Origin of the sequence: Candidatus Kuenenia sp. (assembly GCF_027493735.1) — a bacterium.
GTDB classification, from domain to species: domain Bacteria; phylum Planctomycetota; class Brocadiia; order Brocadiales; family Brocadiaceae; genus Kuenenia; species Kuenenia stuttgartiensis_A.
The window spans coordinates 57,672-173,014 of sequence record NZ_JAOSKF010000022.1 but is presented as its reverse complement, the minus strand read 5'-3'; the positions used below and the strand labels follow the sequence as shown (position 1 = coordinate 173,014).

The 115,343-nt window shown below is 40.6% G+C and carries 108 protein-coding genes, 1 tRNA gene, 1 pseudogene and 1 riboswitch (2 of these 111 cut by a window edge); of the genes and pseudogenes, 74 read left to right on the top strand and 36 right to left on the bottom strand.

Features of this window, described 5'->3' with window-relative positions:
* The 3 genes from gyrA to M5U24_RS15825 form a co-directional block, all read left to right on the top strand.
* Positions 1-429 carry the 3' end of a DNA gyrase subunit A gene (gene gyrA / locus M5U24_RS15835; RefSeq protein WP_164994494.1) on the top strand. The gene continues 2,088 nt to the left of window position 1, outside the view, so the window shows 429 of its 2,517 coding nt (coding positions 2,089-2,517); its start codon lies beyond the left edge, outside the window; its stop codon occupies positions 427-429.
* 346 nt (positions 430-775) lie between these two features.
* Positions 776-1,567, top strand: a complete 792-nt coding sequence (locus tag M5U24_RS15830; RefSeq protein ID WP_099324752.1) for a glycosyltransferase family 2 protein — start codon at positions 776-778, stop codon at positions 1,565-1,567.
* On the top strand, positions 1,551-2,528 hold the full coding sequence (locus tag M5U24_RS15825; RefSeq protein WP_169703396.1) for a radical SAM/SPASM domain-containing protein: 978 nt from the start codon (positions 1,551-1,553) through the stop codon (positions 2,526-2,528). The genes M5U24_RS15830 and M5U24_RS15825 overlap by 17 nt, the downstream gene beginning before the upstream one ends.
* A 267-nt stretch (positions 2,529-2,795) precedes the next feature.
* On the opposite strand, the gene M5U24_RS15820 is transcribed toward M5U24_RS15825, so the two are convergent.
* The 4 genes from M5U24_RS15820 to M5U24_RS15805 all read right to left on the bottom strand — a co-directional run bounded on the left by M5U24_RS15820 (position 2,796) and on the right by M5U24_RS15805 (position 5,788).
* A complete protein-coding gene (locus M5U24_RS15820; RefSeq protein WP_099324750.1) occupies positions 2,796-3,008 on the bottom strand; it encodes a DUF3820 family protein in 213 nt (70 codons plus the stop codon).
* A gap of 203 nt (positions 3,009-3,211) precedes the next feature.
* Positions 3,212-4,996 (bottom strand): oligoendopeptidase F, encoded by a 1,785-nt coding sequence (gene pepF, locus M5U24_RS15815; RefSeq protein ID WP_164994495.1) that lies wholly within the window; start codon positions 4,994-4,996, stop codon positions 3,212-3,214.
* Positions 4,993-5,262 (bottom strand): GIY-YIG nuclease family protein, encoded by a 270-nt coding sequence (locus M5U24_RS15810; protein ID WP_099327003.1) that lies wholly within the window; start codon positions 5,260-5,262, stop codon positions 4,993-4,995. The genes pepF and M5U24_RS15810 overlap by 4 nt, the downstream gene beginning before the upstream one ends.
* A gap of 73 nt (positions 5,263-5,335) precedes the next feature.
* Complete coding sequence (locus M5U24_RS15805; protein WP_099324745.1) at positions 5,336-5,788, bottom strand: YaiI/YqxD family protein; 453 nt, start codon at positions 5,786-5,788, stop codon at positions 5,336-5,338.
* A 682-nt stretch (positions 5,789-6,470) separates the two neighbouring features.
* Here M5U24_RS15805 and M5U24_RS15800 point away from each other — a divergent pair.
* The 38 genes from M5U24_RS15800 (at position 6,471) to M5U24_RS15615 (ending at position 51,403) form a co-directional block, all read left to right on the top strand.
* Positions 6,471-7,052 carry a site-2 protease family protein gene (locus tag M5U24_RS15800; RefSeq protein ID WP_157820444.1) on the top strand — a complete coding sequence of 194 codons (582 nt, stop codon included), beginning with the start codon at positions 6,471-6,473 and terminating at the stop codon, positions 7,050-7,052.
* Between the two features lie 66 nt (positions 7,053-7,118).
* On the top strand, positions 7,119-7,856 hold the full coding sequence (locus M5U24_RS15795) for a segregation/condensation protein A (RefSeq protein WP_164994496.1): 738 nt from the start codon (positions 7,119-7,121) through the stop codon (positions 7,854-7,856).
* Between the two features lie 262 nt (positions 7,857-8,118).
* Positions 8,119-8,298 carry a Trm112 family protein gene (locus M5U24_RS15790; protein WP_099324741.1) on the top strand — a complete coding sequence of 60 codons (180 nt, stop codon included), beginning with the start codon at positions 8,119-8,121 and terminating at the stop codon, positions 8,296-8,298.
* Positions 8,298-9,989, top strand: a complete 1,692-nt coding sequence (gene yidC / locus M5U24_RS15785) for a membrane protein insertase YidC (protein ID WP_164994497.1) — start codon at positions 8,298-8,300, stop codon at positions 9,987-9,989. Before M5U24_RS15790 ends, yidC begins: the two co-directional genes overlap by 1 nt.
* 80 nt (positions 9,990-10,069) lie before the next feature.
* A complete protein-coding gene (gene mnmE, locus M5U24_RS15780; RefSeq protein WP_099324739.1) occupies positions 10,070-11,476 on the top strand; it encodes a tRNA uridine-5-carboxymethylaminomethyl(34) synthesis GTPase MnmE in 1,407 nt (468 codons plus the stop codon).
* Position 11,477: 1 nt separating this feature from the next.
* Positions 11,478-11,954 carry a cytidine/deoxycytidylate deaminase family protein gene (locus M5U24_RS15775; protein WP_099324738.1) on the top strand — a complete coding sequence of 159 codons (477 nt, stop codon included), beginning with the start codon at positions 11,478-11,480 and terminating at the stop codon, positions 11,952-11,954.
* Between the two features lie 370 nt (positions 11,955-12,324).
* Positions 12,325-12,795 carry a transcriptional regulator NrdR gene (gene nrdR / locus M5U24_RS15770; protein WP_099324737.1) on the top strand — a complete coding sequence of 157 codons (471 nt, stop codon included), beginning with the start codon at positions 12,325-12,327 and terminating at the stop codon, positions 12,793-12,795.
* 51 nt (positions 12,796-12,846) lie between these two features.
* The gene (gene nrdD / locus M5U24_RS15765; protein WP_099324736.1) at positions 12,847-15,285 is read left to right on the top strand and encodes an anaerobic ribonucleoside-triphosphate reductase; all 2,439 of its coding nucleotides are present in this window, start codon (positions 12,847-12,849) and stop codon (positions 15,283-15,285) included.
* A gap of 69 nt (positions 15,286-15,354) precedes the next feature.
* The gene (locus M5U24_RS15760; RefSeq protein ID WP_099324735.1) at positions 15,355-16,089 is read left to right on the top strand and encodes an anaerobic ribonucleoside-triphosphate reductase activating protein; all 735 of its coding nucleotides are present in this window, start codon (positions 15,355-15,357) and stop codon (positions 16,087-16,089) included.
* 49 nt (positions 16,090-16,138) lie between these two features.
* Positions 16,139-16,318, top strand: a complete 180-nt coding sequence (locus tag M5U24_RS15755) for a hypothetical protein (RefSeq protein ID WP_157820442.1) — start codon at positions 16,139-16,141, stop codon at positions 16,316-16,318.
* A 755-nt stretch (positions 16,319-17,073) separates the two neighbouring features.
* Positions 17,074-20,697 (top strand): chromosome segregation protein SMC, encoded by a 3,624-nt coding sequence (gene smc / locus M5U24_RS15750; RefSeq protein WP_099324733.1) that lies wholly within the window; start codon positions 17,074-17,076, stop codon positions 20,695-20,697.
* Between the two features lie 365 nt (positions 20,698-21,062).
* Complete coding sequence (locus M5U24_RS15745) at positions 21,063-22,865, top strand: dynamin family protein (RefSeq protein WP_099324732.1); 1,803 nt, start codon at positions 21,063-21,065, stop codon at positions 22,863-22,865.
* Positions 22,866-22,876: 11 nt separating this feature from the next.
* Positions 22,877-22,938, top strand: a riboswitch (Fluoride riboswitch).
* 147 nt (positions 22,939-23,085) lie between these two features.
* Complete coding sequence (locus M5U24_RS15740) at positions 23,086-23,913, top strand: hypothetical protein (RefSeq protein WP_099324731.1); 828 nt, start codon at positions 23,086-23,088, stop codon at positions 23,911-23,913.
* A gap of 115 nt (positions 23,914-24,028) precedes the next feature.
* A complete protein-coding gene (locus M5U24_RS15735; RefSeq protein ID WP_099324730.1) occupies positions 24,029-24,301 on the top strand; it encodes a hypothetical protein in 273 nt (90 codons plus the stop codon).
* Positions 24,302-24,542: 241 nt separating this feature from the next.
* Complete coding sequence (locus M5U24_RS15730; protein WP_157820441.1) at positions 24,543-24,731, top strand: hypothetical protein; 189 nt, start codon at positions 24,543-24,545, stop codon at positions 24,729-24,731.
* A complete protein-coding gene (locus tag M5U24_RS15725) occupies positions 24,728-24,913 on the top strand; it encodes a hypothetical protein (RefSeq protein WP_099324728.1) in 186 nt (61 codons plus the stop codon). The genes M5U24_RS15730 and M5U24_RS15725 overlap by 4 nt, the downstream gene beginning before the upstream one ends.
* Before the next feature lie 37 nt (positions 24,914-24,950).
* Complete coding sequence (locus M5U24_RS15720) at positions 24,951-25,862, top strand: formate/nitrite transporter family protein (protein ID WP_099324727.1); 912 nt, start codon at positions 24,951-24,953, stop codon at positions 25,860-25,862.
* Positions 25,863-25,867: 5 nt separating this feature from the next.
* Complete coding sequence (locus M5U24_RS15715) at positions 25,868-26,758, top strand: formate/nitrite transporter family protein (protein ID WP_099324726.1); 891 nt, start codon at positions 25,868-25,870, stop codon at positions 26,756-26,758.
* Between the two features lie 88 nt (positions 26,759-26,846).
* Positions 26,847-27,233: a HEAT repeat domain-containing protein gene (locus M5U24_RS15710; protein ID WP_099324725.1), complete on the top strand. Its 387-nt coding sequence runs from the start codon at positions 26,847-26,849 to the stop codon at positions 27,231-27,233.
* Between the two features lie 198 nt (positions 27,234-27,431).
* Positions 27,432-28,145: an ATP-binding protein gene (locus M5U24_RS15705; protein ID WP_099324724.1), complete on the top strand. Its 714-nt coding sequence runs from the start codon at positions 27,432-27,434 to the stop codon at positions 28,143-28,145.
* A gap of 311 nt (positions 28,146-28,456) precedes the next feature.
* Entirely contained in the window at positions 28,457-28,705 is a 249-nt protein-coding gene (locus M5U24_RS15700; RefSeq protein WP_099324723.1) for a hypothetical protein, read from the top strand.
* 171 nt (positions 28,706-28,876) lie between these two features.
* Entirely contained in the window at positions 28,877-29,758 is an 882-nt protein-coding gene (locus M5U24_RS15695; protein WP_099324722.1) for a choice-of-anchor V domain-containing protein, read from the top strand.
* A gap of 429 nt (positions 29,759-30,187) precedes the next feature.
* Entirely contained in the window at positions 30,188-31,261 is a 1,074-nt protein-coding gene (locus tag M5U24_RS15690) for a carboxypeptidase-like regulatory domain-containing protein (protein WP_099324721.1), read from the top strand.
* A gap of 402 nt (positions 31,262-31,663) precedes the next feature.
* Entirely contained in the window at positions 31,664-32,407 is a 744-nt protein-coding gene (locus M5U24_RS15685) for a carboxypeptidase regulatory-like domain-containing protein (RefSeq protein ID WP_164994500.1), read from the top strand.
* Between the two features lie 57 nt (positions 32,408-32,464).
* Positions 32,465-34,564 carry a cytochrome ubiquinol oxidase subunit I gene (locus M5U24_RS15680; protein ID WP_099324719.1) on the top strand — a complete coding sequence of 700 codons (2,100 nt, stop codon included), beginning with the start codon at positions 32,465-32,467 and terminating at the stop codon, positions 34,562-34,564.
* Between the two features lie 125 nt (positions 34,565-34,689).
* Positions 34,690-35,643, top strand: a complete 954-nt coding sequence (locus M5U24_RS15675) for a c-type cytochrome (RefSeq protein WP_298202933.1) — start codon at positions 34,690-34,692, stop codon at positions 35,641-35,643.
* 50 nt (positions 35,644-35,693) lie between these two features.
* Positions 35,694-36,464: a cytochrome c gene (locus M5U24_RS15670; RefSeq protein WP_099324717.1), complete on the top strand. Its 771-nt coding sequence runs from the start codon at positions 35,694-35,696 to the stop codon at positions 36,462-36,464.
* A gap of 77 nt (positions 36,465-36,541) precedes the next feature.
* Positions 36,542-38,149 carry an ethylbenzene dehydrogenase-related protein gene (locus M5U24_RS15665; RefSeq protein ID WP_099324716.1) on the top strand — a complete coding sequence of 536 codons (1,608 nt, stop codon included), beginning with the start codon at positions 36,542-36,544 and terminating at the stop codon, positions 38,147-38,149.
* 15 nt (positions 38,150-38,164) lie between these two features.
* On the top strand, positions 38,165-39,667 hold the full coding sequence (locus M5U24_RS15660) for a c-type cytochrome (protein WP_099324715.1): 1,503 nt from the start codon (positions 38,165-38,167) through the stop codon (positions 39,665-39,667).
* A 2-nt stretch (positions 39,668-39,669) separates the two neighbouring features.
* Positions 39,670-40,236 (top strand): hypothetical protein, encoded by a 567-nt coding sequence (locus M5U24_RS15655; protein WP_099324714.1) that lies wholly within the window; start codon positions 39,670-39,672, stop codon positions 40,234-40,236.
* A gap of 44 nt (positions 40,237-40,280) precedes the next feature.
* Positions 40,281-41,585 carry a universal stress protein gene (locus tag M5U24_RS15650; RefSeq protein ID WP_099324713.1) on the top strand — a complete coding sequence of 435 codons (1,305 nt, stop codon included), beginning with the start codon at positions 40,281-40,283 and terminating at the stop codon, positions 41,583-41,585.
* Positions 41,586-42,045: 460 nt separating this feature from the next.
* Positions 42,046-42,594, top strand: a complete 549-nt coding sequence (locus M5U24_RS15645) for a cytochrome c (protein ID WP_099324712.1) — start codon at positions 42,046-42,048, stop codon at positions 42,592-42,594.
* Between the two features lie 498 nt (positions 42,595-43,092).
* Positions 43,093-44,001, top strand: coding sequence for an ethylbenzene dehydrogenase-related protein (locus M5U24_RS15640; protein WP_298202929.1), 909 nt, complete (start codon positions 43,093-43,095; stop codon positions 43,999-44,001).
* Between the two features lie 53 nt (positions 44,002-44,054).
* Positions 44,055-45,287, top strand: a complete 1,233-nt coding sequence (locus M5U24_RS15635) for a 4Fe-4S dicluster domain-containing protein (RefSeq protein ID WP_099324710.1) — start codon at positions 44,055-44,057, stop codon at positions 45,285-45,287.
* Positions 45,288-45,307: 20 nt separating this feature from the next.
* Positions 45,308-46,099, top strand: a complete 792-nt coding sequence (locus M5U24_RS15630) for a molecular chaperone TorD family protein (protein ID WP_157820438.1) — start codon at positions 45,308-45,310, stop codon at positions 46,097-46,099.
* Positions 46,099-47,067 carry a hypothetical protein gene (locus M5U24_RS15625; RefSeq protein WP_099324708.1) on the top strand — a complete coding sequence of 323 codons (969 nt, stop codon included), beginning with the start codon at positions 46,099-46,101 and terminating at the stop codon, positions 47,065-47,067. Before M5U24_RS15630 ends, M5U24_RS15625 begins: the two co-directional genes overlap by 1 nt.
* A 45-nt stretch (positions 47,068-47,112) precedes the next feature.
* A complete protein-coding gene (locus M5U24_RS15620; RefSeq protein ID WP_099324707.1) occupies positions 47,113-50,559 on the top strand; it encodes a molybdopterin-dependent oxidoreductase in 3,447 nt (1,148 codons plus the stop codon).
* Positions 50,560-50,674: 115 nt separating this feature from the next.
* Positions 50,675-51,403 (top strand): carboxypeptidase regulatory-like domain-containing protein, encoded by a 729-nt coding sequence (locus M5U24_RS15615; RefSeq protein WP_099324706.1) that lies wholly within the window; start codon positions 50,675-50,677, stop codon positions 51,401-51,403.
* Positions 51,404-51,519: 116 nt separating this feature from the next.
* On the opposite strand, the gene M5U24_RS15610 is transcribed toward M5U24_RS15615, so the two are convergent.
* The 3 genes from M5U24_RS15610 to prfB all read right to left on the bottom strand — a co-directional run bounded on the left by M5U24_RS15610 (position 51,520) and on the right by prfB (position 55,017).
* A complete protein-coding gene (locus tag M5U24_RS15610; RefSeq protein ID WP_099327002.1) occupies positions 51,520-52,542 on the bottom strand; it encodes an NAD(P)H-dependent glycerol-3-phosphate dehydrogenase in 1,023 nt (340 codons plus the stop codon).
* A gap of 88 nt (positions 52,543-52,630) precedes the next feature.
* Positions 52,631-53,890: a serine hydroxymethyltransferase gene (glyA, locus tag M5U24_RS15605; protein ID WP_099324705.1), complete on the bottom strand. Its 1,260-nt coding sequence runs from the start codon at positions 53,888-53,890 to the stop codon at positions 52,631-52,633.
* A protein-coding gene (prfB, locus tag M5U24_RS15600; protein WP_099324704.1) for a peptide chain release factor 2 occupies positions 53,871-55,017 on the bottom strand; the annotation gives its coding sequence in 2 pieces (ribosomal slippage) (positions 53,871-54,947 and positions 54,949-55,017; 1,146 coding nt in all). The genes glyA and prfB overlap by 20 nt, the downstream gene beginning before the upstream one ends.
* Positions 55,018-55,661: 644 nt before the next feature.
* Here prfB and rsmD point away from each other — a divergent pair.
* From rsmD to M5U24_RS15510, 18 genes are all read left to right on the top strand, one after another.
* Positions 55,662-56,258: a 16S rRNA (guanine(966)-N(2))-methyltransferase RsmD gene (gene rsmD, locus M5U24_RS15595; RefSeq protein WP_157820437.1), complete on the top strand. Its 597-nt coding sequence runs from the start codon at positions 55,662-55,664 to the stop codon at positions 56,256-56,258.
* Positions 56,255-57,142, top strand: a complete 888-nt coding sequence (ispE, locus tag M5U24_RS15590; protein ID WP_099324702.1) for a 4-(cytidine 5'-diphospho)-2-C-methyl-D-erythritol kinase — start codon at positions 56,255-56,257, stop codon at positions 57,140-57,142. The genes rsmD and ispE overlap by 4 nt, the downstream gene beginning before the upstream one ends.
* 18 nt (positions 57,143-57,160) lie before the next feature.
* On the top strand, positions 57,161-57,610 hold the full coding sequence (locus M5U24_RS15585; RefSeq protein WP_099327001.1) for a SpoVG family protein: 450 nt from the start codon (positions 57,161-57,163) through the stop codon (positions 57,608-57,610).
* 198 nt (positions 57,611-57,808) lie between these two features.
* Positions 57,809-59,482, top strand: a complete 1,674-nt coding sequence (gene ilvB, locus M5U24_RS15580; protein WP_099324701.1) for a biosynthetic-type acetolactate synthase large subunit — start codon at positions 57,809-57,811, stop codon at positions 59,480-59,482.
* Between the two features lie 81 nt (positions 59,483-59,563).
* Positions 59,564-60,388: an RnfABCDGE type electron transport complex subunit B gene (locus M5U24_RS15575; protein ID WP_099324700.1), complete on the top strand. Its 825-nt coding sequence runs from the start codon at positions 59,564-59,566 to the stop codon at positions 60,386-60,388.
* Entirely contained in the window at positions 60,389-61,123 is a 735-nt protein-coding gene (locus M5U24_RS15570; RefSeq protein WP_099324699.1) for an RsmE family RNA methyltransferase, read from the top strand.
* Between the two features lie 146 nt (positions 61,124-61,269).
* Entirely contained in the window at positions 61,270-62,304 is a 1,035-nt protein-coding gene (tdh, locus tag M5U24_RS15565) for an L-threonine 3-dehydrogenase (RefSeq protein ID WP_099324698.1), read from the top strand.
* A gap of 63 nt (positions 62,305-62,367) precedes the next feature.
* Positions 62,368-63,546, top strand: coding sequence for a glycine C-acetyltransferase (locus M5U24_RS15560; protein ID WP_099324697.1), 1,179 nt, complete (start codon positions 62,368-62,370; stop codon positions 63,544-63,546).
* A 99-nt stretch (positions 63,547-63,645) separates the two neighbouring features.
* Entirely contained in the window at positions 63,646-64,134 is a 489-nt protein-coding gene (locus M5U24_RS15555) for a hypothetical protein (RefSeq protein ID WP_099324696.1), read from the top strand.
* A 102-nt stretch (positions 64,135-64,236) separates the two neighbouring features.
* Complete coding sequence (locus tag M5U24_RS15550) at positions 64,237-64,623, top strand: response regulator (protein ID WP_099324695.1); 387 nt, start codon at positions 64,237-64,239, stop codon at positions 64,621-64,623.
* Positions 64,620-65,261 carry a chemotaxis protein CheC gene (locus M5U24_RS15545; RefSeq protein WP_099324694.1) on the top strand — a complete coding sequence of 214 codons (642 nt, stop codon included), beginning with the start codon at positions 64,620-64,622 and terminating at the stop codon, positions 65,259-65,261. Before M5U24_RS15550 ends, M5U24_RS15545 begins: the two co-directional genes overlap by 4 nt.
* On the top strand, positions 65,254-65,547 hold the full coding sequence (locus M5U24_RS15540; protein ID WP_099324693.1) for a PAS domain-containing protein: 294 nt from the start codon (positions 65,254-65,256) through the stop codon (positions 65,545-65,547). The genes M5U24_RS15545 and M5U24_RS15540 overlap by 8 nt, the downstream gene beginning before the upstream one ends.
* A 4-nt stretch (positions 65,548-65,551) precedes the next feature.
* Positions 65,552-66,166, top strand: coding sequence for a GGDEF domain-containing protein (locus M5U24_RS15535; protein ID WP_099324692.1), 615 nt, complete (start codon positions 65,552-65,554; stop codon positions 66,164-66,166).
* A gap of 278 nt (positions 66,167-66,444) precedes the next feature.
* Positions 66,445-66,648, top strand: a complete 204-nt coding sequence (locus M5U24_RS15530; protein ID WP_099324691.1) for an addiction module protein — start codon at positions 66,445-66,447, stop codon at positions 66,646-66,648.
* Positions 66,649-66,653: 5 nt separating this feature from the next.
* Positions 66,654-66,950: a type II toxin-antitoxin system RelE/ParE family toxin gene (locus tag M5U24_RS15525; RefSeq protein WP_099324690.1), complete on the top strand. Its 297-nt coding sequence runs from the start codon at positions 66,654-66,656 to the stop codon at positions 66,948-66,950.
* A gap of 89 nt (positions 66,951-67,039) precedes the next feature.
* The gene (locus tag M5U24_RS15520; RefSeq protein WP_099324689.1) at positions 67,040-67,759 is read left to right on the top strand and encodes an SDR family NAD(P)-dependent oxidoreductase; all 720 of its coding nucleotides are present in this window, start codon (positions 67,040-67,042) and stop codon (positions 67,757-67,759) included.
* A 142-nt stretch (positions 67,760-67,901) separates the two neighbouring features.
* A complete protein-coding gene (locus tag M5U24_RS15515; RefSeq protein WP_099324688.1) occupies positions 67,902-68,108 on the top strand; it encodes a BrnT family toxin in 207 nt (68 codons plus the stop codon).
* 216 nt (positions 68,109-68,324) lie between these two features.
* Positions 68,325-70,181, top strand: a complete 1,857-nt coding sequence (locus M5U24_RS15510) for an amidohydrolase family protein (protein ID WP_099324687.1) — start codon at positions 68,325-68,327, stop codon at positions 70,179-70,181.
* Positions 70,182-70,271: 90 nt separating this feature from the next.
* Here M5U24_RS15510 and rfbD read toward each other — a convergent pair whose 3' ends face one another.
* Both rfbD and M5U24_RS15500 read right to left on the bottom strand, forming a co-directional pair.
* Positions 70,272-71,138, bottom strand: coding sequence for a dTDP-4-dehydrorhamnose reductase (gene rfbD / locus M5U24_RS15505; RefSeq protein ID WP_099324686.1), 867 nt, complete (start codon positions 71,136-71,138; stop codon positions 70,272-70,274).
* Positions 71,135-73,033 carry an ABC transporter ATP-binding protein gene (locus M5U24_RS15500; RefSeq protein ID WP_099324685.1) on the bottom strand — a complete coding sequence of 633 codons (1,899 nt, stop codon included), beginning with the start codon at positions 73,031-73,033 and terminating at the stop codon, positions 71,135-71,137. The genes rfbD and M5U24_RS15500 overlap by 4 nt, the downstream gene beginning before the upstream one ends.
* 324 nt (positions 73,034-73,357) lie before the next feature.
* Here M5U24_RS15500 and recJ point away from each other — a divergent pair, with 324 nt between their 5' ends.
* From recJ to M5U24_RS15475, 5 genes are all read left to right on the top strand, one after another.
* Positions 73,358-75,091, top strand: coding sequence for a single-stranded-DNA-specific exonuclease RecJ (recJ, locus tag M5U24_RS15495; protein WP_099324684.1), 1,734 nt, complete (start codon positions 73,358-73,360; stop codon positions 75,089-75,091).
* Between the two features lie 487 nt (positions 75,092-75,578).
* The gene (locus tag M5U24_RS15490) at positions 75,579-75,800 is read left to right on the top strand and encodes a hypothetical protein (protein ID WP_099324683.1); all 222 of its coding nucleotides are present in this window, start codon (positions 75,579-75,581) and stop codon (positions 75,798-75,800) included.
* Positions 75,801-75,910: 110 nt separating this feature from the next.
* Positions 75,911-77,008 (top strand): glycine cleavage system aminomethyltransferase GcvT, encoded by a 1,098-nt coding sequence (gene gcvT, locus M5U24_RS15485; protein WP_099324682.1) that lies wholly within the window; start codon positions 75,911-75,913, stop codon positions 77,006-77,008.
* Positions 77,005-77,394 carry a glycine cleavage system protein GcvH gene (gene gcvH / locus M5U24_RS15480; protein WP_099324681.1) on the top strand — a complete coding sequence of 130 codons (390 nt, stop codon included), beginning with the start codon at positions 77,005-77,007 and terminating at the stop codon, positions 77,392-77,394. Before gcvT ends, gcvH begins: the two co-directional genes overlap by 4 nt.
* A 343-nt stretch (positions 77,395-77,737) precedes the next feature.
* Positions 77,738-78,268: an HPF/RaiA family ribosome-associated protein gene (locus tag M5U24_RS15475; protein ID WP_099324680.1), complete on the top strand. Its 531-nt coding sequence runs from the start codon at positions 77,738-77,740 to the stop codon at positions 78,266-78,268.
* Between the two features lie 455 nt (positions 78,269-78,723).
* Here the strand turns inward: M5U24_RS15475 and rnk are convergent, their stop codons facing one another.
* The 4 genes from rnk to M5U24_RS15455 form a co-directional block, all read right to left on the bottom strand.
* Positions 78,724-79,143 carry a nucleoside diphosphate kinase regulator gene (rnk, locus tag M5U24_RS15470; RefSeq protein WP_099324678.1) on the bottom strand — a complete coding sequence of 140 codons (420 nt, stop codon included), beginning with the start codon at positions 79,141-79,143 and terminating at the stop codon, positions 78,724-78,726.
* A 138-nt stretch (positions 79,144-79,281) separates the two neighbouring features.
* Positions 79,282-79,590 carry a hypothetical protein gene (locus M5U24_RS15465; RefSeq protein WP_164994256.1) on the bottom strand — a complete coding sequence of 103 codons (309 nt, stop codon included), beginning with the start codon at positions 79,588-79,590 and terminating at the stop codon, positions 79,282-79,284.
* 9 nt (positions 79,591-79,599) lie between these two features.
* Complete coding sequence (locus M5U24_RS15460) at positions 79,600-79,881, bottom strand: hypothetical protein (protein ID WP_197705373.1); 282 nt, start codon at positions 79,879-79,881, stop codon at positions 79,600-79,602.
* Positions 79,882-79,960: 79 nt separating this feature from the next.
* Positions 79,961-80,452, bottom strand: coding sequence for a hypothetical protein (locus tag M5U24_RS15455; protein ID WP_099324677.1), 492 nt, complete (start codon positions 80,450-80,452; stop codon positions 79,961-79,963).
* A gap of 379 nt (positions 80,453-80,831) precedes the next feature.
* Between M5U24_RS15455 and M5U24_RS15450 the strand changes: the two genes are divergently transcribed.
* From M5U24_RS15450 to M5U24_RS15440, 3 genes are read left to right on the top strand one after another with little or no spacing between them, the layout of a single operon-like run.
* Positions 80,832-81,212 (top strand): hypothetical protein, encoded by a 381-nt coding sequence (locus M5U24_RS15450; RefSeq protein ID WP_099324676.1) that lies wholly within the window; start codon positions 80,832-80,834, stop codon positions 81,210-81,212.
* A complete protein-coding gene (locus tag M5U24_RS15445; protein ID WP_099324675.1) occupies positions 81,209-81,556 on the top strand; it encodes a hypothetical protein in 348 nt (115 codons plus the stop codon). The genes M5U24_RS15450 and M5U24_RS15445 overlap by 4 nt, the downstream gene beginning before the upstream one ends.
* 14 nt (positions 81,557-81,570) lie before the next feature.
* Entirely contained in the window at positions 81,571-81,864 is a 294-nt protein-coding gene (locus M5U24_RS15440; RefSeq protein ID WP_099324674.1) for a tyrosine-type recombinase/integrase, read from the top strand.
* A gap of 1,096 nt (positions 81,865-82,960) precedes the next feature.
* Here the strand turns inward: M5U24_RS15440 and M5U24_RS15435 are convergent.
* Positions 82,961-84,643, bottom strand: coding sequence for an IS1634 family transposase (locus M5U24_RS15435; protein ID WP_205713364.1), 1,683 nt, complete (start codon positions 84,641-84,643; stop codon positions 82,961-82,963).
* Positions 84,644-84,734: 91 nt separating this feature from the next.
* The gene (locus M5U24_RS15430; protein ID WP_298202907.1) at positions 84,735-85,418 is read right to left on the bottom strand and encodes a hypothetical protein; all 684 of its coding nucleotides are present in this window, start codon (positions 85,416-85,418) and stop codon (positions 84,735-84,737) included.
* A 128-nt stretch (positions 85,419-85,546) separates the two neighbouring features.
* Between M5U24_RS15430 and M5U24_RS15425 the strand changes: the two genes are divergently transcribed.
* Together M5U24_RS15425 and M5U24_RS15420 are read left to right on the top strand one after the other, a co-directional pair.
* Complete coding sequence (locus M5U24_RS15425; protein ID WP_298202905.1) at positions 85,547-85,870, top strand: helix-turn-helix domain-containing protein; 324 nt, start codon at positions 85,547-85,549, stop codon at positions 85,868-85,870.
* A gap of 12 nt (positions 85,871-85,882) precedes the next feature.
* A pseudogene (locus M5U24_RS15420) lies at positions 85,883-86,584 on the top strand (IS630 family transposase); the annotation flags it as partial.
* A gap of 132 nt (positions 86,585-86,716) precedes the next feature.
* Here M5U24_RS15420 and M5U24_RS15415 read toward each other — a convergent pair.
* The 12 genes from M5U24_RS15415 to M5U24_RS15360 form a co-directional block, all read right to left on the bottom strand.
* Positions 86,717-87,580: a BglII/BstYI family type II restriction endonuclease gene (locus M5U24_RS15415; protein WP_099324670.1), complete on the bottom strand. Its 864-nt coding sequence runs from the start codon at positions 87,578-87,580 to the stop codon at positions 86,717-86,719.
* A gap of 14 nt (positions 87,581-87,594) precedes the next feature.
* A complete protein-coding gene (locus M5U24_RS15410; protein ID WP_197705372.1) occupies positions 87,595-87,963 on the bottom strand; it encodes a helicase-related protein in 369 nt (122 codons plus the stop codon).
* Positions 87,964-88,326: 363 nt separating this feature from the next.
* On the bottom strand, positions 88,327-89,088 hold the full coding sequence (locus M5U24_RS15405) for a hypothetical protein (protein ID WP_205713365.1): 762 nt from the start codon (positions 89,086-89,088) through the stop codon (positions 88,327-88,329).
* Complete coding sequence (locus M5U24_RS15400; protein ID WP_099324668.1) at positions 88,977-89,291, bottom strand: transposase; 315 nt, start codon at positions 89,289-89,291, stop codon at positions 88,977-88,979. Before M5U24_RS15400 ends, M5U24_RS15405 begins: the two co-directional genes overlap by 112 nt.
* Positions 89,292-89,823: 532 nt before the next feature.
* A complete protein-coding gene (locus M5U24_RS15395; protein ID WP_099324667.1) occupies positions 89,824-90,243 on the bottom strand; it encodes a hypothetical protein in 420 nt (139 codons plus the stop codon).
* A 101-nt stretch (positions 90,244-90,344) separates the two neighbouring features.
* A complete protein-coding gene (locus M5U24_RS15390) occupies positions 90,345-90,812 on the bottom strand; it encodes a hypothetical protein (RefSeq protein ID WP_099324666.1) in 468 nt (155 codons plus the stop codon).
* A 496-nt stretch (positions 90,813-91,308) separates the two neighbouring features.
* Positions 91,309-91,383 (bottom strand) — tRNA-Asn (locus tag M5U24_RS15385).
* A 9-nt stretch (positions 91,384-91,392) separates the two neighbouring features.
* The gene (gene accD / locus M5U24_RS15380; protein ID WP_099324664.1) at positions 91,393-92,211 is read right to left on the bottom strand and encodes an acetyl-CoA carboxylase, carboxyltransferase subunit beta; all 819 of its coding nucleotides are present in this window, start codon (positions 92,209-92,211) and stop codon (positions 91,393-91,395) included.
* A 368-nt stretch (positions 92,212-92,579) separates the two neighbouring features.
* Complete coding sequence (rpe, locus tag M5U24_RS15375) at positions 92,580-93,278, bottom strand: ribulose-phosphate 3-epimerase (protein WP_099324663.1); 699 nt, start codon at positions 93,276-93,278, stop codon at positions 92,580-92,582.
* Between the two features lie 61 nt (positions 93,279-93,339).
* On the bottom strand, positions 93,340-94,533 hold the full coding sequence (locus tag M5U24_RS15370; protein ID WP_099324662.1) for a phosphoglycerate kinase: 1,194 nt from the start codon (positions 94,531-94,533) through the stop codon (positions 93,340-93,342).
* A 174-nt stretch (positions 94,534-94,707) separates the two neighbouring features.
* Positions 94,708-95,709 (bottom strand): type I glyceraldehyde-3-phosphate dehydrogenase, encoded by a 1,002-nt coding sequence (gene gap, locus M5U24_RS15365; protein ID WP_099324661.1) that lies wholly within the window; start codon positions 95,707-95,709, stop codon positions 94,708-94,710.
* Between the two features lie 198 nt (positions 95,710-95,907).
* Positions 95,908-96,075, bottom strand: a complete 168-nt coding sequence (locus M5U24_RS15360) for a hypothetical protein (RefSeq protein ID WP_157820435.1) — start codon at positions 96,073-96,075, stop codon at positions 95,908-95,910.
* Positions 96,076-96,550: 475 nt separating this feature from the next.
* Between M5U24_RS15360 and M5U24_RS15355 the strand changes: the two genes are divergently transcribed.
* Positions 96,551-97,177 carry a hypothetical protein gene (locus M5U24_RS15355; protein ID WP_157820434.1) on the top strand — a complete coding sequence of 209 codons (627 nt, stop codon included), beginning with the start codon at positions 96,551-96,553 and terminating at the stop codon, positions 97,175-97,177.
* A 61-nt stretch (positions 97,178-97,238) separates the two neighbouring features.
* Here M5U24_RS15355 and M5U24_RS15350 read toward each other — a convergent pair whose 3' ends face one another.
* Together M5U24_RS15350 and M5U24_RS15345 are read right to left on the bottom strand one after the other, a co-directional pair.
* Positions 97,239-98,651 (bottom strand): sigma-54 dependent transcriptional regulator, encoded by a 1,413-nt coding sequence (locus M5U24_RS15350; protein WP_099324659.1) that lies wholly within the window; start codon positions 98,649-98,651, stop codon positions 97,239-97,241.
* A 178-nt stretch (positions 98,652-98,829) separates the two neighbouring features.
* Positions 98,830-100,956, bottom strand: a complete 2,127-nt coding sequence (locus tag M5U24_RS15345) for an ATP-binding protein (protein WP_157820433.1) — start codon at positions 100,954-100,956, stop codon at positions 98,830-98,832.
* 485 nt (positions 100,957-101,441) lie between these two features.
* Here M5U24_RS15345 and waaF point away from each other — a divergent pair, with 485 nt between their 5' ends.
* Entirely contained in the window at positions 101,442-102,515 is a 1,074-nt protein-coding gene (waaF, locus tag M5U24_RS15340) for a lipopolysaccharide heptosyltransferase II (protein ID WP_099324656.1), read from the top strand.
* A 105-nt stretch (positions 102,516-102,620) separates the two neighbouring features.
* Here the strand turns inward: waaF and M5U24_RS15335 are convergent, their stop codons facing one another.
* The 3 genes from M5U24_RS15335 to rfbA form a co-directional block, all read right to left on the bottom strand.
* Positions 102,621-103,577: a calcium/sodium antiporter gene (locus tag M5U24_RS15335; RefSeq protein WP_099324655.1), complete on the bottom strand. Its 957-nt coding sequence runs from the start codon at positions 103,575-103,577 to the stop codon at positions 102,621-102,623.
* A 215-nt stretch (positions 103,578-103,792) separates the two neighbouring features.
* Positions 103,793-104,356: a dTDP-4-dehydrorhamnose 3,5-epimerase gene (rfbC, locus tag M5U24_RS15330; RefSeq protein WP_099324654.1), complete on the bottom strand. Its 564-nt coding sequence runs from the start codon at positions 104,354-104,356 to the stop codon at positions 103,793-103,795.
* Positions 104,346-105,236: a glucose-1-phosphate thymidylyltransferase RfbA gene (rfbA, locus tag M5U24_RS15325; protein WP_099324653.1), complete on the bottom strand. Its 891-nt coding sequence runs from the start codon at positions 105,234-105,236 to the stop codon at positions 104,346-104,348. The genes rfbC and rfbA overlap by 11 nt, the downstream gene beginning before the upstream one ends.
* A gap of 302 nt (positions 105,237-105,538) precedes the next feature.
* On the opposite strand from rfbA, the gene M5U24_RS15320 reads away from it, so the two are divergent.
* Positions 105,539-105,895, top strand: a complete 357-nt coding sequence (locus M5U24_RS15320) for an HNH endonuclease (RefSeq protein WP_099324651.1) — start codon at positions 105,539-105,541, stop codon at positions 105,893-105,895.
* Positions 105,896-106,096: 201 nt separating this feature from the next.
* Complete coding sequence (locus M5U24_RS15315) at positions 106,097-108,685, top strand: U32 family peptidase (protein ID WP_157820432.1); 2,589 nt, start codon at positions 106,097-106,099, stop codon at positions 108,683-108,685.
* Between the two features lie 333 nt (positions 108,686-109,018).
* Here M5U24_RS15315 and gmd read toward each other — a convergent pair whose 3' ends face one another.
* Positions 109,019-110,149, bottom strand: a complete 1,131-nt coding sequence (gene gmd, locus M5U24_RS15310) for a GDP-mannose 4,6-dehydratase (RefSeq protein WP_099324648.1) — start codon at positions 110,147-110,149, stop codon at positions 109,019-109,021.
* A gap of 333 nt (positions 110,150-110,482) precedes the next feature.
* Here gmd and M5U24_RS15305 point away from each other — a divergent pair, with 333 nt between their 5' ends.
* A complete protein-coding gene (locus M5U24_RS15305) occupies positions 110,483-110,980 on the top strand; it encodes a PH domain-containing protein (RefSeq protein ID WP_099324647.1) in 498 nt (165 codons plus the stop codon).
* Positions 110,981-111,083: 103 nt separating this feature from the next.
* Here the strand turns inward: M5U24_RS15305 and M5U24_RS15300 are convergent, their stop codons facing one another.
* The 3 genes in view from M5U24_RS15300 to M5U24_RS15290 are tightly spaced (at most 12 nt apart) and all read right to left on the bottom strand, a layout consistent with a single transcriptional unit that may run on beyond the window.
* A complete protein-coding gene (locus tag M5U24_RS15300) occupies positions 111,084-112,466 on the bottom strand; it encodes a sugar transferase (protein ID WP_099324646.1) in 1,383 nt (460 codons plus the stop codon).
* Positions 112,467-112,478: 12 nt separating this feature from the next.
* Positions 112,479-113,969, bottom strand: coding sequence for a radical SAM protein (locus M5U24_RS15295; protein WP_099324645.1), 1,491 nt, complete (start codon positions 113,967-113,969; stop codon positions 112,479-112,481).
* On the bottom strand, positions 113,966-115,343 hold the 3' portion of the coding sequence (locus M5U24_RS15290; RefSeq protein WP_099324644.1) for a YifB family Mg chelatase-like AAA ATPase. Its footprint extends 155 nt past the window's final position; the window shows 1,378 of its 1,533 coding nt (coding positions 156-1,533); the start codon falls outside the window, past its right edge — the gene reads right to left on this strand; its stop codon occupies positions 113,966-113,968. Before M5U24_RS15290 ends, M5U24_RS15295 begins: the two co-directional genes overlap by 4 nt.

Below are 115,343 nucleotides of genomic sequence, written 5' to 3'. Positions count from 1 at the left end.
TGCGGCATGGTTGTTGTCGATGATGAGTCATCACTTATGACCATCTGTGAAAATGGCTTTGGCAAGCGAACGAATTTTGAAGAGTATTCGGCGAAAAACAGAGGAGGCCAGGGAGTTATCAATATTAAAACTACTGAAAGAAACGGGAAAGTGGTTGGGCTGCTTGACGTCAGAGAAACCGATGAATTGATCATGATAACAAAGGGGGGGAAGATCATAAGGACTCCGGTAAATACGATTCGAATCATCGGAAGAAATACCCAGGGCGTCAAACTTTTTGATATTGGTAAAGCAGACAAATTAATCTCGGTTGCCCGCGTAATTCCCGAAGAAAATCCAGCCACTGATGATTTAGAAACTGAAAATGATATCCCGGAACAGGAACAGGAACAGGAACAGGAACAGGAACAGGAAGAGAAAGAGAAATAAATAATACGTAACATTTTAGTTGTTTGAAGATTGCCTTTAAGTATTTACCCTGAGTATTCCCAAATTCCTGTTTGGGAATTTTGCAGAAATACCCGGGCGGGAATACCGAATATTGAATATAGAACAAGGAATATAGAATGATGAAGTATTTTGCTTTAATATTTGATATTCCTTGTTCTGCGGTTCGGTATTCTCTTAAAAAAACCGCCAAAGGCTTGAACCCGCTAATGTAGTTTCCAGTGCCATTACGTTCCCAAGCTTGATCTTTAGGAACGAGCGCAGTCGCAACAAAATAGTAGCGCAGCTTCATGTCGTTCATAACCCTCTCTATCTAGCATAAAGAAAAATGACCCGAACGTATCCTGTCTCTGTCTGTATCATTACTTTTAATGAAGAATCAAGAATTCGTGATTGCCTTGAAAGCGTCAAATGGGCAGACGAAATCATCGTTGTGGATTCTTTCAGCACGGATAAAACGGTAGATATATGCAAAGAATATACGGAACATGTTTATCGGCGTGCATGGGGCGGGAATATCGACCAGAAGAACCATACGATAGGGCTGGCAACGAAAGACTGGCTGCTTTGCCTTGACGCCGATGAGAGATTGTCACCAGAACTTACAAAGGAAATACAAAATGTTCTCAAGAGCCGTGAAACGGCAGACGGGTTTTTTTTCCCCAGACGAAGCAGTTACCTGGGACGCTGGATATTTCATGGCGACTGGTATCCTGATTATCAATTACGTCTCTTCAAAAGGGGACGTGGAAGGTGGCAGGGTACAAATCCGCATGGAAGGGTAAGTGTCGAAGGAAAAACACAGTATATGAAACACGACTTATATCATTTTAACTACCGGAATCTTTCCCACCAATTAAAGACGATAGATAATTACTCGGATATTTTTTCCGGTATTATGATAGAACGAAACAAAAGCTTTAGTTTGTTTCAGCTCATCTTCCGGCCGCTGTACAAGTTTATTAAAGTATACATATTAAAGAGGGGGTTTTTGGACGGACTGCCCGGCTTTATTCTTGCAATTACAAACGCTTTTTACATATTTGTCAAATACGTAAAACTTTGGGAACGTACGCACGGGAATGGCAGAGAAAAAAAACAAAATGAAAAAACTGTCTAATTCCATTTTATCCCGCATCTATACTTTCCTTGGCAGGACAAACCTGCCGTATTTCCCATCAAAAATTACCATTGAATCCGGCAATGTGTGCAATTTGCGTTGTCCCCTGTGCCCTACGGGACAGCATGACAGCAGCGCCAAAAAGGGATTTATTCCTCTTGAATTGTACAAAAAAATCCTCGATGAAATCGGCAGATACCTCAGGCTGATCCGGTTATATAACTGGGGAGAACCTCTTTTAAATAAAGATCTGCTGCCAATGATCCACTATGCCCGAAAGTATGGGATTGATGTGAAAATAAGCACAAACCTTTCGCTGAAACTGGAGGACAAAGATGTTGAGGAACTGTTACGCGCGGGACTAAAGGTGTTGTATATTTCCTGTAATGGCGCAAGTAAGGAAACGTACCTCAAATATCATGTTGGCGGAGATTTTGGTTTGGTAACAGAAAATATGAAACGCCTTGTTCAAAAGAAAAAGGAAATGCACGGCTGCAGGACGAAACTGGTATGGTTATTTCATGTTTTTAAACAGAACGAACACGAGAGAGAGCAGGCGCAGAAAATGGCAAAAGGGATCGGCATCCAGATTAAAATAAACAAGATGAGGCCTGATATGGGAAAGGAAATCTTTGAAACAATACAAGATGCGCTGGAAAGAGATGCCGACTGGATACCCGGGAACCGGAAATTTTTAGTTTGTCCTGAGAAAAAGAAAAAACGAATCTCCTGCACACTTCCCTGGACGGAAACCGTTATTAATTGGGACGGCTCAGTACTGCCCTGTTGCGCCGTCTATAGCGAGACATTTGCGTTTGGCAATATTCACAGGGAATCTTTTGCGCAAATATGGAATAACGAAATGTACGTTTCTGCCAGAAAAGAAATTCTGGGCAGTAAAAACAAGAAAAACACTGTCTGCCATATATGTAAAAGCACGGGATATCTGCATAGTTTCTGATTGATTGGAAAAGAAACAACTTTTTAAATCTGTTTCTACCGTTGAAAATGAAAGAAACAACCCTGACAGGGTTCCAAACCCTGTCAGGGTTAATATACATGCTTGCTAAGGCAGTGTTGTTTCATTTGGTGTTTAAAACGTGTCGGGTGGATTAAGGTGCGGCTTTTTCCCACCGAATCCACCAAATAATAATGAAACGGTGGATTCTCTGTCGCTTAATCCATGAAGAAGAGAGAATCTCACCCCACCCAATTTGCACATATTACATTATCGCAGTGGATTCAATAAATATTCCAGTCCGTTAAGCTTGATTTCGTAAACGCATTCAAGCATATTGCCCAATTCACCTTTCGGAAATCCCTGTTGGGCAAACCATACAATATAAGCTTCAGGCAAATCTATCAACAATCGTCCTTTGTATTTGCCAAAAGGCATGCGTGCCTTCACTACCTTTAAAAGGTACTCTTTATCGGGAAACATATTGTTCTTCTTTCCAAAATGTTTAGAGAATTCCGGGGACACCATGCTTGATTTTAGAGGCTTCGTAACAATTTGGTTTTTTGAAAAAGATATTCACGTGTGCCAATTATATAACAGGAATAAAACATTTTCCTTGTAGTAGCAAGGTACCTCTCTTTTCCTTGTAGTAGCAAGGTACGCCTTGCCACTACAAATCACACCCCTTATAATGATTTGTATTCTTTCAGTAATTTCCTGAATTTGTAAACCGTCACTTCATATGCTTCTTTTCCGGTAAGGTCAACCCCGGCGTCTTTCAGGATTTCAAGCGGTTCTTTGTGTGATCCTGCTCCCAGAAATGTCAGATAGTCTTCGACGGCGCCTTTTTCACCGGAGGTTACGCGTTCAGACAAAGCTATTGCCGCGGACAAACTGGTAGCATATTTGTAGACATAAAAGGCATTGTAAAAATGAGGAATTCTAGCCCACTCGTAGTTTAATTGCACATCAATAACCATTCCCTTACCCAGATAGGTTTCAAGATTTTTCAGGTAAATGCCGGTTATGCTTTTCGAGGTCAGCACCTTGCCGGATTCTGCCATCTCGTGAATATCTTTTTCAAAATTTGCGAACATGGTCTGTCTATAGAAGGTTGCCTCTATACGTTTCATATTATGATACAGATAAAATTTCTTCTCCTCGCGGGTTTCGGCAATCTTTGACATATGATCAAATAACAGCGCTTCATTGAATGTAGAGGCTATCTCTGCCAGAAAGATGGGATTCTGATAATAAATGTATGGTTGATTTTCAATGGAATAATCCCGATGCAGGCAGTGGCCGAATTCATGTGCAAATGTTGAAACATCCGAAAACTTTTCCGTGTAATTTAAGAAAATTAATCCCCGGCTCGCATAACTCCCCCATGAGAATGCCCCTGATCTTTTGCCGGGAGATTCAAAAACATCAATTACCCGTGCACTAACGGTAGCGTCGTACTTCCTGAGATATTCAGCCCCAAGCGGTTCAAGTGCAGTACGAACCAGAGTACGCGCCTCTTCATAAGAATATTTTTTAGCAGTTTCACCAACCAGGGGCACATAATTATCATAGAAGTGTAATGCTTCTATGCCGAGTTCTTCCTGTTTCAGTGCATTGAACTCGCTAATCACATCAATATTTTCTTTTGCAACTTCAACGAGATTGCTGAATACCTTGTTTGGCACATAATCGGGAAACAGGGACATTTCCAGCATTGACGCATAGTTGCGTACCTTCGCCAGCTTAATGTTTGCAAGTACGTTTGCAGCATAGATATTTGCCAGTACATCAATATTCTGACGGAAAGGCCGGTAATAATAATCAAACACCTTTTGCCGGAGATCCCGGTCAGGAGATTCTAATAGTTGGGCATATTTTGCATGAGAGAGGTGGATTTTTTCTCCCTTGTGTTCAAATTCCCCGAATAAAATATTGTTATCATGAAAGGCCAAAAAAGCATCATCAGGCTTTTTTAAGGCAATTTTCAGTTCTGCTAAAGCAATTTCCGTTTCCTCCGAAAGGATGTGCGGTTTGTATCGGGCATAGCTTTTCAAAAAGAAGCGATACCCTGCAAGCTGAGAATTTTCGTGAATCATCGTATCGATATCATCAAGCGATAAAGACGACAGCTCTTTTTTTATAAAAACAGTTTCTGCAGAAATCTTTGAAACAAGCAGTTCAATACGGCCCTTCATCTCTTCATACACGGCATTCCGGGTATCTTCAAAAAAGCGTACATGCGCATACACATGTAAATTTTCTCTTACGACAGAATGATCAATGTATAACTGCATGAACTGCCCGAGTTTGCCGGAATCGGCAAGAGCACCTTTAAACGCCATGAGTTGAGGAAGTCCTTTTTCCACCTTCCGGTAGTCTTTCTCCCAACAATCATCCGATGCATACAAAACAGACAAATCCCATTTGTATTTGTCTTCTATTTGATTCCGTGTTTTATTTTTGTTCATATATTTATTTGGATTTTACCCTCCACGAACATTTCCTTTTTTATTTTTGGTAATTTTTTTACCCTTGCTTCCATCTTTAATGCAATACTCCTGCTTCCAATCTTCTTTTTCAAAACCAGCGTTAAAGGTGCCTTCCCTCTTAAGTATTTTGATCCTTTTTTATCATCACTTGAGTGTTCTGCAAATCTTCTTTCCACATCGGTGGTAATGCCTGTATATAATCTTCCATGTTTACATCGTATCAAATACAAAAACCAATTATTCATTTTTAAATTTCTCACGTAAGCATAATCGGCGCGAAGCATGAAGCGACCGCATGCATGCCATTGTTATGCACCTTCAACTCTTACAATGTTTTGTCAGAAAACGGTCCAGTTGGCAGGCAAACGACTGAATGTCTTTCCGTCCAAACGAAGATGGGCCTCCGGTAATCATACCGCCGGCCCGGAGTTCATCCAGGAGATTGCGCATGGCCAGCCGCAGTTTTATGTTTGCTTCCGTGTAGAGATCGCCTCTCGGGTCAATCGCATATGCTCCCTTCTCAACAACACGGTATGCAAGTGGTATATCAGCAGTGATAACCAGATCGCCCTGTTGAGCCATCGCAACGATACGATTATCTGCCACATCAAAACCTGCAGATACCGTAATACTTGAAATGTACATAGATTGAGGAACCTTCAGATGCTTATTTGAGACCAGAAGCAACGGAATGCGAACGCGCTCAACTGCCCGGAATAGGATATCCGCTATCACACCTGGAAACGCATCAGCATCGACGAGTATCTGCATTTAACGCCCTCTCAGGTTATAATGCACGCTGTATAACAGGTAGCAATGAAGTGGCCGTAAGATTGCCGCTTTCGCCAGGGCTGAACCGAAAAATCTCTTAATGAACAACCGTTTTTCCTCTCAGGTTTTCAATAATCCTTGTGCCGCGATTTCTTTAACAGTTTACGAAGACAAGAAGCATTCAGCAAATATTATTTAACAGGTTTCTAAAAAATTGTTTTAGAAAAACACAATCCCCTGTTTCCCCTCACTTTTTTACCCTTTCTGTTAATTGTTTCGCTTCGTTTTTCCTTTCGGTTCCCTAATAAAATCCGGCCATTTTCTCTATCAAGTATCTGTTTGGTATCTTCAATGATGTCTTGTGGTATAACCGTTGGCCACATACAACACATTTGATGAGAGACCGGGTTATGTTTGTACGCCTTCGGGTGCTTTTGGTATAATTTCGCATATGTTTCTTTATATTCGGCTTTCACTACACATATGCAATGCAATTAAAATTTATACGCCTATTTGTGCTAAAAGAAAAGAAAATTTGCATAAATCAAATTGTTCTGCTAGCTTGACAACATATTTTTATTGTGTTAATATTTTTTATATTTTTTAAAATTTTAATAATAGGGACAGAGCGATTTTTAATATAAACAATTTAATCATAACAATACCAGCAATCCTTTATGCGTTGACAATACATGAATTTTTTCATGGTTGGACGGCAAACAGGTGTGGTGACCCAACAGCAAGACTACAAGGCAGATTAACGTTAAACCCGCTTGCCCATATTGATATTATGGGTGCGTTATGTTTTGTTTTTGCAGGTTTTGGATGGGGCAAACCCGTTCCCATAAATCCCAATAATTTTAGAACTCCACGCAGGGATAACATGATTGTTTCATTTGCAGGCCCTGCATCTAATTTCATTTCGGCATTTTTATTTGGCATGGTATTTCAACTGTTGCGCAATATTCCCCTGCCGTCAAATCTCTCCACGATGATATTTAACTTATTAATCACGATGATTGTCGTAAACCTGTCATTGGCATTTTTTAATATGATCCCAATTTTTCCTCTTGACGGTTCACATATCCTGGAAGGTTTATTGCCGTATCGTCTATCCGTCCGATACAAAGAAATAGAACGTTACGGACCCTTTATCCTGTTAGGGCTTATTGTAATGGGAAATTTTACTGGGGTGTCTATTCTTAGCCTGGTGCTTGGCCCGCCGATAAAATACTTCCTGAAGCTTTTCTCAGGGTTATCTTAAAAGGGATGATAGCCTTTTTTTTGAAGCGCCAGAGAAAAATGCAGGACTTTTAGCAGGATAAGCTTTATGGAAATAGCGGATAATTATAAAGTAGATTTAGACATTTATAACGGACCTGTAGATCTGCTCCTTTATTTGATTAAAAAGGATGAGGTAAATATTTATGACATTCCTATTTCCAGGATTACAGAGCACTATTTGCACTATGTAGATGCATTGCAGACGCTTGACATGAACAATATCGGCGATTTTTTGATAATGGCCGCAACGTTAATGTATATAAAATCGTATATGCTCCTTCCAAAGACCGAAATGAAAGATGAAGATGAAATTGAAGATCCAAGGACTTCTTTGGTAAAACAATTGTTAGAATATAAAAAATACAAGGAAACTTCTATCGTCTTGTCTCATAAAGCGGATCATTGGGGCAGAAAATGGAAACGGTTATATTATGAAAATCCCTTAGAAACAGCGACAGAAAACGAAGAGAAAATTCCTCTAGAAGGGGTGAGCCTTTGGGATTTGTTGCAAAAATTTTCAGACCTGATGAGTCAAACATTGTTTGATGTTCAGGGCAGAACAATTGTTTACGACGATACCCCGGTAAAGGATTATATGGAGGCCGTTCTATTGCGTGTTCAACAGAGCGCCCCTGTTTCTTTTTTTGCGCTTTTTGAAGGGATAAGAGAAAGACGTCGCATCATTGGTTTTTTTTTGGCGCTATTAGAACTGGTAAGGCAGAATAAGGTAAGAATAGAACAGCCACTAAATTACTCCGACGTACAAATATCTTTATACAATTAATTACAAATACTTTAACTCGCCACTTTTTCACCTCTTTTTTGTGCAATCGTATCCTATAACATTGGCATACATAGTTTTAATTTGAATTTAATTCGTTAGTTTGTTAGTATCTTTGCTTCTTTGTTTGTCTCGTAAGGCAGGTATTACCGCCTAAAAATAAACACGCGGACATAAATGTGAGTTTTATTTTTGGCTGCGGCTGCTTAAAAAGTATTTAAAAAAATGTTTTTGGCATTGAAATGTCATTTGGAGATAATAGGTTATGGTTTCTAAGGAATTGTTGGAAATACTCGCATGCCCGCTGTGCAAAACAGATGTTCGACTGGAGGGCGACAGGATTATTTGTGTGCAATGCGGGCGAAGGTATCCTGTAAAAGATGATATACCGGTTATGCTTATAGATGAAGCAGCGTTGCCAGAAACGAAAGAGAAGGAATCTTAATGGATAGAAAATCGCTGATTGCATTAATCATTTGCGGGGTAATAATGTTATTATACTACCCCATTATACTGCCTTTGCTATCTCCAAAAACAGAGAAGGTAACACAAGAGGAACTCTCTGCCGAAAAACGACGCCTCGAAACAAAAAATGAAATAAGGACGGTCACTCCTGCGTTGCTGCCTTCTCAGGAAACTTTGCGTGAGATGGACATACATGAAGAAGAAGTGGTGATTGAAAATGAATGTATTAGAACAGTGTGGATAAATGACGGTGCGGCGCTCAAATCGGTTAAACTAAAGGATTTTAAAAGTCAGGATTCGAAAGATACTTTAGAATTAATAAAAGATGCTGATACGGAATATCGCCCCCTCGCCATAAGCTATATATATCAAAAGGCAGATTTCCAAAGACAGAGATACAGGATAACGGATAGAAGCAAGGGAAGGATTTCGTTTAGCACAAGCCTGGAAAGCGGACTTAATCTTATCAAGACCGTTTCCATACCGGATGGTAAATACCAAGTGGATATGGAAATTGTATTGGAAAACAATACAGACGCTGAAATTTCTTTAGCATACGATATCATTGCCTCCTCCATGATTACGCACGAAGGCGTAATTTCGACAGATATTGCAGGGCTTGTCGGCATCGATATGGGGAACCATAAAATTAAATTAGTATCCACCGCACCGAAAGGGTTTCCTGCCAAAAATGAGTCTCGTGGCATTGTTTGGGCGGGTTCAACGAATAAGTATTTTGCCACAGTGTTGAAGCCTGCTTCCAGTGAATGGGTAGCATCTGTTCATCTTCAGGCATTTGATATGCAAGGTATGCCTTCAGAGGAAAAGGCGGAACAGGGTGATTTTATGGTCAGCTTGCAGACGGGGAGAATACACATAGCTCCGCATACGTCCGTCAGACATGGATATCTCTATTTTGTAGGCCCGAAGAAAGAAGAGGTTTTGGGTCAGTATGGCACCATGGATGCTATCATAAGTTATGGGTGGTTAAATGTCATAAGCAAACTGCTCCTTGGTTTTTTAAATGCTGTTCATAACGTAATTCCCAATTATGGCATTTCCATCATAGTATTAACGATAATTATCAAGGCTCTTTTGTTTCCGTTAACGAGAAAAAGCCAGGTTTCCATGTTTAGGATGCAACAGTTGCAACCGCTGATTAACCAGCTTAAGGAAAAATATAAAAACAATAAGCAAAAAATAGGCCAGGAACAGGTGTTGTTGTTTAAAAAATATGGTGTAAATCCAATGAGCGGCTGCTTGCCAATGATATTGCAATTGCCTGTTTTTTTTGCACTGTTCAGAACACTGCAGCTCTCTTTTGAAATGAGGCAGGCACCTTTTGTTTTTTGGATAAATGATCTTTCCATGCCTGACACACTGATGTATTTGCCGTTTACCATCCCTTTTCTCGGTAATACCCTGAATATCCTGCCGATAATAATGACAGGCGCTTCCTTTGTTCAGATGAAATTAACGCCGAAATCTCCAGCCACTGACCCACAGGCTCAGGCGCAGCAAAAAATGATGTCATTTATGCCAATTATGTTTGCGTTCATTTTATATAAAATGCCTTCAGGACTTACCCTTTATTGGACAACAAGCACTATATTCAGCATCGTTGAAAGCCTATTCATTAGAAAATCTATTAAAAAAATAAAAATAGTTTAGTGTGATCCCCCCTTTTTTTGCGCTCCCATAGCTAAATATTCAACAGGCAAAAAATATCCCTAATATAACCGTGACATCATATGCTTCCTGAAGTACAGGATACCATTCTTACCGTAGCAACGCCAGCAGGCAGATCCTTTCACGCAGTGATCAGGGTAAGCGGATCAGAAGCAATTCCCTCGATCCATGAAATATTTGTTCCTTCTGCTAATATAAAACTAGAAAACTTACAAACATTTGTTTCTATAAAAGGATGTATTTGTTTGCCTGCGGAGTCATTAAAAATTCCTGCTGTTTTATATGTGATGAGGCAGCCACATTCCTATACAAAAGAAGATATCGTGGAGATTCACACTTTGGGAGGCAGGCCAATCGGAGAAATGATTCTGCAATATATTTTACAAAAAAAAGAAGGATTAAAAGACGGTTTGCGGCTTTCGCGGCCGGGAGAATTTACAAAACGAGCATTTTTGCACGGACGAATAGATCTTGCGCAGGCGGAAGCGATAAAAAACCTCATTCGTTCGCAATCAGATTCAGAACTCGATTTGGCAATTTTGCAATTGTCAGGAAATGCTTCTCTGCGAATTAAAGATATTCAAAACAAAATAACCTCCCTTTGTACATATATTGAAATGTCCATTGACTTTTCAGACCAGGACATTGAATTAATATCCCGGATGGAAATGATAAACAAAATGGAAGATATTAGAAATGATATTGTTAATCTAATGAATAAGCCGTTGACGGATAAAATATCTTCTGAAGAAATTCGTACGGTACTATATGGCAAACCGAATGTGGGAAAATCGAGTTTGATTAACGCGCTGCTGGGGGAGAAAAGAGCTATTGTAAGTGACAGACCAGGGACTACGCGGGATATGGTTACCGGAGTTTTGGAAATAGGAAGCGTGTGTTTTAAATTAACAGATATAGCGGGTTTCGATGAAGCAAGAGAACCTGTTTTTTTACAAGCAAGAGAAAAGGCTCAAGGTGCCTTGAAAAGTGCACATCTGTTATTGCTTGTTTTTGCCGGTAATGAAAAAATGGATATCCAATCATTGGAAATAAATCATAGTGAGGTTGCCAATAATGTAATTGTGGTGGTCAACAAATGCGATTTAATGCCGGAGAGTTCTTCCTTTGAACTGCCGGAAGAAGTAAAAAAATATACTGTTGTGTATGTTTCTGCATTAACCGGCGAGGGATTGGAGAGATTAAAGACACTTATGTTTGATAAAGTTTTGGCCGGGCAGATAGAACGATCAAACACACTTCATTTTTTCAATGTTTATCAAAAAGACGCCATGCAACGGTCGTACGAACGAATAGAACAGGCGATAGCGTCTTTCAGAGATACTATGAGCGATGAATTTATTGCCATGGACCTGAGAATGGCAGTGGACATTCTTGGTGAAGTAGTAGGTGAAATTACGACAGAGGATATTTTAGATAAAATATTTCAGGAATTTTGTATTGGGAAGTGAAATGCGCGAGAGGCCTTCATGGGACGAATATTTTTTGAGGATTACAAAAGAAGTTGCGCGGCGGTCAACATGCCTGCGCAGACAGGTAGGTGCTGTTCTTGTTTTGGAAAAACATATTCTAGCCACAGGTTACAATGGAGCGCCAAGCGGGCTTCAGCACTGTCTGGAAATTGGCTGTTTGCGGGAACAATTAAGAGTGCCGCCTGGCGAACGCCACGAATTATGCCGGGGGCTTCATGCTGAAATGAATGCTCTTATACAAGCAGCGCGCTACGGAATAAAAATTTCGGGAGCAACCTTGTATAGCACAACCTGTCCATGTTCTTTGTGCGCTAAAATGCTGGTGAATGCCGGAATAAAGCGTATTGTTGCCATTTCCGATTACCCCGATGCCCTTGCAAAAGAAATACTTCATATGGCAAATGTCCCGGTTGACTTTGCAGGGCTTGAAGAACCTGTTGTGGGCGATGAAAAATAGTAACAAAACGCCTTTCAAAAATAAAAAGTTTTTGTCCTCGATAGTATACGTGTTAAACTCAATAATACAGTAAAAACGTTGAATTATTTTTGCTTGAAAATCAATAAAGCAGGTTTTTTGGTAAATCTTCTTGACATCATATATCTTGTATGATATATACTTCAGACTAACATATATAGCTATAAATGTGTTTTTGGTACCTTATCAGTAATTTCTTTAACGGTTTTTGTTAAAATATTTAATAGTGAAACCCGAAATACTGGATACGAAACGAATTCTAATGATAAAATGATTTTATATTCCAAACGAGCGCGTCTTTCGTGTTTCGTGCTTGTTTGGTTCTGGCTTCTCCATGTTAGGTTAAGGGCGCATGCAATGCTTGTTTTGTAAAGCGGATAATGACAAAGTGATTAATTCTCGTACAACAGCGGATGGTCTAAGTATTAAGCGCAGGCGGGAGTGTTTGGACTGCGGTCGTCGATATACTACATACGAGCGAGTTGAAGAAAATCCATTGCGTGTCGTTAAGAAAGATGGACGGCGCGAGATGTATGATCGGAAAAAAGTATTTAATGGTTTGCTGAAAGCGTGTGAGAAGCGGCCTGTCTCTACCGATATAATAGAAAATATCGTTGATGAAATAGAGCGCGAAATATATAGCAAATTCGACCGTGAAGTAAATGCAAACTTTATTGGTTCTCTGGTAATGCAGAAATTAAGGATTCTTGATATGGTTGCTTATGTTCGTTTTGCTTCTGTATACAGGGAATTTAAAGATATTTCGGAATTTATAGATGAGCTAAAACCGTTTATGCAGGGAACCAAGAAGAAGATGCGATGAAAGAACAACTACAAGTTATAGTATTAAACCTGTTAGGAGGTACGGAAAGATATGGGTAATATGATAGAGTATGTCGTAAAACGAGACGGAAGGACAGCTCCTTTTGTTGAAAAAAAGATTGCTGATGCGATTTTTAAGGCGGCGCAGGCTGTTGGGGGTAATGATCGTGCTTTGGCAGAAGAACTGGCTGTAGTGGTTTCTATGTTTTTGGCGAAGAAATACAATGGAAATCCCCCGGGCATAGAAAATATCCAGGACGTGGTGGAAAAGGTACTTATTGAGACGGGGCATGCGAAAACAGCGAAGGCTTACATTATATATAGAGACAAAAGGGCAAGAATTCGTGATTCGCTGAGGGTAAGAAAGCAATCCCAGAAAAGAGTGGATACTACAGATGTTTCTCTCATGGTCGATACGGAGACAAAGGACGAAACTTTTCCCTGGGATAAAAGAAAAGTCGCCGTAGCGCTGGAAAAGGAGGCGGATATCTCCGGAGAGGTTGCTGAAGAAATTGCAAGCGTAGTGGAGCAAAGGGTGTTTTCTTCAGGGTTGAACCGTATTTCAACGTCTTTAATCCGGGAGCTGGTGGATAATGAATTGTTTGAGCGTGGATACAGTAAAAAACTGGAAAAACAGGCCGTGCTTGGTATGCCCAAATATGATCTCGATGAGTTAATACTGTCAAAAAATAAGGAAAACAGCAACATTGCCACTAATAATCCGGAAGCAATAAATCTTGCAATTGCAGAAAACACTTTAAAACAATACGCGCTTCAGGAGGTTTTTTCCAAAGAGGTCTCTGAGGCACATCTAAGTGGGATGGTACATCTTCATGACCTTGGATATCCGACCAGAGTATATTGCTCTTCTCATTCTTTAGAGTATTTAAAAAAATATGGATTGTCGCTTGAGAATTTAGATACCGATTCAGCGCCAGCGAAGCACGCGCGTACATTGACAGGCCATTTAAATACATTCCTGGCTTCCATGCAGGCATATTATGCCGGGGCGTTAGGTGTGGGGTATATTAATATTATGTATGCTCCTTACCTTGAAGGGATGAGCCATCAGGAAATGAAGCAGGAGGCACAACACCTCATATTTAGCTGTTCGCAGAGCGCTTTTTCCAGGGGGGGGCAGACGTTATTTCTTGACTTTAATATACACACAGGCATTCCCGGTTATTTAAAAGATATACCCGCTATAGGTCCTGGTGGGAAACCGACGGGAAAAACTTATGGAGAGTATGCGGAAACGGCGAGGAGGTTTACTCTGGCGATGTTGGATGTTTGGAGGGAAGGGGATTGCTATGGCCATGTCTTTGCGTTTCCTAAATGTGATTTTCACATAAATGAAGAATCGTTTAAAGATCCGAAACAATATGAGCTTTTGGAATATGCCTGTCAGATTGCCAGTGAGAATGGCGTACCATACTTTGTATTTGACAGGGATGAGATAACCCTCTCTGCATGCTGCCGTTTACGTACTACAATTGATGATAATTATATGATCAAACATCCTGAAAGCATGCGTTTTTGCGGCTTTCAAAATATAACGATTAACCTGCCCCAGGCCTCCTATAAGGCGGGAAAAGGTAATTGGGATGCGCTTTACAAAGAGATTGATAAAGCAATTGAAATTGCGGTAAAGGCGCATCTTCAAAAAAAGAAATTTATCAGCAAACTAATGTCGGGACCGGAAATGCCTCTTTGGGAAATTGGAAAGAAAGCAAAAGATGGTCGTCCATACGTAGATCTTGAGGCGTCAACATATATTGTAGGCATTATTGGGTTAAATGAATGTTTGCAGTTTATGACGGGAAAAGAATTACATGAAGGCGATGATATGATCCGCCAGGGTTTGCGCGTGGTTTCCCACATGTATACGCGTGTGAAGGAAGCAGGGAAAAAGCATAAGTTGAAGTTTTCTTTGGAAGAATCTCCCGCCGAAAGTGCAAGTAGAAGATTGGCAAAGGTGGATATGCGAAATTTCCCTGAAGCGGCGGACGTTGTAAAAGGAAATGACGAAAGGGACGGCTTGTATTATACCAATAGCATACATCTTCGCCCGGATGCCCCGGTAGATATGATTACCAGAATATACCTTCAGAGTAAATTTCACACGATGATTGAATCTGGTGCAATAATACATGCATTTGTAGGAGAAGAAAGGCCGCCGGCCTCCAGCATTTTGAATCTCGTGAAAAAAACATTTAAGAATACACAGGCTGCTCAGGTTACCATATCTCCCGAGTTCACCATTTGCAACGATTGTAAAAAAGTCACAAAAAAACTTACGGATATTTGCGGCTATTGCGGGTCGAGAAATGTTTATGGTATAACAAGAATCGTAGGCTATTTCAGCCGTATAAATAATTGGAACAAATCTAAAATAAGTGAATTGGCGGACAGGCATAAGGGCAATTATCGTGTAGAGGATATTTTTACGGGCAAGAGTGCTTCTGTAGAATCTTGTGCGGCAAAAAGTTAGAATACGAGCTTTATTTAACATGGCAGCGGTAGTGGTGATGTTTTTCAAATTTTTATTTAGATTTTTTGAATGAATATACCAATTAAAGGTTTTATTGAAAATAGTCTCTTAGAGTGGGAAGGAAAGATTGCCTCCATCATTTTTCTGCCAACGTGCAATTTTCTCTGCCATTATTGTCATGCCCCGCATTTGGTGCAAACCCCGAATAAATTAGAATCAATACCTTTGGAGTCAGTAACGAAAAAACTACAGCAAAGTTTTGGGTGGATAGATGGCGTTGTTGTTTCGGGCGGAGAACCCACCATGTATAAGGAATTAGGCGAATTGCTGAAAATATTCAAGGATATTGGTGTTCTGGTGCGCTTAGATACAAACGGAACGAATCCTTATGCATTGAAAGATTTAATCGAAAAAGACCTTTTGGATTGTATTGCAATGGATGTAAAAGCGCCTCTTCGTAAAAATAAGTATGAAGAAATAGCTGGAACTCCCTGTAATGTAGAGGATATTGTAAATAGTATTCATATTATTATGGAGAGTGGCATTGAGTATGAATTCCGTACTACGGTCTGTCCTTCACAATTGGATCAATATGATATCGAGGATATCTCAATGTCCATAAGGGGTGCAGAACGATATATCATACAGTCCTTTAAACCGAATCATTGTTTGAATACGGATATGTTAAATGAAAAGCCCTATTCTTTTGAAATGCTCAGGGAATTTGCAATGGTGGCAGGCAAATATGTTAATTATTGCTGTGTCCGGGGAGATGAAGGAAAAGTTTTATCGAGAAATTGGTAGGTTCATTATACCGTTGGTCCCAATAATCTATGAGAGGGGGTGATATTTAATGCCGGTAAAGAAGTGTGGTACTTCCGCAAAAACAGGAGCAAAAAAAACAGCTACAAAGAGTGTTGGCACCAAAACGACAAAAGCAAAAACCGCAACAAAAGCAAAGACAACAACAGAAAAAGCGAAGACGACGACAAAAGCAAAAGCCAAGCCTGCTGCAAAGAAGGCGAAAAAGTAATAGCCAGTTTAATGTTATTTATATTTTAGCAGACACATGTATTCAAAAGTATTTATGTATACAGGTTATTAGGAACGAGACAGTTTTGCATACGTATTTTTATTGGTATGGGACCAATCTATGTGTAATGGGGGAAGGGCGTTTCGATTCTATCGGAACGTCCTTCTTTGTCATTAATTAGCCAACTAAAGGATCATGTGTTCCGCCTCTCCCCGCCCGTTTTTAACAGTAAATCGTGGGCTACGGAATGAAGGTTTTCAAAATTCCAGAATAGCATCGAGTCTGTAGAGATGTAAATGCCTCGCGTCTCTGTTAGCCAAAAGATTAATTTAGCACAAGAAGTTTTAATCTTTTTAACAAATCAATTAATAAACATATTCCTATCCCTCTCGAGAGGGGAATTTTAGCTGTCCCCTCATGGAAGGGGGTTTAGGGCAGGTAGAAAAGTCTTTACATACAACCTGTCCTCTTTTTTTGGAGCGGAACCTTAAAAAGTCGTTGCCAAAGATGGCAGAATTTGATGTTAAGGAATTTCAATCTTTTTAGTTAAGCAATTAACAAACCCAATGCGGCCCCTATGGTAGGCCATGTATCCTTGCATGGTTTTATGACATGAAATGCAATACGCTTGTCCTGTCAATGAGGAGAACTTTGGATGTCACCTCCCGGGAGAGGATCGAGGGGTAGGTAAAATAAAAACCGTCGGGGTTTTGTTTTTTAAAACCCAACCTAATTAAAAAAAGTAGCGCAGAGTTATGAAATTAAAGAAGCTGGAATTGTTCGGATTTAAATCGTTTGCCGAAAAAACCGAAGTTGTTTTTGAGGACGGCATAAATGTAATTGTCGGTCCCAATGGATGCGGCAAGAGTAATATAGTGGATGCTGTTAAATGGGTGCTTGGCGAACAAAGCGTTAAATCGTTGAGAGGCAATGAAATGTCGGATGTTATTTTTAATGGCACCGAAAAAAGGCCCTCTCTTGGTTATGCGGAAGTATCGTTGACTATTTTGAACAATAAGGGACTATTGCCTCTGGAATATACTGAAGTGTGTATTACGCGCAGGCTGTATGCTTCCGGAGAATCTGAATATCTTATTAATAAGCAAACCAGCAGATTAAAAGACATACGCGAACTTTTTGTAGATACAGGCTTTGGTTCAAATGCGTATTCTGTGATTGAACAAGGGAATGTCGATGCGTTACTCAGAGCGAATGCTCACGAAAGGCGTGCATTGTTTGAAGAGGCCGCAGGTATCAGCAGATTCAAATTACAGAAAAAAGCTGCTTTGTCTAAATTAGAACATGTGGAACAAAATTTGTTACGAATAGGCGACATTGTTGAGGAGCTACAAAAGCAGCTTCGTTCCATAAAAGTTCAGGCATCGAAGGCTAGAAGATATCAGGAGTACAGAGAACAATTAAAAAAACTAAAGGTAGGACTTTCGCTTAAAAATTACAGAGAGCTTGGTGACAATAAGGCGTCTGTTTCTGAACAAATAAAACAAATAGAAGAACAAAGACAAAAAGTAACCACTATTATAGATACTCTTAAATTACAAATAGATGAAGTTGAAGAGGCCTTGGAACAATTGGAACTGCAATCAGCGGCATTACAGACGGAAAAAATGAGCCTTGAGTCGCAAATATCAAAAGACGAGGATAAAATAAAATATAATACCGAACGTATTAAAGAATTAAAAACCCGGCGCGAAAGACTCTTGGAACAGCAAAAGACATTGGAAAATAAGATAGGCGAAACAAAAAACACTATTTTAAAATCTGAGGAAATGCTACACGTATTGACGCGGGATATAGGAACGGTACAAAACGACCATCAGAATAAAGAAATTTCAAGTAAACAAATAAACCTTGAATGCGATATTTTGTATCAGGGCATGGAAGAAAAAAAGGCGGAGGTTATTGCTACACTGCAAAAAGAATCTGGCGTACAGAATGAAATCGGCAGTTTGACTATGGAAAAAGAAACATTGATGGGGAGAGTGATGAGGCTTCAAAAAAGGCAGGACGAAATTGCTTCATCTCTGAATATGTTGAAATCGAGATATGAGACCGTTGCAGATGAAAAAAATACTATTACGATAGAGTATGATATTTTAGAAAGCAATTTATTCGCTTCAAAAGGCCGTATACAAGAAATTATTAACACAATCCGTTCCTTAGAAGACCAAATTAACCTAAAAAAACAATTGCAAAGCAGTAAAAAATCGCGACATGAAGTACTGATGGACTATGAGGTTCGCGCAGAGGGTATTGATTCAGGGGCAAAATGTATCGTTGGAGAATCGCAGAAAACAGATTCTGTTTTGAAAGGTATACAAGGCATGATTGTGGATATGCTGAAGGTGGATTTGCAGTATGCTCTTGCCATTGAAGCTGCATTGGGAGATAAGGTGCAAGGCATTGTTGTGAGCACCACGCAAAATGCAATAGAGGCGCTTGCCTTTCTACTGGAACATCAAAAAGGAAATGCCATTTTTTTCCCATTAGACCGTATGCATGGGCAATCTTCTCGCAATGAGGAAATTTTACAAAAACCAAATGTCATTAGCGTTGCAAGCCGTCTTGTTAATTGCAGGGAAGATATTCGGGAGGTAATAGAGGGATTTTTGGGCAATGTCCTTGTTGTTGAAAATCTTGAAGCTGCAATGTGGCTGAATAGCCAAGGCATCAATGTTCGCTGTGTAACACTGAATGGAGAGTTGTTTGAATTGGACGGGACAATCAGCGGCGGCAGAAAGCAGGGGCAGGTAGGCATTATTTCCCGAAGAAGTGAATTGGAGAAAATTGAAGATGAATTGCTCCGTATACAGGAGGAACTGGAGAGGCTTGAGGGGGAAAAGTATACGTATGTGGGCGAACTGACCGGGCTTGAAGAGAAAACTGCCCAATTGGCGGTAAAGATAGAACAGTTGAATTTACTGAAAATGTCAAAGGAAAATGAACTTTCGCAAAACAGACAAAAACAGGAAGAACTTCTGGCAGAAGAAAAGATGAACGAAGAGGAATCAGACGAAATAAACGGCGAAATAGAAAACACCCATGAACGCGAAATTTTATTGAGGGAAAGATTGGAAGTCCTCAATCAACGCCATGAAGCATTAAAAGAACAAATCGAAGAGACATCGATGCTTGTTAAAGAAAAGGAAGTTATAAGGAAGGAAATGCAGGAAGAAATTATGTCTTTAAAGGTGATGCTTGCACAGAAAGAAGAGAAAAAAGACAGTCTGGCAGAGACGTTAAACAAACTTTCCGCAGACCTGCAGGAAATGGAAGAACAGGTTCGGGATATAGCAGATGAGCATAAAAATTGTCAGCAGAAAATATTTGATGCGGAAATAGAAATCAAAAATACGGAACAACACATTGAGGCGCTTCAATCAGAAAAAATTGTTATTGATGAAAGGACGGAAAATCTGAGTGCAGAAATAGAAAGAAATGATTATCATGCCGCGGAATTACGTACATCCCTGGAAGGAAACCAGGCAGAATATGGGAGTGTAGAACAGCATCTTCAGGAATTGCGATTTAAAGAAAATGAATATAATATCCGTATAACCAATCTTGAGGAACGGATAAGAGAAGAATATAAACTTGAAATTTCCGAACTACACAGTAACCGTGAAGAAATTGAGCAGGAACTCAGCAGTTTGAAGGAGAAGCAAGCTCAGTCCGACGTTTCACCGGAGGAATTTTGGGAAGCGGTTTCTGTTGAAATAGAAGAATTACAAGGAAAAGTGGAGCGTTTGGGCAATGTGAATCTGGAAGCCATTGCGGAACAGGAAGACCTTGAAAGCCGGGAGGGTTTTCTCCTCACCCAAAAGGAGGATCTTGAAAAGTCGCATACGAGTCTGCTGAATCTGATAAAAAAAATTAATCATACGAGCCGTGAATCTTTTGAAAAAACCTTCCATGAAATCCGTGAAAATTTTCAAATGATGTTCCGGAAGCTGTTTGGCGGAGGAAAAGCAGATATAATTTTGGAGGAGAACGTTGATATCCTCGAAGCGGGAATTGAAATAGTTGCGCAGCCACCCAACAAAGAACTTCGTTCAATCACGCTCCTTTCCGGGGGAGAGAAAGTGATGATCACCGTGGCGTTGCTGTTTTCGGTATTTCAGACAAAACCAAGCCCCTTTTGCATCCTCGACGAGGTGGACGCCGCCCTGGATGAAAGCAACATCAACAGGTTCAGTCTTATTATTAAAGAGTTTACCAGAGACACGCAGTTTCTCATGATTACGCATAATAAAGTTACTATGAGCATTGCGGATGTGCTTTATGGCATCACGATGCAGGAACCAGGGGTATCAAAAAAGATTGCCGTGAAGTTTGATGAGATTGAGAAAAAGGTTGCTTAATACGCAGAATGGCAAAATGTGTTTGACAACAGATGAAGGAGTGAGTATCATTACCCGCAGTTGTTGAAATAAGAACAAATATATATGCGATGGAGTTCGCTTAATCGCTGCTATTGTAGCTAATAACTCCTGTCAAAGATTTCCTCTGGCAGGAGTTTTTTTATTTTGAAAAACCCCTGTCAAACGAATGGTTTTGGCAGGGGTTTTTCTGTTAAATTTACGTATAGGAATTTCAAAGTTTTTGTAGAGACGCATTGCATGTGTTTCCCCGTTTTGTTTATTCAGTTAAAAGTCGCCTAAGACCTAATTAATTCAATTAAGTAGATGAACAGCTACGTTTGTTTTTCCGGAGGATTTGAAGTTTCATGTTAGATGAATTTGTAGAACATAAGAAAGAAATATTGAGTGTAATTGAAAATATAGAGGACTTGTCAAAAAATGATGCTGGGATTGGAGACGGCCTGCTTGCTATGGTCAGGAAACGGTTGGTAACAAACAGCTTTAATCTGGTGGTTTTAGGACAGTTTAAAAGAGGCAAAACGACTCTTATCAACAGTTTAATTGGCAAAGAAGTCCTCCCATCATCGGTAGTCCCATTAACTTCTATTGTGACGATCCTGAGATTTAGCCATGAAATCAGATGTATAATTTTCATGGAAGATGGTAGTGAAAGGGAAATTAGTGTGGAGGAATTACCTCGGTATGTTACTGAAAAGGAAAATCCAGGAAATGTACGCAGAGTGCGATGCGCTATCATTGAATATCCGTCACCTTTTCTTGAAGCGGGGATGATGCTGGTCGATACCCCGGGAGTGGGATCAACCTTTCTGCATAACACGGAAACGACGTATGGATTTTTAGACCACCTTGATGCCGCATTGTTCCTTATGAGCGCTGATGTTCCCATCTCACAGGTGGAAAAGGAACTCCTTGATACCATCAAAGATTCCACACAGAAGATATTCTTCGTGTTAAACAAGATTGATAATCTGACTTCGAACGAGATGGAGGAAATAGTCGCCTTTAATAAACAGGTGTTAGAGGAGATGGGGTTTGCCGTGCATAAAATCTGGCCTATTTCTGCCAGAGAAGCACTGAAGGCAAAAATAATCAACAATGACGTTCAGCTTTTACAGAGTGGTCTTTTGGAACTTGCAGACGCGTTGGGGAGTTTTCTTTCTTCAGAAAAAGGGAAGATTGTCCTGAATACAACAATATCCAAGACACAGCGGTTTATCTCCCGGAAATTATCTCAGATAGCTATTGAGAAGAGAACATTGGAGGCTTCCGGTGAAGAATTAGAGGATAAGCTAAACACCTTTTATAAACTGGTTACAAACCTGAAACAGGATAGAGAGGATATTGCTTATCTGCTCAAGGGCGAATCCGACAAGTTGTGTTTGAAGGTGGAGGATATGCTAAAGTCTTTAGAAGAAAAAGAGACAGCGAGAATAAAACAATGTCTTGTGGATTTCTATGAAAAAAATCCTGAGTTTAGTCCAACAGTTTTTCGGGATGAGATGCAAAAGGTTATCAAAGAAGAGATTGTCAGGGGATTCGATGTGTTTAGAAAGGATTCCGAGCAGGTGATTTCTAATAATATGCAGGAGGCCTTTAACCGTTTTACGAAACGTTCCAACGATATTATACGTGAGTTTAAAACGGCTGCCGAGCTACTCTTTGAGGTAGCTATGGACACGACGGAATTTGCAGTGGAACTGACGAAAGACAATAACTTTTATTATATGGTGCAGGAATATACGGCGCCTACCGAAGAAGAAGTTAAGTCTATTCTGCGTACTTTTCTGCCTAAATCTATGAGCAGGAAGATGGTTTTTCATGAGATGATGGAAAGGGTGTCTTCTGATGTAAGCCGGAATTGCGGCAGAACACGCTCAGACCTTACAACAAGGATTCACAAGACCATTAACTACTATGCAAAACAATTGAAAGACCTTGGAAGCGACCTTATAGAGCAAATTGAACAAGCTATTCAAAAGGGTCAGGAGAGACGAAAGGCGGGCGATGAGTTTGTACGGATTGAGTTAGAGTTATTGGCAAGCAAGGCTAAGAAGCTGGAAGAACACAAAGGAAAACTGACAAATATTTGGGATGCCATTAATTTGGTTGACGTAAAGCAGGAGCAAATAAACATGGTAATGGTATAAGGTGTGGTTCTGAATAAAGAGGCGATGGAGTTCGCCTGATTGCTATGTGATAGCTGATAACTCCTATTGAAGTCTTGCTTCGACAGGTGTTTTTATTGGGGAAAATCTCTTGTCGGAGCATTAGTCTTGACAAGGGGTTTTTTGTTATGCCGTTATATTTCCAAATTGAAATATAAGCAAAAGAAATAATGCCCTTGTCGAATTTTTATAGGAGGGAGATATGGAAAAAGCAATTGGCATTATTGAGAAAAAAATACGAGATGCATCTTGGGAAGACGTGAAAAATGTGTTTGACACCTTCCGCCACCTTGCCGCAACCCTAAAACAGGATAAGGAAAATATTTTGTATTTGATCGAGGACAAATTGGGTATGTTGTGCTTAAAGGCAAAGGAAATGGTAAAGGATTTTGAGGAAAAGGAAATACTGAGGACAAAGCAATGTCTCCATGATTTTTTTGGAAAAAGTCCGGATACCAATTCCACCGTTTTGAGAAATGAAATGCAGAAAATTATCAAGCAGGAAATTGGTAAGGGGTTTGATGTGTTTCAAAATGACTTTGAGAGGGCAATCTTAAAGAATATGCAAGAGACTGTCGACCATCTTCTGCGGCATACCAGAGACATGATCCGTGAGTTTGAAACAGCCTTAGAAATCCTCTTTGAGATACCTATGGGCCAATTTGAATATTCTATGGATATATACAAGGATGGTAATTTTTATTGCATAGTCCAGGAGCATACGACAACTTCTGGTAATAAGTTTCATTCCATTCTGCACTCCTTTCTTTCACAACCGGCCCGCCGAAAACTGGTTTTACATGAGATGATATCAGAAATAGCATCCAACGTCAGCAGTAATTGCGACAGGATACTCTGTGACGCCACAACAGGGATTTGCGCAACGATTGAATATTATACCCGGCAACTGAAAGGCCTTGGGAACGACCCTATTGCGCGAATAGAACAAGCTATGCAAGAGGGGATAACACAACGAAGCGCAGAAAATGGAATTAGTAAATTAGTCCATCGGAAACTTTTAACCGCGTAATGGCAACGCGTGTCTTGCCACTCACGTGAATTGTTACCGTGCATACCTAATTTGATGGATTCCCATGCTGGTGTAATGAGAAGGATGGCAAGGAAAGTGATAAAGAGGATGCATCATGCTGAATAAAGATCAAAAAAGAGGACTTACGATAGCCCTTCGTATTATGGAGGAAAATATCCGGTATATTGAACAAGTATTCAATAACGACGACTATAATGGCATCCTTTACGATACGAAGTGCAACATGGACGAAGGAGTCAAAAGAGAAATTTTTAAAAGGACATTGCTTATAAAAAACAGAATAAAGGCGCTTTCAGAAAGATTTGATCTTGAAAAGGAACTGAGAGATCCGATAAAGGAGATTTTTGGGAAAATGGTAACACTTTAGTTCTTTGAAAAATTCCAATAATCCCGAAGGGATGAAATGATTATAGAAATTATACGAAAAACCCATAATTAACCCCGAAGGGGTGATATAATTTTATCTTTCATGAAACACCGGACAATGGCGATTATGTCATCCCTTCGGGATTAGGCGTGGTTTTACCGTGTTTTTCTATAATCATATTACCCCTTCGGGGTTCTCCTTTTTTCTCGGAATTTTTCAAAAAGCTAAAGTGTTACGGAAAATGTCTTCATGCTGGTGTATCCTTGAAGATGCCAAAGCAAGGAAGTTGAAAAGGTATGGAGTCGTTGCAAATGAGCTTGAAGACGTTCTCGACCCACACCTTAATGGAATTATTGATTTGATTTTTGATATGGAACGTCTTTTATTAGAAAAGCCAGGCGGAAAATCAGAAAAGGAGTCGATTTTATGATAAACATAAAAGATGGCGATATAAACAATCGGGGGTATGGCACGCCAGTTATTGAGGTCGATGCCTGTGTGCCTTCAGAAACGGCTGAGGAAGCGGCACCGGTAGGTACCGCCAGGGCAACCCTCGCTTTTATCCTACTCGTTCTCGGTATACTGGCTTTCATATTGGACGTCTTTTACTAGAAAAGTCCAACAAGACATTATATAAGGAGTCGATTTTATGTCAGAAACAAAAGGTACTGATATAAGCAATCAGAAGTGTAACAAACTGGTTACTGGGGCCGATGCCTGTGAGCCGTTTGAAACGGCTAAGAAAGCTGGGCTGGTAGGTCGTGCAAGGACGAATCTTGACGCTTTAACCCTGCTTGGTCTCGGTATACTTGCGGGGGTCTTTATTGCGCTTGGTATGCAACTATCCGTGTTAGTAACCCATACCGCAACCTCTAGCTATGGTTTAAACCAACTTGTCGGGGGTGTGGCTTTTACTCTGTCGATGGTTTTAATAGTAATCACCGGCGCAGAACTTTTTATGGGAAACCCTCTTGTCGCAATGTCTTTTCTATCCGGGAAAATTACCGGCAGGGCATTTACGAGGAATGTAATCATAGCGTTTATTGGTAATCTTATTGGAGCGTTAACCTTGGTGGTATGGATATACAAATCTGAGCAGTGGATGATGAGCAATTACCTGCTGGGCGCAAAAATTATTCTCATGGCTAACGAGAAAGTAAACACCTCGTTTGGTGTACTCCTGGCGCGCGGAATGATGGGCAATGCACTGATATGTCTGGGTGTTTGGCTGTGTTACTGCAGTAAAAGCAATATTGATAAAATACTGTCATTGCTGTGGCCTGTTTCCTGTATCATGGCATGTGGGTTTGAGCACGGTGCTGTCAATATGTGGCTTATCCCCATGGGGATTATTCTGAAAGACAACCGAATGGTGCTGACCGTTGCAGAAAAGGTACATGGTGGGAGACTAGACCTTTCCAATCTCACCTTTTTTAAAGGATTTTTATTCGATAATTTGTGTCCTGTCGTTCTCGGAAATGTAATCGGTGGTGTTGTGTTAGTTGCAGGTGCGTACTGGTTTGTATATTTACGCTTTCCTGAGAAGGGAAAGGAGGTTTAGGGTTAATGGGAAACGATATGTCAGAATTCCGCCGGGCAGCACATGCCGGTGCCGCGCATTCGCCTGTGCAAACCGCTGCCATTGTTGAAAACAAGGCTGTCGCAAGGGCAGGATTGCGTGTTATGCAGACCTTTATATTGAGTATCATGGCCGGGATATTTGTTGCCATGGGCGCACAGTTTGCTACTTTTGTAACGAGTGATTCTGCTCTCCATTTAGGCATTACCTCTCTTATTATGGGTATAGTGTTTTCACTCGGACTCATACTGGTTGAAACCGCCGGGGCCGAACTCTTTACCGGTAACAATCTCAACGTTATGGGCTATCTTAGCAAACGTATTACAACCCGGGACTTGCTCAGGATATGGATTATTGTGTATGTGGGTAACTTTATAGGCGGGATCCTGATGGTCTTCTGGATGTATCTGGCTCATCAATGGGAATTTTTTCATTTTATGACGGGCGCAAAGGCGTTGCTTATTGCCCACAAAAAGACTACCCTCTCTTTTGAGGCAGCCCTGGCAAGAGGTGTGCTTTGCAATGCCTTGGTATGCCTTAATGTTTGGTTATGTTATAGTGGTAGAAGCATGGCAGATAAGGTGCTTTCGGTTCTGTTTCCTATCGGCGGTTTTGTTGCCAGCGGGTTTGAACATTGTGTTGCGAACATGTATTTTATCCCGATGGGTTTGGTATTGCGGAAAAACCAGGCTGTCGTTGCTGCTGCAGAAGAGATGGCAGGTAAAACATTAGATATTTCACAACTTACATGGAAGGGATTTTTTATAAATAACCTCTTTCCGGTCACCATTGGAAACTTTGTGGGCGGCGTTGTTTTGGTGGGCGTGGTATTCTGGTTTATTTACCTGCGGCCTCACAACTGCTATAGTAAGCGATAAAAGTAAGTTGTTATTCCTGCGAAAGCAGCAATCCGGTTTTCTGTTTCATTTCTCTGGATTCTCATTTAATTCAAAGGATGGATGTATCATGACATTTTATTGTCCGGAATGTTGGAAGGAAATAAATGCGGTTGAGGAAACATGTCCTTTCTGTAATGCGGATATATTGAAATATGAAGGCATGGATTATGAGAAAAAATTGATAAATGCGCTAAGGCATACAGAACCGGAAACAGTTCTGCGGGCAGTATATATCGTAGGCAGGCTGAAAAGTGAAAAAGCGGTGAAACCTCTTATTACACTCTTTAAAAAAACGGACAGTACCTTTTTAAAGATTGCAATACTCAATACTCTCTGGGAAATAGGAATTCCCACGTCTGTAGAGTTTATTGTAAATCGATCTGATTTGGAAGTGGGAATTGTTGGGAGAACGGCAAGGGACTTGACATACAGGTACATTACTAAATCACAGTGAAAAAGCGAGTTGAATAATTAAGAGTCAAAATAAATGGATAGAGCAAACGAGGTATATTCGCGAATTATCGGCGTCCTTCTTCTGGTTAATATATTTAAGAAGTAAGGATATGATATTAATGCTTTGCTGGCAGAAAATATGAAGTACTGTCCTTTATGCGATGAGTTGGAAAAAATAGTGAGCAGAAACGGTGCATAAGTGGAAAAAGATGTGTTGTTTGGAAGAGAAAAAGAGTGCCAATTTATAACCGGCTTAATGAACGGCAGGAAGAATATCATTATTTACGGTGAGGAAGGAACGGGTAAAAGCGCCATTATTCATGAAACAGTAAGCCGGAGGAAGGCAGAAAAGTTACTTTATTCTCACAGCAGCAAGACATTAAGGGAATCATTAATAAATCCTATTCTCTTTCATGGTAAAGAGACTAAAGATGTTCAGAACAAGAATATTGCAATGTTGAGAAAAGCATTCTTTAGCATGCTTGACAGGGAAAAACCCGCATATATCATTTTTGACCATGTAGAATTAGTTACGCCGAGACTCTATTATTTCTTCCTGTATTTAATGGATAAAAAAATTCCTCTCATAATGATAAGCCGTGGAATAAGGAAAAAAGATATCGACCATTTACGCATGATTTTATTTGATTTTATAAAGGTGGAAATAACGAATCTTGAAAAACCCGCCACGGATAAACTGGTAGATTATTTTGTTAAAGAATTCAATATTAAGGTGAACCACACGGACGATTTCAGAAAAGACATCTATAAGTTTTCAGGCGGCAATCCTAAAATCGTCAAAGAACTTTGTTTCATGGCAAAAGACGCAAAATATCATTCTTGCGGCAATTGCAACGTAAGGCTTATTGATTTAGACCATAGAATAGGCAAGGCAACAGGCGGCAGTACATGAAAGCCCTTCGGACGCTGGATTTATGAAAGTGCATATCTATTGTTTAAACAGAAGATATTCCCCGCACGTTTGCACGCAAGGGGAAATGGATAAATAATCCGGTGGGTTTTAAAAAGAAAGAAGGGGAACGATATCTTATTTTCATGGAAGGTTTATAAGTAAATGTGAGAATTTCGGGCTAAACAAAGAAATAAAATTCAAAAAAAACTTGCGCTTTATATGGAAAATGATAGGATTCGATGTGTAGCGGAGAATTTTATTCATCTGATTACAGTTTATAATCATTAACATTTTAACATAAAGGGCAAGTTATGTTAAACGCATTGGCGAGGATAGGGGATAATACAAACGTTGTTGCGAATGCAGCGGCTCTTGTACCACACTATAATCCCAAAAAAGAAGCCGCCCGGAAGATGGCGCAAGTACAGTCATCAAGCCAGTCTGACAAATCTAATATTAGCGACAAAGAGGAAAAGGATTTGCCGCATATGGTTAAATTCAAATTTAAAGATGGTGACGCAATCCATAATTTAAAACATAGCATTGACTTTGTCGCGTAACCCCCAGTTTGCAAGACATGTTTAAGATTTAGTAATCGCCTTGCATAACCCCTCCAGCACCTATATTGACATGAAATGTTGTGCGTAATATAATATGCGCGATTTGATTACAGGCGTGGCAAATATGCAGGACGATTATAGCGAAACTTTTTTAAAGAAAGGGGGCTTTTTATGAAAGGCCTTTTTACGTTTGCAGCAAGTGTCATTTTTTCTTTATCGATGATGAGCGTCGGCATGAATGTCGCGCATGCATTTCTTAAGGGGCCTGAAGATGGACGCACAGGATCTCCTGCAGATAATTTTGCTACCTGTGCGACAGCAGGGTGTCATGATTCTTTTGTATTAAATTCCGGCAGTGCGGTGTTTTCCATTTCTGCGCCAGACACATATACACCTGGAGAAGAAGTAAGTATTACCGTATTATTTAGTGATTCCAGCAGTGCAAAACATGGTTTTCAGCTTTCTGCTTTGGATGCAAAAAATGAGCACGTCGGGCTTTTTAACAATGTTGATAATAAGACGCAAACCGGAGAAGGTGATTATATTTCACACACAGAAAGAGGAACTGATGGTTCAAGCTGGACGGTAGTGTGGATGGCGCCTTCTAGTCCTGCCGATGACCCTGTTACAATTTACGGTGCAGGGAATGAGGCAAATGGCAACGGAACCAATAAGGGTGATTATATTTATACGACAACGGCCTCAATGGTTGCTGAAGATGCAGTGCCAGGTTCGTGTGCGGCAAAAAGTATAGATGTCCCTAATTCAAAAATAAAGCTGTTGTTTGGGGAAAATGATGAAGTGGCAGTCAGGGTAACGGGGGATAGTGATTGTGTGGCAGAAGGTGTGAAAGTTACTGCATCATTAAGTAAGGCGGGTAAGAAACGCGTAGAAATATCTCCTGAAAGTGTGGAAACGAATGAAAATGGGGAGGCGAGGTTCACCATTACTGCCAAGGAGAAGAATGGCAACGCAAAAGTAACATTTAAGGCCGATGGAATAAAAGGCAAAAAAGGCAAGGCAAAACTGGTAGTGAAGGTAAGAAAAAAATAAAAAGATGCTTAATTTTTTAGAAATGTTTGGAAAAGGGACATCACGATGAAGGTGTGATGTCCCTTTTTTGTTGAATAAACTGTGCATGTATAAAGGTTCATGGTGTGTGTGAAATTTGGTACAGTACTTTCATCTATCCGAAGGAGGGAAGTATTTCGGGATTTTTTCGCAGGCCGGAAGGCCGTTAGCGATGCAAGTATTTGGATTTCTGCCTTTTTATGCCCCTACATGCATTGCCCTTGCGGCAGTTTGCGAAATGTATATATCCCTCTTTTTTATTTGATATGCAATTAATGAATGATAAACTAATGCGAATGATTAAATAAATCTTTTTGGCAATTGACAATAGAGTGATTACGGGAAGGATGCGAATTTGAGAAAAGTGAAACTGATTTATAAGGAATGCATTGCAGCGAGAAAATGAATTAAATGGTTAAATTATACGTAACAGTTTTGTTTTTGGGCATGCAATTTTTTACCGTTGTCCGTGGAGATATAATCGTGTTGAAAGATATCGATAAAAAGATTGATTTCAGGATACTGGGGGTCACGGATGAGTATGTGAGTATAGAAATACCAAAAAAAGACATGAAGTCTTTAGATATGTTGTTTTTACAAAGGGATACTTTCCCGGACGTGATTCATCTGAATACAGAGGAAATATCTTTAAAATGTAAGGTGAAAGAAATAAAAAAAGACGAAATAATCGTAATGATTCCTACGCTTGCGGTATCTTCTCTGCAGATGTCATTTCAGGAGAATGGAGTTGAGGAAACGTTTCCGGCTAAAAAAATGTACAAATCGCATGTGGCGGAAACGGGGAAACGCATGGATAGCAAAAAAGAGCGGCAGAGCGAATCTCTTGAATCTCAAATACAAAACTTGACAGATAATAGAGAAGAAGAATTGACAGATGAATTAAGGACAGGCATCGTTGGTAAATCAAATGCAAAGAAATATTATCGTTTCAAAACAAAAAAAGTTTTTGAGGAAGAAGATGCCTTCGATAAAAATGAATTTGTTGATTTCGGAACGAACGCGGACGACGGGGCAACCCGGATATGGGAGGAAAAAACATCTGGCGCAAGCGGAGTTGAAGCAGATAAATTGTTGCCTGAGGAGGCGGTTGATACTGATGGGGAAGTAGCAGAAGAGGCAACGGTCTTGCAAGACGCTAGTCTTGGCAGCGTAGAAGGAAGGATATTAAAAAGCGGAAAACCCATAAAAGATTGCCAGGTGCAACTGCGCAGACTTGAGAAAGGTGGTCTGTTGTCGAGGGATTATCGTCTGGTAGATGGTGCCTTGGAACTTGAAATGGTAACGAATGATGAGGGTTATTATCATTTTATGAATGTTATGCCTGGCGAATATAAATTATATTGGAAGCCTCCATTGGAAACTACGTGGGTAAGGCGTTTCAAAATGGAGCCTGATATTATTGTGGAGTCCGGGAAAACAATAAAACCGAGAGACATTGAAATTTTGAAAAGAACGTTAAACTAATAATAAAAAGTACAAAAATTTTTTCATCGTTACGCTGAAAGGCTTGCATTGTAAAAGCGAAACGGTCATTTCATTTGTGAAACTCATTTTTTTGAGTCGTGATAGACTACCCTTCCCCTTTCGAGAAACTAAGAAATTGAAGATTCATTAGTTACACAATTTATTTTATTTTTTTATATTTTTTTTGAAAAAGGCACGCATATTGTACGTGTGTTTTGGCTATTGCTGAAATTTCACGTGTCGGAGAATTTTTACCGGTTTGTCTGTAAGTTTCTGGTTGACAATTTAATTTTGCAAAAGTATCATATCCGACCGTTTTGATATGATTCGTATTTTGTTGTGCATTTAACAGATGGTTTCTGTTGTTAATTTTGGATATTTGGAAGTATGGAGGGTGGAGTGATGAAAAGCTTAAACATTGTTATCTTGGTAAGTGGTATTGTGCTAAGTTTGGTGAGCGTTAATCAAACGGTAATGGCAAAGGGGAAAGCGCCTGTTTATAATGTGATTGAAGTGAAAAACGGCGGGACAATTGCAGGTACGGTAAAGCTTGAGGGTGGTGTGCCTGCCGCAAAGATGTTGAAGATTGATAAAGATGAGCAGACATGTGGTCATGGGTTGAAGGCGTCAGAAGATCTGGTGATTAATTCGGGCAATATGGGCATCAAGAATGCGGTTGTGTCTTTGGACAGTATTGAGGTTGGAAAGGCATTGGATACGACTCCTGTTTCCTTGGACCAGAAAGGCTGCGTATTTGAACCACACGTTGTTGCGGTGTGTGCGGGTACCGAAGTGAATTTGCTGAACAGTGACCCCATTATGCATAATCTGCACTCATGGTCGATTAGAAACCCTGCTTTTAATGAAGGTGTTTCCGGTAATGGCAAAATGGTAAAGAAGTTTGATGTTCCTGAAATAGTGAAAATAACGTGTGATGTTCATAAGTGGATGAGTTCGTACCTTTTGGTGAAGGGGAATCCTTACTTTGCGGTTACGGATGCTGATGGTAAATTCAGGATAGACAATGTTCCTGCCGGTACGTATGAGATATCAGTATGGCAAGAGAAGCTGGGTAAGAGAAAGAGTGAGGCTGTCGTAACGGCCGGTGGGGAAGTGGTCGTAGATTTTGTGTATCAGAAAAAATAAGTGTGATGATGGGTTTTTATGGTTTGTGTAACTTACTTGTGAAAAGGCGTACCATTAATGAATAATTATAAGTTATTGTCGATAAAGCAAAAAAGCATTTTTGTACTTTTGTTGGTTATTGCATTCGGTGCGGCTCTTTCTTTTTTCCGGCAGGATATCTCGCTGCTCTCTGTTGCGCATGCTGAAGACATCGGTGTTGAATTGCCTGCGTTTGAGGGCGAGACGGATTCCGGAGCGCCGCAATCTGCGGAGGGTACTGCTGAAGGTGTGGTAGAAGGCGCGGCGCCAGCCGAAGAAGAGGGTGAGTTGGAGCCGGTTCAATACCGGTCATTCTTTGGACTGGATTCGCGTGTGGTTGTATGGATCGTGTCTGAGCTGCATCTGATGTTCGCAGCATTTGTACTTGGTGTGCCAATATTTGCGGTTATTGTCGAGATCGTTGGATTTAAAAGCGGCGATATAAAATATGATAAGATGGCGAAGGAGTTTACCAAGTTGTTGTCTGCTGCATTTGCAACAACAGCCTCGCTAGGGGGGCTGCTGGCCTTTTGTTTGTTCGGTTTATATCCTGAATTTATGAGCCATTTGACCAGTGTGTTTGCTCCAACAATGTATGTCTATTCGCTAATGTTTTTTGGCGAGGCGTTCACATTGTATGGTTACTATTATTCGTGGGATGTCCTAAAAGGGACTTCGACGAAGAAGTGGTGCCACATTGCGCTTGGCATCATGCTTAATCTCTTTGGCACAGGGCTTATGTTTATAACTAATTCATGGGCGACATATATGATGAGTCCTTCAGGTGTTAGTATGAAAACTGGCAGGCTGCTGAGTTTGTACGAAGCATTTTATAATGAGCTGTGGATGCCCGTCAATCTTCATCGTTTGATTGCGAATGTATGTTTTGGCGGTTTTGTGGTCGGTGCTTATGCCGCGGTTAAATTCTTAAATTCGAAGACCAAAGAAGAAAGGGCGCATTATGACTGGATGGGCTATGTTGGGAATTTTATAGGTATTGGAGCATTAATTCCATTGCCTTTTGCGGGATATTGGCTGGGACGTGAGGTTTATAGTGCTAGTCCTGTGATGGGCAATATTATGATGGGTGGGGCTTTTTCATGGACATTTATTATCCAGGCGATACTTATCGGCATGTTGTTTATAGGCGCTAACTATTATTTATGGCTTGGGATGGGAAGGATAAAGGGGTCAGAGAGGTACACGGGGTATATTAAATACCTTAATGTTGTTATTTTTATGTGTTTTGCAGTATGGCTTACCCCCCATAATCTACCTCTCAGCGGAGAAGAAAGGGCGATGATTGGCGAGCAGTATCATCCTTTCTCAAAATATTTTGGGGTCATGGCTGCCAAGAATGCAGTGGTAAATCTTATTATTTTGTCGACATTTTTTTCTTTTCTCATATATCGCAGAAGTAATAAGGGCGAGACAGTACGCTTTTCTGAGCAAGGCAAGGTGGGCATGATAGGTATTTTCTCTGCGCTGGGCTTTTGTTTGCTGATGCTGCTTTCTTATGCGGTTTCGTTAAGTTTTGTCGATCTGGAAGCACAAACGAAGATTTATGTGAAACCATTGGTCACAGCACTTTATATACAGTCGTTTGCTGTTTGTCTTGCTGCCTTTTTAACATTCAGGAATAAAGGCAAGCTTGCGCAATCCATGTTGTTTCTGGTGACGGCAGGCATTGCCGTGCTCTATTTTTGGTATTATGGTTTTCAGGTTATGCAGAAGGCTAATATTGTGCTACGCTATTTATCTGTGACCCAGGTTTCGATTGTGATGAGCTGTTTGATTATGAATACGGTTATTGATATTTTGGTATTCCGTAAAGCAAAAGTCGTGGGTGACATAGTTTGGGGTAAAATGCCAGTAAGGTCTCAATATGCATTGCTAATGCTATGTATAGTAATTGTCATTTTGATGGGGCTTATGGGGTTTATTCGCTCTGGCTTGCGTATGGATTGGCATGTATACGGGCTTATGCAGGATACATCTCAAGGGGCGTATACTCCGACGCTTGCTTATATGGGAAGGATTGTTGGCTTGATTGTGGCGTTATTCCTTGGCTTGGTGGCATTTGTGTTTTGGCTGGCAAACCTGGGAGATAAAAAAGTGAAAACTGAGGCCGAAGTATAGTGTTGTATAGACTGTTTATTGATTTATCATTTGACAGCCTTAGTGATTGACTCATTATGATGAATAATGATTGTGTTGATAAATTTTTAAGATCATGGTGGTAAGAAGAAGGCAAAAGAAGGCTTATGAATAAGACGATGTTAAAAATTGTTGCATTTGGAGTTGCTGTCATAGGGTTTTACATGTATATCACCGTCTATGTTACTGGTTTGTCTGGTACGGGCGGGGGGGAGGGGACAGCAACCGGTGTTTCTGCTGAAGCCGGAGAGCAAATTTTCTGGGGCGACGGGCAGTGTAGTACATGCCACAAAATAGGTTCCAGCGGCAGTGCTACAAGAGGGCCTGATCAGGAAGGATTGGCAGAGAGGGCGGAGGAAAGGGCGAAAGAGCTTGGTTTGTCCAGTGGTTTAGAGTATTTAGTAGAATCGATAATTGACCCGGAAAAATACGTGGTGGAGGGGTTCGATAAGATTATGCCGAGGGTGTATGATCCCCCGATCATGTTGTCGCGTGAGAAAATACTTGCTGTTCTGGCCTATTTGCAATCCCTGGGGGGGGAGCCGGATTTAGATGCCATTATGAAGTTTAAGGATAAAATACCGGAAGCTTCTAAGACAAAGGTGAAGCCTTGGGTTCCACCTTTGGCAGTTACCGCGGAAGAGGGGGAACAGGTATTTTTTGATGAATCGCTTGATGTTACTTGTGGCAAATGTCATATGGTAAACGGCAAGGGTCAAAAAGTAGGGCCAGAACTCACAGGCATTGGCGCAATTCAGACTCCACAGTATTTTGTTGAGTCTATCTTGGAGCCAAGCGCTGTTATCGTAAAGGGCTATGAGACGGTCTTTGTAATAACAGCAGATGGTATCCCTTACAACGGACTAATAAAAAGCGATACTGAAGAAGAACTTACGTTGATACTGGAAGAAAGCGGTTCTGTGGAAGAGGTGGTTATTCCGAAAGATGAGATTGAAGATATGAAGAAGCAGGAAGTCTCTATTATGCCTGGAAATATAGGTGAGTTGTTAAGTGTGCGCCAGTTTTATGCAGTAATCGAATATTTGAGAAGTTTAAAGTAGGTCTTGGTTGAGATGGTTAGGGCGATGGTTAACGTTAGGAGTGTTTATTAATGGGGAATAAGCGAAGTCCGTATTTAATGTTTTGGGTTGTTGCGGCAGTCGTATTTTTATTTTTATTCTTGAAATATGTATCTCCGTGGGTTTTTCAGGTATTAATGGATAAAGGGCATCCTATGCCGACTCCAAGTACGCTGATGACATGGTACTTGATTATGGGGATTTTGGCAGGTTTGGTTTACGCTACGACAAGTAATCAGAAATTTGCCGATTTTTTAGGGTTTTTATTGCCGGGTAAAGGGGCCTTCCTTAAGATGTTTTTGCAGAAAATATTTCTTATGGCCTTTCCGCTTGTTGTAGGTTGGTTTGTTTATTCTTATTCTCTGCCTGGAGCAGCTTCACCCGTTGAATTAAGAATTCAGCACCCTACCCTGCCGCAAAAATATGAGAAGCTTGAAAATCCATTTAGAGGAAAAGATGCGGATACTCAAAGGCGATGTGTTGAGGAAGGGAAGGTGCTTTTTCAGGCGTATTGCCGCCCATGCCATGGCTCAAAGGCCGACGGCAACGGGCCGTTTGCGAATTCTTTTCGCCTGAGGCCAATTAATTTCCAGGACCCTGGTACAATTGCAACGGTGGTTGACAACTATCTTTTCTGGAGAATTAAGGAGGGAGGTCCTGGTCTCCCCTCAGAATCCACACCGTGGGACTCTGCAATGCCTGCATGGGAAGGTGATTTGGAAGATGAGCAAATGTGGAAGATTATCATGGGAGAATACGATACGGCAGGTGTGATGCCGCGGCAAAGAGAAAAAGCAGAATAAGAGAACCTTGTCTGGCGGCGTCCAGCTTTGTCGGTATTTAAAAATTTGAAATTAATGTTAATTTTAATGAAGAGCTAATGACTACAATGATAAAACTGTTTAAAAGTAAAGTAATTAATTTTAGCTTGATTGCTTTTGGTATTGTGGCTTTTTGCAAAGCGGATATGGTTGAGGCGCAAGCCTCTCACTTTTTCAGAACGTACAAACGTGAGACGCCTCAAAAATTACCGGAAGACCAGAATGCGGTAGCAGAAGGAAAAAAGGTTTACGAAAAAAGATGCTGGTATTGTCACGGTATAACCGGTACCGGTGATGGACCATCTTCCAGAACTATGTTTCCCAGACCGCGGAACTTTACCCGTAATGAGTTTAAGGTAAGGTCCACGCCATTTGGTTCTGTGCCGACGGATGAAGATCTTTTTCGTATCATAACGAGCGGTATAGAGGGAACGGCGATGCCGTTCTGGAGTACTATCAGCGAAGCGGAAAGATGGCAGGTAATTTATTATATAAAGACGTTTAATGAACAATTTAAGAAAGAAACAGCTCCTGCAGTGTTGAGTGTCGAAAGCGCAGTTGCTACCCAGGAGAGTATTGATAAAGGCCGAGAACTATTTAAACAAGTGAAATGTTTTAATTGTCACGGGGAAGAAGGGCGGGGTAATGGGCCGCTCACGGTTGCTTTGCAAACGCAGTGGGGCATGCCTTATCGTGCGAGGGATTTGACGCAATCGTGGAACTATAAAGGGGGGAGCACGGCTGGTGATATTTATCGGACGATTTCTACCGGATTTAACGAGACTCCGATGGGTTCTTATAAAGAAACGCTTAGTGATGAGGAACGGTGGAGTTTGGCCCACTATGTGGAAAGTCTGTCAAAGAAAATGGCTTCTGATGTTGTTGTAAAGGTAAAGCTTTTGGAAGAAGGTGAATTGCCTGACCATCCTGCAGATGAAGTTTGGGGATTAGCAGCGCCTCTGGAGATTCCATTAGCAGGGCAGATCGTTGCACATCCACGGTTGTGGGAGCCTGCGATCGATTCTATGATGATTCGGGGGCTATACAATGATAGAGAGATTGCTTTTCTCGTAGAATGGGATGATCGTACAAACCTGCAGGAGGATATTTTCAGGGATGCCGTTTCGTTGCAATTTCCCGTAAAAATACCCGAATCGCTAAAAAAACCTTATTTTGGAATGGGTGATTCCGGCGGGGTGGTCAACCTGTGGCAATGGAAGGCCTGTTGGAAAGAAGGTTTTGGTTCAATAGCAGAAATGCCTGCAAATGAACCAGGCGAGATCGTAGAGCTAAATGCTAAGGGATTTAAGAAAATTTCTATACAGTCGCCGGAAAATCAGGATGTCATGGGGGAAGGATTGCATGATAATGGTCGGTGGAAGGTAGTATTTAAACGGCCTTTAAAGACAGAGGACGGGAAGAAGGATATACAATTTGAGATAGGTAAGCTGATACCAATTGCCTTTGCAGTGTGGGATGGTTCTAATGGTGATGCGGGCAGTCAAAAATCGGTATCATCATGGTATTATATCTTACTTGAAAAACCAATGCCTAAAACGGTATTTGTCTATGTATTAGTTGCTGTTGTTATGGGAGCGAGTGTAGAGCTTTGGTTCCTTGCTCGATTAAGAAGGTTTCCGCCTAAGTCAGAAGAAGAGGATCAATAATATCAAGGAGCTTTTATGCAGTTAAAATTAATATCAGGATTTTGTGACAGATTAATTGTGTCGGCGATACTGTTGTGCTTTGCATTGTTTGTTGGTATTGGTATAGCTTTGGCGCAAGAAAGAAGTATTGAACCAATGTTTTTGGAAATAGATAAAAAATACCAAATACCTGAAGGATGGTCTATTCTTCCGTTTGAACTTGAGGATCCATATAAAAGAGTAAAAAACGGGCCTATACTTGCTAATGTTACGCATAAGGCAAACATTGAATGGATATCTAGATGGATCGCCAACCCAAAGGAGGTCATATCAAATGCAAAGATGCCTGACCTGGGTCTTGAGTTTGACGAGATTAAAGCGGTGATTGTTTATTTGGGGAGCATTGCAGATGATGGGCTTTCAAAGGTTAAATGGGATGAATATTTGTTAAAACGCGAAGACGATATGACAGACGAAGAATATGATAAAATGGACCAAATATTTCAGATGGGAAAAGGGGTTTGGGGTCGTGCGCGTTGTACCATTTGTCATCCGGTTAAAGGTCTTGGTGGAAACGTTGGCGTCGGGCCTGATTTAGGAAGTATTGTTACAAAGGTTAACAGGGATTGGTTGTATGACTGGCTTGCAAATACAAAGATGCATTTTCCTGATACACTGATGGCGCAGTTCAGATTTTCAGATGAAGAAATACGAGGACTGGTTGAGTATGTTATGCGTGACACTCAGTTTATGCCTGAAGAGGAATACGAAGACGAAGGTGAAGACGGACAGGATGGTGGCACTCCGAAAACTATCGAAGAAACAAAGTTTTTGACTAATGCTGAATACAGTACAATTAAAGGTGACAGCGCCCTTATATCAAAAGGAAAAGAGGTTGTTGAAAGATCGCGTTGTTTCGTTTGTCACGATATAAAAGGCTTGAGTGAGTTAATGCCGGTTGTTGAGAGAAATAGGGAAAAACTTGAAGGATTTGAGAAGGTTTTGTATGAAATTAGATGTTTAACCTGCCACACCATTCAGAAAAAAGGGGGTACTTATGCTCCCAATCTTACAGAAGCTGGAACAAAGATGAAAATGGATTGGGAAAATGAATTTTTAAAGGCACCTGATATTATACGGCCTCTGAGCCAGCAGATGCCAAAATTTAACTTGACGGGAGAAGATGCCACTTTTGCTACTGAATTTATGGAAAAATATCTTACAAACAAGAAGCTTCCTTCGGGAATTTTTGACAATGAAAAGCCATCTCAGGAGGTAGTTGAGGCAGGGAAGAACTTGTTTTACGATAAAGGGTGCAATGCCTGTCACGCAGAAGGAACTAAGGGTGGCGGTGTTGTAGGGCCAAATCTGGGCACCGTTGGCGATCGGTTGCAGCCTGCATATATGTTTCATCACTTGAAAAATCCGATATTGGTGAATCCGAGGGCAATAGAACCTAATTATGCTTTATCTGATCAGGAAATCAAGTCGTTGGTTGGATTCTTGATTGATCACGTCAAGGGAAAAGAGGGAAATTAACAATGAATCATTTTTTGTTTTTAAAAGGGAGAGTTTTTATCATTCCGGTGTTTGTTTTATTTTTGACGGGCGGTGTCTGTTTTGCGAAGGAATTGATAACCTCTGCAAGGGAAACAGAGTTTTTGATTTCGGCAAAAGCTTCATTTGAGTATTATTGTTCGCCGTGTCACGGAAAAAACGGCGATGGTCGGGGTACCTTTTACACGATAGACTTGAACCCTAAGCCAAGAAATTTTACGGATGCGGCGTACATGGCGACGAGGCCGGAATCGGATTTAATCAAATCAATTACCAGTGGAACGGCTTCCATTGGAAAATCCAATCTTTGTCCGCCGTGGGGAAATGTCTTTACCGAGAACAGAATTAAAGAACTGGCAGGTTTTATTAAGGGGCTTTCTGTTGAAAAAACAATAAAAATTGCTGCAGCCGAGAAAGAATCTGTTGTTGAGGGAGGAAAGACCGCTGATTTGAAAACTGCATTTCGATGGTTATTTATTGCGGTAATCACTGTGGCTTTGGCTGGCGGCGCAATCAGTGAGTGGAAGAAGTTGAAAAGCGAATCTGTTTAAATCGCAGAGAATTTTTTTTAATTTGTATTTAAAGAAATAGAGTTATGTATAAAAAGATATTAATACCGATAGATAATTCAATATACTCTGATTATTGTATCGATATAGGCATTGCGATCTCGTTAAAATACGGCTCACTTCTGGTAGGTTGCCATGTTTATGACGCGTCATTGCACCAGAGGCGCTTTCGTGACATGGAGGAAGGATTGCCGGAAAAGTACCAGGATGAAAAAGAGTTGCAAAGACAGCGCGAATTACATACGTCACTAATTAACCAGGGTTTGAAGATGATTTCAGAGTCGTACCTTGATGTCTTCAAGAAGAAATGCAGAAGCGCAAATGTTGAACATGAAGACATTTTGCTGGAAGGTAAAAATTATTGTGAAATAATCAAGGAAGCAAGACGCGGTGGTTATGATTTGGTAATCATAGGGGCACTAGGGCTTGCTTCTGTCAATGAAAATCTTATTGGAAGTGTTTGCGAACGTGTTGTAAGGCGCTTAAAAACAGATGTTCTCGTGGTAAAGAAAAGAGAGTTGGGGGAGCGTCTTGTTGTTGCGGTCGATGGTAGTATGCAATCGTTAGAAGGGATTAAGTCGGCAGTTTCTTTTTCAAGGTCATTTCATTTAAAGATCGATGCGATATCGATATACGATCCTCATTATCACCGCGTGGCATTTGAAAGTATAGCAAAAGTACTTTCTGAAGAAGCCGGAAAAATTTTCAGATTTAAGGAACAAGAAACTCTTCATGAGGAAATAATAGATAAAGGACTTGCTAAGATTTATCAAAGCCATCTTGATAACGCATGTTGTATCGCAAAAAAAGAGGGCGTAGCAATATCTTCCATCTTATTGGACGGAAAACCATTTGACCAGGTGTTGCGGTACTTGAAAAAAGGACAGCCTTCGCTGCTGGTTGTAGGAAAAACAGGGATTCATAATACAAATGGCTTAGACATCGGTAGTACAGCCGAAAACTTGCTAAGACTTGCACCGTGCAATATTATGTTAACCGGAGGCAACATAGCATCAGTTGCAGATCCCACAGTACGTTCTGTTGAGGTATCGGAAAAAACTGTTGGCGATGCAAAGGATCGTACACTGAAAACTGTTTTAGCCGGTTTGGGGGAGGATGAGGAAAAAGATTCTTCCACGGAATGCCTGCCTTTAATTTGGACGAATGTGGCGCGTGAACAAACCGAACGTATTCCTTCTTTTATCAGGGGTATAGTGAGGAAAAGAATAGAGAAATATGCCAATGAGAAAGGCTATAAGGAAATTACGGAAGAAATAGTGAATGAGGTAAAATCTCAATATATGGGAAAAGATTTATCCCATTCGCACTAATTTTTCTGGCATAGCCTCGTACAGCCGCAGTTGATTTCCTTCCATAACAATAGACAAAACATTTCACATGTTGCTCCTTTTAGTTCTGTTCAGGCAATGCGTTACTAGCGTTTTTTGATACAGATGCCGATAGGCTAAAATACGCCCTAATATTTAATTGCGAAATCCGAAATGCTAAATACAAAATATGAAAGCGACATTCGTTTGCATTTTTGAATTATAGATTTCAAAATAGAAATACTATGATACGGTGTCCATTTATTGACAGTATAAAAAAGGGTAGTTTTGTAATGTTGTATAATGGCGTAATTAAATGAGTAACAATTTGTTTTTATTTGTTGTCAAGCGAACATCTTTTAAAGGGAATGAAGTTTGCGCAGTTCTAGCTTTGGTTTAAGGAAAGGTTTTTTTGCGCAAAGTTCTCTGTTAGTGAAAATTACGAAGAAAGGTGTGGGATTTTATGGGTATGATAAAAATGAAATATGTTGTTTTTGGCGTGTTGGCATTAATTATGTTAGGTATTGGGAATAGCATGTTTACTCACAAGGCTATGGGTTCAAGCGGAAAAGCTGCTGAACATGAAGGGGTTATTGAGCCAACGCAGGAGTTGATGAAGGATATTGAAAAACGTCTGACTAATATGTTATCGGGTATTCTGGAAAATAATTTGAAATATGTGGCAAATGAGGCTGGCGCTGTAGTAGATCAAAGTTACAAAATAAGTGAGTTCTTCTTTCCGTTTGATCCTAAAAAGAACGAATGGTTTGAACGCGCGGGTATTGACCCTAAAGACGCCGGAAAAATAACAAAACTTAGAGAGGAATTTGCTTTGTTCCAAAGTGGAATAGTCTATAAAGCATTGAATGTGAGAAAGATGGCAATGGAGGGGAGTCAGGAGGAAACGTTAAAGGCTTTTGCTGACCTTATAGAAAAAACATGTTTTGCTTGTCATAAAAAAAACAGGGATTGGCTATTTGATCAGCCAGGCAGCCATGGTCCTGGTCGGTAGTTGGGATGCGTCTGTAATAAAACATTTCCTTGATTTGAGTTGTAAGAATGTATTATGCTAACAAAAACAGGTATATACCTATTACAATAGCGCTCTCAAATTAGTTGCATTGTTGTTAAGTGTTGCATTAAATATTTCAGACAAGAAAATTTTTGGGGGGAAAAAAAAATTTTTTAGGAAAAAAGGGGGTTACACTTTTGTCTTCTTGTGAGTAAAGAATTCGTCGATTTTTCTCTAAAAACCAAAAAATTAGAAATATAATGGAATAAAACTTACAAATTTTGCACTGTCTGAGTATTTTTTTGGGTAGTGTTTCGGGAAGGAGGTTGGTAAGAAGGAAAGTAAGTATTCATAATTTTAAGGAAGTCAATTTTAAATTATGGCATTCATTTTGTGACAAATTCTAATTGTCTGTAAAAATTTAAGGGAGGAGAGGGATGAAAAAAATTTTATCGCTTATTGGGGAGTAGTAGTGTAGCCCTCCTGGGATGTTTGTTTTTGAGCGTTGCGCTATGTATCGCGGAGGAAGCGGAAGGGGTAAAAGGCGTGGCGGAAGAAGAGCTTACGCCGGCAAAAGAAGTTTTGAACGTGAAATATATGCAAATTGATGTCCCCGCGCATATCACCGTTGGTGCTTTGGAAGGTGCGTTTAAAAATGCCGAAGGGGTACAGGTTAAATTACAAAAGCAAGATAAGGCGTTTCCCAACGGAGGGGGCTCGGTGAATTCTGCAGAGATAAAGGCTATTCACGATGGAATTACGATTTATTTCCAGGTGATATGGGACGATGCCACCGATAATAAACAGGCTATCGCAACTCAAGAGTTTAGAGATGGGGCTGCACTAATGTTTCCCTTGGGGAAGATTACGATAAGTCCGGAAGAGCCATTCAGCCCTAGAATGGGCGATAGGCAAAAGCCTGTAAATTTGTGGCATTGGAAGGCTGACTGGGAAGCAGATTTGCTAGCTACTGGTGGCATAGAGGAATGTCCGGCGAGATATCCTAACATGCACGATGATTTCAGTACTAACCCGCACAGTGTAAATTATCATAAAGGAGTGATACAGAGTGCTGCTGAATTGTCAGGTGGGTATGCTGCTCATAATTTGCTTTCTTTGCCTCGGGGTAGAGCCGTTGAAGATTTAAATGCTGAAGGTTTTGGTACATTAACGTCACAGGATCATCAGGACGTGGATGGGTGCAGTAAATTTGAAAACAAGAAATGGACTGTGGTGTTTTGCCGGTCGTTAAATACGGGAGATCCTCTGGATGTTCAGTTTGTGCCGGGGGAAAGCACTTACTTCAATATGGCAGTGTGGAATGGTGATAGAGAAGATAGAAACGGGCAAAAAAACATTTCTATACAATGGCACCCGCTGTCGTTGGAAAGAATTGCATGGCAATAAATAAATTTTAAAAATGTTAGATTTGTGTTGTTGATCGAAAGGAGAGTTAGAAGATGACACTTGTACATAACTGGCATTTAGGGAGACGTATGGAGTATCCCTATTTTGAATCCAGGCCGAAACATCAATTTGCTGCCGTGTTTAATATTAACAGGTGTATTGCATGTCAAACATGCACCATGGCATGTAAAAGTACCTGGACTTTTAATAAAGGGCAGGAGTTCATGTGGTGGAATAACGTCGAGACAAAACCTTACGGTGGATTTCCGCAATCATGGGATGTTAAGACGCTCAAGTTGATTGATAGTCCTGATAACATTTGGTACACAGATGATAAAGACAAAGAGACCTCGCAATATGGTACAGGAGCGCCTTATGGCACCTATGAGGGGGATACCATTTTCGAGGTGGCAAAAAAGAAGAATATTAACCAGTGGGCAGTGGGGTATATTCCGGAAGACAAGGAGTGGCGGTCGCCGAATTTTGGAGAAGATACAGCGAAGAGCAGCAATCAGCCGGGAGAATATTCAACGTTGCCGGAGCATAGCCGCTGGTTTTTTTACCTTCAGAGGATATGTAATCATTGTACTTATCCCGGATGTTTGGCGGCCTGTCCCAGAAAGGCTATTTACAAAAGAAAAGAAGATGGGATTGTGCTGATAGACCAAAAACGGTGCCGTGGCTACAGGAAGTGTGTGGAGCAGTGTCCTTATAAGAAGCCGATGTATAGGGGTTTGACCAGGGTTAGTGAAAAGTGTATTGCCTGTTATCCGAGAATTGAGGGTCGTGATTCACTGACGGACGGACGTCCGATGGAAACGAGATGTATGTCTGCTTGTGTTGGGCAAATACGTTTACAGGGATTCCTTGACGACAACCCGAAAAATCCGATTACATGGTTAATAAGACATCAAAAGATAGCACTGCCACTGTATCCACAGTTTGGCACGGAACCTAACATTTATTATATTCCTCCAAGATGGGCTCCAAGGGCATATTTAAGACAGATGTTTGGGCCAGGTGTGGATGAGGCAATTGAAAAGTTTATGGTGCCTTCAAGGGAATTGCTAGCGGTAATGTCATTGTTCAGGATGACTCAGACAATTGTGTATGAATATAAGATCGAAGAAGGCCCGAAGGTGTTTGAGACGGAGATCCACGGTAAAAAATTTACGATGTATAATGACACGGTAATTGGATTTGGCGAAGATGGCAAGGAAGTGGTACGAACTACGGTGGAAGAACCGATACACATTAGACCCGATAAGCATTATAACTCGATTTAATTTTGAGGTATTTTATGGTTGTGAATAATAGTGATCTACAGGAAACTGACCAAGTTGCAGAAGTCGGGAATTTGCTGGCGAGAAGTGCTTTGTATCAGGTATTGTCAACATGCTATCTATTTCCTGAAGAAAAAAAACTTTCCGTTTTAGAGGGCGAGGATTTTAATGAACTTGTGGATAAGATCAAAGGATGTTACACGGAAGGTGATAGTTTGACGGCGATGTTGGAATCTTTAAAAAATGTACAGGAGTTCTATAGTACAGCGGACATAGAAAAATTACAACGGATATATAATCGCATAGTTGGGCATACCATATCGAAGGATTGTCCTCTGTATGAGGGTCAATATGGTGCTGCTCATGTGTTTCAGCAGGTGCAGGATTTAGCGGACATACAAGGGTTTTACCGTGCGTTTGGTCTGGATATTTCTGAAGAAGAAAAAGAACGCTGTGATCATATCAGCGTGGAATTAGAGTTTCTGCAATTTCTTCTTTATAAACAAGCGTATGCAATAGAAAATCATGGAAATGAAGAGGCTGAAATTTGCCTGGATGCTCAGAAAAAATTTTTAAAAGAACATGCAGGTAAATGGATACCTCTTTTTGCCCTTCTTTTCGGGAGAAAATCTATAGACGGTTTTTATTTTGCCATTTCTGAAGTAATGAAGGAGTTTATAAAGTTAGAAATGGACTTGTTGGGCGTTCAGACCGAAACATTCACAGAGTCAGATCTAAATCAGGATGTTGTAGCAGGGGCTCCTGATGAATGTTTATCGTGCGCTTCTTCTGTTGACGAGATGGGAGATAATTGATGATGAAGCTTGAGTTTGACCCCGGTTTGATTGAAGAGGTTGTATTCACTGCGATTAGGGCGAAGGAAGAACAAGGGGATACAAAGCTTTCAGAGGAATATCATCTTCGGGTTGATCCTATATACGAGGATTTTTCTCTTGAAGAACGACCAATACAGTTCAGAAAAGTGGAGTGGGATTTCTTTCACAAGCTAGGATTTGTTGCGCTGGTGGAAAAGGCGCTTGATGAATTTAAAGAGTTAGAGGACTTAATGGCTGGTGCAGTAATAGTGAAAGCAAAAAGCAAGCATGATGAAGGGTCTGACCTTGTAAGTGATTTGAATCGGAAAAATGCAAAAAAAAGGATGAAAGTAAAGCTTTTGGCGGAGCGTTTTCGTGATCATATTTTTCTGGAGAAATTTTTGCGGCACGAAATAATGCACATACTTGATATGTTAAGCGATGCGTTTGGTTATAGAAGTGAGTTTCTGGGGGGAAATCCTATGGAACAGTGCATTGTAACGGAGCGATACAGCACTTTTTGGGATATTTATGTAGATAGCCGCATATTGAAGGATGGCAAAGAGACTATTGGTAGTAGGGAAAGCAGATTTGAAGAATTTTCTGCCCTCTATATGGGGTTCTCTGAAGAGGAAAAAAAGGCGATTTTTGATGTACTCTGGAATGATGAAAACCTCACACACGGAAAGATATTGGAATTGGCAGATGATGTTAATAAAGTTCTGAGATTATCTGATGACAAAATTCCTGAAAATCTAAGACAGAAGAAAAAAATTCTTTTGCCAGGCGCTCTTTGCCCCTTGTGCCAGTTTAGGACATACAAATGGGTCGAAAATCTTGAAGAAGACATAGAAACGGTTCAAGATATAAGGCAGGACTTTCCCAACTGGTCAGCGGAAGATGGAGCTTGTGACCGATGTGTTGAAATGTATAAATCGAGAAAAGCGATTTCTCATCACATTATATAACTTTTGTATTACTATTAAATGTTTTTTAGAAAGGAGTAGGAAATTATGAAGCTAACTAGGAGGGCTTTCCTACAGGTAGCCGGTGCAACCGGAGCGACCCTGACGCTTGCTAAGAATGCAATGGCGTTCAGGTTGCTAAAGCCTGCAGTCGTGGTAGATAATCCTTTAGATACCTATCCCGACCGAAGATGGGAAAGTGTATACAGAGATCAGTATCAGTATGACCGTACATTTACTTATTGTTGTTCTCCGAATGACACACATGCATGCAGAATACGAGCATTTGTTAGAAACAATGTAATGATGAGGGTTGAACAAAACTATGACCACCAGAATTATAGCGATTTGTATGGAAACAAGGCGACAAGGAACTGGAATCCGAGGATGTGTTTAAAGGGGTACACGTTTCATAGGCGAGTTTACGGTCCATACCGGCTTAGATACCCTTTGATTCGAAAAGGGTGGAAGCGATGGGCGGATGACGGTTTTCCGGAACTGACGCCGGAGAACAAGACGAAGTATATGTTTGACAACAGGGGCAATGATGAATTATTAAGGGCATCTTGGGATGAAGCCTTTACCTATGCGTCAAAGGGCATAATCCATATTACGAAAAAATACAGCGGCCCGGAAGGCGCGCAAAAACTTATTGACCAGGGGTATCCAAAGGAGATGGTTGACAGGATGCAGGGCGCCGGCACACGTACATTCAAAGGACGTGGTGGCATGGGTCTTCTTGGGGTAATTGGAAAATATGGAATGTATCGGTTTAATAATTGCCTTGCCATTGTAGATGCACATAACCGGGGCGTTGGTCCTGACCAGGCATTAGGCGGCAGAAACTGGTCGAACTATACATGGCATGGTGACCAGGCTCCAGGACATCCTTTTTCTCACGGCCTGCAGACTTCGGATGTTGATATGAACGACGTCCGCTTTTCAAAGTTGTTGATCCAAACAGGAAAGAACTTAATAGAAAACAAGATGCCGGAAGCACATTGGGTCACAGAGGTAATGGAGAGGGGTGGAAAGATTGTTGTTATTACCCCTGAGTATAGTCCTTCAGCTCAAAAGGCGGATTACTGGATTCCTATTCGGAACAACACCGATACTGCGCTGTTCCTCGGTATTACAAAAATACTTATTGATAACAAATGGTATGATGCCGATTATGTAAAGAAGTTTACCGACTTCCCGTTGCTGATAAGGACTGATACTTTAAAGAGGGTTTCTCCAAAAGATATTATTCCGAATTACAAATTACAGGATATTTCCGATGGACCGAGTTATCATATTCAAGGTCTGAAGGATGAACAAAGGGAGATAATCGGAGATTTTGTTGTCTGGGATGCAAAATCAAAAGGTCCAAAAGCTATAACACGGGACGATGTTGGTGAGACGTTGGTTAAAAAAGGTATAGATCCTGTTTTGGAAGGTTCGTTTAAGTTGAAAACCATCGATGGAAAAGAAATCGAGGTAATGACGCTGCTCGAAATGTATAAGATACATCTTCGGGATTATGATATTGATTCTGTGGTTAGCATGACCAATTCTCCTAAAGATCTGATCGAAAGGCTGGCGAAAGACATTGCCACGATAAAACCTGTTGCAATCCATTACGGGGAAGGTGTAAATCACTATTTCCATGCAACGTTGATGAACAGGTCTTACTATTTACCGGTAATGTTAACGGGCAATGTTGGATACTTTGGGTCTGGTTCACATACGTGGGCAGGAAATTATAAAGCTGGCAACTTTCAGGCTTCTAAATGGAGTGGCCCAGGGTTTTATGGGTGGGTAGCGGAAGATGTGTTTAAACCAAATTTAGACCCATATGCATCTGCGAAAGATTTAAATATTAAAGGGCGTGCCCTGGATGAAGAAGTTGCCTATTGGAATCACAGTGAAAGGCCTTTGATTGTGAATACTCCAAAATATGGGCGTAAGGTGTTTACCGGAAAAACGCACATGCCTTCGCCAACTAAGGTTCTCTGGTTTACCAACGTAAATCTTATCAATAATGCGAAGCATGTCTATCAAATGTTGAAGAATGTTAATCCAAACATTGAACAGATTATGTCAACCGATATTGAGATAACAGGTTCGATAGAATACGCGGACTTTGCGTTTCCGGCAAATTCATGGGTTGAATTCCAGGAATTTGAAATCACCAATTCCTGTTCAAATCCTTTTATTCAAATATGGGGGAAAACGGGTATCACTCCTGTGTATGAATCAAAAGATGATGTGAAAATACTTGCGGGTATGGCGTCGAAATTGGGTGAATTGCTAAGAGATAAGAGATTTGAAGACAATTGGAAATTTGCCATTGAAGGAAGAGCGAGTGTGTATATCAACAGATTGCTCGATGGTAGCACGACCATGAAGGGATACACATGCGAGGATATATTGAACGGAAAGTATGGAGAACCGGGTGTGGCGATGCTGTTATTCCGGACATATCCGAGACATCCATTCTGGGAACAGGTACACGAGAGCTTGCCATTTTATACCCCAACTGGAAGGCTACAGGCGTATAATGATGAGCCTGAAATTATTGAATATGGAGAAAACTTTATTGTCCATCGCGAAGGACCTGAAGCTACGCCATATTTACCAAATGCGATTGTGAGTACGAATCCTTATATTCGGCCGGATGACTATGGCATCCCGGAAAATGCTGAATACTGGGAGGATAGGACTGTCAGGAATATCAAGAAATCATGGGAAGAGACAAAGAAGACTAAGAATTTCCTGTGGGAAAAAGGGTATCACTTCTACTGCGTGACTCCAAAATCAAGGCATACCGTGCATTCGCAGTGGGCAGTTACGGATTGGAACTTTATCTGGAACAATAACTTCGGAGATCCGTACAGGATGGATAAGAGAATGCCTGGTGTCGGTGAACATCAAATACATATTCATCCTCAGGCCGCAAGAGATTTAGGGATTGAGGACGGAGACTATGTTTATGTTGATGCAAACCCTGCCGACAGACCATATGAAGGATGGAAGCCAAACGATTCTTTTTATAAGGTATCTAGGCTTATGTTGAGGGCGAAGTACAACCCTGCATACCCGTATAATTGTACGATGATGAAACATTCTGCCTGGATTTCTTCCGACAAAACGGTACAAGCGCATGAGACAAGACCGGATGGTAGGGCGTTGTCTCCGAGCGGTTATCAGTCCAGCTTCCGCTACGGTTCACAGCAGAGTATTACAAGAGATTGGTCGATGCCAATGCACCAGTTGGATAGCCTTTTCCATAAGGCTAAAATCGGGATGAAGTTTATTTTTGGTTTCGAAGCGGATAATCATTGTATTAATACCGTGCCAAAGGAAACATTGGTAAAGATCACAAAGGCTGAGAATGGTGGCATGGGAGGAAAAGGTGTTTGGGATCCTGTTAAAACCGGATACACTGCCGGCAATGAGAATGATTTCATGAAGAAGTTTTTGAATGGTGAATTAATAAAGGTTGATGCATAATTTTTTAGATATAAAGCGATAGTGATAACGAGCTAACAAATGTTGACTTAAGTTGATACATTTGTTAGCTCGTGTAATTTTATGTAAATTTTCAAATGGAGGAAGGCGAAGGCTTATGAAAAGAATTTTAATTTCTGGTATTCTTGCGATGATGTTTGCAGTATCAATGCCAAATGTATTGAAAACTCTCTATGCAGAAGAAAAAGCAGCTTTAAGTGCCGAGGAGGCAGCAGATGCCCTGAAGAAATTGGAAGAAGCGCAACAAAAATTGAAGAGGGTGGTTCAAAATATCCCAAAGATTGAGAACGGTGGTTCTATTACAGGGAAAGTAACATGTAAAAGGGAAAGGACAAATGAGAATGTCGTCGTTTTCCTTGAAAAAGTCGACAATAATGATTTCCCACCACCGACTGAACATGCGGTTGTTGATCAGCTTAACCTAACGTATGTGCCAAGGGTTGTGGCTTTGCAAAAGGGTACAGTAGTGGATTTCCCCAATAGTGATGCGGTTCGCCACAATGTCTTTTCTCCACCGACCGCGGCGTTACAGTTTAATCTGGGTACATACCCAACGGGCGTTATAAAAGAAGTGAAATTTGATGTTTTGGGAGAAACACCACTTCTTTGCAATGTGCACGCGGAAATGGCGGGTTATGTTCTTTCACTGGCAAATCCTTATTTCGCTATGACTGACAAGGAAGGGAATTATACCATCAATAATATTCCTCCCGGAAAATATACGGTGAAGACCTGGCATGAAAAACTCAAAGAATTATCACAAGAGGTCACGGTAGAGACAGGAAAAACTGCTACGATAGATTTCCAATTAGCCAGAAGAAGATAAGCAACTTTATACATCAAAAAAATCCTGGCGGACTGTGCGTATCGCCAGGATTTTTTTGTTAATGGAACGTCTTAAAAATGTTAGGAGGGTTTTTACAAATATTTTAATGCCTTATTTTAATAAATTTCTTCTATCTCTGATTTTGGGGTGCGCAGCATTAGGTTGTTGAGCGCCTCCAATGGTTTTTTCCCAGAGAACAACACGGAATAAATTTCATGGGTAATCGGCATTTCAATACGGTATTTCTTTGAAAGTTCGATAACCGATTTAGTTGTCCACACCCCTTCCGCAATTTGCTTCATATCACGTAATATTTCCTCCAACATCTTTCCTTTGCCGATTTGTTCTCCCACCCATCTGTTTCTTCCATAAGGGCTGATACAGGTAGTTATTAAATCGCCCAGTCCGGAAAGCCCTGAAAAGGTTATTTTTTTTGCACCCATAGCAGTGCCAAGACGGCTTATTTCCGCTAAACCGCGGGTGATTAGCGCCGCTTTTGTAGTGTCTCCCAGACTTAATCCGTCGCATATGCCGGCGGCAATTGCAATCACATTTTTCAGGGCAGCTCCTATTTCTACACCAATTATATCCGTATTCGTATAAACCCTAAACCGATCAGTTGTAAAAAGTTCCTGTACGGTTTGTGCTAAAGATAAATCATTTGAAGATGCAACAATAGTAGTTGGCAAGCCATGGGCAACCTCTTCTGCATGACTAGGTCCCAAAAGCAAAGATACCGGCGGGTCTCCTAGTACATCGCGGATAATTTCGCTTGGCCGCATGAGTGTTTCGTTTTCGATCCCTTTTGTGATACTAATGATGGGAGTTTTATTGACAAATACCTCCTTAAATTTAAGCAGCACTGAACGCAAATAAGGAGTGGGAGTCGCGGATAGAATAAATTGCGTATCCATTAATGTGGCGGTAATTTCAGAAGTAATAGCAATATCCGGTGGGATGATAATGCCTTTTAAATATTTTGTGTTTTCCCTTTTTTCGTTTAAATAATCAGTGTAAGACTTGTCATGTCCCCAAAGACCGATTTTATTGCCTTTATTGTATAATAAAATGGCGAGAGCAGTTCCCCAGCCACCATTTCCAATGACAGTAATATTTTTTGCACTAAAGTTTTGAGTCATTTTTATTTGCATATAAAAACAGGCTGGATTAAATCCAGCCTGTTGCATAAGATAGTTTGTAAATAAAAACTAATGTGTACATTAATCTTTATTTTGTAGACGGGCAAGCACCTGATTCGTGCAATGGATAAGCAGCGCATAAATCTTTTACTATGTTTTTAACATCCCTTTTTGCCTGGTCATTGTGTGGACGGGATAAAATTTTGTCAATGCATTCCGCAATCTTTACCGAATCCTTTTCATCCATTCCTCTGGAAGCAATTGTCGGCGTTCCGATACGAATACCGCTCGGTTCATTTGCGCCTCTTTCATCATAAGGAACAGTGTTTCTGTTCAGTACTATATTAACAGTTTCAAGCAGTATTTGCGCTTCTTTGCCGGTGATATTCTTGTTGCGTAAATCAACGAGAAATAAGTGATTATCCGTACCGCCGGAAACTATGTCGTATCCCTTTTTAACAAATTCATTGGCCATGGCTTGTGCATTTTTAACTGTTTGTTGCTGGCATTTTTTAAATTCTTCAGACATCGCTTCCTTAAAGGCTACTGCCTTTGCAGCGATACTATGCATAAAAGGGCCTCCCTGGATTCCGGGAAACACCATTGCGTCAATCTGTTTTGCATATTTGGATTTGCACAAAATAAGACCTCCTCTAGGCCCGCGTAATGTTTTGTGGGTTGTTGTGGTAACAAAATCGGCAAAAGGAACCGGAGAAGGATGAACGCCTGCCGCAATCAGGCCTGCGATATGCGCGATATCTGCCATAAAATAAGCGCCGACTTCATCTGCAACAGCCCTGAATTTTTTAAAGTCAATAATTCGCGGATAAGCGCTTGCCCCGGCAATAATGAGTTTTGGCTTAAATGCAAGAGCGATGTTGCGCAACTCATCATAATCTATGCAGCCGGTTTCTCTTTTTACACCATAGTGGGATATTTCGTACATCATCCCGGAAAAATTCTTTTTAAAGCCGTGAGTTAAGTGTCCGCCATGTGAGAGATCCATGCCCAGTACCCGGTCTCCCGGCTTTAGTACGGCAAAACATACCGCCATATTTGCCTGCGAACCTGCATTTGGCTGTACATTAGCATGTTCAGCGCCAAATATCTGCTTTGCCCTTTGCACGGCCAAATGCTCTACGGTATCTACATTCGCACATCCTGCATACCATCGTTTGTTAACATATCCCTCAGCATATTTGTTGGTCATGAGAGAGCCTTGTGCTTCTTGTACGGCAAGGCTGCATATATTTTCTGATGCGATTAAATCAATTGTTTCCTGTTGCCTTTTTGCTTCTTCCTGTATGGCATTCCAGACTTCCGGGTCGTCATGTTTTAACGTTGTCATAATTCCTCGTTTTTGTTAATAAATTTGATTTTGCCATTTTCCATTTTAAATAAGCTTCAATAAACCCCTCTATTTCACCATCTAACATTGCCTGTGTATTACCACTTTCCTTGCCAGTTCTTAAATCTTTAACGAGCGAGTACGGTTGTAATACATATGATCGTATCTGGTTTCCCCAGGCGATTTCACCTTTTTCGTCATAGGCTGCAGATAATTCCCTTTCCTTTTCTTTCTCCTTTATTTGATATATCTTTGCTTTTAACATGTTGATTGCTCGTCTTCGGTTTTGATGCTGTGAGCGTTCACTTTGGCATGCTATTACAATTCCGGTAGGCAAATGAGTAATACGAACCGCAGAAGATGTTTTATTTACATGCTGCCCACCCGCCCCTGATGAACGGTATGTATCTACCTGTAATTCATTGTCGTTTATTTCTATTTCCTCTTCCTCTTCTATTTCCGGCAGTACATCAACAGCAGCAAACGAAGTATGTCTTCTGGCATTGGAATCAAATGGAGAAATTCTTACTAAACGGTGTACACCAATTTCAGATTTTAAATGCCCATAAACATATTCGCCTTCGATGAGAACGGTAATTCTTTTTAATCCGGCTTCTTCCCCCGCGAGTGAATCAATGAGAGAGAGTGTGTGACCATTTTTTTCTGCCCAGCGTGAATACATACGAAAAAGCATTGAAACCCAATCACATGATTCTGTTCCTCCGGCCCCGGCGTAAATACTCAGGTAAGCATTGCAATGGTCATGGGCTTCGCCAAGCATTGTATGTAGCTCGAGTTTTTCAAGTTTTTGTGTAAATAATGCAATATCCCCAACTATCTCCGCTGTTGTTCTTTCATCGCTTTCTTCGTCCATAAGGTCAACCAGAAATTCTATCTCTTCGTAAGTTTTTTGTAATTCCTGCAGAGGCAAAACAATTCCTTTGAGAGTTTTTAATTTATTAATAATCTGCTGCGCCTTATCTTTGTTTTCCCAAAATCCCGGAAAAGATAGTTTGTTTTCAAGTTCGATTAGCTCCTTTTCTTTGCTTACTACATCAAAGAGAGTCCTTTATGTTAATGAGACGTTCACGAAGGTTAGGGAGATCTTTTCTGATATTTTCGGTCATTTTTTTCCTGTTTCTTTGTTTAAAAAGTTATAAGATTCCAAAAAGGGCATTTTTGGTGTGAAATCAACAAAAGAGAGAATTAATAATTTTAAGAGGTAATCTTGAATATAAAAACCATTATTTAAAAATTCCGGACGGAAATAGAATTTGTTTTATTTGTGAGTTTTATGAAGATATTTTTATCGTGAAATAGTATCGGTAATGTCTGATAAATATCCGATATATAAGCATGAATATTACAAAAAACTATTAAATGTGTCAATACGGAATTTGTATTTGACTTGGGACTAATATATACGTACCATTTGTGCGCTAGAGATTTTTATAAAACAACATGGGTTGCTTGTTCGTATTTGGAAGGAGATATAACAAAATAAATATTTTCCGGAAAGTATTTAAAGAATATTACAATTTTAAGCCATAGTTGAATGCTTAAATTTCTAAAATCAGTTTGTGATTATGGGGGTAAATTTATCAGGGGTTGTATGGTGTTAGCCCGGGGATGGCTGAGGTTTGAAAGCATTAGTTATTTCATATAAAGGTTTTCTAAAAGTGGGCAATGTTGTGAATAAACAGAAGGTTTTTGTGTCGTCGTTTGTTTTTTATCAATGTATTAATAATAAGAGAGAGTCTGATACAAAATTGTGCGTGTAATTGCGGGAAGTGCAAAGGGTATTTTGCTTTGTTCTCCTAAGGGGAACAAAACAAGGCCAATACCGGATAATGTGAAAGAATCACTGTTTAACATATTGGCGGAGATCATCCCGGACAGTCGTGTGCTGGATTTATATGCCGGTACGGGGGCTGTTGGAATAGAGGCATTAAGCAGGGGTGCTAAATCATGTTTGTTTGTGGAGAATGGCACGTTTGCAATCCAGTCGATAAAAAAAAACATCAGCGCAACAAAACTGCTTAACAAGTCGGTAACCGTAAGATGTGATGTGCTTAAAACCATCCCCTTTCTGGAGCAGAATACCGACGGGATTGATATTGTTTTTGCCTGTCCGCCATACCCCCTCGCCGACAACAGTTCTTATAGAGAAAAATTGCTGATGCTCTTGTCAATATTATTCGAAAAAGACATTGTGTGTCCGGGAGGAATTGTTGTGTTTCAACATAGAAAGATAACGCTGGAGATACCTCCAGGTGCTTCGTTTTTAAAGTTGTACGATACTAGAAGTTATAGAGAAACACAAATATCTTTTTTCGAAAAAAAAATCACAGTGGGAAACATGTCATGAAGTTTTGGGAAGATCGGGGGAAATTAAAAATTGCAGCACCAGCAAAAATCAATTTGTTCCTTGAGATTTTAGGGAAACGTCCAGATGGATATCATGAAATCGAAACCGTTATGCAAAAGGTGTGTTTATACGATTACCTTTATTTGGAAGATAATGAAGGTTTGGAATTCAGTTGTTCAAATCCAGGACTTGAAACGGGTGAAAATAACCTGATTATTAAAGCGGTGCGATTGTTGCAAAAAGAATCGGGTATTTCCAGAGGGGTAAAGATATTTTTAGAAAAAAATATACCGGTGGGGGCAGGTCTTGGCGGCGGGAGTAGTGACGCTGCAGCCACTTTAATCGGCATAAATAAGATGTGGCGGCTTGGGTATGATAGTGAAAAATTAATGTTGTTTGCAAGCAGGCTTGGTTCCGATGTCCCTTTTTTTATAGGCGAGAATACTGCTGTTTGCAGAGGAAGGGGGGAAATTATTCAGCCATTCCCATCCCGTGTAATATATCATTATGTAATAGTGTATCCGGGCTTTGAGGTAAGTACTGCTACCATATATAAAAATTTCAAAATTGGCTTGACAAAAAATTTGAAAGATGTTAGTTTCACCTTGCGTTTCTTAGAGGCAGACGATGCTACTCTGCTGGGGAAGTATTTGCACAATCGATTAGAAGACGTCGTTTTTAAGCTCTATCCTCAACTTGAAGAAATTAGACAGAAATTTAGAAAATTTGATTTTTGTGGAGTGCTTTTATCTGGAAGTGGTTCTGCAGTGTATGGATTATGCAGAAGTGGAAGTGATGCAAATAATATAGGACAAAAATTAAAAACGTTTGGTATTGGTGATGTTTTTGTGGTAGCCAGTGATTTCGAAGGCATAACTAAGTGAACAGGAAAGGGGATGGCCGTGAATATAACTGAAGTTAGGGTGAAGCTGACCGAAGCGAAAAAAAACAGATTACAAGCGTTTTGCAGCATTACAATTGATAACGATTTTGTTGTTAGAGATCTGAAGGTTATCGAGGGGCATAAAGGGGCTTTTGTGGCAATGCCAAGCAGAAAGCTTACAGACCGATGCCCGGGTTGTGGCGGGAAAAACCACCTTATGTCTCAATACTGTAACGATTGTGGTACAAGACTAGATGAAAAGCGGGCATCAAAGGGTGCGGGAAGGTTAAAATTACATGCAGATACCGCACATCCGATAAATTCAAAATGCAGAGAAGAAATACAGGAAAAAGTTCTTGCCGCCTATAAAGAAGAAGTGGAAAGGTCTAAACTGCCAGGTTACAAGCCTCCAAAATATGAAGATATGGATGATTTGGATTCCAGCGATTTTGATAGCGAAGATGTATGAGGTCTGCAAAGTAGTAAAACCTTACGGATAGAAATATAAGAGTTCACAACTCAATATTTTCACATCAATTGACTTCTTGCTGTTCAATTTAAACATACCTCTTTGAACATACCGTAAAGAAATAGAACGCGAAAGTGTGTTTTCTGAAGGTGTTCTTATGTTTGCTTTAAACTTTTGTGTTATCTTTTACAAAAACCAATGATTAAAACAGGTTCTCACATTCTAATAAATGCATTGATACGGGAAGGGGTAGAATACGTGTTTGGCATTCCAGGCGGCGCTGTTCTTCCTTTGTTTGACGCATTATATGAATCGCAGATTAAATTTATTTTAACGAGACATGAGCAGGGCGCAGGCCATGCGGCGGATGGATTTGCGAGGGCAACAGGCAAAGTAGGTGTATGTTTGGCGACCTCAGGCCCTGGCGCTACAAACTTAACAACTGCTATAGCAACGGCATACATGGATTCCGTTCCGATGGTTGCTTTGACGGGACAGGTAAAAACATTTCTTATCGGTAATGACGCCTTCCAGGAAGTTGATATTATTGGAATAACCCGCCCCATAACAAAACACAGCTATTTAGTTAAGGATGTTAAAGATTTAGCAAGAGTAGTAAAAGAAGCATTTTATTTGGCAAATTCCGGCAGACAAGGTCCCGTATTAATAGATTTGCCCGTAGATGTTACTATGGCTGAATGTGAAGAAATAATACCTCCGGAAATAGATTTGCCAGGATACAAACCCACGTATGAAGGTAATATCCGTCAGATAAAAATTGCCGCAGAGGTAATTAATAATGCAAGGCGCCCTGTATTGTATACAGGTGGCGGCATTATTGCTTCAGATAGCGCAAAGGAATTATTGGAACTTGCGGAAAAAGGGAATATCCCCGTCACCACAACCCTTATGGGTCTTGGGGGCTTTCCGGAAAATCATAATTTATCTTTGGGTATGCTGGGAATGCACGGGACTGCGTATGCGAATTTTGCAGTTACGACATGTGATATATTGATTGCAATTGGTGCGCGGTTTGACGACCGTATCACGGGTAAAATTGATGAATTTGCACCAAACGCAAAAATTATCCACATTGACATAGACCCTTCTTCCATAAGTAAAAATATCAAGGTAGATATACCGGTTGTGGGGTACGCCCAAAATACCTTGAGAGAACTTAATAAACATATCAGTTTTGTCGAGAGAAGAGAATGGTTCGATAAAATCAAGCAATGGAAAGAACAAAATCCATTAACATATAATAATAGTGGAGATCTTATAAAGCCTCAGTATGTGATAGAACAAATATATGAAGCAACGAATGGTGAGGCAATTATAACCACGGAAGTTGGACAGAATCAGATGTGGGCGGCACAGTATTATACATATACTAAGCCGCGAACATTCCTTTCATCCGGGGGATTGGGTACAATGGGATACGGATTTCCTGCGGCAATTGGAGCGCAATTGGGATGCCCGGATAAAATTGTGGTGGATATTGCAGGGGATGGCAGTATCCAGATGAATATTCAGGAACTGAGCACCGTGGTTCGGTTGAATATTCCGGTAAAGATTGTTATCCTTAATAACGGGTACCTTGGTATGGTACGGCAATGGCAGGAGTTATTTTACGATAAACGTTACTCCAGTGTAAGTTTAAACGGGAATCCGGATTTCGTAAAGTTGGCGGAATCGTATGGAGCGAAAGGATTTTTGATAGAAAAGAAAGAGGATGTGCGTCCCACGTTGGAAAAAGCATTTTTCACAAAACAACCCGTAGTCATGGATTTCAGGGTCGACCCTAATGAAAATGTTTTTCCGATGGTCCCCTCAGGCAAACCAATCCATCAAATGATTGGAACAATGGCATAACAGTACATTGTTATAATTATAAGACATAACTTGTCTTTAGTCAGAAATATATTAAATACGAAGCACGTACAGGATACAAAAATGGAATTAATTTTAAGCGCAACAATTACACTCGGCATATTAGGAATGATCTTTGGCATAGGTTTGGCCATTGCCTCGGATACCTTTGCCGTGAAAGTGGATCCCCGTATCGAAAGAATTAACGAGGTGCTTCCCGGCGCAAATTGCGGGGCATGTGGTCAGCCCGGTTGTGGCGGCTTTGCCCAGGCGATAGTGGAAGGGAAATCGCCTGTTACAGGCTGTACTGTTGGACAATCTTCCGTGGCGGAACGTGTTGCCAATATTATGGGGGTCGAATTTGAAAATAAGGAACGGGTTTTTTCCGTTGTAATGTGTCATGCAAAAGGTGTTACTAACAAATTTATCTATAACGGAGTAAAGGATTGCCGTGCGGCAAACATTATTAGCGGCGGTTTTTTTGGCTGTGATTATGGATGTTTGGGCTTAGGTACTTGTGTTGAAGCATGTAAATTTGAAGCTATGTACATGGGGAAGGACGGTTTGCCAAAAGTAATAAGGGAACGCTGCACAGGTTGTGGAAAATGTGCGGAAGTTTGCCCAAGGGAGATCATCAGTATATTGCCTGAATCAAAAATGGTGCATGTGAGATGTAAATCCTTAGATAAAGGCGCTGTTGCAAAGAAAATATGCCAGGATTCCTGCATTGCTTGTAAACGCTGCGAAAAGGAATGTCCATATGACGCAATTCATGTGCAAAACAATCTTGCAGTAATTGATTATCAAAAGTGTACATCATGCGGCAAATGTGTTGATGTCTGCCCCAACCATACGATAATAAATTATGCAAGAGCGTTAAGTTCCGCCTCAACGGTCTCATCTCAATAAATGCACCAGGATCGGTTTTTCATACCCAATGTTTCCATAGATTCAGAGATTTGGATTGAAGGAAAAGAAGCACACCACATCTTACACGTCAAAAGAGCAAAACAGGGAAACAAAATTACCCTTTTTGATGGAAAAGGCATTGAATACAAGGCGGTTGTTGTTGAAACGCAACGTGCCAGGTTAAAAGTATTTATTGAGAGTTCCCTGGTCGTTGACAGGGAGCCGAACGTCTCAATTACAATAGCCGTTTCTATTCCTAAAGGAAAATTTTCCGACATCTTAATCCAAAAATGTTCTGAATTGGGGATACACACTTTGACCCCGCTTCATTGTGAAAGGAGCGTTGTGGCGATAAAAGAAACGTCAGCGGAAAAGCGGGAGAGATGGAATAAGATAGTCATTGAATCCTCCAAACAATGCAAACGGAATATTCTTACTGAAATTACGACTGGTGTGGCGATAGAAGATTTTTTGAAAACTTTATGCGATTACGACCTTTCACTCATGCCATGCTTAAGGCGTCATGCAATGTCCCTGAAAGCTGTATTACGCGAAAGGCCTTCTGCAAAAAAGATTGTTTGCCTTATAGGCCCTGAGGGTGGTTTTACTGATAATGAAATTGAACGTGCCGTTGAAAAAGGCTGCATTCCGGTAACTCTGGGAAGTTCGACTCTAAGAATTGAGACTGCCGCAATAGCCGTTTCCTCCATGCTGTTGTATGAATATTGTCTATGACTATGAATGCAAATCGATTTAATCAGAAGTCTGAGGACTGATCTCCGGATTCTGACTTCCGACGTCTGATTATGCGGCAGACAGGTTTCCTTAATACCGCTTGTAGTTGCGTTATAAATATACGGTTCTTGTGAAAGGATTTTTGTGTGAAGGCGGTAGTGAAAGCAAATCGTGCCAGTGGGCTGGAATTGGTAAAGATGCCGGAACCAAAGCTTGGCCCAAAAGATGTTTTAATTAAGGTTCAGGTTGCCTCTATATGCGGAACGGATGTTCATATAGATGACTGGACATATTGGGCGCAGCAGCGCTTTACGCCGCCCCGTATTATAGGCCATGAGTTTGCCGGTTATGTGCAGGAGGTTGGGAAGGAGGTTACGTTTGTTAAAGCTGGGGAGAGGGTTTCTGCGGAAACTCACATTTCATGCGGCTACTGCTACCAATGCAAGAATGGATACAGAGAAGTATGCAGAAAAAGTAAATTGTTAGGGATTGATTACGATGGAACGTTCGCCGAATACCTTAGCCTGCCTGAGCATGTATTGTGGAAAGATGATCCTCGTATTCCTGATGAATGGGCGACAATTCAGGAGCCGTTTGGAAATGCTGTTGACACGGTAATGTCTGAGGATATATCTTCAAAAACGGTGCTTATTTTGGGGGCAGGTCCCATTGGTCTCTTTGCCGTAGGTATAGCAAGGGCATGCGGGGCGTCTCTCATTATTGTTTCTGACCCAAATGATTATCGGCTGGATATCGGTAAAAAGATGGGTGCGGATATTGTGGCGAATCCGAAAAACACAGATATCCTGAATTGTGTGCTGGAAGCGACGGAGGGAAATGGCGTAGATGTGGTTCTGGAGTTTTCCGGCAATAAACTGGCGCTTGATCAGGGACTTAAGTCTCTTACTCCCGGTGGAAGAATATCGATTTTGGGGATATATGAAACCCCTGTTGATATTGATCTGAATAGAGAGGTTATTTTTAAAAAAATACGCATATATGGGATTACCGGCAGAAAGATATTTTCTACGTGGTATAAGACGTCCAGGTTTCTGTCTTCCGGGCTGGTGGATCCTGGACCGGTTATTACACACACGTTTTTACTGGAAGATTACGAAAAGGGCATGCAGCTAATGAGAGATGGCATGTGTGGAAAGGTTGTTTTGCAGGTCATGCCGTAATTTCATTCCGTTTGCATGGATTTGAAAGACCCCTGCAACTGTTAAAGAAAGGATTCTGGAGTAATGAGCCGCCTTAATTTTATTCATGACGAACTGGAAAAACTTGAAGAAGAGGGGCTTTTCGTCAACATAAGAACCATTGAAGGCCCTCAGGATGCATGGATCACCGCAGATGGAAAGAAGGTGTTAAATCTCTGCTCAAATAATTATCTCGGGTTTGCGAATAGCCCCCGGTTGAAATCTGCTGCGAAGGGGGCGATAGATGCATATGGCGTAGGGCCTTCTGCGGTAAGGACAATTTCAGGAACCACTGTGTTGCATTGTGAGCTGGAGAGGAAACTTGCTCTTTTTAAGGACGTGGAGAGCACCATTTCCTTTCAATCAGGATTTTGCGCAAACCTGGCAGTCATTCCCGCTATTGCTGGCAAAAATGACGTCATTTTTTCTGATGAACTGAATCATGCGAGCATTATTGATGGATGCCGCCTTTCCGGGGCAAAAATTATCAGGTATGGACATTGTAACCCTGATGATCTGAGAGGAAAAATTTCGCAGGAAAGTAATGCCGGAAAACGGTTGATAATCACGGACGGCGTGTTCAGCATGGAAGGAGATATCGCTCCCTTGCCGGAAATTGTTAACATTGCGGATGAATTCAATGCCATTACGATTGTTGATGATGCACATGGCGAGGGTGTTTTAGGGGAAGGCGGGAGAGGCATTGTTGATTATTTTAAACTGCAGGGGAAAGTAGATATCGAGGTTGGCACGCTGTCAAAGGCATTTGGAGTAGTAGGTGGTTATGTAGCGGGGAGTAAAAAATTGACGGACTATCTGTCCCAAAAAGGGCGCCCTTTTCTTTTTTCAAGCGCTGCAACCTCCCCTGATGTGGCGGCATGTATTGCAGCAGTGGATATCCTTATGGAATCAAAGGTTCGGGTTGAAAAACTATGGTCAAACACCGCATTGTTCCAGAAACAAATGGAAAATACAGGTTTTGACATAGGGAGAACGCAAACGCCAATAACTCCAATAATGGTTGGAGACGCCAAATTGGCAAAAGAGTTTAGCCGGAAATTGTATGAAGAGGGGATTTTTATACAAGCAATCGGGTATCCGACCGTTCCTGTTGGGAAGTCTCGTCTGCGTGCAATGCTTTCTGCTGTTCATAGCGAAAACGACCTTTTGTGGGCTGTAGGATGTTTTGAAAAAATAGGGAAAACATTGGGGATATTGAATTAAAAAACCTTTACACTATTAATGCGATTGAATTTTTAAAGTAAAAAATTTAATATATCCGTATTATGTTAACTTTTTTAAAAAGGTAAATTGGGCCCGAATATGAAAAAATATATTAGTTTTGCGATACTCATTTTATGTATTGCGGGTTGCGGAAAAAGTGAAAAGGAAAGGCATGAAGAAGAAATATCTGCAACCGCTATGAATCAATCAGAGGTTTCTTCCAAAAGGGAACATGATTTTATTAAAAATGAAAAAGGCTTTATCGTTCACATGAAAGACATTAAGGTGTTGTTGAAACATTTGCAGGCCTCTATTAACAAAGAAGACTGGAAAGCTATTCAACAAGATACAAAAAAATTGAAAAATTCAAGTCCTGTCGTATATACAGGGGCAAATAAGAATGATTTACCGACAGAATTTGTAAAGCTGGACGTCCAATTCCACTTAGATACGCTTGAATTGGTGAATGCATGTCAGGAAAAGAACAAGGATAAAGCAATGGCAGCATTTTTTAAAGTAGTGAATGGGTGTGACGAATGCCACGCCAAGTTCAATCCAAAAGAAACATCCACATCCTGGTTCCGATAAAGAGTCATTTTTACAATATCAGAAGAATGAATGGGTTTTTGTATCATTCAATAGCCCTGATATTAAATACCTCAGTAATGATATTTATTGAAAGGGTGAATTATGATAAAAAAAATTTTGATTGTAGATGATTCTGTTGTTGCCAGATTGGGGGTAAAAAATTGTATTTTAAAAGATGCCTCATATGAGATATATGAAGCGTCTGATGGTTTTATGGGTGTTGAAGAATTTAAAAGGGTTTCCCCTGATATAACTTTTCTGGATATGACAATGCCTGTAATGTCAGGCATTCAGGCGCTTGAAGAAATAAAAAAAATCGATGAAAACGCTATAGTCATTGTGATAACCGCGGATACTCAGCCAAAGACTATTGAAAAAGTGAAAGAATTGGGGGCATTAACATTGTTGAGAAAGCCGCCTAAAAAAGAAGATATAATTAATGCTATAGCTAAGGCAAAAGATATACAGGTAAGTAAAGAGAAAAAATGAAAGATACTTCAGGGAATTTTCTGAGCGAATTACAAATAGATGCGCTCAAAGAGATCATTAATATTGCATTTGGAAATGCGGCGGCGTCACTTTCCGAGGTTATTGAATTGCATGCTACATTAAACGTTCCTGAGATAAAAATAGTGCATTCAAAAGAACTGCGGGACTTTATTGGCAGCACTTTTGATGGCGGCGAAGATTTGCATATCGTTGAACAACATTATACCTCTGAATTCAAAGGTATTGCGTATCTTGTCTTTTCCATGGATAGCGGTAAATCATTTATTTCATTGCTGGAAGAATATAATGAAATGCCTGCAAACATGTCCATTAATTTGCTGGAAAAGGAAACGTTAACGGAGGTGGGAAATATTATAATCGGTGCTTGTCTCAGCAAAATAGCGGAATTGTTGTCAGATGTCGTTTCTTATCTTCCGCCAAGATATATCGATGGAAAGTATTTTTATGAAGACATGCCGGGGAATTTCTTCGATGGAGAAGGATATGCGGTTATCCTTAAAACCATATTTCAATTTGAGAAAGCGGATGTTGATGGCTTTTTGTTTCTTCTTATTAATATGGATTCTATCGATAAGATAAGAGAAGCGGTTGATAAATTTATGAAGAACTATGAATAAAATTCCAGAGCAAATCTGCAATTCGATAAATTTAGGACTGGTTATACTGGATGCTGAATTTAAAGTCCATTACTGGAACCAATGGATGGAGATGAATAGCGGAATACCTGCCGGGGATATTACCGGCTCGGTGCTGTTTGACTATTTTCCAAATTTAAACAACCGGAAATTTTTGCGAAATTGTAAATCGATATTCGCCTTCGGAAAATTTCTGCTTTCTTTCACAAAAACTGCATCATTATATTTTCCCGTTCAGGCCTGTAAGCTCCTTTGGCTTACAGTTTGACTATATGCAGCAGAGCTGCTCAATATTTCCCATTCGCAACGGAAATGAAAAGATAGAATACATATGCATTACAGTGCGGGACGTCACTGAAATAGTTGTATACGAGCATAAACTGCTGGACGCCACAAGGAGGGACTATCTGACCGGGTCGTTTAACCGCAAATATTTAGAGGATAAACTGAGGGAGGAGTTTGAACGGCATAGGAGATACGGCGCACCTCTTTGCCTAATTATTTTTGATATCGATAATTTTAAGAATGTAAACGACTCCTGTGGTCATTTGTATGGTGATTTTGTCCTCCGCGAGGTGGTTGCGAGAGTTGCGTCCGGATTAAGAACTACCGATATCCTGGCACGCTATGGTGGGGAAGAATTTTGCGGCATTCTCCCGGAAACCAGTTTGAAGTCAGCCATTGAAGTGGCGGAACGATTCAGGGAAAGCATCGCCTCAGAAGAATACAGGTTCCATGGACATTCAAGAAAAATAACTATTAGTTTAGGAGTTGCTGCGTTGGACAAAAATATTACGAATACCGATATGTTCTTCAAAAAGGCGGATGACGCCCTTTACACGGCAAAAAGGGAAGGGAAAAATAAGGTGCGATCCGCTGACCATTAGAGAACCTTTTTAATGGACTTTTACCTAAGCTGGCATAGCCAGAACCGAACAAGCAAGCAAGAAATAAAAAATACAAAATTCGAAGTACGAAACAAATCCCAAAATACAAAATCCCAATGAAAAAAACCGGGTTTTGAACATTTGAAAATTTTACCCAGTTAGATAACATTCAATGGTACATCTATTATTGTTAGATAATTATGTATCAAACGGCGTGAATTTAGGATTTGTTTCGTATTTCGTAGTTAGGGTAAAAATAAATAGAAAGGAATACAATTATGTCAGTTAATAATGCATTAATCGCAAAAGCCTTAGAATTAAAACCGCAGGACAAAATTATATTAATTGAGGCTTTGATAACCAGCTTAGATAAACCAGATCCGGAGATATCAAAAAAATGGATACAGGAAGCTGAGGCCAGACTTAAGGCTTACAGAGCCGGCAAAACAAAAGGGATACCCGCAGAAGAGGTGTTTAGATAAGCTTTATGAGAGTAATATTCGACGACTTTGCCAAATTAGAATTGGATGATGGAAAAGAATATTATGAAATGGAAGTGATAGGTTTAGGGAAAAGATTTAAACAAGAAGTTAAAAGAGCTATTAATATAATCAAAAAAATGCCTGAAATTGGTTCTCAAGAAAGTGAAAACATTAGAAGGTATATTCTTCATAAGTTTCCTTACAAAGTATTATACTCCATTGAAAAAGACCATATTTATGTTATCGCTATTGCACACTTACACCGTGAACCAATATATTGGATTAATAGAATCAGAACCTAACAAGGCGCTGCACCTGACCGCTATTCCGCTCCGCTCCATAGCGGCAGATGATCTCAATCGTTAGTGGCAATAAATGAGACAGAGATGATATGACAAAGAAAGCAATTGTTGTTGGTGCGACATCAGGAATCGGGAGGGAATTAGCAAAGATTTTCTCTAAAAATGGCTATATAGTTGGACTTGCAGGCAGAAGGACTCACCTGCTTGATGATCTCAAGAACGAACTTCCCAATAATTCTTTCGCAAAACATATTGATGTTTCTCAAACAGATAAAGCAATAAACCAACTCAAAGAGCTAATTGCAGAAATGGAAGGGGTGGACATTATCATTATTAACGCTGGTGTAGGATTTATTAACAAGGATTTACAATGGTCCCCGGAAAAAGAAACCATTGATGTTAATGTCTCTGGTTTTGCTGCAATAGCAAATGTTGCTATACATCAATTTTTATCGAAGGGTTCCGGTCATCTGGTAGGCCTATCGTCTATAGCAGCACTTAGAGGGGACGGCGACGCTCCTGCATACAATGCATCAAAAGCCTTTGTTTCAAACTATATGGAAGGCTTACGGAAAAAGGTGGCAAAATCAGGGTCATCCATTACAGTTACAGATATTCAGCCAGGGTTTGTAGATACAGCAATGGCAAAAGGTGACGGACTTTTTTGGGTTGCATCTCCCCAAAAAGCAGCACAACAAATATATAACGCTATCAAAAGGAAGAAGAAACATGCTTATATAACTAAACGATGGAGGCTTATTGGATTGGTAATGAAAATCGTTCCGGAAACTATTTATAACAGGCTATAAAATTTATAAAAAATCTTCTAACAAATCAATGTACGCCGGAATTGAGGGGACACCGTACTAATGCTTAAAAGTATCGAAGTTAGGATACCTCAGTCAGCCGTTTCCCGATATAATATCCCCAGATAATTTAAAGGTGGTAGTAATGGAATTTGAATGTGACCCCGAAAAAACAAAGAAGAACCATAAAAAATATAGCGTCCATTTTGAAGAAGCATCAACCGTATTTTATGACCCTTTGTCAGCTACTTTTGATGACCCTGACCATTCAATTGGCGAACATAGACTAATCACGGTAGGTTTTTCGTCAAAGGAACGTTTGCTCGTGGTATCACATACCGGGAAACGTTAACATTTTACCATTAAATATTTTGCCAAAAAAGCAAAGAAATTATTGATAAGGTGCTCCATGTCTCATCCCAAACATATTTTCCCGCTTTATATAGTCGGGCAAATGCAATTCTGCAGACTGCCCATCCCTGTCGATTATGCAGGTGGATAAGAAGCCATGTGTAATTCGTAGAAATGTATTAAAGCGGAAACCTTAACCATAGTAAGGAGAAATTATATGGAAGAAAAGGGGAAAAAGATATTTTACGATGTCCATTGTCATGCGCTGAATTTGAGCCATGCAGGGCTTCTTGCCTTTTTGAATCGCTTTTTAAAAGACAGGGCGGTGTCCTTTTCCGATCTGTTGGGGAAAGGAAAATTTCTCCAGGTTATCTGCCGTTTATTGGGGATACATTTCAGTGTGAAACTACTGAAAACACTATTGATTGTCTTAAGTGGCGTTCTCTCCGGAATCGTATTACTTGCGATAAGCAAATATGAATATTTCCTTTCAGGTAAGGTAAGCGATATCGTTTTGGTTGGTGCATTTTCGGTCGTTTTAACTGCCCTGGTTTTTGCTCTGTGGGCTTTACGAAAGATAGCTTCAGGGGAAAGCGACCTCATAACAAACACGCTTAAAAAAAATGTCAATCTTCTTTCCATTATTGAGAATAATACGGGGAGTTTATTTTTTTCTATGGAGATGGATATCCTGTCTGCGGATGAAAGGTTCAGGGAATTAATAAATGAATATCGTACCTCATCAACGTACAAATATGCGTCATTTATAAAAAATATCGAAGAGAAATGGAAAGAAACCGGGAATGAAATACATATCAAAACAAAAGAGGGGAAAACACTAAAGTACAATAAAATGGTTATTACCCCTCTGGTAATAGATTTTGGTTACAAGTGTTTTGACATGCAAGGAATTTATTATAATAAACCGCCCAGGAAACCAGTTGTGGAGCAGGTTGTCGATGTTTTCAACGGGATAAGGGAGTATAGGGAAATGAGTCCTGTTAAATTACTCGATATTTATCCCTTTCTGGGAATTAATACGAGGAATTACGACCTGGGAATTGTGAAAGTGGTTCCAAAAGAGGAAAGAGACGCATTTTACCATTTTCTGAAGAGCAGAAAAATCCCTCAAGGGATAAAAGAGCATGTAAGAGATACTTTGGAAAATAACGTTACTTATATTGAAAAGACGGGCAAGCTGGTATTTTATAAAGAAATCGAAACCCTGGGAAATGATTTGCGCACAATCTCTTCCCATGTCCAAATTGATGAAGGTTTGATTGATAAAATAGATGGCATGTCAGAGGAATCGGTTCGTACCCGCTTAAACGAAAAAAATAATATTCCCAAAATGCTTGAAAAGTATTTTGGGGAATATACGAATACAAAATATGAAACCTTTGCTAAAAAAAACAGGGAGCAGTACTTTTTTGATGAGAAAGATACAAAAAAGAAAGAAAAGACGATTCCTGTGAAAGGGATTGACGACCTGCGCAGTTATTTCTTTGCGGGAGTTAAATTATATCCACCCCTGGGGTTTGATCCCTGGCCCTACCACGAGGATAAACCCATCGATACCGCCACGGAATTTGACAAGGTAAATTATCTCTATCAATTTTGCAGTGAAAGGGGCATTCCGATAACGGTACATTGTTCGCCCGGCGGTTTTAAAACTGCTCATCACGGCATGGAATATACCAATCCTGAAAAGTGGAAAAACGTACTTTCCGCATATGAGAATCTGAAAATCAATTTTGCTCATTGTGGGTTTGATAACAATAAACCCCATAAATCGTGGTTGAATACCATCATGGAGCTTATGGGCGGGTATAAAGGCGTCTATGCGGATTTTTCCTATATCGGGAATAGTAGAGATTCTTATACTTTTTTAAAGGAACGAATCGTTGATAAAGGGTTTGGGGATCGCATACTCTTTGGCAGTGATTTTCCGGTTAACCTGTTTGGTGTGGATTCGTATAAGGATTATGTAGAGAATTTCTTTCATCTCTCTCTGGATACGAATTTAAAACACAAATTCTGCTCTGCGAATCCTCATAAATTTCTATGGGCTTAGGGTAAAAATGGAACGGAAGTAGGACATCACGCCTCTGATTAAAATGAGCCTAAGCAATTTCACGGGCAAACCAGTTTATCCGTGCCACCCTTAGCGGAGTACATATTTTTTCAGATAATCTTCCAATGCTTCCTGCCATGGTCTCATTTTGTGTCCGGTTGCCTGTACAAACTTTGTACAATTCAATGAGGAGTTTTGAGGTACCGTGGCTGCGCGTTTAAAGTCTTCTGCCTTAATGGATTGGAGAGATACCTGTATATTTGACAATCTAAAGATTTCCCTTGCCCACTCATACCAAGAACAAATGCCATCATTCGCAATGTGATAAATGCCATGAAGATCAAGCGAAAGAACATACCAGAGAGCATGGACAAGATCTGCGGCATAGGTAGGGCTTCCAAATTGGTCTGTTACTACAGACACGACATGTTTTTCTAATCCGAGATGCAGTATTTTTGTTACAAAATTGCTTTTATGCTGTCCATAAAGCCGTGAAATTCGAATAATGGTATAGTTGCCGTTTATTTCCTGCACTGCCTCCTCTCCTGCACGTTTCGATCTGCCATACACCGAAAGTGGGCGAGGCAGGTCTGTTTCGTTATACGGTGTATTCTTAGCGCCATCGAAAACATAATCAGTGCTGATATGGATGACCCGGGCATGCAGATTTTTTCCCGCCAGTGCGACGTTTTTCGCTCCATCTGCATTCACGGCATATGCCTTGCCGATGTTTGTTTCGCAGGCATCAACATCGGTAAATGCGGCACAATTAATGATTACGTCTGGCATGGTTCTGGCAATCGCCTCAAAAGTATTTGAGGCATTGGTGATTTCTATTTGTGAATGACTGGCGCAAATGACGGAGAGGGGTTGTTTTTCTGTTTCAGAAAGATGCGGCAACCCATTCCTTAGTTCCCACCCCAGCGCACCATTCGAGCCGATAATGAGTATCTTCATGTATGGAGTGCATTTGAGTGTAACTGGTAAACACGCTTGTATTCCCCGTCATCATGTATGAGGGATGCGTGGCTGCCTGTTTCAACGATTTGGCCTTGTTTCATCACAATGATTCTGTCACAATGCTGGATAGTGGAAAGCCGGTGGGCGACAATGATGGTGGTTTTCCCGGCAATAAGATTATTCAATGCGTCTTGCACCAATTTTTCCGATTCGTAGTCGAGGGAGGATGTTGCTTCGTCCAGCAACAGTATGGAGGCATTTTTCAGAATAGCACGCGCAATTGCAATTCGCTGGCGCTGTCCTCCGGATAATTTCACTCCCATTTCTCCCACGATAGTATCGTATGTTTCCGGGAGGGACAGGATAAATTCATGAATATTGGCCGCTTTTGCCGCATGCTGGATTTCTTCCATTGTCGCATCCCGTCTGCCATAAAGAATATTTTCATACAGGCTCCGGTTAAATAAAAATGTCTGTTGCGTAACCAATGCCATATGCGAAAGAAGCGATTCCCGCTTTATCCGGCGGAGGTCTATACCGTCAATCGCAATAGAACCCTCTGTCGGGTCGTAAAAACGGGAGATCAGGTTTACGAGGGTGGATTTCCCTGCGCCGCTTTCTCCTACGATTGCGATTACCTCGCCCTTTTGTATGTTCAGACATATATTCTTCAACACATGTTCTTTTTTCCCTTCATAGGAAAAACTCACATTGTTGAAGAATATGCCTTCCTCTATTTTTTCAAGCGTTACGGCATCAGGGGAGTCCTTTATATTTGACTCTATGTTAAATAATTCAAATACCCTGTTTGCACCGGCGAGAGATTCCTGCAAGCCCGTGTAGCTCTTTGCGATCTTCTTAACAGAGGTGATTACCATAAAACCAATTGCGGTAATAAATCCGCCAAGTTCCCCCGGAGTAATTTGATGGGACATAACTACATAGCCGCCCAATATAACCATTGCGGCAAGCCCTACCGCATAAATAAACTCATTGGTACTGCTGTTCAATGATTTTGCCTTTACCATTTTTAGCGTTCTGCGAAGGAAGCGTTCTCCGATGAAATGAATTTCGCGACGTTCTTCATCTTCCATCCTGAATGATTTAACAATCCGTATCCCTGCAAATATCTCGCGAAACGCATCTGTGAGTTCGGAGAGATGCCGTAAGCTTCCTTTACCGTGCCTCTTTATCTTTTTTCCGATTAAAACAGCAGGGATGAAAACTACCGGAAAAATAATTAAAGAAAACAAAGATAATTTCCAACTGAAATAGAATGCAAGGACTAGCCCGCAAATCAATTGCATGGGCAGAAATAACACCTCATCAAAGAGCACCTTGAGACCTGCCTGTGTAACAGCAACGTCGTTTGTCAATCTCGAAAGAAGATCGCCGCTTTTTCTGTTCTCGAAAAAGCTTAACGGCTGAGGCAACAAGTGGTCACAGACCTTGTTCCGGATATTCACAACAACAGCCCATCTGACGAAATTTCTGTAATATTGCTGAAAATAACTGGTAAAAAAGATAACCGGAGCGAGAATGGCTATTACTATGCCAATACTGGTGAAGGAACGCGTCATTCGTTCCCGCAATTTTCCGATAAAAGAAAATTTGTTTAAGGTGTTTTTTTTAAATTCACTCAGTGGAGACCTTGTGTTTTTTTTAAGGTCGGTTTGGGGGTCTATATCGATGGCCGGCAATGCTGTAGTTGTCGCGGTCGTTAATTCTCCCGATACCAGCTTGTCTATAACCGGCTTAATCAGCGAGATTTGAATACCATTCGCCGCAGTATAAAGCACCATGCAGCCAATGGCAATCGCCATCTGTCTCCAATAGGGTTTCGCAAAGGAGAGTAGTTTTCCGCACTCGGAAAGGAATGAAGTATTTTTCATTTTAAAACTTACGCGCTACGGGTAAAACGTTAATAAAAGATTCTAGTGGCGAGGTTGATAATTACAATTTGTTTCTGTACTAATGTGATATGAAGAGCGCATAGAGAAAAAATGTTATCACATCACAAGATGCTTTTCAATAAAAAGATTATACACCGAAAGCAAAGAAGATAAATGCCTGCTGGCGGAATAAAAGCAGCAAATAGATATTATTCAATTGCGGAATGCCTCTGATCGTGTTATATTTTTGTAATTTTAGAGAGATTTTGAAGACGGTTATCTGAATTCTTTATGACGGTTTAACGCTGCTGGTGCGACAGGATTATGAGTAAAAGGTGGTTCATTGCCCCGAATAATATCGAACTTCAAACGGAGATTGCAGGTAATCTTAGAATTTCAAACTTACTTGCACAGATACTCATTAACCGCGGCATTACAGATGTAGGTGCAGCGAAAGGTTTTCTTCAGCCTCAAATATCAACATTATCAGACCCTTCCAACCTTCCCGATATTGAAAAAGCCTCAGTCAGAATTAATGAAGCCATACGCAACGGAGAGAAAATAGTCATCTATGGCGATTATGATGTTGACGGCTTAACCGCCACCGCCCTCATGTACCGTTGTTTAAAAATGTTTGATGCAAGGGTAAATTACTATATTCCTGAAAGGCTGGAAGAAGGGTATGGTTTAAATGCGGAGGCCATTGCTAAGTTAAAAGCAGGGGGTACGGATCTTATTTTAACGGTTGATTGCGGCATTAGCGCATGCAGGGAGGCGGAGATTGCACGATCATATGGCATTGAGCTTATTATTACCGACCATCATCAGCCTTCACAGGAAATCCCGGATGCATTTGCAATAATTAACCCAAAATTAAAGGCAACGGAAAAGACCTTCCGGGATTTTTCCGGGGTTGGCATTGCTTTCATGCTGGCATGGTCGGTTGGGCAGCATTATTTTCCGCAAAAAAAGGTATCGAATGAGTTTAAGGATTTTCTTATAAGTGCTATGGGTTTGGTTGCGCTGGGGACTATTGCCGACGTGGTTCCGCTTGTGGGCGAAAACCGTATCCTGACAAAATATGGGCTTGGGGCATTGCAGCAAACAAAAATACCTGGACTGCAGGCGCTACTGGAGGTATCTTCACTCACCAATATAAACCTTGACACTTCCCATGTAGGATACCGTTTAGGTCCCCGTATAAACGCACCCGGCCGTGTCAGCGATGCAGGAGTCGTTGTTGAGATGCTAACAACGGCCTGCAATGAAAAGGCAAAAGAAATTGCACTTTTTCTGGAAGAGGAAAATAACCGGAGAAGGGCGATGCAGCTTGACATACTCTCCGCTGCCAGGCAGAAAATCGTAGATGAAATAAACCTCGATGAAACGCTGGCGATTGTATTGGCAGACCAGGAATGGCACCCGGGAATAGTCGGAATTATCGCTTCAAAAATTGCAGAGGAGTTTAACCGTCCCGCGGTAATGATTGCCGTTGCCGATGAGATTGGGCATGGTTCTGCCCGTTCCATACCATCATTTCATATGCTGGATGCGTTAGAATGTTGCAAAAATATGTTAATTTCCGTAGGGGGGCATGCCCAGGCGGCGGGATTAAAGATTCATCCTGACAATATAGGAGATTTTCGCACATTGCTGAATCGGATGATGGCGCAAAAACTCCAGAAAGAAGACCTTGTTCCTTTTCTGAATATTGACGTAGCGGTTGATCTCTCCACGTTAAACAGGGGATTATTAATGGAATTGCAACTTTTATCTCCCCATGGCGAAGGAAACCATATCCCCGTGTTTGCCATAAAAGACCTGCAGATTGCCGGTAAACCGCGCCGTATAGGATCGAATGGACAACACCTCAGCTTCTATGTAAAACAAGGCAATGTGTCTATGAAGGCTATCGGATTTGGCATGGGCGATGAAATTGACCGGCTGCTAAAGAATGGCAGCACATGTTCACTGGCGGTCGTTTTAAAGGAAAATAACTGGATGAATAACAGCAGTATAGAACTTGAAGTGAAAGATATCAAGTTCGATGGTGAATAATTGTAGTAAGAGTTTAGATTTTTGAAAAAGTATGTTCTTTACAAAAAACAAGTCAGTAATTTACGAGCATTTGTCTTGACTGAAATAAATAATTTTGCTATGAATTGCAAACGTATATCGTTTTAAAAATTTAGTACAAAAACAGATTGCCATACAACTTTGTAATCATTTTAGGTCAAAGGATTTTGGCGGAGAATGCCTCTTCCTTCTTTCTTGTGGTCTAAGGCCCGGATGTTTTATTTTCGGTAAGTGGTTTTAGTAGAGGAATGGGATCTGCCTTTTTTAAACAAAATGAACCAATTATTCTTTGCGGGAAATTATTTGATAGAAAATTTAAGAAGAGGGTAGAAATTAGTGACAGAGCTTATTAGCAGGCTTGAAATAAAAAAAGTTCATCAAATTATTCAAAGAGTTGATATCTTTTGTTCCGCGCTTTTGCTTCAGGCATGGAGACGCATTTATTATATATTCAATAAACAGGAAGTTCGTGTGTCAATTAAAGAGCGGGCAGGCAATTGCTTGCGGTGCGGTCGTTGCTGCCAGGCGTCGATCCGGTGCAAAAATCTATGCTACGATGAAAAAGGGCTTTCACTGTGTAAGGTATATGATCAAAGACCGCAGTTATGTTCCCTGTATCCGTACAATAAAAACGATTTCTTTTTCCACATCAGGGAAACGTGCGGTTACCATTACGATAACTGAAGTGTAAAAACTCTTCATCATAATTCCGTAAGATTTTTTCCTGTCTTACGATGGAATTAACGCACAGGTATTTGCCTGAATTGTGGCGATATTTGCGCACTTAAGGGGTATTTTGTGATGAAAAAAACGCCGCTGTATGAATCACACCTTAAATACCATGCAAAGATGGTATCTTTTCATAACTACCTGATGCCCATCCAATATGACAGCATCATCAATGAACACCTCCTTGTTCGAAAAAATGCCGGTATCTTCGATATATCCCATATGGGAAAATTTGAGATTTCCGGAGATGACGCCTTTTCCTTTGTGCAGCAGGTGATTACGAATGACGCAGCGCCATTGTCGGAAAAACAGGCTCTCTATTCACCTCTGTGCAATGAAAAAGGAGGCATTGTTGACGATATTATGGTTTATAAAATGAACCGAAATGCATTTCTCTTTATCGTAAACTGTGCAAATACTGAAAAGGACCTGGCGTGGTTAACGGAACAGGCAAAACCCTACTGGTCTCTGAAATTAAAAAATGTCACTGATGAAATGTCAATTATCGCATTACAAGGTCCGTCTGCCCTGCAAATGCTCAAAAATACCCTGGAGACTGATTTTAAGTACCTCAAAAGGTTTTGTTTTGATGAATTTTTTCTGGATGATTTACCCATGATTATTTCAAGAACGGGATATACCGGTGAGGATGGTGTGGAAATATTGGTTGATGCAACTTACGCCCTCAGACTCTGGGATATTTTTTTGAAAAAAAACGAGGCGAAGGGACTGAGGCCTGTTGGGCTTGGAGCGAGGGATACGCTACGCCTTGAGGCATGTTTTATGCTTTACGGAAACGATATGGACGAAACGGTAACTCCCCTGGAGACCCTTATCGACTGGACGGTGAAGTTTGGCAAAGATTCTTTTATAGGAAAAGAGTCACTGCAGGAACAGAAGGCTGGGGGCGTCAAACATAAAATAATTGGATTCGAAATGTTGGATCAGGGTATTCCGCGTCACGATTATCCTGTTCTGAAAAAGGGAGAGAAGATAGGAAAAGTTACCAGCGGAACATTTAACCCAACGACGAAAAAGGGTATTGGCCTTGCCAGAATTACCATTCAGCATGCAATAGCCGGGGAAGAGATACAAATACAAATCCGGGATAATTATCACGAAGCACGAATTGTAAAAACCCCGTTTTATAAGAGGGAGTCAAAAAAATGAATATACCAGAAGAACTTCAGTATACAAAAACGCACGAATGGGTAAAAAAAATACACGGGAATGAAGTATCCATTGGCATTACTGACCATGCCCAGCATCAATTGCAGGACATAGTGTACGTCGAATTGCCGTTAATAGGAAGAGAACTGAAGATGGGCGCTCCCTGTGCAGTAGTTGAGTCAGTAAAAGCTGCATATGACATTTATGCACCCCTTTCCGGCAAGGTGACAAAAATTAATCAGGAACTCAGGGAAAGTCCACAATTAATAAATGAAGACCCTTACGGTAAGGGATGGTTTTTACATATTGAAATATCCAATCCGAACGAACTTGCAGATCTTTTAAGTCCGGTTCAATACCGGACTGCCAATGAATCCGAACAGTAAAATATCACCATAAACTCTTTCCCATAAGGAGAACCTGAGTGGTTGAAAATACCGCTCCTGCAAGACAAGAGTGCCTCCCCGCATTTTTTTCCGGTTCATTTTGAGTTGAGAGTAGCAAGCGGTACGTTATTGACAGGGAACTTCTCAATAAGTGGAGGTTTTTATAATAATTTCTACGTTCCACAGTCCACAATCTGCAATTTGCTGACTGTACCGTATTCCCCTTTATTAAGGGAGCAAGGGGGTTGTTTACCTCATATACAGGAAGTATCTTGAACGTTTTTACGATAGTGATATGCTTTTTATCCGTTAGAATGGCAAGGAATTTTTAGGGAGGGACGTCATGAATTTTTTACTTGAAATTGTTGCACGTGATTTTGACTTAACCGAAGCAAACAAGGCGGATATTCACAAGTATGCGGAAAAGTTAGATGCCGCTTATGACCGGATTATCCGCTGTCGGGTAGTGGTGGAAGCCCTTCGTCACCGTGAACACAAAGGGCTTTTTTATAATGTGAAGGTTGTTGTGACCATTCCCGGTACGGAACTTGTGATAAAACGCAAGCCAAACGAAGACTTTCACCTGGCGGTAAAAGATTCCTTTAACGCAATGCGCCGGAAGCTGGAAGATTTTGTTGTTCAGCGGAGTGGAAAGGTAAAACACCACGAAGAAATACCCATTGCCCATATCAGCAATTTATTCCCTGAAGAGGGATATGGTTTTATTACTTCTGCCGATGGGCGGGAGATTTATTTTCACAAAAATAGCGTCTTAAACCATGATTTTGCCCGTTTGGAAAAGGGAATGGAGGTACGATTTTCTGAAGAATTAGGCGAAAAAGGCCCGCAGGCGAGTTCTTTGACAGTAATGTAATGACCGATTATGTACATTGTATGTGGGAAATTCAATATTTTTAGTTAAGCAATGAACAAATCCATCTCTTTTGAACAGTACAACTTAGAAGAATTAAAGCCCTTTTGATTTTCCTTTGTATATCCTTGGCTTTTATGTTGCTCTGTGTTTTTCTCAACCGGCAGACCGAACTTTGCTCTAAAGTCAAGCTTGATGGGTTTGTTAAATGATACCAGTCTGTTGGCCATATCATCTATTTGTTGAAGAAGATGAGATTTTTCCAAATGGGAGTAAGATTGGATAAGGGGTTTATCTTATCGATGTCTTTATCTATCTTCGTTTTTAGGCCGTCAGCCTTGATAACCATGTAGGTATCTAGTTTTTTGAAGGTATACATCAGCCGCATTAATGTCAAAGCGCACTGGCGGGGATGGTGCGCATCGGAATCCTCGCCCAGTGCAGTGCCTTGTTGGCACCTATAAGTGATAATCTCTGGCCGCTTCCGGCTGGTAAAGAACGTCATCGATGCGGATACGGCGCACCCCAGACGGGACAGACCATTCCACAACATCTCCTTTGGCGTATCCCAGGATCGCCGTGCCCACAGGGGCGAGAACCGAGATAGCCCCCGCAGCAATGTTCGCATCTTTTGGAAAGACTAAAACATAGGTCATTTTTTCTGACGTACTCAGATCACGCAGGACAACCTTTGAGTTCATGGTCACCACATCTGCAGGCACGTCTTTGGACGACACGACTTCCGCCCTCTCCAATTCTTCTGCCAAAGACGCTAAATCCTTTCTGTCTTGACCACCGAATTCCTCGGCCACAGCGATGAGTTCTTCGAGTCGCGATTTGTCAAACTCGGTAATGTGCAGCTTTCGTGTTGTTGTCATGATCTCCTCCGTTATGAATACCAACCATTGATTGTCAAAATAAATTATCCTGATAATTCGTGGAAAACACTATTATCAGGGAAAATAAATAATAGTACGGTACATATAAAAATGTTGCTGTATAATTTTGCAACAGTACTATACCCACAAGAAAAAATATATCAATCGGAAAAGGGGAAAAGTTGCCAGATGAAGATGAAGCAAACTTTTTATGCAAAGGGAAGGGGTCAGGTGAAATGTTATGCTGTCTCTGATGCTAATTTTTCTTTTATGATATGGGGGCAATCGTACAGGTGCAAAAAACTTTTCAGGATATAAATAATCTTCGCCCAATTCATCAACAACTCTTATATGGCAATGTGTTTCAGCTATCCTGTCAGTCAGCACTTCGTATAGTTTTCTTTTTTCCAATGATGATTCATCGCCGCGATTATCTACGCATATCATAAAATGTTTTTAAATCGCCTTTTCTTCATAAATATTTTTTGATTTTAAGTTCTTTTTTCCCGATGCCATGCTCTTCTCGTACCAGCGTACTTCGACGTCTAAAATTGTACCATCTTCCAGTTCCACCTGGCAAATACCTTTCAACTTTCGCCAGTATTTTTTTCCATATACCTTATTTAATCTGTTTAAATTTTCAATTCCACGTCCAGTAGCAATTGCTTCCGCTCCTCCGTCGTTCCCGCTATTGGGCGTCGGCTCCAGTGCGATGTTAGACGGCCCACGTCTAGCCACTGGCCTCCGGTGTTACGGGGCTCAAACGCTCGGTGAGCACTTCCAACTCACGGTACAAGGGCATCGTTCATCCCAATAGTCAAGAATCGAGTGCCAAGAGATCTTTTGAGAAATCGGCAAAGCTCTGCCAGCCTAAGATGGAGATGATCTCGTATGCAAGGCTGCGTGAAGCGTACTGGTCGTATGGGGATCTGAAATCTTTGGCGAGCTGCTTGAGGGCAGCCTCGGTTGCAGAGTGAAATTGACCCTCCTCCCAGTGAATAGCTTGATTGCGGCCTTGCCAGATTACATCGGTAATCGATTGGGATCCGATAAGTCGTCCTTTAGGGCAAGCTGATAAGCTCTTGCCATATCTAATTGACAATCCTTGCTTGGCGAACTGCAGAAGAGCTCCAGACATCGCATGCCTGGCAAACTCGTGAGCAGCAAGTCGAAGCATAGCTTCACGGAGGTTCTTGTCTGTCAGGTGGCGTTCTTTATCCATGCCAAAGTAAGTATCCCAGTAAATCGCAGTGCTCAGTAGTGGATCGTCGTCCTGGTACCCAGGAATACTGGAGAGGTACTCATCCATCTTATTGATTTGTTCTACCTTTGTGTAACCTTCCTCCGTAGCTTTCGTGATTTGAGCTAAGGTGCGGGAAAGGTCCTCAACGTGTCGTTCTTCTCGGTGGATCTCCGCAATTACTGCGGTGGCGGCGGGCTCTATTTCGGAGAGGTAGTCTTGTATTTTCAGGAAGCCTCCTTGATGCCGGCAGATGGGGAGCTTAGCCGTCTAACCAGTAATTGATAAGTTTATAGATAACAATGTATACATTTACTTATTGCATTTTTACTAGTGATTTTTCTTCGAAAAACAGATAATTTTTTATAGATAATGCATTATTTTTGTGTATTATCTGTAACAAGTTGAAAAAATAACATTTTTGTCGATATTACGCAAGAGGATTCTAATGCATATTCCACAAAACATTACGATTAAGTTTGATCCTATTCTCATTCATAAGCGAATTCCAAGGAGTGAACAGCATAACTTTAGAGAAAGGCTTCGTTATTACATTGACTTCTGTAAAAAATATGATTTTTTCGAATCGAAAAAGGAGAGTCTTTCGCAGTTTATAAAAAAATTACAAGAAAAACATCAGTCTTCTCAACAACTGAAACAGGCAGCCCTTGCCATATCTCTTTACTACTCCATAGTCCGGTCTTATCCTGAAGACAATCTTTTAGAAAGTGAAAATGCGCAGGAAAAGTCGCAGCCTTCGTATCGGCAAAAACAAACCTCCCCAAACTTTTTCTCGCCACGATTCCATAAGGCAGCCCGAAACTCATGATTCCATTAATGATGGTAAGAAAAGCTATCCAGATTTTCATAAAGAATTGCAGGGAGGAAGACCAACCGGTAAGCCTGCAAAAACAAAGCACTCAATCCGTCCCCAACAATCATTTTATTGTGCCGCCTGTTTCTGTTGATTCAAAAAAGGCGATTGTTTTTGAAAATACCAAAGGATGTATGGATGCAATACATGGGTTAAGTGCCTTAATAAAGATTAAACATTATTCTCCGAAAACCTTATGGGCTTATACACATTGGACTAAGAAATTTCAGGGATTTGCCCATAATAAGGATATTCAGTCCCTGTCGTCTGTGGAGGTGAAGGATTTATGTAATATTTAGCGGTCAAACGTAAGGTGGCGGTATCAACACAAAATCAGGCATTTAACGCGCAGTTGTTTTTTTATAAGCATATTATCAAGAAGGATTTCGGAGATAACAGTAATACTCTCAGGGCCAAAAGTAGGCCTTATATACCCGTTGTTTTATCGCGGGAAGAGGTTCACTCGATTCTTGAGCGTCTTACCTATCCTAACAACCTGATTGTTAAGCTTCTGTATGGATGCGGGCTTCGGATGTTCGAATGCTTAAACTTAAGAGTTAATAATTTTAATTTTGACGCAGGTATTTTAACAATCCACGATGGTTGATTATGGTAGAGTAAAATTGTACCAGATGGCAAGGTAAAATAGTACCACTCGTAGAGAAAAGCTATCTTATAAGGAATTGAGTAAGAATAATTCCTTATAAGTAGTAAAAGGATGGTACATATGCAAGCAGTGCAAATTATGAAGAGGCTAAAAGAGCAGGGTAAGAGTGAAAGAAGTATAAGTCGTGAAACAGGTCATCACCGTAGTACCGTAAATAATTAAAGGCTCTTCAGTCAAGTGTGTGGGTAAAAATGAGCCATGAATTGTCCCTGAATTCTTTTGAAGAAGACTGATAGATACGCCTTTTCCAATTCATCCCAAATTAACAGTAATTCCGGCTGGATTTTCAGGGCAATTGTTTAATTCTTTTATTCCATCATCGAAATTGTTTCTTGCAAAGTTTATTTTTGATCGTGAAATGTGCAGCGATGTTTCATAATGAGGTAATAGGGTATTTGCCGTATGCGCAGGTGTCTTTCGTTTAGAATCTTCCTCTCGTTTGATAAATTCTTCCGCCTTATCAAGTTGATTTTCTTCTATATAAAGTGCCGTCAGCGCAATGATAGTGATGCCTATGTGAACCTGGTCGGGAGGGTAACAATAATGGGTCAGTAAATTATACTTTTATTAAATTCAATATAGTGAGATAGTAGCCTTTTCATTTTATTTGACGAAACCTTTTTATATTTTTTTTCCAAATTTTTTTTTTTTTTTTTGGTTTTAAAAGTTTTTTTTTTCTCTTTTCTTTATTTTTTATTTTTTCATTTTTTTTTTATTTTAAATTTTTTTTTTTTTTTTTTTATTTTTTTAAGTATTTTTCCAATCAAGTGCCCCATTCAATTCATGCCTTCTTCTATTAATAATATAATCCTCGGGCATTAGCAATATTTGAAGGAATTCTTCGAATGTAGAACCAAATGCCGCTTCAAAAAATTCCTTACGAGGACTTATGAGTCCTCTGGTTACTAAAAGTACACATTGTAAACCACGTAAGATCTTCTTATTCCAATTTTTACCAATGAAAGACGTATCCTTTGCTGTTAAAGCGGATGTTCACCCCAAGTCAAAAAACAAAAGTGCCGTAAAAGCCTTATATTTATTGACTTTTACGCCGAACAGCAAGCTTTTTTCTAGTGACTACCCGTATGTTCCGGCTTGGCAATACTTCTGGCAACTTTATCTGTAATGCCTCTAATAATTCATGTGATTGTTGCCGCGGACGCGGGATCTTCTGGCAACTAGCTTTTTGGCCTTTGATTGTTACTTCCATCGAACAAATGGTCGTCAATTGTGCGAGACCTTCCTCTACCGTCAAGTCAAAATTCTTCCACGCTCTGCGCAGCCTTCGAATTATCATGTACGCAAGCATTACCACAAACACATGTCCCCGTGTACTATCCTCCTTTCTTACATACACCGGACGAACCTCCAAATTCACCGTCTTACAGTCCCGAAACGCCTTCTCCACTTCCGTTAAATCCTTGTATCGTTCATGTACCAGATTGGTATCCGCCTCGTTCTCCTCAAGATCAGTCTTGATTGCGTAACAACCATCAAGGTATGATGCCTCCTTTAATGCTTCCTCATCTCTCTCTATCTTTAGCGTCCTATCCTCTTCTTTTATCTGCACCCACCCATCAAGTTTCAATCTCGTTAGCCTTTCCCTTGTTGTTTCCAGGGCCTTCGATACTGACGACTTAGGATGTTCCTTCAGATAACTGTTCTTCTTCACGATGTATTTCTCTATACTCTGTAATTTTGATACACGGGTCTTTGACATCTCTTCCGCCCTTACCGGATTGCGCCTCAGAATATATCGAACCTCATCATCCTTTATCTCGCAGAGCTTTTCTTCGAACAATCCTAATTGCAGTATCCCTTTATTTATCAACGACTCTATCTGCGGCTTGGTTATCGCCGTTATGTAATGAAACCCTTCCGGTAAACTTTCGATTTGCACCGTCTTGATCATCCCACGATCTCCTACAATCGTTACATCTTTGCATCCAAACCGCTCTAATACCTTCTTTACCTGAGATTCAAAGGTCTTCGGATCCTGGGTGTTGCCCCTAAATACTTCTGTTGATACCGGCTCCCCGGATTCATCACAAAGCATACCGATCACTATCTGTTTTTTCCTCTTTTTGCCGTCACGATTATACCCGTACTCACCAAAATGATTCGACTTCCCCTCTAAATAACTGCTCGTCACGTCATACAAAAACAACTTCGGCTTATTGCCTCCTCGTCTTAACTCAAACAGCTTTCGCTCTATCTTTGCCTGATTCTCTGACAACCATGACAAATTATCGTACAGATTGTTCTCGTCAAACCCACGCTTCATATCCAGGACGTCACCCGCAGCATGTATCTGCGCCAGCCTTACTGCAGACAGTCTTGACCCCTGGCCTATTACCCTTGCCATTACTTGCCAAAGCGCCAGCTTTCCTTCAAAGTCCTTTCCCAATGCCTCTTCTATCCCTAATTCCTTTGCCACTTGGTACACGCTCCACGCTGCTCCCACAGACAAACCCTCATGGAGTTTCACCGATTCTGACAATGCGCCCAATGCACAGAGATCGTCTTTATGTGCGAGTGCAAGTCTTATCGCTTCAATCTCCAGGGGAGTGCAATTCGACAGATTCGCAATGGTGCGTTTCTTGACCTTCCCATCCTCACGGTACGATTCCCGCAGAAGGGTAGATCGATAGATTTTTTTACCGGATTTTGACTTGTTCTCTACAATATGCATGTCCACCATTGTACAGATAACAACCATTATCCGTCAAGTATATTGTCGTATAATAACAATATATTAGTGACTACATATTTATTAAAAATACAGCCTTAACCAACTATTTATTAAGCACTTATGCGTTTTGGCAGGGGTGAACATCCGTTAAAGGAATATATTTCATTGGAAAAGAATATATTTTTGTGCCCAACTCTTCGTTAAGTTGCACATTTATCTTTAGTCTCTGATAAAAATCTTCAGGAGCATCTACATAATTGTAAAGAACATAATTTGAAAGGTTTGAAATACCACAATCTCTTGCCAGCTTAATCTTGGATATATAAAGGTCTTTCATAGAGATGTAATCAAATGCGATTCTTAATGGCCGTATAGCAGTTTTTGCTAATAAGTCCATTTTCCCAGAAGTGAGATAATGAGCATCTGTCCCTTGATTGAAATCAACTTTCCTTAGCTTACCATTAAATTTTGCCCCTTTATAAAACCCTAAATCTATGATCTCATCAATTATTTTTTCAAAGTTAGTTGATGCAAGAATATTGTTATCCATTAAGACTAAATTACGTTTTTGTCCATATATTTCCTCTATACCTAAAACTTGCTTTTTTAAAGGTAAGTAGTGAACATAATTCGGTTCTATTTTATTGACTGCACAAAAAGGGCATTTTTTGGGACAACCCCTTGTTGCGTAACCTATATAGGCATCTTTTAAACCATAGTCATAGTCATATTCGATTTCGTTTAATATTTGATAATCGGGAATAACATTATCAATTATGCGTTTATCTCCTTTATCTAACATTCCAGGCTTATCAAGAAGCCCGCGAATAACGCGAACGCCTGTTTCCTTTTCTATAGTAAAAGCATTTATTTTTAGAAGAACCTGTTTTTTTCTTGCATTTGAATTGTTTCTAGAGTATTAAATTCTGCATGAATCCATTTCTCAGTGAAAAAACCCGAATAGAATTTAAAAAAGCACATAAGAAAGAGCCTCATAGACGTCATGCCGACCGAATCAAAGCTATACTTCTTCTTGATTCAGGATGGAGTTATGAAAAAGTAGCAGAGGCGCTCTTGTTAGACGATCAAACAATCAGGAATTACGAAAAACTATACAAAGATAAAGGTTTTGACGGGCTTTTATCTGACAATTATATTGGCTGTGTGCCAAAACTCACCTGCGAACAAGAAGAACAATTAAAAGATCATATCAGGAAAAACAACTATAGTGCGGCAAAAGAAATTGTTGAATAAGTAAAACAGACATTCAATAAAATCTATACACCCGAAGGAATGGTACATACCCTCGATAGATTAGGCTTTACTTACAAGAAAACTACAATAGTTCCAGGCAAAGCAAACCCTGAAAAACAAAAAGAATTTATCGAAAACTACAAACAACTCAAAGAAGAGAAAGCCCCTGGAGATAAGATACTTTTTATGGATGGAGTTCATCCACAGCACAATTCTACGTCTGCATATTGCTGGATAGAGAAAGGCAAAAAGAAGGAAATACCCTCTAATACCGGCAGGAAAAGAATAAATTTAAACGGTGCTATTGACATAGAAACCTTTGAAGTAACAATCCGGGAAGATGAAAGCATCAATGCTCAATCAACAATAAAGCTTTTCCATGAAATAGAGTCAAGGTATGCTCAAGCCGGTACTATTTACATAATCTCTGATAATGCTAAATATTACAGGTCTAAGTTGGTCAAAGAATACCTTGCAAATTCGAGAATAAAGATCAAATTTCTCCCTTCCTATTCGCCCAATTTAAATCTCATTGAAAGATTATGGAAATTCTTTCGCAAAAAAATATTGTATAACAAGTATTATGATACTTATGAGAAGTTTAAAAACAAATGTTTAAGTTTTTTCAAAAATATTAACGAGTATACAGATGAATTGTCTACTCTTTTAACTGAAAATTTTCAAATTATTGGCGAGCAAATTTCGAAAATCTGATTTGTTTGACTATATATCATTCCAAAGAAGTGTTGCCATTACGCCAAACCATCAACACAACATTTTCTGTGGATTCAACTCTACTAATATAAAATTGAATAATTCTTATAGTAATTTTATATTCTATACTTTTTAAAGATAATTTATATCTATCCCAAGAATAACAATGGGCATATCAAAAATATTTTTAAGATAAGTAAACTCTTTATAAGCTTTTTCGTAATGCATCATACCTGAATAAGATTTCCTTCCCCGAAGTAATGCTTTTTGCTTTCCTATTTCACAAAGGATGTTTGCAAAATCAAATGTTGGTGTTATTAACATTCCCAAATGTATCTGCCTTGAACAATAAGAAAGCATGAATTTGATGTAATCCTGATAATATGACCTTGCATTCCCAAACTCAACTTCGATCTGAATACCATTTTTTCTAAAGTCATATTTTAAATCTAATTCAGGTATGGCTCTACCTTCTTTTTGCCAGCTATACTCAATAAATGCCTGTTCTAACTTTTTGTTGTAATAAGACTGCCCTTCATCTATTTGAAATTTAATACTATTTACTATTGATTCAATCTCACCTAAATATAAATCTTTATCAACAATATCCAATGATTTGTAATGCATTGAATCTGCTATATATAATCTTGTGTTGTGCGAATCTTGTATTGTAATTGGAATTAATTTATAAACATCGGAAGATATTTTCTTAAATTCCAAAAACTCTCCAACTCTACCGAATTTCGTAGCTTTAAAAATATCATTTAACCAATTTATAAATTGAACATGAGATTTTGTTGTATATTTTATCTGGACGTGTTGTCGAATGTTATTTAGCTTCCTTAAAGCAACTCTGGTATTCTGACTATCCCCAAATATGAGAGTAATCTCCTTTTTGTCGCCAACTTTAGGGCTTTCAAAGAAAGATTCATAGTTTTTATGTATTGTTATCCCCTCTTTGAGAGTTGATTTTCCTACCAAATGTTTAAAATTCATAAATGATGTAATTTCTAATTTTCAGCAAAACGAGGCATTTCCCGTCGTAATAGACTTGCATCAACATCTCTTTTCAACGAAATATATTCAAGTCTTGGGACTACAATAAAATCATATATTATTGATTTGCTTTTGCCAGTTGACAAACGAAGGATGCGTCCACGTCTTTGTATAAACTCCTTCGGATTACTTGTACTTGCTAAAAAGAATGCAATTTTTGTTGCGGGCACATCTACGCCTTCGTCCAAACATTTTACGGCAACAATAACTTGTATATTCCCAATTGCAAATTCTTCAAGGATTTTTTGGCGCTCATTCAAAGTAACGGTATAAACAAATTCGTGACATTTTTGTGTTGGTTCACCGTGAATTGGAATTTTCAAATTTAAAATAAGCTACTAAAGCTGGAGCTTTGCCTCAGATCCCAGGGTTTATTTTAGGCATAAGAGGAACTCTGGTTCGTCATTCTTTGATTGTGAGTGAGAGAGGAGCGATTTGCCTCCTCTCTCGGAAAAGACGATCCGTCGTCCCCCGTTCGGCTATCCCTTGGCAGGTTGCTCCCCAGCAGAGCCTACCTCTGTTTTACCGAACGGCAAGATACTATTTCTTCGCCTCCTTTCTGTCAAGCGATTTTCCGTTTAGCCGACCGTCGTTCCCTTGCTTCACTTAATTTACAGTCTCGTTCGGAAAAGATTTCTTTTTCACGTCCAAGCAATTTGTCCTGCGGAGCGATATAACCTATTGCGCTATGTAATCGTTTCGTGTTGTAATGCGCGACAAATTCCTCCACAATTCGTCGGGCGTCTTGCAGGTTTACTGGGCAATAGGGACGAATACTTTCCTGCTTTGATGATTTCCACCTCCGTTTCCTTCATTGTTTCCCGAATTTCCCAATGGACTATTTGCCTGCTATAGCCGTCTAAAACTGCGCAGAGATAATAAAATGTGCCGCCAATATTCAGGTACGACACGTCTATATGCCAGTGTTCATACGGTATTAAAGGCTGCACAAACCCAGTTCCTTTTTTGGATGGCTTCCTGTTCCATTCCCGCATTACACCGGCATTCACCAACACCCGGTACACGCTTGACGGGCTTACTGCCACAATGTTAGCATCCAGCATCATAAAGGTCAGTCTACGATAACCTTCAAGAGGATACTCTTCATAATAGGCAAGGATCGCCTCCTTTTCCCACTCTTCAAGCCACGTATCACGCGGTATCCACGCATTGTGCTCATTTACTTTGCCGTAACGAGTTCTCCATTCATTAAACTTAGATTGGGAGATACCAATCCATCTGATCAATTGGCACACCGGTATTTCCGCCTTTCCAGACCACCTATTGACAAAATCAACTACGATATCCCTTGTATCATGGGCTACCCAAATGCCTTTTAGTTTGCCCCAAGACTTTTTTTTAGCGCAACGTGTTCCTCCATCAGTTCTGACAATACCTCGTTTTTGCGGGCAAGCTTCTTCTCCAGTTCCAATGCCTTTTTCTTCCATTCCTGGCACTCCCCGTCCTTCCCTTTTCCAAAGGCGTATACGGCATTTGACAGCAATTCCTTCAGCCAACGATAGTACATGGTTGGATGAATACCATTAGCGTCACACACATCCGAGAGTGTTTTCTTTTCAAGTAAATGTTGCTTCATTATCTCCACTCGTTTCTCCGGTAGATACCTTTTTCTCATACTTACTTCTTTCATTTTTCCCTCCTTTGAAATAGTTTATGTATAGCTTATTTCAATAAGAGAAATTCCATTTCCGTCTGAAGCAAAACACAATTAGATTTTCGAAACATAAAAAAATCGCATGTGCATTGAACAAGGGATTGTAGCACCTTGTTCAAATTCAATTTTTAGAAAATTATACGCTCAGAGGTATTTCAAGACGATTGATAGATTACCAATGGAGTAGCCACACAGTATATGTTTATGGGAAACTATCTCCTGGCCGGTTGAGGATATAGGTGTTTTTTATTAAATTCCCGGAAAACAAAAAACAGGGAATATAAGGAAATGGTTCAAGATTATTCCGGAGAGGAGACGCGGATATTGGAGGATTTTCGGCAGGGTTTGTTTTTGGGAGTAAAGGGTATTGATGGCAGGTAAAATAAATTGGGTTGGGTTTTTAAGGAAATTGAGGGATACTTCCCTGATTTTAGATTATGCCTCGGCTGCATCAATAGGGGGGAATGTCGCTTTATTATTCCAATGAATAGTCGTCAGGCATTAAAGATTATTTTAGATTTCCTTTTTCATAGTATTTTATAAGTTTAGATATAAGTTTATCGACGCTGCAATTCTCGATGTCAGCCAATTTATTAAGCTTTTTGAAATTTCCTGTAGAGATTTCTTTGTCCAATACCTTTACAGAACCATCATTCCAGTGAAGTTTATTTCGGTCAGCTAGAATGAATTTTTCCGGGTAGAGTTTTGCCGCCCTCTTTTTCACTTGATTCCATGCTTCATTGATATCGCGTGTAGCAGACATTTGGCCCAACAATCCCATATTGTAGACTATGGTCTCTTTGAAGTTCTTAGTTCCCGCAGGAAGTTGTAAGAGAATTTCCAACATAGCTTCGGACAGTTTGGCTTTAGATAGTCCAGTACCCATACCTGCTCTTCTCATTTCGCCGAACATTTTCTTGTTAAACATTGAACCTCCTTGGCTGTGACTACAAATTATAAATGAATACGACTATTTCTAAGCCTAACTACCAAAATCAACGGCGGCGCTTTTTGCCGTTCTAGCCAAAGCTATTCTCTGTAATAATATGGATCATCAAACATTGATGCCCGTTCATTCCTTTCTGATATGCACCGCATCGGACATACCACACATGCTTCTGTTAGCGAATCCCATGCTTTGGCAGCAATCGTCAATAACTTATCTACAAGTCTATCTCCGATAGCAGGAAAAAATTCCTCAATTGCCTCGTGTCCCAATCTGACATTGGCGATCCGCCCTTCCAGTTTATCAAGAATAACCTTCTTAAGGTGTTTTGCGTAATAAATGCAGAAATTTTTTAACCGGAGATTATCTATTCCCTTTTGATATAACTTCTCCGTTAATCGTTTCTCTTTCGCAAGGAAATGACCAAATCCCTGCGCGAACTCAAACAGAAACCAGTTAATTTTTGTTTTCTCCTTGTCGTTTAAAAAAAAGTGACTCGGAGAAATGTGATTTTTCTCATCACTATTGTTATGATGTCTTGAAATAATCATTATCCTCTCTTCGTATCCTCTCAAAATTTCATGGTAAAAGTATAGAAAAAGAATTCCTAATTTTAATAAAAGCAACAAAAAATCGTATGATATGAGGGACACTTCCTGAATTTTGGATTATGCCTCGGCCGTATTAATAGGGGAAGTGTCACGATATTATATCTGAACGGGTAAAAAATCTTCATCAAAAAAACTGGATTCAGGCTGTGGTGGCGCTTTTATGTTTGATTCCATTGAAAAAAAATATAAAAACTGCGCGAAAGAATTGGTCTGGCGGTGGTTTTTCCTGGCGAAAAATCCACCACCGTTCCGGATACAAAGGAGATACGGCGGTATCATTTTCATGAAATGCGTGTGCAGGTTGCGATAAAAAGGGCGGTACAGGATGCAAAAATTTGTAAACGTGTTGCAACTCATACGTTTCGCCGTAGCTTTGCAACGTATCTAATGAAAAAGGCAGAACCTCAGTAATTGGAGTTCTGCCTATAATTAAGATTGGCTCCTCGGGTAGGATTCGAACCTACAACCTAGTGGTTAACAGCCACCCACTCTACCATTGAGCTACCGAGGAAGATTTTTATTAATTAACATGCAAATATTGAATCAACCTTGAAATTTCATGCTTCATGTTTTTACGATGTACAATCATATCAAGAAAACCATGCTCAAGCAAAAATTCCGCCCGCTGAAAATTACCAGGAAGTGTTCGTTTTATTGTTTCCTGAATTACTCTGGGACCTGCAAAACCAATCAGCGCCTTTGGTTCGGCAATAGTAATATCTGCCAATGAAGCAAAACTTGCCATTACTCCACCCAGTGAAGGATCGGTTAATACCGATATGTATAGCCCGCCCGCCCGTTGAAACCTTGCTATGGCGGCGCTCGTTTTTGCCATTTGCATAAGAGAAAAAATACCCTCCTGCATGCGAGCTCCTCCGCCTGAACCAGAAATAATCACCAAAGGGAATTTTTGATCCATAGCCTTTTCTGTTATGCGGACAATCTTCTCCCCAACCACAGAACCCATACTTCCCATTATGAAGCTGGGATCGGTAATCCCTATCATGATGTCAGCGCCATTCACCTTTCCTTTTCCAACTATAGCGGCCTCTTTCAGTCCGGATTTAAGCTGGTCGGCAGTAACCCTTTCTGGGTATGACATGCGGTCAAAAAAATTCAAAGGATTGGTGGGCTTCATATCAGTCCAATACTCTTCGAAACTGTCTTCATCAAGCAGCAATTTTAATCTGTCCCTGCTAAAAATGCGAAAATGGTAATCACACTCGGGACAAACCTGGAAGCTTTCTTCAACGGTTTTCCTATATACCAAATTTTTGCACCAGTCGCAGCTTATCCATAAGCCGTTTGGCATATCTTTCTTTTTTCTAAAGAACACCATTGAATTGCCATGCCCCCATTAAATTAACAAAAGGGATATTCGCTCCATCATTGGCAAACATTGTTTTTGACCACTTATGCAACGTTTTCCCGTGCAAAATATCCCATATATACTATTGTGAAATACAGAAAAACTAATAACTATTCAGCGTAATTTATTAAACTACCGGAGATCAGAGCGCAACTCGTTTCCAAACAGATACTTCACTATGTTCAGTACAAGGTTTGGGAATGAGCCGTGTATCGTTTACGCTGAATAGTTACAAAAACCGTCAACAAAACAAGAGATAGTTTAAAACTTTTTAACCAAAAAACAAGCTATTTTTATATATTTCCAGGAAACAACTTCTTTGGACAATAAAAAGGAATTTATCTGTTAACAAGATTAACAGCATCTTTTTCCATGGTTTGTTCGGCAATTTGTTTCAGGGATTTAATCGCATTGCCAGGGTCACTCGTTTTAAAAATAGCAGAAGCGGCTACGATTACATTTGCCCCTTGTTTTACTACCTGGGAAATATTGTCTGGTGTAATTCCTCCATCTACCTGAATATCCATTTTATCCGGCGCTTTATCGCGGAGCCTTGCAATCTTAGGCAAGGCAATTGGAATAAATTTCTGGCCAGCAAAACCTGGATTTACCGACATGACGAGCGCCATATCTACCTGATCCAGAAAATTTTCTATCATTTCTACGGGCGTACCCGGATTTAACGATATACCAACTTTCATCCCCGTACTTTTGATCAGAGAAATAATCTCTTTGGGGTTTTTTACCGTCTCAATATGAAATGTAATTATTCCATTGCCTTCCGCCGCCCCGGCAAATGCTTCCACATAACGTTCCGGATGTTCGATCATTAAATGTATATCTAATGGTATATTTGTTATCCGCCTTATCCCCGCAACAATAAAAGGCCCTATGGTAATATTGGGGACAAAATGGCCGTCCATAACATCAATATGAATGAGATCGATTCCCGCCGCTTCAATGCGTTTGATTTCTTCTTCAAAGCGCATGGGATTTGCCGCCAGTATTGAAGCGGATATTTTAATCTTATTTCTCATTCTTCGTATTTCCTTTGTTTTAGCATAGATCAATAGAGAAGTTACGGAAGATGTCCGTATATTATATTTTTTTGTCCGTAAGCGATGCTATCCCGGGGAGATCTCCGCCTTCCAATAATTTCAAAAAAGCCCCTCCGCCGGTTGAAATAAATGATACCTCGTGCGCTTTCCCTGCTTTGTGAAACGCCATGTCGGTATCACCGCCGCCCACTACGGTGGATGCGTGAGAACTTGTTACGATATCTACCATGGCGTATGTTCCTCTGCTGAATGCATCAATTTCAAACGCCCCCATAGGGCCGTTCCATAAAATTGTTTTTGCGTCCTGCAATACCGCGGAAAAAAGTTTTATCGTTGCAGGGCCTATGTCAAGGGCAATCCATCTTTCTGGTATTTCCTGAAATGGCACTACCTTTGTTTCCGCCGTTTTGTCAAATTTTTCCGCCACAACGAAATCCACCGGTAAATATAATTTTGTGCCATTTTTCTTTGTATAATCCATTAGATTATTTGCCGTCTCAATCATACTGTCTTCAACCAGCGATTTCCCAACCGGTATTCCCTGTGCTTTAAGAAAGGTAAATGCCATTGCCCCGCCGATGATGATTTTATCCATCTTTTTGGCAAGATTTTCAAGGATCTTTATTTTGTCAGAGACCTTAGAGCCTCCCAAAATGGCAATAACAGGACGTATAGGATCGTTGACGGATTTTTCAAAATAGTCCAACTCTTTCTTGATCAAAAACCCGGCTGCCGCAGGCACATACCGGACTATCCCGACCATCGAAGCATGATTTCTGTGGCAGTTTCCGAATGCATCCTGTACGAATAAATCACATAAACCCGCAAGCTCTTTCGCAAACCCGGCATCGTTTTTTTGCTCGCCGGGATGAAACCTTAAGTTTTCCAACAGTAGCACGTCTCCGTAATTCATTGCCTCTACCTGTTTTTTTACCTCTTCGCCAATACAGTCCTCCGCAAGCGTGATCTTGACTTTTTCCGTCAGAAAACGTTGCAGACGCCTTGCTACAGGTTTTAAACTGTATTTCGGATTTGCGCCGACGGGCCTTCCCAGATGAGACGCAATAATTACCTTTGCTTCCTCATCCAGCAAATAGTTGATGGTTGGCAATGTTGCGCGAATCCTGGTATCATCGGTTATATTCCCATCTTCGTCTAATGGTACATTGTAATCCGTACGTACCATAACCTTCTTTTTTCTAACCGCCAGGTCTTTTATAAATAGTTTTTTCATTTAAATATTATTATGCTTTAAAATGAGGTTTATTAGAAATAACGCAGGAGAAAAACCGTTTTGGCTTGCAGGAAACTTATTGGAGAAAGCGCTAAATATTACTCGTTTAAATAAATATTCGTTACTTTGCAGGGAATGGGCATTTTTCATTACACAAGAAAACGGATGTTTTTTTTAAAGACGACTCATTAATTCGATCAGGTCAACCATGCGGTTTGAAAACCCCCATTCATTATCGTACCAGGATATTACTTTTGCCATGCGTTTATCAATTACATACGTTAACGCGGAATCGAATATGCTGGAATGTGGATTCCCGATGATATCTGAAGATACAATGGGGTCTCCGCAATATTCAAGGATACCTTTTAAATCGCCTTCTGCGGCTGTTTTCATGGCAGCATTGATTGCATCCCTATCGACCTCTTTTGCAAGCATAACCACCAAATCGGTAACAGAACCATCGGGCACGGGAACCCGCATGGCCAGGCCATCCAACTTCCCTTTCAGTGATGGAATCACCTCGCCGATTGCCTTTGCCGCTCCAGTCGTTGTCGGAATAATATTTATTGCCGCTGCCCTTGCCCTTCTGATATCCTTATGCATGAAATCCAGTATTCGCTGATCATTCGTATATGCATGTATTGTCGTCATAAGCCCTTTTTCTATTCCAAAGTTGTCATGCAATACTTTTGCGAGCGGCGCTAAACAATTCGTTGTGCATGAAGCATTGGACACTATTTTGTGTTCCGGCCGGAGATCTTTATTATTTACCCCGACAACGATTGTTGCGTCTATTTTATCCTTTGCCGGGGCTGAAAGAAGCACCTTTTTTGCACCCGCATCCAGGTGTTTTGAGCAGTCCGACCTTGAGGTAAATATGCCCGTAGATTCAATGACAATGTCTACGCCAATCGATTTCCATGGCAGTTTGGCAGGGTCTTTCTCCATAAGCAATCTGACCTCTTTGTCATTTACCATGAGGGCATTTTCTTTTATTTGTATGCTTCCGTCAAATCTGCCGTGTATAGAATCATATTTCAGCAACATTGCCAGCGATTTTGAATCGGCAAGATCATTTATGGCAACTACATCGATATTATTCCGTTTGGATATTACACGAAATACATTCCTTCCTATCCTTCCAAAACCATTTATTCCTATTCTAACTGACATGTATTGTCCTTATTTTTTGTCCTAAAATATTAAAAATACGTATTTCACTTACCATTTATAGTTTATAAAAAGGGGGGCACTTTTCCCACAGGAAAAGACACGGTATTCTAAGCAGGTAAATATGTTTTGTCAAGTATTTAAAAACCATGGGCTGCTTTTACTTACCGAATAGTCTTAAAATGCGGTACTGGCAAAAAATTAATGTTCGGGTAAGAATTGTGCCAATGCCTGCATCCAGTTCCAAAGCCCATTTTTCATTTCTTCCGCCTCTACGCCATCTTTGAATGAATCTTCATTTTCTTCGATAAAGCAATAGACCTTTCCTAAAAATTCTTTTAATTCAGCGACTTGTTTTAAAATATCCACCTTTATTTCTCCCTCTTAAGCTGGCATAGCCAGTGCCAAACAAGCACGAGATAAAAAATCCGAAGCACGAAATACGAAACAAATTCTAATTTTTAATTTTCAAATGTTCAAAACCCGGTTTTTTTCATAGGGATTTTGTATTTTGGAATTTGTTTAGTATTTAGCATTTCGGAGTTCACCATTAGATATTTTGTTAAAAAATATAAATAAATCACTGCTGCGGTACGGTCGTATACATCCTGATAATTCACGGAATATAACATACGTTTGTTGCAGAATGCAAACAGTTCTTGTTTTATTATTGTCGCGTAATCATGTTATATTCATGCTAATAGTTTTTTCCTGAATTTATGAATGAAACAACCCTGACAAAATTAACAGGTAGGGCAAGGATAAAATGTCGCTGTAGTGGTAAATAGGCATCCACAATTACCAGGCAGGATACTTTTGCAGCTTTATGAAGATAGGGGAATGTATGATAAAAATAGTTATTATTTATTTGTGTTTTTTTGCCGGTATTGTTTTATCAACCGGGAAAACGGCTTATAGTTATGGTTACAAAAGGGAAGAAGACCCTTTGATTACGACTTTTAAGGCGATCATTTTTCACGGGAAACAAGATAATTGGCTAATGGTTCAAAACGAGATTGAAAATATTACTGATCGTATAAATGACATTAATACTCTGTTTAATATAGACTTTAAACCCCTGTTTGCTGTTACATTACGAGAGCAGGATTTCCGCAATTTGTGCAATCAAATGGCAACGCTCGTTTTTTTTGCAATAAAGGAAAAGTTTTATTACAACAAAAAAGAACTACTGAAAATTTTTGTTCGTGCAAAAGTACGGCTTCGATTAGCAGAAGAGTATTATACTGCCTTGCTGGCAGGAAATGTCCTGGCTTATGACGAAAGGCATGCTACTTCACTGCACAAGGAGATTATAGAAAGATTTTCAGGTTTACGAGACACTATTGGCAGTGCCGGATTCCTCGGCGCCGGCGCCAAAGAACCAAATTTGTACGAGTTTAATACAATGTCCGATGAAATAGAATCGTTGCTTTTAACGGCATTTCCCTACTTTGACAAAAACCGGAAATGATTTTGTCCGGCCGATTCATCATGATGATATTACTGTTTGTCTTTCGACCCATACACTCATTTCATTCTTTGATATCTTTATTTAGCTGTAAATCTTTTATTTTTTGCTGCAGATTTTGACGGTGCATGTCTAATGCCTCTGCCGTATGGCTGATATTGCCACCGCATTCCTCAAGTTTCTTACTGATAAAATCCTTCTCGAAATTTTCAATAAGGATCTTTTTCGCTTCACGAAATGAGAGATGGTAATGTACATTTTTTGTTGAATCCGGGGTTTTTTCCTCCCGTATTATGTCTTCAGAGAGGTCTGAAATATCAAGAACATCGTTGTTTGTAAGAACTATGGCGCTTTCTATGGTGTTCTTTAACTGACGAATGTTTCCCGGCCAATTGTATGCACTAAGTTTTTTCATGGCGTCATTTGAAATAGAAACAACATTTTTATAATGTTTTTTACTGAAATGTTGTATGAACCGGTTTACCAGCAATGGTATGTCTTCTTTTCTCTTTCTTAACGGCGGAATTTTTATATTTACGACATTTATTCTATAGTATAAATCTTCTCTGAACCGGCCTTCTTCTATTTCCTCTTCCAGGTCGCGGTGGGTGGCGCTGATGATTCTTACATCAACCGCCAGTGTTTCCGTGCCGCCCAGACGTTCAAATTTTTGTTCCTGCAGTACCCGCAGGAGTTTTGATTGTGTGCTGAGGCTCATATCCCCTATTTCATCCAGCAGAATAGTGCCATTATTTGCCATCTCAAATTTACCCATGCGCCTTTCTGTTGCGCCGGTAAAGGATCCCCTTTCATGCCCGAAAAGCTCGCTTTCAATAAGCGTTTCCGGCACGGCAGCGCAATTCATCACAATAAACGGACCGTTTTTCCTTTTGCTCCTCCGGTGAATCTCATGCGCCGCAAGTTCTTTACCACTGCCGCTCTCTCCCTGAAGCAGTACCGTAACATCAGCGGTAACTACTTTTTCTATCCGGTCAAAAACCTCCTGCATGATCTTGCTTTGGCCGAGAAGCTCTCCATATCCCTCAAGCATTCCAATCTCCATGCGCAAGCGGGTATTTTCTTCCTGAAGAGCTATTTTCTCCAGCGCGTTCCTGGTGATAATGCGTAGTTCTTCCATTTCGTAAGGCTTTGCTATGTAATCGTATGCGCCCTTTTTCATGGCCTCCACGGCAATCTTTTCCGAACCGTGCGCCGTAACGATAACCACAAGCGGGGGATGTTTCATTTCACGTATCTTTTCAAGCGTTTTTAGTCCGTCGAGCTGAGGCATATTTATATCTAAAAATATAAGGGCTGGCTGCAACGTATGTATTTTTTGTAAAACATCTATGCCGTTTGTTGCTTCAAAGATGGAACCGTGGTCCCTTTGTAAAATCTTTTTCATGCCGTAGCGTGCAGCTTTTTCATCATCGACGATTAAGATAGAATTTGTGTGCATGGTTTCCTTTGTTGTCATAATAATAGTAGTACCTTATCAGTAATTTCCCGGCACTTTTTCTCAAAATATTTAATAGTGAAATCGGTTAATTGCAGGCTTGTGACGATTTTTTTTAAATCTATGCAATCGTTCGACTGAGCTTATGACGAAGTGCTGTGTAATCTGTGGTTCTTGTTTCGTATTTCGCCTTTCTTGTTTATTTGTCTTCGCCTATGCCAGCTTGGGGTTGCATTTGCTCGAATGGGACGTCTATAACAAAGGTTGTTCCGTCCCCATTGCTTTCAACATGAATGGTGGCGTGCATGTCCTCTAATTTCTTTTTAACAACGGAAAGCCCTAAGCCGGTTCCCGTCTGTTTCGTAGTAAAAAATGGATCAAATATCTTTTGCAGAGAATCCTGCGGTATGCCGTGCCCGGTATCCGTGACTTTTATCTGAATAAAATGCTTTGTTGGAATGAGGTCTGCATCGATGGAGATTTTTCCATTGGGAGGGGTTGCCTGAATGGCATTATGGATAAGATTGAAAAATACCTCCTTTAATGCGGCTTTATCAGCATATATAAGTGGAAGTGCTTCAGAAATATTACATAATATCGCAATATTGTTTTGCCTCGCCTCATGGTTTAGCACTACCAGTGTTGAATCAATAACCTCTTTTATTTTCACATGTTCCTGCATGTTCCCACTGGGCTTTGCATAGAGAAGCAATTGGTTTACCACTTTGTTCAGCCGGTCGATTTCACCGACAATGATATCAAGGTCTTTTTGTAAAGGATGCTCCTTTTCTAAATCTTCGCACATTGCCTGGACGATAGCCTTTATGGAACTAAGGGGATTTTTTACTTCATGGGCAACGCTTGTAGAGAGGCGTCCGAGACTGGATAATTTTTCGTTTTCTAGCATTTTTCTCTCAAGAAAAAGTTTTTCTTCGATGATCTTTGATTTTTCAAGCGCGGAACCAATCTCGTTTGCAATAATCATTAATTGATCTAAATTATCAGAGGCGATCGGCATACCGCGTTTTGCCCTGCCCATACACAATATCCCTTTCAGCCTTCTTTTTACAAAGACAGGAAAGATAAAAATAGCCTCCAATAACCGCATTTCACTAATGACGGCAGCGTCCTTTACTTCATATCGGTTTAATTCCACAAGCTCTCCCGATGAATAAAATTGTATAATATTATGCAAATTTGCAAGTGCAATAACGTCATTTTTTTTGTCTCCGATGATTTGAATCCTGTTCTTTTTAATGAGAACGAGGTTTATTGTTTTAATCGAGGTCGCTTTTTTAATAGAAAAGACAACATTTTCAAGGAGTGCCGTGATGTTGACAAGAGGGTCTGTGCTTATGACATGATTTAATTCGTTTAAAAGATACTCCGTATCCGAGCTTCGAAAAAAGAGTATCTTCCTGAAAAGTTTTTGAGACTTTTCTTTAATTGTTGGAAACCAGAAAACAAGGTTTATTACAAAGACCGCCTCCAGTGTTTTGGAATGTATTGCATACTTTATTTCCATAAACTTGCTAAATTGCTTTATTCCGAAATAGTAGAGACAGATGATGACAAAGGTGAGGAAAGAGTAAAAAATACTCCTTCTTAAAACAAATTCCATATAATTATAGCGATAAACGTAATAGGAAAAGACGATGCTGGGAAAAATGGAAGATAACATGGAGACAAGCACCAGATAGTCGCCGATATAAGCTATTTTCCTGCCTTCGAGGATTACGGTAAATCCAATGAAAACCGCTATGGTTATCAATACCCAGAAAATAGCCATAAGGAATTTTTGTTCCTCTTTTTCTTCTGCATTTTTTGCCAGCCATTTGGAGATGTACGCAGAAATAAGCAATGCTACTATCAGCCAGACGATAAACGGCTTTACAAGCTGGCTATGGGCGACCAAATAAGATTCTTCCAGGCGGATGAATTTTTTTATAACGAATGAAAAGGGGAGAACGGGAAAATATATTGCAATTAAAATAAGCTTCTGCAAGGACCTTCTTATCGTAAAACCGTTTTCATATAAAAATGAAATGGCGGTATGAAGCAATAAGCTGGGCATAAGCCCAATGCCGGCATACGAAATTGCGTCAGCAATGAAATTTACCGGGAAGAGATTTTTGTCGAACAAAATAGAACTAAAGAGATAAACGGTATTCCCTAAATGCCACATTGCGACACTAATAACAAGAAACTGAAAAATAAATTCACTTCTCTTCTTGTGTCTTCGCTGCCCAATGAGTACGGATAAAACGATGTGAAGAATCGTTCCCACGATGAAACCAATAATGGAAATAATTTCATAAAGAGGCATAGGCGTGTTTGGAGATTTTATCCCTATAAAAGTGTGACAAAAAATGTATAATTCTTTAAAAAAGGGCAACTACGGATTGTGCATGTCATATATATTGCCCTGTAAAAACTTCTTTTTGCAAATCTTTCTTCGTACTACTATCCATCAACTTCTTGTTTTTTATGCTCGTTTTTCAAGATGCATAACCGTAAGGCATTGATTAGCAGAGACGCACGGCCGTGCGTCTCTGCATTAAATTCCCTTCTTGGGAGGGTATTAAGTGGTGGGTAAAAATTAATGTCATTGGATCTTTGTCTTTTAAAAACCCAACCTAATTTAAGAATCGGACATCCCCCCACCGGGTGGCTGGTTTTTTGTTTAAACATATTTGTTATTGGTAAATTGGCAGGAAATACCCTGCACATATTAATATCGCATTAAAGGGACATGTCAACAGAAAAAAGAACGCGTGCTTTTCAATACTTTTTGGGCAGTGAGCAGAAATTATGATACGAAAGAGAAATGAAACTATCGCCGATGCGGTAAACAAAATAATTATCAGATCTCCAAACTGGGTTGGCGACGTGGTTATGGCCACTCCCGCGTTTAGGTGTATTCGTGAAAACTTTCCCCGCGCAAAAATAACCATTCTCTTAAAACCATACGTCAGGAGATTAATCGATAACACTCCGTGGTTCGATGAAATAGTGGAGACTGATTCGCATAACTCACAGGTAAAATACATGGGATATGTTTCTCTCGTTATGCAAATACGAAGGAATCGGTATGACCTGGGGTTTTTATTCCCCAATTCATTCAGTTCTGCGTTACTATTCCGGCTGGCGGGTGTAAAGCGCCGTATTGGTTATAAAAGAGATGCCCGCGGTTTTCTGTTAACCGATGGGGTCAACCGGTTAATGGAAAATGGAAGGTTTTTGCCGACATATATGACAGAGTATTACTTACGGTTATGTTCTGAAATCGGATGCGCTGTACGCTCAAAGAAGCTGGAGTTGTTTGTAACCGAACGGGGGCAGAAATGTACTGCGGAAATGTTTGAGGAATATGGCTTTAACAATGGAAGACCACTTATTCTCTTAAATCCAGGTGCGGCCTATGGGTCTTCAAAATGCTGGACGGCAGAAGGATTTGCCAGAACGGCTGATATTATCCAGTCAAAAATTAGAAGCAATATTGCTGTTGTGTGCGCCCCTCATGAGGTGAAATTAGGCGAAGATATCAAAGAGAAAGCAAAATCAAAGATAATAAATTTAGCAGACAGAGCGCTTGACCTGGAAATTTTAAAATCAATTATTCAACGATGTGATTTGTTGATTTCCGTTGATTCCGGGCCAAGGCACATAGCAGTGGCTTTTAAAAAACCCGTTATTACGCTAATGGGGCCAAATGACCCGCGATACACATGTTCTCCTGAAGAAACAGGAGAGGTGATACGTGCGGAGGTGGATTGCCTTGCATGTCAATTAAAGGTTTGTCCGAAAGACCACAGATGCATGACCCAAATAAAACCGGAAAGGGTTGCAGGGGTAAGCCTGGAAGTGCTTCGCCACTACCTTTAGAAGAAATGACAATTACAGGTGAACAGTAGTACCTTTCTTCTGTCGGTAGTCGGCAATCGGCAAATGGCAGATTGAGTACTCCCGAATGTTTGCCAGCTTAGGGATTTAAAAGATACATTTTTTGTAAATAGCTATCATATAAAAAATATATCCAACCAGTAAAAAAACACCTTCCCACCTGGTAAGTATAAACTTTCTCATAATCATGGGAATAAGCAGAAGGCTGAAGACGATCATAACCGGCATATCAAATTGCAAAGAAGAGGTATTAATCTGCAGCGGGTGTATAATAGCGGTGATTCCAAGCACCGCGAGAATATTATAAATATTGCTTCCCAGCACGTTGCCTACGCAGATATCCGATTCTTTCCGAAAAGCAGCAACGGTTGATATTGCCAATTCCGGAAGAGAAGTACCTACCGCAACAACGGAAAGACCAACAACGAGTTCGCTTATGCCAAAGTTGCGCGCCAGATAAATTGCAGAATTCACCAGCAGGTGTGCGCCCCCGATAAGCGTTGTAAGGCCGATAAACATGAACAAAATATCGAGAGAAAGTGTGTTTTTTTTGCTAATAAAATCTGCAAATTCCTCCTCGATTACCTTTGATTCTTTTTTGGCACTCCGGGAAATATAGCAGGTATAGACTACAATCCCCACCACCAGCAGGCCGCCTTCCCAACGGCTAAGAATGCCGTTTCTGCACATCAGATACAAAAGGCCTGAAATGCCTATAATAATTGGGATTTCCCTGCGGAGGAGGTTCATTTCCACTTTCAGTGGAAGGATTATTGCGGTTACCCCAAGTACCAGTCCAACGTTGGCGATATTGCTTCCAATGACGTTCCCTATTGCGATGTCATTTAAATTTCTTATCCCGGAAATAATTCCTGTAACGAGTTCAGGAGCAGATGTGCCAAAGGCAATAATGGTAAGACCGATGATAATAGGTTTAATATTAAGAAAATACGCGAATCGCGACGCCCCTTTGACAAGCCATTCGGCGCCAAAATAAAGAGCGGCAATGCCGGCACAAAATAAGAGAGATTGTAAGAGAATCATAGGTTAATCCACCTCTTTAAAAAACGCTACTTATGAACGAGAGCGTAAGTTTTATAGGGTTAATAGCATTAAAATATGGTTGTTGTATCATCATGGAAACATTTCACCGTTAAATTCCTCCTATTGCCGTGTACCATAAAAATACTCTGTGAAATTTATGCAATCTGTGGTTTCAATCTTTTTTTATCGAGAAAGCTGAAGCCTCCGATGGCATCTTATTTTTTGTATAACGGCAAAAGCGTTTCCGGTATGTTCTTTAATGTTTGGTATTCCTGGTCTTTTTTTGAGAGGATTGGCGAAGAGGATTGCCACGTTATGTTTATCGCTGGGTCCGACCAGAGGATACCATAATCATCGTCGGGCGTGTAAATTTCCGTACACTTGTATAATACGTCTGCCGTTTCGCTCAGGACCAGAAAACCATGTGCGAATCCTTCGGGGATATACAATTGGTATTTGTTTTCAGCGGATAAATGGACGCCTGTCCATTTTCCAAAAGAGGGAGATCCCCTCCGGATGTCCACCGCGACGTCAAAAATTTCTCCGGAGATAACATAGACAAGTTTTCCCTGCGGATGCAAGAGTTGGTAGTGCAGGCCTCTTAGCGTATTTTTTTTAGAGTAAGAGTGATTATCCTGTACAAAATTGCCAGAAATTCCCACTTCCGCGTATTTATTTTTGTGAAAGGTTTCCAGGAAAAACCCTCTATCGTCTCTGAAAACCTGCGGCTTGATGAGCACAACCTCCGGCAAGGCGGTCTTTGCAAATTCACAGGGCATATTCTTTTATCTCCTCTTCTTCAATGACTGCCATGATATAACGTCCATAATCATTTTTTAACATATCAAGGGCAAGCGCTTTTAATTGCGCCCGGTCAATGTATCCCAACCGGTATGCGAGTTCTTCGATACAGGCGATTTTTATTCCCTGTCGTTCCTGTATTGCCTGGACATAGCTGGACGCCTGCTGGAGTGATTCATGCGTTCCGGTGTCAAGCCATGCGAACCCCCTCCCTAAAAGTTCTACACAAAGATCGCCTCTTTTTAAATAGGTTACATTCACATCCGTGATCTCCAGTTCTCCCCTGGCGGAAGGTTTAAGATTTTCAGCAATCTTGATTACATCGTTGTCGTAGAAGTATATGCCGGGGATAGCGTATTTTGATTTAGGTTTTTTGGGTTTTTCTTCGATACTGATGACTTTTCCGTTCTGGTCGAATTCTACAACGCCGTATCGTTCAGGGTCATGAACGTGATACCCGAAGATTAATCCCCCTTTTTTGATTTGGGTGGCGTTTTTAAATATTTCACGAAGCCCGTGACCATAGAAAATGTTGTCCCCCAGGATAAGGGCGACAGAGTCCTTGCCGATAAAGGGTTTCCCGATAATGAAGGCTTGCGCCAAACCTTCCGGGGCGGGTTGCTCTGCATAACAAATCGAAATGTTTAATGATGAACCGTCGCCGAGCAATTCTTTAAATTGCGGCAGATCTCTTGGGGTAGAGATGATGAGTATTTCCCTTATTCCCGCCAGCAATAATGCCGACAAGGGATAATAAATCAACGGTTTATCGAAAACGGGTAAAAGCTGTTTGCTTACCACCCTTGTAATGGGATAAAGCCGTGTGCCGGAGCCTCCGGCGAGGATTATGCCTTTCATGGTATTTTAATCTTTGGTAAATAATGAATCTAATGGGCGCATGGTTACGCTATATGTTTATTTTATTGAGATTTTTCAAAAAGCGAAAAGAAGGATGTCGCCCTTCAGGCAAATGTGGTGTCCGAATTGTAACAGGGGATTCAATGATTCTTCAAGCATTTTTATCTGCGGGCAGGTCATTTAATTTGATGATCAATGTGTTTTTTGTTCCCTCTTTCCTTGTAAGCCAAAAAAACCTATAATAATAAGAACAATAATTTATTATCGCATGAACATAATACCTTTAAAAAAAGAGATTGAACATGTCTGACTGGATTCATATCGAGAAAGATCCAAAACATATAGCCAGGGAAAAATTGAAGGCGCAGGAGATGCGAAAAACGCAATGGTGGTTAAACAAAATATCGCGGGGAATATGTCATTATTGCCAGAAAACATTCTCCCCCGATAAGCTTACTATGGACCATGTAGTACCGCTTTCAAGGGGTGGTAGAAGCACAAAGGGGAATATCGTCCCGTGTTGTAAGGAATGTAACAATAAGAAAAAGTACTTAACACCGGCTGAAATTGTATTGAATAAATTGAAACAACAGAATGCCTCACCGCAAGGGGATATGGTACAGCCAGAAAACAAACAAGAAGACAGTCTGCAATCCTGAGTCCTCAATCTGCAATTTGAAATTTGTCGACTGATACAGAGTCTCCAATGTACCTTCATGCCTGAACTTTACAACGTTGCAAGGCTTTCTGTTTATTGAGAATTTTCGAAAACCTACTTTATTACGTATATTGTCGTATGGAGATGCCAAACGTTTACTCCCAACAAAAAAAAACCGGAATTGCTCTCTCCCGCCGGCGATATGGAATGTTTTTTTGTCGCCGTTGAAAATGGCGCTGACGCTATTTATGTTGGCTTAAAAGATTTCAGCGCACGTGCAAGTGCGTGTAATTTTTCCATCGACGACGTCCGCAAGGCCATTGCCTATGCCCGCAAAATGTCCGTCAGGGTCTACGTCGCCATTAATACCCTGATTAAAACCGACGAATTGGAAAAGGTCGTGGAATATCTCATCGCACTTGATGAATTACGGCCAGATGCTTTGATTATTCAGGATTTGGGGCTTCTTTTCCTGATACAATCTCAATTCCCTCAATTTACCCTTCACGCCAGTACGCAAATGACTATTCATAATCTTGCCGGGGTAAAACAGATGGAAAGGATGGGGTTTAAACGAGTCGTCTTGTCCAGAGAGTTGTCGGTGGATGAGATTAAAAATATTGCACTAAATTCCAACATGGAGATTGAGGTATTTGTCCACGGGGCATTGTGTTATTCCTATTCAGGGTTATGTTTCTTTAGCAGTGTAATGGGCGGACGTAGCGGGAACCGGGGCCGCTGCGCACAGCCATGCAGGATGTATTATAAATCACCGCAGGGTGAAGGCGGATATCTGTTTTCTATGAAAGACCTCCGTACTTTAACCCATGTAAACAGGTTAATGGCGGCAGGGATTCACTCCTTTAAGATTGAAGGCCGTATGAAATCGGCTGAATACGTTGCCGCAGCGACACATGTCTATCGCCAGGCAATTGATGGCACGCTTGAAGATATGGACAACGCCATTCATCTCATGAATACCGTATTTAGCCGGGAAACAACTTACTCATACCTGTTTGAAGAAACGTATCAACAAGGTAAAAAAAACAGCAATAACAAATATGCGCCACGCCCGGAAAATGCCCCTTTCTTGTCTCATCCTTCGCAAGGCGGGGCAGTTGTAAAATCCCCAAAATTCGTACAGGATATAGAACGATTCTCCAATAATAAACAAGTCAAGGCCTCAGACGCGATCAATCCATTCTATCCTGCAAATATAGGCGCTTATGCGGGTGAGGTAACAAAACAGGGAAAGGGCTGCATTACCGTTCGGGCAGATGCTGAAATCGGTGTAAGGGATTTATTACAGTTTTTTGAGAATGGCGCAAAGGAACCCGCCTTGTTACCCGTAAGGAATATCAGGGTCAATGGGAAGAGGGTGTTTGGTATAAAGGCAGGTGATATTGCCATGATCGACACAGAACGGCAATATCAACCTGGGGTAGGGGCAAGGTTGTACTTGCTCTCTTCGCAAAAGATCAAAGAATATTTTGCGCCAAAAGTACCGAAAAAATCAGAGGCTTCCAGGATGCCCGTGGATTTGGAAATCAAAATAATGCCTGACGGCATAGACATAAAGGGCACGGCAAGGTATTTCTCGTTTCCCATGAATTTTTCGGTGAAACTGGAAAAGAGCATTCACAGGACAACAGAAAGAGAACAGGTAAAAGAGTGCTTTTCCCGCCTGGGCGAGACGTCCTTTGAGCTGAAAGATATTCATACAGAAATTTCCGATGAATTATTTGTTCCGCTCAGCGTGTTAAATGAAATCCGAAGGGAGTATTTCCGGATATTTTATGAAGAATGGCACAAGGACAGGGATCGCAGGTGTGAAAGCATAAAGAAGTGGGTTAAGGGGGAGTGGATTGAATTTACTCATCCAGTACATAGGGATGTTTCTGCCGGAGGAATAAGGCTATCTCTGAAGGTAGATAAACCGGACTATTTAAACCACATCCCACTGGAAACGGTTCACAAGATATATATAGTCCTTACCGAGGAAACGATTGGGGATCTCCTGGCACTGCAAAGCCATAATCAAACATCCTTTAACAAAAGGGGATTAAGTGCGTTGTTATACACTTGCGGAGAAAATAATGAAAATATCTCTCCATCAAATGGAAGAGACAAGATCGTTTTCTCATTACCCGCCATCATGAGGGATACAGGGATAGGATGCATGACCTACGGGTATTGTAAGAAGGCCGTACAGGAGTTGCTCTCACAGGGGTTTCGGCAATTCCATATCTCCAACCCCGGTGCAATTGAGTTATTTGAAGACGCAGAGGTACAATTGTATGCCGATTACCCTTTCTATTGTCTGAATCCGCTTTCTGCGATTAAACTGCGCGAGTTGGGATTCTGCAGATATACGCTCTCTCCGGAAGATGACAAAGAGAATCTGGAAAAGCTGTTTTCTCCCCATGCTGAGTTGATTATTTATCAGGATACCCCGCTCTTTACCTCAGAGACCTGCATTTGGGCAAACATGAAAAGGGAGTGTCCTGGAAAGAATTGGTGCGGTTTCAGTCAAATGACACTGGAAAATGAATATGGCGACCGCTTTACAGCCATAAATGAGGATTGCAGGACAGTAGTGATTGGACAAAAGCCATTTTCCCTTATTCAGTACATTCCGAAACTGATTGATGGCGGTCAAAGGGACTTCAGGGTTGACTTATGTTATAAGGATTATACACCTGAAATGGTGCAGGATATATTTTCAAAAATTCAAACCATGAGTAAGGTCAATAATTCCGTGATGGGGAATTTTGAAAGGGGGCTACTGTAGAGTTCAGGTTGCCAGGCCGGCCCCAGACTTCTTGGCAAAATATTTAAAGGTGAAATACGAAATAAGAAACACGAAATCCGAAACAAATTCTAATGACAAAATGATTTGAAATTCTAAACAAGCGCTTCTTTTGTATCTCGCGTTTCGTGCTTCATACTTGTTGTATGTTTTGGATTTGTTTTGAATTTTATGCATTGTTCTTCAAATTTGTTTCGTACTTCGGGTTTCGTATTTTTAATTTCTCGCTTGTTTGGTTCTGGCTATACCAGCTTAGGAATTTCTATAGCGCTTATTGGGTTTCACCCATGGCTATATGCTTTCTGCCCTTCAGTCCTATGGTATTTCCCCTATCCAGCCAATCCCCTTCTGTCTCAGAATCCTGACGCCGTCGCCCGATGATTTTAAACCGGCCAATTCCATATCAGAGTCAACCATAATTTGGACAAGCTCGTGAAATGTAACCCTCGGCGCCCAGTTTAATTTTTTTTGTGCCTTCGTTATGTCGGCACATAAAAAGTCTACTTCTGTAGGCCTGAAGTATCTGGGATCGATTTCAACAAGGACGTCGCCGGTTTTAAGTGCGGAGGTTGAGGATAAGGCGGAGGTTAAGGAGCGAACGACGCCTTTTTCTTCGGCGCCTTTTCCCTTCCATTCCAAATCAACCCCAACAAGTTTGAAGGCAATTTCGACAAATTCTCTTACCGAATGGCTTTCGCCGGTTCCTATCGCATAATCATCCGGTCTTTCCTGTTGAAGTATTAACCATTGGCACACTACATATTCCGGGGCAAAACCCCAGTCCCTTCTGGCCGCCAAATTACCCAAATACAATTTCTTTTGCTTTCCGGCAACGATGTTTGCCACCGCCCTCGTTATCTTTCTTGTTACAAAAGTCTCGCCTCTTCTGGGTGATTCGTGATTAAAGAGGATTCCATTACAGGCAAACATATTGTACCCCTCCCGATAGTTAACTGTCATCCAGTAGGCATAGACTTTGGCTGCAGCATAGGGGCTTCTTGGCCTGAAATGTGTTTCCTCATTTTGAGGAGGAAGGGCATCTCCGAACATCTCGCTACTACTTGCCTGATACACTTTGGTTTTAATGCCGCTTCTCCTTACTGCCTCTAACAACCTTGTTGTGCCCAGGCCACTAATATCCCCAGTGGATTCAGGCATATCAAAGCTAACGCGTACATGGCTTTGCGCTGCCAGGTGATATACTTCATCAGGCTGAATATTATAGATGAGGTTTGTTATTTGTCCCGAATCGGAAAGGTCTCCGTAATGCAAAAAAAGCCGTGCATCGGGGTCATGGGGGTCCCGGTAGAGGTGATCAATCCTGCCGGTGTTAAAGGTACTGGATCTGCGAATAAGGCCGTGAGTTTCATAGCCCATGGAAAGGAGAAATTCTGCAAGATAGGAGCCGTCTTGTCCGGTAATTCCGGTTATTAAAGCTTTTTTCATAATATTCTCAGATATTTTAAATAGTAAAAATTTAAGATTACGGTTAAGGTTGAGATAATGCCATTTGTATTGCCTTGACTTGCAAGAAGCCCTTACTTATAATTTACTCCTCTTATGCGACCGCAATGAATTAGCTACGTACTATTAAATCAGGTTGGGTTTTTAAAAGAAAAAAATCCAACGACATTTATTTTTATTCATTGCTTAACTAAAAATATTGAAATTCCTATACATAAAATGTGACTCATTGGTAAAGAGAACCCGTATAAATATTTTTAATGACATGCTGTTTTTTGCCGTTAATTCCGGAACAGATACTCTCATTTAAAAAAAATGGATGAACTAAACGCTCCGAATTCACTGCCTGTTTTTGCAAAAAATACGCCGCAAACAATACTAAAACCACGTATAGAACAGTATTGGCTGCTGTTTTTTATCTCCGTGCTTTCTTTTTTTTTAAGCCTCCGGTGGCACGGAATCCACTCTCCCTTTGGACTTTGTCTGTTATCATTTGGCAGTATTCTTTTTTGTTATGGAGTGCTCACCATTTGCATTTCAAAATATTATATTGCCCAAAACGGGTTATTCCTTATAGAAGGGCCTTTTTCGACCCGTCTTAAGAAAATAGACTATAACGACATTAACAAAATACTCATACACCAGGGTGCTATTCAAAAACGCCTCCGGGTCGGCACTCTCAAAATTTTCACAAATACCATTACGTATACGCTTAAAGGCATTAAAAACCCCCACCAAATACGGGAACTTATTACCCGGGAAAGGGTTTCCTATAACGAAAGGCGCTCTTTGATGAAAAACATCCTTTCGTAAGGTAAGGTTACCATTAAAAACTAAAGTGTTACAATATTCTGGTTTTTCTTAATCTGTGCAATATGTGAAATCTGTGGTTCCCCTTTAGTATTTCCTGTTTTTTTTATTTACCCTTCCCAAACAGCATCACCCTCACCGTTTTTAATAATACGACAGTGTCCAGCAGGAAGGACATATTTTTTATGTAGTACAAATCGTATTGTAGTTTTTCTTCTGTTTGTTCAATGGTAGATGCATAGGGATATTTCACCTGTGCCCATCCGCTTAATCCTGGTTTCACGGCAAGCCGCTGGGAATAAAACGGTATATTCTTTTCAAATTCTTTTATGAATATTTCCCTCTCCGGACGCGGGCCAACCAGACTCATATCGCCCTTAATCACATTCAATAATTGCGGAACCTCGTCCAGCCTCCATTTTCTCAGAAGCCTTCCCACCTTCGTAATCCTGTGATCATTGTCCGCTGCATAAACAGCCCCTGTCTGTGATTCTGCATCGGCTACCATCGTCCGGAATTTAATAATGGTAAACCTCCCGGCGTCTTTTCCCATCCGTTCCTGCGTATAAAAAATACCTCCCCTCGACGTAATTTTAATCAAAACGGCAGTTATCGCCATTACAGGCATTAATATGATGAATAATAGTAGGGAAATAATGGTCTCTAAAACAGGTTTAATAAATTTGCCGTATAATTTTGGCTTGCTTATAACTACATGCAGCATCCACATGTCATTAATATGTTTAAACGGTATCTTGCCGGTTAGTTGTTCGTATATTGTAGGCATATCGATTACGTCCACGCCGTTCCATGAGCAATGGATCAACGTTTTAATCAGATCTGCATGTTTTTCATGAGTTATGGCAGAGATAACAGTGTCGATATTCTGCTGCCGGATGGCCTTGTTTATAACAGACCGGTCTCCCAGGACGGGCGCTCCGCATATTTGCGTGTTTAACTTTTCCGGATCATCGTCAATAAACCCCGTCACTTTTATTCCCGCTTTTTTTGCCTTGCGAATCTCCCCTAAAATGGTTCTTCCTGCCCAACCGGCGCCTATAATAAGCGCCCTCCTGTTAAAAAGCGGCTGCTCTATTATATAACTGTAGAGCATTCTCCAGCCCGTAATAAAGACAATAATGAGCGCTCCATTGATGAAGAAAACGCCCCTTCCTATCTTCAATGATCCATTTATGTAAAATATAAACGTCGTTATAACAAAGGCTACTGCAGTTGCGAAAATGATAGAGAGGGCAGTGCCGATAGATTTATAGTCCTTACGGGTATCGTATAGATCCGCAAAGGAGAATATTGTTATAAGAACAATGCCGTAAACCGCAAACGACAAGGGATTTCCTCTTACGTAACTTAGCCCGCCCTCAACGCCCAGACGAACGATTGCAGATAACAATATTGCAAGGTTTACGATGCAGATATCTCCCAACACCAGTACTATTTTTCTTCGGGAAACCGGATAATGAATTTTCATTGTTCTATCTCTTTATCTCATCCACCCGAGAAATTTTTCAATATCGCTCAAAAAAATCTTAGGATTGCGCACATAGACCGAGCTTCTTGCCTTTGCCCTTTCATATATGCGGGTGATATTTTTGTTATAATCATGAAACGTTTCTTTTACTTCCCTTTCAAGGGCAGTGAATTCTTCCTCATCCATCGTATCGCTTCTTTTTTTCACATCCTTTAGATAATAGTCGCTGGGTATCCGCAGAAAATATTCTTCATACGCCATATCCCTTTTCACCAGCCCCCTTTCAACGCCGATATCGAACAATTTTGTGCCGGGAAACGGTTCATACACCCCCACCGATGCAAAGCTTGGTTTGATTTCATACAGCAGCTTTACGGTCTCTTTTACATCTTCCTTTGTCTCCGTAGGCACACCCATCATGAAATATGCCGTCCAGTGTATCCCCGCCTTCCGGAAAAGTTTTGCGGATTCCTTTACCTGCTCCAATGACACTCCTTTGTCCATAATCTTCAGGATTCTTTCACTGCCGGACTCAACGCCTACCTTAATACTGTTGCAGCCTGCTTTTTTCATCGTTTTAAGTAGGGGAAGGTCTACCAGGTCAGCCCTTGTGTTGCAGTCCCATTTTACCTTCAGCCCTACTTTTAACAATGCATCACAAAACTCCGCAACCCTTTTTTTGCTAACGGTAAAAGAGTCGTCTTTGAAGGTAAACTGGTGTGTGCCATATCTTTCGTTAACGTATTTTATTTCTTCAATGATATTTGGTATTGAACGATACCTTACTTTCCTTGTCCAGATTTGTGTGGCGCAATAAGAGCAGTTAAACGGACAGCCCCTGCTCCCCATTATCAGCCCCATGTCCTCAGATGTGTAGGTATCTGCCCCCAACAAAGATTCCCTGTCGGGGAAGGGCAGCGTGTCCAGATTATCAATAAATTTTCCCGAACCGCTGCTTGCTTTCCTGCCGTCCCTGTAATAGGAGAGGCCTGCTATTTTCTCAAATCCCCCTTCTTTTTTCTCCAGCAAGTGTACCAGTTCCGGAAAAGCGCCTTCGCCTTCCCCGCTGATAACAAAGTCAACATCTCCGGAGATCGTTAATACTTCCTCAGGTTTTAATGTTGCGTGAGGGCCCCCAAAAACCACGTGGCATTTTTTATCGTATTTTTTCACCAATGACGCTACGGTAAAAGCAGATGCCGCTTTTGGGGTCATTACGGTAATTCCTACAATGTCCGGCCGGCAGGTTTTCAGTGTTTCCGATAGTTCTTTTATGATGTGATTTTCCGGATTTCTCAGCTCTTTTAAATAAGCGGCATACATCTCCGGCAATCTGGTATAGTCCATTCCTTTGGAGTCTTTATTGCAGTCAGCGTCATAAATCGTCACATTGTGCCCTGCTTTTTTCAGTATGGACGCCAGATAGCTCAAACCCAGGGGGAAATACCGGTTGTAATATTGGAAGAACCGGTAAAACGGTGGATCTATCAAAAGGATATTCATTTCTGCAGCCCTCTGTCCAGGCTTCTGTACTGTGTCGCTTCAGAAATATGTTCCTCTTTTATTGCATCGCTCCCGTCCAGATCAGCAATGGTGCGGGCAACCTTTAGTATTTTGCTGTGTCCGCGGGCGGAGATGCCCAGCGCTACCATTGCCTGATGCAGCAACGATTCTGCCTGCTTGTCCAGCACGCAATATTTTTTTAGCTGTTTTGAAGTCATATGTGCATTTACCTTTATTTTTTGTCCATGAAAGCGTTCTCTCTGTATCTCTCTCGCACGAACTGTCTTTTCTCTTAACGATTCAGAGGAATGTCCTTCTGCGTCCGATAAAAGCTCCCTGTAACTTACCGCCGGTATCTCCAGATGGATATCAATCCTGTCCATCAGAGGCCCTGATACCTTGGAAGAGTATTTTTGTATCTGATATGAAGTGCAGCGGCATTCCTTTTTCCTGTCGGTATAGTATCCGCACGGGCAAGGGTTCATTGCGCACACCAGCATAAAACTGGCAGGGTACGTCACCGAATTCATAGCCCGCGATATTGTAACATCGCCCGTCTCCAGCGGCTGGCGAAGCACTTCCAGCGTTTTTCTGTCGAACTCGGGAAGTTCGTCCATGAATAATACCCCGTTATGTGAAAGGCTGATTTCTCCCGCCCTTGGGGCAGACCCGCCGCCAATCAATCCTGCAGTGCTGATGGTATGGTGGGGCGCCCTGAACGGCCTTGTTGCAATTAAATATTTCTTTGCATCCAGAAGCCCCAGCACGCTGTATATTTTTGTGGTTTCGAGAGCCTCTTCAAGGGTAAGCTGCGGCATGATCGTAGGGATACGCTGCACAAGCATTGTTTTCCCCGCCCCCGGCGGCCCAACCAGCAGTACATTATGATTGCCCGCCACCGCGACGGTTAACGCCCGCTTTGCATGCTCCTGGCCCTTTATCTCTGCAAAATCAACATCATATCCCGTATGATTCCCGAACATCTTGTCGGGATCGATCCGGAATTTTTCAGGGACGATTGCCTTTGAAAGGATTCCTGCCGTTTGCTCAAACGTTTCAACCGGCAGAATGTCGATCCCTTCCACTACCGCTGCCTCAGGCGCATTCACGGAAGGGAGGATTAGCTTCCTTATTCCCAGTTCACGACATTTCAATGCCATCGGCAGGCAGCCTTTTACCGGGCGCACCTTTCCATCTAATGATAATTCACCCACAATGGCATATTCGTGCAGATCAGATATTTCTAACTGGCCTGTAGCGGCAAGGATCCCTACCGCAATCGGCAGTTCAAAAACAGGCCCTTCCTTTTTTCTGTCCGCAGGCGCAAGGTTTATTATGACATTACTGGGGAACCGGTAACCGCTGTTATTCAGC

What these genes read in the sequence shown, in the direction of transcription:
- M5U24_RS15830 (WP_099324752.1), top strand. Translation starts at nt 776, where the DNA reads ATGACCCGAACGTATCCTGTCTCTGTCTGTATCATTACTTTTAATGAA.
- M5U24_RS15825 (WP_169703396.1), top strand. Translation starts at nt 1,551, where the DNA reads ATGAAAAAACTGTCTAATTCCATTTTATCCCGCATCTATACTTTCCTT.
- M5U24_RS15820 (WP_099324750.1), bottom strand. Translation starts at nt 3,008, where the DNA reads ATGTTTCCCGATAAAGAGTACCTTTTAAAGGTAGTGAAGGCACGCATG.
- pepF (WP_164994495.1), bottom strand. Translation starts at nt 4,996, where the DNA reads ATGAACAAAAATAAAACACGGAATCAAATAGAAGACAAATACAAATGG.
- M5U24_RS15810 (WP_099327003.1), bottom strand. Translation starts at nt 5,262, where the DNA reads ATGAATAATTGGTTTTTGTATTTGATACGATGTAAACATGGAAGATTA.
- M5U24_RS15805 (WP_099324745.1), bottom strand. Translation starts at nt 5,788, where the DNA reads ATGCAGATACTCGTCGATGCTGATGCGTTTCCAGGTGTGATAGCGGAT.
- M5U24_RS15795 (WP_164994496.1), top strand. Translation starts at nt 7,119, where the DNA reads ATGGAAATAGCGGATAATTATAAAGTAGATTTAGACATTTATAACGGA.
- M5U24_RS15790 (WP_099324741.1), top strand. Translation starts at nt 8,119, where the DNA reads ATGGTTTCTAAGGAATTGTTGGAAATACTCGCATGCCCGCTGTGCAAA.
- yidC (WP_164994497.1), top strand. Translation starts at nt 8,298, where the DNA reads ATGGATAGAAAATCGCTGATTGCATTAATCATTTGCGGGGTAATAATG.
- mnmE (WP_099324739.1), top strand. Translation starts at nt 10,070, where the DNA reads ATGCTTCCTGAAGTACAGGATACCATTCTTACCGTAGCAACGCCAGCA.
- M5U24_RS15775 (WP_099324738.1), top strand. Translation starts at nt 11,478, where the DNA reads ATGCGCGAGAGGCCTTCATGGGACGAATATTTTTTGAGGATTACAAAA.
- nrdR (WP_099324737.1), top strand. Translation starts at nt 12,325, where the DNA reads ATGCAATGCTTGTTTTGTAAAGCGGATAATGACAAAGTGATTAATTCT.
- nrdD (WP_099324736.1), top strand. Translation starts at nt 12,847, where the DNA reads ATGGGTAATATGATAGAGTATGTCGTAAAACGAGACGGAAGGACAGCT.
- M5U24_RS15760 (WP_099324735.1), top strand. Translation starts at nt 15,355, where the DNA reads ATGAATATACCAATTAAAGGTTTTATTGAAAATAGTCTCTTAGAGTGG.
- M5U24_RS15755 (WP_157820442.1), top strand. Translation starts at nt 16,139, where the DNA reads ATGCCGGTAAAGAAGTGTGGTACTTCCGCAAAAACAGGAGCAAAAAAA.
- smc (WP_099324733.1), top strand. Translation starts at nt 17,074, where the DNA reads ATGAAATTAAAGAAGCTGGAATTGTTCGGATTTAAATCGTTTGCCGAA.
- M5U24_RS15745 (WP_099324732.1), top strand. Translation starts at nt 21,063, where the DNA reads ATGTTAGATGAATTTGTAGAACATAAGAAAGAAATATTGAGTGTAATT.
- M5U24_RS15740 (WP_099324731.1), top strand. Translation starts at nt 23,086, where the DNA reads ATGGAAAAAGCAATTGGCATTATTGAGAAAAAAATACGAGATGCATCT.
- M5U24_RS15735 (WP_099324730.1), top strand. Translation starts at nt 24,029, where the DNA reads ATGCTGAATAAAGATCAAAAAAGAGGACTTACGATAGCCCTTCGTATT.
- M5U24_RS15730 (WP_157820441.1), top strand. Translation starts at nt 24,543, where the DNA reads ATGTCTTCATGCTGGTGTATCCTTGAAGATGCCAAAGCAAGGAAGTTG.
- M5U24_RS15725 (WP_099324728.1), top strand. Translation starts at nt 24,728, where the DNA reads ATGATAAACATAAAAGATGGCGATATAAACAATCGGGGGTATGGCACG.
- M5U24_RS15720 (WP_099324727.1), top strand. Translation starts at nt 24,951, where the DNA reads ATGTCAGAAACAAAAGGTACTGATATAAGCAATCAGAAGTGTAACAAA.
- M5U24_RS15715 (WP_099324726.1), top strand. Translation starts at nt 25,868, where the DNA reads ATGGGAAACGATATGTCAGAATTCCGCCGGGCAGCACATGCCGGTGCC.
- M5U24_RS15710 (WP_099324725.1), top strand. Translation starts at nt 26,847, where the DNA reads ATGACATTTTATTGTCCGGAATGTTGGAAGGAAATAAATGCGGTTGAG.
- M5U24_RS15700 (WP_099324723.1), top strand. Translation starts at nt 28,457, where the DNA reads ATGTTAAACGCATTGGCGAGGATAGGGGATAATACAAACGTTGTTGCG.
- M5U24_RS15695 (WP_099324722.1), top strand. Translation starts at nt 28,877, where the DNA reads ATGAAAGGCCTTTTTACGTTTGCAGCAAGTGTCATTTTTTCTTTATCG.
- M5U24_RS15690 (WP_099324721.1), top strand. Translation starts at nt 30,188, where the DNA reads ATGGTTAAATTATACGTAACAGTTTTGTTTTTGGGCATGCAATTTTTT.
- M5U24_RS15685 (WP_164994500.1), top strand. Translation starts at nt 31,664, where the DNA reads ATGAAAAGCTTAAACATTGTTATCTTGGTAAGTGGTATTGTGCTAAGT.
- M5U24_RS15680 (WP_099324719.1), top strand. Translation starts at nt 32,465, where the DNA reads ATGAATAATTATAAGTTATTGTCGATAAAGCAAAAAAGCATTTTTGTA.
- M5U24_RS15675 (WP_298202933.1), top strand. Translation starts at nt 34,690, where the DNA reads ATGAATAAGACGATGTTAAAAATTGTTGCATTTGGAGTTGCTGTCATA.
- M5U24_RS15670 (WP_099324717.1), top strand. Translation starts at nt 35,694, where the DNA reads ATGGGGAATAAGCGAAGTCCGTATTTAATGTTTTGGGTTGTTGCGGCA.
- M5U24_RS15665 (WP_099324716.1), top strand. Translation starts at nt 36,542, where the DNA reads ATGACTACAATGATAAAACTGTTTAAAAGTAAAGTAATTAATTTTAGC.
- M5U24_RS15660 (WP_099324715.1), top strand. Translation starts at nt 38,165, where the DNA reads ATGCAGTTAAAATTAATATCAGGATTTTGTGACAGATTAATTGTGTCG.
- M5U24_RS15655 (WP_099324714.1), top strand. Translation starts at nt 39,670, where the DNA reads ATGAATCATTTTTTGTTTTTAAAAGGGAGAGTTTTTATCATTCCGGTG.
- M5U24_RS15650 (WP_099324713.1), top strand. Translation starts at nt 40,281, where the DNA reads ATGTATAAAAAGATATTAATACCGATAGATAATTCAATATACTCTGAT.
- M5U24_RS15645 (WP_099324712.1), top strand. Translation starts at nt 42,046, where the DNA reads ATGGGTATGATAAAAATGAAATATGTTGTTTTTGGCGTGTTGGCATTA.
- M5U24_RS15635 (WP_099324710.1), top strand. Translation starts at nt 44,055, where the DNA reads ATGACACTTGTACATAACTGGCATTTAGGGAGACGTATGGAGTATCCC.
- M5U24_RS15625 (WP_099324708.1), top strand. Translation starts at nt 46,099, where the DNA reads ATGATGAAGCTTGAGTTTGACCCCGGTTTGATTGAAGAGGTTGTATTC.
- M5U24_RS15620 (WP_099324707.1), top strand. Translation starts at nt 47,113, where the DNA reads ATGAAGCTAACTAGGAGGGCTTTCCTACAGGTAGCCGGTGCAACCGGA.
- M5U24_RS15615 (WP_099324706.1), top strand. Translation starts at nt 50,675, where the DNA reads ATGAAAAGAATTTTAATTTCTGGTATTCTTGCGATGATGTTTGCAGTA.
- M5U24_RS15610 (WP_099327002.1), bottom strand. Translation starts at nt 52,542, where the DNA reads ATGACTCAAAACTTTAGTGCAAAAAATATTACTGTCATTGGAAATGGT.
- glyA (WP_099324705.1), bottom strand. Translation starts at nt 53,890, where the DNA reads ATGACAACGTTAAAACATGACGACCCGGAAGTCTGGAATGCCATACAG.
- ispE (WP_099324702.1), top strand. Translation starts at nt 56,255, where the DNA reads ATGAAGTTTTGGGAAGATCGGGGGAAATTAAAAATTGCAGCACCAGCA.
- ilvB (WP_099324701.1), top strand. Translation starts at nt 57,809, where the DNA reads ATGATTAAAACAGGTTCTCACATTCTAATAAATGCATTGATACGGGAA.
- M5U24_RS15575 (WP_099324700.1), top strand. Translation starts at nt 59,564, where the DNA reads ATGGAATTAATTTTAAGCGCAACAATTACACTCGGCATATTAGGAATG.
- M5U24_RS15570 (WP_099324699.1), top strand. Translation starts at nt 60,389, where the DNA reads ATGCACCAGGATCGGTTTTTCATACCCAATGTTTCCATAGATTCAGAG.
- M5U24_RS15560 (WP_099324697.1), top strand. Translation starts at nt 62,368, where the DNA reads ATGAGCCGCCTTAATTTTATTCATGACGAACTGGAAAAACTTGAAGAA.
- M5U24_RS15555 (WP_099324696.1), top strand. Translation starts at nt 63,646, where the DNA reads ATGAAAAAATATATTAGTTTTGCGATACTCATTTTATGTATTGCGGGT.
- M5U24_RS15550 (WP_099324695.1), top strand. Translation starts at nt 64,237, where the DNA reads ATGATAAAAAAAATTTTGATTGTAGATGATTCTGTTGTTGCCAGATTG.
- M5U24_RS15545 (WP_099324694.1), top strand. Translation starts at nt 64,620, where the DNA reads ATGAAAGATACTTCAGGGAATTTTCTGAGCGAATTACAAATAGATGCG.
- M5U24_RS15540 (WP_099324693.1), top strand. Translation starts at nt 65,254, where the DNA reads ATGAATAAAATTCCAGAGCAAATCTGCAATTCGATAAATTTAGGACTG.
- M5U24_RS15535 (WP_099324692.1), top strand. Translation starts at nt 65,552, where the DNA reads ATGCAGCAGAGCTGCTCAATATTTCCCATTCGCAACGGAAATGAAAAG.
- M5U24_RS15530 (WP_099324691.1), top strand. Translation starts at nt 66,445, where the DNA reads ATGTCAGTTAATAATGCATTAATCGCAAAAGCCTTAGAATTAAAACCG.
- M5U24_RS15525 (WP_099324690.1), top strand. Translation starts at nt 66,654, where the DNA reads ATGAGAGTAATATTCGACGACTTTGCCAAATTAGAATTGGATGATGGA.
- M5U24_RS15520 (WP_099324689.1), top strand. Translation starts at nt 67,040, where the DNA reads ATGACAAAGAAAGCAATTGTTGTTGGTGCGACATCAGGAATCGGGAGG.
- M5U24_RS15515 (WP_099324688.1), top strand. Translation starts at nt 67,902, where the DNA reads ATGGAATTTGAATGTGACCCCGAAAAAACAAAGAAGAACCATAAAAAA.
- M5U24_RS15510 (WP_099324687.1), top strand. Translation starts at nt 68,325, where the DNA reads ATGGAAGAAAAGGGGAAAAAGATATTTTACGATGTCCATTGTCATGCG.
- rfbD (WP_099324686.1), bottom strand. Translation starts at nt 71,138, where the DNA reads ATGAAGATACTCATTATCGGCTCGAATGGTGCGCTGGGGTGGGAACTA.
- M5U24_RS15500 (WP_099324685.1), bottom strand. Translation starts at nt 73,033, where the DNA reads ATGAAAAATACTTCATTCCTTTCCGAGTGCGGAAAACTACTCTCCTTT.
- recJ (WP_099324684.1), top strand. Translation starts at nt 73,358, where the DNA reads ATGAGTAAAAGGTGGTTCATTGCCCCGAATAATATCGAACTTCAAACG.
- gcvT (WP_099324682.1), top strand. Translation starts at nt 75,911, where the DNA reads ATGAAAAAAACGCCGCTGTATGAATCACACCTTAAATACCATGCAAAG.
- gcvH (WP_099324681.1), top strand. Translation starts at nt 77,005, where the DNA reads ATGAATATACCAGAAGAACTTCAGTATACAAAAACGCACGAATGGGTA.
- M5U24_RS15475 (WP_099324680.1), top strand. Translation starts at nt 77,738, where the DNA reads ATGAATTTTTTACTTGAAATTGTTGCACGTGATTTTGACTTAACCGAA.
- rnk (WP_099324678.1), bottom strand. Translation starts at nt 79,143, where the DNA reads ATGACAACAACACGAAAGCTGCACATTACCGAGTTTGACAAATCGCGA.
- M5U24_RS15465 (WP_164994256.1), bottom strand. Translation starts at nt 79,590, where the DNA reads ATGATATGCGTAGATAATCGCGGCGATGAATCATCATTGGAAAAAAGA.
- M5U24_RS15455 (WP_099324677.1), bottom strand. Translation starts at nt 80,452, where the DNA reads ATGGATGAGTACCTCTCCAGTATTCCTGGGTACCAGGACGACGATCCA.
- M5U24_RS15450 (WP_099324676.1), top strand. Translation starts at nt 80,832, where the DNA reads ATGCATATTCCACAAAACATTACGATTAAGTTTGATCCTATTCTCATT.
- M5U24_RS15445 (WP_099324675.1), top strand. Translation starts at nt 81,209, where the DNA reads ATGATTCCATTAATGATGGTAAGAAAAGCTATCCAGATTTTCATAAAG.
- M5U24_RS15435 (WP_205713364.1), bottom strand. Translation starts at nt 84,643, where the DNA reads ATGGTTGTTATCTGTACAATGGTGGACATGCATATTGTAGAGAACAAG.
- M5U24_RS15430 (WP_298202907.1), bottom strand. Translation starts at nt 85,418, where the DNA reads ATGTTAGATAAAGGAGATAAACGCATAATTGATAATGTTATTCCCGAT.
- M5U24_RS15425 (WP_298202905.1), top strand. Translation starts at nt 85,547, where the DNA reads ATGAATCCATTTCTCAGTGAAAAAACCCGAATAGAATTTAAAAAAGCA.
- M5U24_RS15415 (WP_099324670.1), bottom strand. Translation starts at nt 87,580, where the DNA reads ATGAATTTTAAACATTTGGTAGGAAAATCAACTCTCAAAGAGGGGATA.
- M5U24_RS15405 (WP_205713365.1), bottom strand. Translation starts at nt 89,088, where the DNA reads ATGGAAGAAAAAGGCATTGGAACTGGAGAAGAAGCTTGCCCGCAAAAA.
- M5U24_RS15400 (WP_099324668.1), bottom strand. Translation starts at nt 89,291, where the DNA reads ATGAAAGAAGTAAGTATGAGAAAAAGGTATCTACCGGAGAAACGAGTG.
- M5U24_RS15395 (WP_099324667.1), bottom strand. Translation starts at nt 90,243, where the DNA reads ATGTTTAACAAGAAAATGTTCGGCGAAATGAGAAGAGCAGGTATGGGT.
- M5U24_RS15390 (WP_099324666.1), bottom strand. Translation starts at nt 90,812, where the DNA reads ATGATTATTTCAAGACATCATAACAATAGTGATGAGAAAAATCACATT.
- accD (WP_099324664.1), bottom strand. Translation starts at nt 92,211, where the DNA reads ATGGTGTTCTTTAGAAAAAAGAAAGATATGCCAAACGGCTTATGGATA.
- rpe (WP_099324663.1), bottom strand. Translation starts at nt 93,278, where the DNA reads ATGAGAAATAAGATTAAAATATCCGCTTCAATACTGGCGGCAAATCCC.
- M5U24_RS15370 (WP_099324662.1), bottom strand. Translation starts at nt 94,533, where the DNA reads ATGAAAAAACTATTTATAAAAGACCTGGCGGTTAGAAAAAAGAAGGTT.
- gap (WP_099324661.1), bottom strand. Translation starts at nt 95,709, where the DNA reads ATGTCAGTTAGAATAGGAATAAATGGTTTTGGAAGGATAGGAAGGAAT.
- M5U24_RS15355 (WP_157820434.1), top strand. Translation starts at nt 96,551, where the DNA reads ATGATAAAAATAGTTATTATTTATTTGTGTTTTTTTGCCGGTATTGTT.
- M5U24_RS15350 (WP_099324659.1), bottom strand. Translation starts at nt 98,651, where the DNA reads ATGACAACAAAGGAAACCATGCACACAAATTCTATCTTAATCGTCGAT.
- M5U24_RS15345 (WP_157820433.1), bottom strand. Translation starts at nt 100,956, where the DNA reads ATGCCTCTTTATGAAATTATTTCCATTATTGGTTTCATCGTGGGAACG.
- waaF (WP_099324656.1), top strand. Translation starts at nt 101,442, where the DNA reads ATGATACGAAAGAGAAATGAAACTATCGCCGATGCGGTAAACAAAATA.
- M5U24_RS15335 (WP_099324655.1), bottom strand. Translation starts at nt 103,577, where the DNA reads ATGATTCTCTTACAATCTCTCTTATTTTGTGCCGGCATTGCCGCTCTT.
- rfbC (WP_099324654.1), bottom strand. Translation starts at nt 104,356, where the DNA reads ATGCCCTGTGAATTTGCAAAGACCGCCTTGCCGGAGGTTGTGCTCATC.
- rfbA (WP_099324653.1), bottom strand. Translation starts at nt 105,236, where the DNA reads ATGAAAGGCATAATCCTCGCCGGAGGCTCCGGCACACGGCTTTATCCC.
- M5U24_RS15320 (WP_099324651.1), top strand. Translation starts at nt 105,539, where the DNA reads ATGTCTGACTGGATTCATATCGAGAAAGATCCAAAACATATAGCCAGG.
- M5U24_RS15315 (WP_157820432.1), top strand. Translation starts at nt 106,097, where the DNA reads ATGGAATGTTTTTTTGTCGCCGTTGAAAATGGCGCTGACGCTATTTAT.
- gmd (WP_099324648.1), bottom strand. Translation starts at nt 110,149, where the DNA reads ATGAAAAAAGCTTTAATAACCGGAATTACCGGACAAGACGGCTCCTAT.
- M5U24_RS15305 (WP_099324647.1), top strand. Translation starts at nt 110,483, where the DNA reads ATGGATGAACTAAACGCTCCGAATTCACTGCCTGTTTTTGCAAAAAAT.
- M5U24_RS15300 (WP_099324646.1), bottom strand. Translation starts at nt 112,466, where the DNA reads ATGAAAATTCATTATCCGGTTTCCCGAAGAAAAATAGTACTGGTGTTG.
- M5U24_RS15295 (WP_099324645.1), bottom strand. Translation starts at nt 113,969, where the DNA reads ATGAATATCCTTTTGATAGATCCACCGTTTTACCGGTTCTTCCAATAT.